We start from the raw sequence: 114,214 nt of genomic DNA, 5'->3' as shown, positions 1-114,214 counted from the left end.
CAGTGTCTCTTCCCGGCTCTCCGGGAGTCCGTGCCGCCGTGGTGACCTGGATCAAATCACTCGGTAGATGCACCGTCGGACCGCGGACCAGTGGGTCCGACTTTCAGGCTACTGGGTTTGGTCGCCGGAATCGAGCAGTTCACTCTCCTCAGCACTTGAGCTTCGTCACCACGGCACGGACCGCTTTCCCATCCGCGACTCAGAAAGAACGCAGTTCGGTCTGACAGGATGACGCTTATGAATTTCTTCTCTCGCGTCATCGTCAACGCCTGCGCGATCTGGGTGGCGGCCTGGATTCTGCCGGGCGTGACGATCACAGGGAACCGAGTCGTCGAGGAACAGACCGGGACGATCCCGGCCATGATCATCTCCTACCTCGTCATCGGACTCATCTTCGGTCTGGCCAACGCCTTCATCAAACCGATTCTCAGCTTCGTGTCCGCTCCGATCACCTGCCTGACACTCGGACTGTTCTCGATCGTGATCAATGCGCTCATGCTGGCGCTGACGAGCTGGCTCTCCGGCTTCACGCCCTTCGAGTTCACCATCGACTCGTTCTTCTTCTCCGCGATCTTCGCCGCGATCATCGTGTCGATCATCTCAGCGCTTCTGGGGTGGCTCGTCCCGGACCGAAGCGCCGAACACGACCGGAGATGAGCAAAGCTCTCTACGCGATGTAGACTGGGGCCGAGCGTCAACCTGACCACCAGAAACATTGCCGGAGGAGACCATGTCCGATATTGCCGCCCCGAAGCGAGTCCGCAACTCTGCATCTTTTGCCGACGTGATCGTCTTCATCATCTCGTTCGCTGTCTTCGTCTTCGGCCTGTACCTCTTCGGCGCATCGTTCGCCGCACCTGCAGGCACCGAATTCTGGGTCTTCTGGGGCGGCCTGCTGGCCTCCGGCTTCGCCTTCATCATTCCGATGGTCTACCACTGGGTGCGCGACTCGCGGAAATGATCCCACAGGGACACCCGCGAAGGGGCCGTTGCGTTCTCACGCAACGGCCCCTTCGCTGTCTCGTCCCTTAGGCTGCCTGCTCACCTCGGCTGCCTCTAGGTGCGGGTGCGCACGAATTCCCCGATCGCCGAGGCGGCCGCCTCCGATCGTTCGTAGTGCACCAGGTGCCCGACGCCTCCCAACTCAACGAAGGTCGCATCGGCAAGCTCGGCGACGAACGATCGGGTAGCGCCGATAGGCGCGATCGCGTCTCGATCGCCGGCGATGACGAGCGTGGGCATCGAAAGGGATTCGGCCACCTCGGTGACGGTGTGGGATACCGAGGTCTCGTACGCTTCGGCCAGTGACGAACGGTCGGCGAACGAGGAGAAGTATCTGGCGTGCTGATCGTGGATGTACGCGCGCGTACCGGGGTCGCGCGTCGTCGCCATGACCTCGCTCATCGCCCGGACGATGATGGGGTTGGACAGCAGCGCATGCCCCGCCCGGTGTGGCAGCCGCGCCCCGAGTTCGTAATACGCCTTCGTCAGCCCGGTGAGGAATCGTGCAGATCCCTCGAGCGCCGGAGTGGTGATCGGATTGACGAGGATGAGTTCCGGGGTCGTTTCGGGGCTGTGGGCGGCCAGATGGCTGACCAGAATCGACCCGAAGGAGTGCCCGAGCACGATCGGCGGCAGCCCGAAGACTCGGGTGATCTCGATGACGAGACCCGACAGGAAGTCGATATATGAGTTCAGTCCCAGCCCGGCGTGCAATGGCGAGGTCTCGCCGAATCCGGGCAGGTCAGGGACGATGACAGTCCGGTCGCGGATCTCACCGGCGATGAGATCCATGCCGTGGTGGTCGCCGCGGAAACCGTGCACCATCAGCAGCGGGCGTGCTTGTTCGTCTCCGTCGTACACCCATGCCGCGGTTTCGTGGCCGGACACATCGAAGCTCCGACGTCGCGATGCGCGCAGCCTCAATTCGTTCGAACCGGGCTGACGGCGCGCCTGGGCACCACGACCACCGGGACGGGCAGGACTCTCAGCAGGCGTCGGGCGCGGGCGCCGATCGCTACCTTGCCGCCGCGGCCGAGACGGCTCGAGCCGATGAAAGCCACCTCTCCGGGCTGCCATTCGATTCCCTCGGCGGCCTCCTCGATGTCGGCACCGGCACGGGACTTCACAGTCGCTCGACCGGCGGCGAACATCTCTGCCGCACGCTCGGCGAGGACCGCTCCCCCGTACTGCTCGGCGAACTCGGCCACTTCGGCGACCTCGTCATCGACCAGTCCGTCGTTTTCGATGAGGGAGAGCAGCCGCAGGTCCACACCGAGGCTGCTGGCCGACTGCACTGCGGCGCCGATGAGGGACGAGGCACCGGGACGCGCGCCGAAGAGCGCGGTGACGCGGGAGATCGGACCGATGTCGGACTTCTCCGGAGGCGCCAGGACGACCGGAACGGTCGCGGAATGCAGGAGCGAGGAGGCGACGGTGCCGATCCGCAGCTGGCGCATGAGTGAGGCCGCCCGCGCCCCGATGACGATGCCGAGGGCGCCTTCGGCCTCGGCGACTTCCATGAGCCCCTTGGACTCGTTCGAAGCGATGTGGATGACGCCCTTGGCAGAGACATCGTCGGGCACGAGAGACAGGGCCTCTTCGAGCCACTCGTCGATCTGCTGGGCGACGATGCCGGCACCGTCCTGCGGAACTGCGCTGCCGGCCAGGATCGTCGAGGACTCCGGTCGCACGATGGTGACGACGAGTTCGATGTCGATGGAGCGGGCGATCGAGATGGCCAACGCGATGGCGTCGCGGCCCCGATCCGTGGCGATGTACCCGACGACCAGCCGTCGCGAGTTTGCGGTCTCTGACATTCCCAACTCCCTTTGAAGATGTGTGGTCGACAGATGCTGACGCACGTCTCATCCGATTCTACGATGCCGGGTTCTGCTCATCGAATTCTGTCGTCGATAGATCCTCGGCTAATGGCGCTGGAAAATATTCAAGAAATTAATGATCAAAAGTATCGCGCCTTGCGGATATTGTGCTAAATTCGACAGTGCAATTACGGATTCGCAGACAAACACCTTGATTGCACCCAGACCATTGTGAACGCAGACGCCGTTCACACGAGATCCACGACCAATGAGAGGAGCGCAGTTTCGATGATGATGACAAAGCATACGGGTCCCGACCTTCGAGAACCCCAGTTTGTCAATGCTGCCTGCCCGATTGGCGGACAAGGACTCGTCGGCTGACCTCAGCCGTCTATCGCGTCTTTTCCACCGGTTGGCTTCCGGCCACCGTTGTGCCCTGAGCCACCGGTAGCCTGAGATCCGGCATCATTTCCGTACGAACTGTACGCACGCCTGTCCGCTGCAGTCCAACCATTTCGGCACCTTCACGGCAAGGTTCGACCTCCGTCGATCGCCTTCACTGTGTTGATTTGGTGGTCACCCCGCGCAGATGAACGCTCGTCGCAGATGACTGTTCTGTGCTCCTGACCGCCAAGCCGCGATGGCGGCATCGCCTGCATGAGCAGATTGCGCGTTCGGTCGCAGTGCATCGGATTGCCTCACCCGGTCTTCTTCGACCGACCATTCCGAGTGCATCGTATTCATTCATGAATGGCACCGAGAGTCCAGCGGCGCTATTTCTGAATTCATTCGCTAATCGACATTCCGGGATGTTTCCTGCCCTTTTTGCGAATATCCCATTCCGAAATCACAGAGGAAGAATTGTGTCCACCGCATTTCAGTCCACCTATCCGCGCCGCTGGGCCCTGAGCACCGGAATGAAGCTCATCCGGTGGGCACGCCGCCCGGCCACGATCACAAAGACCCGCGAGCAGAAGACCGCTCGCAGAAGGGCAGCACGCCTGCAGGCTCATGCCGCAGAACAGCGGGCGCGCGAACTGCGCGAGCGCGACATCCTGCGCTACCTCAGCCAGGTCAGGCCCTTTATCTGACCATCGGTGGCTCGAGCCTGACACGCTCGAGCCACCCATCTGCCACTGTGTCGAGCGTCACCTGCACCCGATTTGGCCAGACACCCGCACCTGGGTAATATGGTTCAGGCAAGCGGGGGTATGGCGCAGTTGGTAGCGCGTCTCCATGGCATGGAGAAGGTCAGGGGTTCGAATCCCCTTACCTCCACCGCTGAAGGGCCGAGATCCGATGAGGATCTCGGCCCTTCGTCTTCCCTAACTGCTACCCGACGGGCCCCTAACACCCTGGCGCCAGGGTGCTGGGGCGCCGTCAGGTAGCAACTAGGGGGTTTCTAGGGTGAGCAGGTGACGTTTGTTGGCCTCGCCCCACGCGTAGCCTGTCATCGATCCGTCGGCTCCGATCACGCGGTGGCAGGGGACGATGATGCTGATGGGATTCTTCCCGTTCGCCGCGCCGACCGCTCTCGCCGCATTCGGCCTCCCCAGGTTCGCCGCGAGCTCCCCGTAGCCGGCAGTCCTGCCGTATGGAATCTCCGTCAGAGCCCGCCAGACCGCGCGTTGGAATTCGGTTCCCTGCGCGGCGAGCGGCACGTTGAACTCGGTGCGCTCACCAGCGAAGTACTCCCCCAGCTGTGTTGCCGTGCGGGAGAAGATTTCGAGGTCGTCGGCCGGTGTCGGGTCGACTCCGAACGCCTTGCGCAGGCGAGCTTCAATCGCCTCGGAGACTTCTAGGTAGAGGCCGGTGAGATGAACACCATCCGAGGTCAGCAGGATCGGTCCGAGCTCCGTCTCGAGCACTGTCGAATAGACCGGCGCCGAGGTTATCGGCAAGTCGAGTGGGGCGCCGACCTCAGGTGCCCGGTGAGTTTCGATGGTTGTCGTGTTCTGCTGCTGGTTCGTCTGCTGAGAAGTCATGGTGTCGCGCCCTTCTGCAAGGATAAGGATGTTGTGTGAGTCGAGTCGGTTTCGTCATGTGACATGTGTGCCCGGTCGTCTGGAGTGTCTGCCTGGTCGCCTGTGATGCGTGTCTGGTCGCCGGTCATGTCAGTGTTCCGACCTGGCATGTTCTGCCCAGAGGAGATGGGTGAGATAGGAACGCCACGGACTGCAGGCGGCCACGATGTACGACCAGTCCCCTGACGGAGTCAGGTCCGCGATGTCTGCCACTGCCTTCTTCACTCCGAGATCGGAGCCGAGGTAGACGTCCGGGTCGCCGAGGGCACGCATCCGGATATAGCCGGTGCTCCACGGCCCGATCCCCGGCAGGGCGAGCAGATCCCGGCTGGCGGCGTCCCTATCACTTCCCGCACCGAGGTCGAGGCGACCTTCGGCCAGGGCAGACGCAAGTACCTGGATTGTGCGAATCCGCGCGGATGGCAGCGACCATTCTTCGTCGGGGACTGCCGCGATCACTTCGGCCGTCGGAAACACTCGGTCGACGCCGTCGGCCTGGAGTTCTTTGGGCAGCATCTCTCCGCTTCCGGAGACCAGCCTGCCCAGATGGGTCCGTGCCGCGGCCAGCGAGATCTGCTGACCGAGAACCGTCCTCAGGGCCAGTTCGACGGGGTCGCTGTGCCCCGGTGAACGGATTCCCGAGTGCCTGTCGATGAGTGTCTCGAGCCCGGCGGTGCGAACAGTCTCGGTGATCGTTTGAGGATCGGCGTCGAGGTCGAGGATGCGCCGGGCACGCGCAACCGCGCTGCCGAGGTCGCGCGTATCGGCCAATCGCAGCCGACAGTCGACGAAGTCACCTGTCCCCTGCCTCACGGTGACCACTCCCGGCCCATGCGCCAAACGCATCGACCGGGTGTAGGCACCGTCGGCCACGGTCTCGATTCCGGGCACTGCCCGCACTGCAAGGTAGGCCAAGAGGTAGCCGAAATCGAGAGGCGGGCGATAGGCGAGCCGAAGAACCAGCTGTTCCGTGCCGGGCCGGCCGCCCCCGGCTGTGCGCAGCTGCCTGGGACTCACCGAGTACATATCTCGGAAAGTGTCGTTGAACTGGCGGATGCTGGCAAATCCCGCGGCAAAGGCGATATCGGTCATCGGCATCGCCGTGGCCTCGATGAGAGTCCTGGCCGTGCGGACACGCTCGGTGCGGGCCAGAGCGAGCGGACCGGCACCGAGTTCCTCACGCATGAGACGAGACAGCTGTCGGGAACTGTAGCCCAGCTGTGCCGCCACGGCCTCGACGCCGCCGCGGTCGATGGCACCGTCACGGATGAGGCGGACGGCGCGGGCGACGACATCCCCGCGGGCGTCCCATTCGGGAGAATTCGGACTGGCGTCCGGTCGGCATCGCTTGCAGGCGCGGAATCCCGCATCGGCAGCCGCCGCGGCGGTGACGAAGAAGTCGACGTTCTCCCTCTTCGGTGTCCGTGCCGGGCACGACGGACGGCAGAAGATCCCAGTGGTGTGCACGGCGGTGAAGAACATCCCATCAAATCGTCTGTCTCGGGACGAGACCGCCTGATAGCACTGGTCGGTTGTGAGCATGGTTCCATTCTGGGCCCAGACAGCGACGATTACTAGCGGTTTTCGGACGCGGCAGTGTTGGGGGTGAGGAGAGGCAGGACTCGGACGAGCAGGAGGAGGAAGAGCAGTTCGACGAGGGTCTGCGTGACCATCGTCGCCGGCCCGATTCCGTCGCCGGAGGCCGCACGCACAATCGGGAGCATGACGAGAGAATTCCTCGTCACTGCCGACATCACCGCCGCACGGGCCAGTCGTGCCTCCAACTTCGCGGCTCGCGATGTCGCCCATGCAACGGCGGACATGACCAGAGCGAAGAGTGCGAAGACGAGCGCTGCTGTGCCCAGCTGTGTGATCGAATCGCCGATCACCGGGGTCACCGAGGCGGCGATGACCACCAGCGTCAGAGTCATCACGGGATCCATCAGCGACGAGGATGCCTGAACGACCCGACGACAGCGCACAGAACGCGTCGACACCGCCCGCACGCTGATCGCAGCGACGAGAGGGATGACGATGAACAGCAGCAGCGCTTCCAACAGCGGGCCGACCGGCAGTTCGGAGGAGAGTTCGCCTCCGGTGACGGCCCACAGCCCCACGGGCAGGAACAGCAGCTGGGCAACCATGAGAACAGGGGTGAGGGCAAGAAGAGCTTCGAACGCACCGCCCGCGGCACGCGTGAAGACGATGACGTAGTCGATGCACGGACTCAGCAGAACGACGAGCACGGGCAGCAGCAGTGGCTGGGAGAGGTCGACGACGGTGACGAGTCCGGCCGCGACGAGGGGGACGATGAGGAAGTTCAGCCCCACTACTATCGCCAGGAAGCGGGTGTTCCCGAACGCCCTCGCCGCCGCTTCGAAGGGCAGCTCGAGGAAGGTGAGGAAGAGGAGCACGATGAGGCAGGGCGTCACCGCCCATTCCGCCGCGGAACCGAAACCGGGGACTCCTGCCCCGAGCAGCACCCCGAGGACGAGTCCGCCCACCCACCAGGCGGCCTGAATCGACGTCGACAAGCGCTCGCCGTTCAGCCGTTCTCAGGCCAGTAGTGGGAATCCGGCAGTGCGCGCTTACCGAAGATCGCCTGTCCGACCCGCACGCAGTTCGCGCCTTCTTCGATGGCGACCTCGAAGTCCCCGGACATGCCCATCGACAGCCGCCCGTGACCGATGAGCTCGGGGTCGGTCTCCAGTGCGCGGTCGCGCAGTGTGCGCAGCGTCTGGAAGCACGGACGGACGCGTTCGACATCTGAGGAGAAGATCGCCAGGGTCATCAGGCCCTGCACTTTGAGGGTTTCGAATGAACGAAGCTCCTTGAGGAATCCGACCAGCTCCTCGGGAGGCATACCGAATTTCGACTCCTCGGCAGAGGTGTTGACCTGGACATACACGTCGAGGCTGCGTCCCTCGCTCTGGAGCCGACGGTCGAGGGCACGGGCGACCTTGAGACGGTCGAGGGCCTGGAATTCCGCGGCGAACTGGGCGACGAACTTCGCCTTGTTCGACTGCAGGTGTCCGATCACCGCCCAGTCGATGTCGAGATCGGCCATCTCCTCGGACTTGCGGTGAGCCTCCTGGACCTTGTTCTCCCCGAGTTTGTGACACCCGGCCGCGACAGCGGCGCGGATGCGCTCCTGTGGCACTGTCTTGCTCACCGGCAGCAGTTCGATCTCGGACCGGTCGCGGCCTGCCCGCTCCACTGCCGCCGAGATCCGCTGTTCCACCTCGGCGATGTTGGCCCGGAAATCCTCGACGGTCACGGCCGTCGAATACTGTTCGTCATGACTGAGTCCGCTGTTGTCTTCCATACCCTCATAGTAGGCACGGCCCAACCCACAGAGCAGGCACGGTCCCAACGTGAACGTGGTCGACCGGCCCAGGGTGATATGACAGCAGAGATCCGATGATTGTGGTCACGCGGTGCGGACTGAGCAGAACTCGGAGACAATGGGGGACGAATGAGCCTTACGAGGAACGAGAAGACCCCCGAATGACGTCGACACCCACACCGAAACGCCAGCTGGCCAATGTCGGCCCCATCGCGCAGCTGCGCGGGGGTCGGTTGTGGCGACGCATCCCCCAGCTCATCCTCGGGCTCTACCTCTTCGGTGCGTCGATGGCGATGATGGTCAACGCGGGCCTGGGCATGATGCCGTGGGATGTGCTCAATGCCGGCGTCCTGCGGCATGTGCCGGTGACGTTCGGCACCGTCGTCACGGTGCTCTCGTTCGTCGTGCTGCTCATCTGGATCCCCCTGCGGCAGCAGCCGGGAATCGGCACGGTCCTCAACGCCCTGCTCATCGGTCCCTTTCTCGACCTCACCCGCCTGTTCCTGCCCGAGCCGGAGCACCTCGGCTGGCAGATCGCACTCATGGCCGGCGGCATCGTCCTCAACGGGCTCGCCTCGGCGATGTACATCGGCTCCCAGTTCGGTCCGGGACCGCGTGACGGTCTGATGACCGGCATCGCCCGCGTCACCGGCTGGTCGATCCGGCTCGTTCGCACCGGCATCGAGGTCACCGTCGTCGCAATCGGCTGGCCGCTGGGCGGAGTCGTCGGTGTCGGCACCGTCCTTTACGCGCTGGGAATCGGCCCGATCACTCAGGCACTGCTGCCGACCTTCACCGTCGAACTCCGCCCGAAGACGAAGAGCTGAAACCCGCCGAGGATCACGCCGCCGAAGCGGTCCCACCAAGCATGATGTCGCCCCGGATCACTCCATGGTGTCGAGGATGTCGACGAGGTCCTCGAACGTGGTGAGCGGATTGACGATCGCGAACCGTGCATTGGGCCGCCCCGCGTGGGAGCTGGGCACGACGAACGCCCGCTGATCCTCGAGCAGACGATCCGACCAGGCGTCGTAGTCGCTGCGCTCCCACCCGTCCCGTTCGAAGACGACGACGGAGAGTTCGGGCTCGCGCACGAGCCGCAGGTTCTCCCGCCGCCTGATCTCCGTGGCGATCTGCCGGGCTAGGTCGATCGAATGGCCGATCGCCTCCCGGTACGTCTCGGCACCGTAGCTGGCCAGCGAATACCACAGCGGCAGACCGCGGGGTCGCCTGGTCAGCTGGATGGCGAAGTCCGAAGGGCTCCAGTCCTGGGCATCGGTGAGGGTATCGAGGTACTCGGCCTTCTGCGTGTGCGCTCGCCGTCCCAGGTTCGGGTCCCGGTAGATCAGCGCGCAGGCGTCGAAGGGGGCGAAGAGCCATTTGTGAGGATCGACGATGAGCGAATCAGCCCGTTCGACCCCGGCGAACTTGTGCCGGGCCTGCGGCGAGAGCATCGCGGCGAGCCCGTAGGCGCCGTCGATGTGGAGCCAGAAGTCGAACTCCTCCTTCAACGCGGCGATCCCGGCGATGTCATCGATGGTCCCGAAATTCGTGGTCCCCGAGGTGGCCACCACCGCGATCACGGCATCGCCGTGTTCGGCCAATGCCTCCTTCACCCCTTCGGGTCGGAGGATTCCGTCGTCTCCGGTGGGCACGGGGGCGACGTCGACATCCATCACCTCGGCGGCCGAGGCGATGGACGAGTGCGCTTCGGCGCTGCACACGATCACCCACCGACCGGGCCGGGCGTCGCCGAACTTCTCCTTCTGGGCATTGCGGGCTGCGACCAGGGCGGAGAGATTGCCGATGGTTCCGCCCTGGACGAACACTCCCCCAGCTGTCTCGGGCAGTCCGAATTCCCCGGCCAGCCAACGCAGCACTTCGTTCTCCGCATGGACGACGCCAGCGCCTTCGAGCCAGGATCCGCCGTAGAGGGCGCTGGCGGAGACGACGAGGTCGAAGGCGACGGCGGCCTTCGTCGGGGCGCTGGGGATGAACGACAGGTACTTCGGGTGATCGGTCGAGATGCAGGCGGGGGCGAAGATGTGCTCGAAGATCGCCAGCGCCCGTGCGGAGCCCAGTCCCTCCTCGGTGACGGTGGGGCCGGCCAGGCGACGCAGTTCGGCCTCCGAGGTCGGATGGTCGAGCGGAGTGTCCTCGGCCAAGGTGCGGCGACGTGAGTATTCGAGCACCAGGTTCACGAGGTTGCGGGTCTCGTCGGAGACGACGTGCATGCGGGAATGAAGACTGTCGGTCATGGGGGCTCCTCGTCGGGCTCGATGGCGGTGGGGGTCTCCCACCGTGTACGAGACTAACGGCATCTGCACGGTTGCAGGTGACGACACAGTCGGATCGCAAGTTTTGATTTTCAGTCATCAGGCCTTGCGATTGGGTGGAGGGCTCAGGTAGGTTCGCCCCATGAGCGGTGATCAGCCACCCGAAGTGAGCGCGGAACGGGCGCGGGAAGCCATCGGCTGGAGCGGCCTGTCTCAACGACGGGTCGCCGAGGCCATCGGCATCGATGAGACGAAACTGTCCAAGGCCCTGGCCGGGCGCCGTCGCTTCACCGCCGAGGAGCTCCTCGGGTTGGCAACGGCCACGGGCGTGACCGTGCGGTGGATTCTCGGGGACGAGTCCCAGGTCTCCGCTCTGCCTCCGAAGCCGTCGTCCGCCGCCGACGCAACCGAAGAGGCGACCCCGAAGCGCACCATGGTCGAAGCGGCATGGACGCTGTTCGGCCGTCACGGTTTCGACGCCGTGCGCATCGCCGACATCGCCGAAGCCTCCGGCGTGTCGACGCCGAGCGTTCACTACTACTTCGCGAATAAGGCCGAACTCTTCGACGCCGCTCTGGACTATTCGGTCAAGCTCGCCTTCGACCGGCAGATCGCGTGGCTCGACGGCATCGCCGATCCCGCGCAGAGGCTCGAGAGGCTCCTTGAGCTGCAGTCGCCTCTGGGCCGAACCGAACGCGGAGAATGGTCGATCTGGCTGCAGACATGGACACGCCTGGCTCTTGAGGACGCGACGCTCGCTGACTACCCGCGAAGCTACAAACGCTGGTCGCAGACAGTGCAGACCACGATCGAAGACGGCCAACACGCTGGCCGCTTCCGTCCAGGCGATGCCCGCGCCATGGCCGATGAGCTCACTTCTCTGCTCGACGGACTCGGCATCAAAGTCCTCACCGGGGTGATGGACCAGGAGACCTTCACCCTGCGGCTGCGCAGCTACCTCGACCGTTCCATCCTCGACACCACCAGCAGAACCGATCAACAGAACATCAGAACTGTGCAAACAAAGGAGTCATCATGAATCGCAAGGTCATCCTCACCTGCGCCGTAACCGGGGCCGGAGACACCACGGGCAAAAGCGAACACGTACCCGTCACCCCCGAAGAGATCGCGAACGACGCGATCGCGGCCGCCCGTGCCGGTGCGTCCGTCGTCCACATCCACGTCCGTGACCTCGAGACGAAGCAGGGTTCACGTGAGGTCGCCTACTACCGTGATGTCGTCCGGCGCATCCGCGCCTCCGACGTCGACCCGGTCATCAACCTCACCGCGGGAATGGGCGGTGACCTCGTCGTCGACCCGCAGGACCCGCTGACAACGATGCCCGGAACCGACCTCATCAACGCCCTCGACCGTCTCCCCCACGTCGAGGAGCTGCTGCCGGAGATCTGCACGATCGACTGCGGAACCCTGAACTTCGGTGAGGGCTCGAACATCTACGTCTCCACCCCGGACATGCTCCGCGAGGGTTCGAAGCGGATCCAGACCCTCGGTGTGCGCCCGGAGATGGAGATCTTCGACACCGGCAACCTGTGGTTCGCCAATGTGCTCGTCGAAGAGGGCCTCATCGACGCCCCGCCGCTGTACCAGCTGTGCATGGGCATCCCCTATGGTGCCCCTGCCGATCCCGGCCTGCTCGCTGCGATGGTGAACATGCTGCCCAAGGGGGCACAGTTCACGTCGTTCGCGATCGGTGCGAACCAGCTGCCGTGGGTCGCCCAGTCCGTGCTCGCCGGCGGCCACGCCCGCGTCGGACTCGAGGACAACCTCTACATGTCCAAGGGCGTCAAGGCCACGAACGCCGACCTCACTTCCCGCGCCGTCGACATCATCACCAGCCTCGGTGCGTCCGTGGCCACCCCCGCCGAAGCCCGCGAGATCCTCGATCTGCGCGTGCAGACACCGACCATCACCGGAGGCGATCTGTGAACGATTCCACCACCTACCCCGAGTTCGCGTCGATCGGCACCGTCACCTGCGTCGGCGCCGGCACGATCGGCGGCGGCTGGGCCGCCTACTTCCTCGCGCAGGGATTCCGGGTCAAGATCTGGGACCCCGCTCCCGATGCCGCAGAGAAGTTCGCCCGGCTCCTCGACGCGGCCTGGCCCGCGCTGGCCGAACTCGATATGGTCCCGGGTGCTGACCGCAATGCCTGGTCGGTCCACACCGACCTCGCCGAGGCGGTCGCCGGCACCGGATTCGTCCAGGAGTCCGCACCCGAGGACCTGTCGCTCAAACGCGGGCTGCTGTCCCAGATCGATGCCGTGTGCGCCCCGCATGTCGTCATCGGTTCGTCGACGTCCGGCTACAGCATGACCGACATGGCCACCGAGGCGGCCCATCCCGAACGCCTCGTCGTCGGGCATCCGTTCAACCCGCCCTACCTCATCCCCCTCGTCGAGGTCGTCGGCGGTGAGCAGAGCTCGATGGCCGCGGTCGACTGGGCCGCTGACTTCTACACCCACATCGGCAAGTCCGTGATCCGCATGGATCGCGAGGTGCCGGGCTTCATCGCGAACCGCCTGCAGGAGGCCCAGTGGCGGGAGGCGCTGTACATGGTCGAGCAGGGTGAGGCCACAGTCGAGCAGATCGACCGCTCGATCACCGACGGGCCCGGCCTGCGGTGGCCCTTCCAGGGCCCCATGCTCACCTTCCACCTGGCGGGCGGCGAGGGCGGGATGGCGCATATGCTCGATCACTTCGGGCCATCGCTGAAGTCCCCCTGGACCCGATTGACCGCACCGGAGCTCAGCCAGTCTCTGCGTGACGATGTCGTGGCCGGGTGCGAGGTCGAGGCCGGGCCGCGCACCATCGCCGACCTCGTCGCTGCCCGCGATACGGGCATCATCGCCTTGCGCCGCCTCACTGCACAGCTGGCGGCAGTCGGCACCGAGCCCGCCGGCACCGAGCCCACCGCAGAGACCGGGACCACCACCCCCGCAGAAGCGACAGAGTCGAAAGTTCCGAGCGCCGCGCTGTCCCCTGATACCGAGGCTTCCCCCGACCTCGACGTCTATACCAGCGAGGTGGCCCCGGAGTGGATCGACTACAACGGGCACATGTCCGAGGCCTTCTACGTCCTCGTCTTCGGTTTCGCCACCGATCAGGTGATGGATCGCCTCGGCCTCGACGCGGACTACCGAACTACGGCGAAGGCGTCGCTGTACACCGTCGAATCCCACATCCGCTACCTCGACGAAGTCTCCCTCGGGGAGACGCTGACCGTGGTGCCGCACCTGGTGAGCGCGGGTGAGAAGAAGCTGCATCTGGCGTATGAGATGTTCGTCGGCGATCGAATCGTGGCCACCGAGGAGATCATGGCCCTCCACGTCGACCAGACCGACGACCGCGTCATCGCCTTCCCAGCCGAGGTGGCAGACAGGATCGCCGGCATCACTGCTGACCGTCCGGACTGGGTAGGACGGTCGATCGGCTGAGTTATCCTGAAATCCCCACCCGTCCACCGCGTCTGCACCTCCGAGTGCGAACGCCCTGCCCAGGAGTCGCTATGACCACCGCATCGGCCTCGACGGCGGCGATCACTTTCACCGCCGTGACCGAGCTTCTCAACGACCGTCCGATCATCCGTCTGCCCCAGGAAGCCAGCGATGAGCTGCCCTCGCGCGGTCAGGTCGCAGTCACCGGCACCCTCGACGGCACCGCATTCTCCACCGTCGTCGAACCCGACGGCAGGCGCGGACACTGGATCAACCTCGACGACGAACTCTGGACAGCGCTCGGCGAGTCCGAGGAGAAAAACGTCGAGGTCGGTCTCGACCCGACGAAGGACTGGCCGGAAGTCACGGTTCCCGACGATCTCCGTTCGGCCCTCGACGCGGCCGGTGACCTTGACGAGGTGTGGCAGGGGCTGACACCGATGGCCCGGTGGGAATGGGTGCGCTGGATCAGGTCGACGAAGAACGCGGACACTCGCGCCAGGCGCGTCGACGTCGCGATCTCGAAGCTCGAATCCGGGAAACGTCGCCCCTGCTGCTTCGACCTGTCATCGTGCACGGACCCGGAGCTGTCGAAGAACGGCAAGCTGCTCGGTCTGTCCTGATCAGGCGGCACCCTACTCGTGCGGCGTGGCACGAAGGGCCGCACGTTCGGGACGCACCGTCAGAGTCAGGACTGCGCCGATCACCGAGACCACGGTCGCCGCGGCGAAGAGCAGCCAGAATTCGCCGACCAAGGCGACCAGGCCGGCTCCAAGTAGCGGACCGACCAGCTGACCGAGGTTCGCCGAGCTGTTGACGAGGCTGAGATCCCGGGCATGATCGTCCGGGTCGAGCAGCAGATCGGTGGCCAGAGCGAGACTCACGGCCATATAGGCTCCGTACCCTGCTCCCATGACGCCTGCGGCCACGGCGGTGGCGGTGAAGTTCGGGCTGATGAGGATGATCACTCCCGAGCACGCCTGGACGAGTGCCGAGACGACCGTCCACAGTCTCCGGTTGCCGCGTCGGTCCGAGACAGTTCCGACGATGATCGAGGCGATGACGACGAAGATCGTGTAGATGACGATGAGCACGAGCAGTCTGTCCTCGGCCTCCGCAGCGGGAACCATGATGCCGTAGAGCAGGAAGAACAGCAGCAGTGACGTGCCGAAGGCGTTGCCGACGTTGACGGTGAACCGGCTGATGAGCAGCCTGGTGAAACTCTGATCGAGCAGTGAGGAGATGCTGGCCCGGTTCAGCTCCCTGCGGGCGTGCAGCGCGAGCACCGCCTCGTGCGGCAGCGGCGGGTCGGGCAGCAGGATCGCGGTCGCGGTCCCGACGACGAGGATGAACCCGGCCAGCACCACATAGGAGGCTCCGGTGCTCAGGTCCAACAACACGATGACTCCGACACCGACGACGATGCCGACCGCCTGCGCAGAGCTGGACGCAGCCGACGCGGTGCCTCTCTGATCCTCGAGCTGGTCGGCGATGAGCGCCGTCAGCGCCGCCGAGGCCATGGACACTCCCACCGAGGTGACGATCCACGCGGCACCGACCCACAGGGGGCCGTCGGCGGTCCCGGTCAGCAGAAGCCCGATGGCTGCAGCCACTGAGCCGGAGATCGCCCAGGGACGCCGCCTGCCGAAGCGGGAGCGCGTGCGGTCGGAGAAGCGTCCCGCCAACGGTGCCGCGATGATCCCGGCGAGCCCGCCGGCGGAGAGCACCAGACCTGACCACACGACTCCATCGATCCAATGCCCGGATTGGGTATCGAGCTGCAAGGGCAGAAGCAGCTGGATCGGGGTGAGCTGCACGGTCCAGATCGCCAGCCAAGCGAGGGTGAACCACACCATCCACACAGGTGAGACATGTGCACGGACCGGTGAACCGCCTCGGTGACGGGGATCGATCGCGCCGTTCATCGTCGCGCCGCGGCGATGAGGTCGCGATACCAGCGGTAGGAGGCTTTCGGGGTTCGTGTCCCCGACGCCATATCGACGTGGACGAGTCCGAAGCGCTGCGTCCAGCCCTCGGCCCATTCGAAGTTGTCGAGCAGGGACCACACGGTGTATCCGTCGATGCGCACTCCGGCTTCTCCGGCCTCCGCGACGGCCGCGAGATGGGAGGCGAGGTAGTCGATGCGCGCGGTGTCCTCGATCTCACCCGCGACGCTGTCCGGTTCGGGGAAGGACGCTCCGTTCTCGGCGATGACGATGGGAGGCAGGAGGGAACCGTAGCGCCTATCCATATCTGTCAGGAAGTCCCGCAGCGTGTCCGGACGGATCGGCCACAGAGGTCCGAATCCCGTGGTCGCGGCGCCGGGTGTCGGGATCATCTCGAAGGGCAGCGGACCTGTCGAGGCACCCACGGTGATCGGATTGTAGTAGTTGAGTCCGTAGATTTCGTTCGGTGCGCTGATGAGCTCCATGTCCCCGTCGACGACCGGCATTTCGACCCCGAAACGACTGAGGTCGGGATAGGTGCCGGTGAGCAGCGGGTCGGCGAAGAGCCGGTTCATGATCGCGTCGAGCGTCGATGCCGCGATCTGGTCGTCCTCGGACTCCGACGCAGGCAGGATGAGGCTGTGGTTGATGGTCGGTGCGGCCTGCACGGCACCGTTGTCGCGCAGGACCGGTGCGGTCAGGCCGTGAGCGAGCAGCTGGTGGTGGACGGTCGGCAGTGCGTCGAAGAGCAGGCTGCGACCCGGTGCCAATTCGCCGAGCGCGTACCCCTGCAGGGAGGTCGAGGCGGGTTCGTTGATCGTGAACCAGTGGCGGACCCGATCGCCGAGGCGGTCTGACACGGTGGCGGCGAACTCGGTGAAACGGTGCGCGGTGTCTCTCGTCAGCCACCCTCCGGAGGCTTCGAGAGCCACGGGCAGGTCCCAGTGGTACAGGGTCGGTTCCGGTGTGATTCCGGCATCCAGGAGGGCGTCGACGAGACGGTCGTAGTAGTCGAGACCGACCTCGTTGGCTGACTCGTCGTTGCCTGCGTCGGGGATGACTCGGGTCCAGGAGATCGAGAAGCGGTAGCGGTCGACGCCGAGTCCCGAGAGCAGCGCGACGTCCTCGGCGAATCGGTGGTAGCTGTCGGGACCCGGCTCTGCGCTGCTGCCATCGACGACGGCGCCCGGAGTGTCGACGAAGTCGTCCCAGATGCTGCGACCACGGCCGTCGAGGCTGCGCGCGCCCTCGATCTGGAAGGCGGCGGTCGCCGCGGAGAAGCGCAGGCCGGCCAAACTGCGCGCATCCAGCTGGTCTCTGCCGTCCATGCGTCGAATATGTCACGGATAGTCACGGGCCGCAACGGCTTCCACGGAAGCGCGTGCAGACCCACGCACAGAAACGGAAAAGGCCCGGATTCTCACCGAATCCGAGCCTTGATCGTGGAGCTTAGGGGAATCGAACCCCTGACCTTTTCATTGCGAACGAAACGCTCTACCAACTGAGCTAAAGCCCCTTGCGGTTCTCAAGTTTACGCCTCCTGCCCATCGCAGACCAAAACGGGCACGGTGCAGAGGAGCAACCCCCTCACCAGGGCACCGATCCCTGGTGACTGTTCGGTTCGGCGGGTACAGTCGGGACCAGGTCCCCTCAATGAAAGGACGTGTTATGGCAGAGGAATTCGGAACAGTCGTCATCGGCGCAGGCATCGGCGGCGGCACCGTCGTCGAAGAGCTGCGGGACGCAGGCTATGCCGGGTCGATCGCACTCGTCGGTGCAGATCCGGCCGCTCCGTACTACCGGCCCGACCTGTCGAAGAAGGTCATGCTCGAGGGATCGGACCCCGCCGATTCCGCACTGCGTGGTGAAGACTGGTACTCAGCACACGACGTCAGCACATTCTTCGGCACAGCCGTGACTGCGATCGATCCGGCGTCACAGACGGTGACCCTCGGCGATGATCAGCAGCTGACGTACGGGCAGGCGATCCTCGCCACCGGATCGACGCCGCGCACCCTCGATGTGCCCGGCGCTCAGTTGGGCAATATCCACACCCTCCGCGACGCCGGTGACGCCGTGGCGATCCGCTCCCAGTTCGGCGAGGGCAAGAAGGTCGCCGTCATCGGCGGCGGCTGGATCGGCCTCGAGGTCGCGGCTGCGGCGAAGACCCACGGCTGTGATGTCACTGTCATCCTCCATACCGATGCTCCCCCGCTGTCGTCGGTTCTCGGCACGCAGCTCGGCGAGTACTTCGAAGAGCTTCACCGGAAGAACGGAGTGAACTTCCTCAAGCAGGCGGACACCACCGCTTTCACCGGCTCTGATGCCGTCGAAGCCGTCGAGACGAGCGCAGGCAGCGTCCCAGCCGATCTCGTCGTCGTCGGCATCGGCGCGGATCCGACGACCGGTCCGGCCGCCTCGGCGGGACTGACCGTCGATGACGGGGTGGTCGTCGATGAGCACATGCGCTCGTCCGATGGCAGCATCCTGGCCATCGGAGACATCGCGAATGCGCAGAATGTCCTCCGCGACGAGCGACTGCGCGTCGAACACTGGGACAACGCCGTGCGACAGGCGGCTGTCGCGGCCTCGACGATCACCGGCGGATCCGCGGTCTATGATTGGCAGCCGTATTTCTACACCGACCAGTTCGATCTCGGCATGGAGTATGTCGGACGGGGCGGTCCCGATGATGACGTCGTCATCCGAGGCGACAAGGCATCCGATGAGTTCATCGTGTTCTGGCACCGCGACGGTCGAGTCACGGCGGCGATGAATGTCAATGTCTGGGACTACGGTGACGAGTTGCGCGCCCTCATCGGCAAGGAGGTTCCGGCCGCCCGGCTGGCCGATGAGCAGGTGTCTGTCGGCGAACTCTGAACCGTGCCTGCCCGCTCCGAGTTCATCCCCGCCGCAGTGCGGCGGGGATGAACTCGCGCAGGTGGGCCGCGAACGCGTGAGGATGGCTGCGATGCCAATCATGGCCCATACCGGACACGATGCGCAGTTCGGCTCCGTCGATGCCCGCCGCCAGCTGCCTGGACGCGGGCTTGTTCGCGATATCTCGGCTTCCGCACCACACCGCTGTCGGCACGGTGATGTCGCCGAGGCTGTCCCGCAGATCCGCGGCTTCCACCGCTTCGTACATGGCCAAGGTCTCAGCCTTCGTCGACCCGTACCCGGTGAACGCTGAGTCGGGAAGCCGCGCTGAGATGTGCCATTGCACCCGCATCATCCACTTCGGCGGGCGCACCTGAGCCCCGGAGGCGACCAGGACATCGATCTCTGCGGGCCGAGCCGCGGCTGCTGCGGCGGTCGCCGTCATCGCACCCAGGGACAAGCCGCACAGCACGGTCGTCGCATCGGGATCGGCGATTCCGAGCACTGACTGCGCGGCCGCTTCGAGGTCGAATCCTCCCGATTCCGTGCCACCGAGCTGTGCAAGCTCCGGTGCGCGGCAGGTCCAGTCCTCGGGAAGTGAGGCGATGACTTCGTCCCACGCCGAGGCGGTCTCCCCCGCTCCGTGGAGGAATATCAGTTCGAGCATGCCACCGGTCATCGCGTCTCCTCTGCTCCGTTGACCATCCTAATCGGCCCTCTGGCATCCTGGTAGACATGGATTCGCTCTTCGCCGATGAGGCCTTCGACCGCCGCCCAGAGATCGTCGCTCCCGGTGCGGTCTGGGTGCCGGGGTTCCTCACACCCGAGGCACAGTCGTGGATCATCGCCCGGTACGCCGAATGGCAGTCCGGACCCGTTCCCCCGCATGCCACGACGATCGCCGGGCACCCGATGAGTGTGAAGACGATCGGACTGGGGTGGCACTGGAGACCGGGCGTCTACGACCGTCTGGCCGCTGACGTCAACGGCCGAGCTGTGCTGCCGTTCCCCGACTGGATGACCAGACTCGGCCGACAGGTGCTGCAGGCGGCAACGGAGGTGGTCGCAGCCGACGCAGAGTACGGTCCGCAGGCCGCCGCCCTGTGGGGGTTCGATCCCGGCGCCTACCAACCGGATGTGGCGCTCGTGAACTACTACGATGCACACGCGAAGATGGGCATGCACCAGGACAAGGACGAATTCGATCCCGCACCTGTCGTCTCCCTGTCGCTGGGCGATACGTGCCTGTTCAGGTTCGGCAACACGGTCAACCGCAACCGGCCGTTTGAGGACCTGCGATTGGCCTCAGGGGACGCTTTCGTCTTCGGCGGACCCGCCCGGTTCGCCTTTCACGGGGTGAAGGCCATTCAACCGGCAACCGCGCCTGAGCACGGACGGCTGGACCACCTCGGCGGGGGCAGGATCAATATCACCATGCGCACCACAGGTCGCGACTGAACCGAGGTGCTCGGCAGCCCCAGCCCTGAAGGGCAGGCCCTGGCAGCTGCGCGACTGAGCTCGGACCTTCCAGCGGCCACGGTTCCCTGAGCTCACACCTCGTCGGATTCGACGTCGGTGACGCCCTCGGGCGGGGACGCCAGACGGTTCGGTGAGGTCTTGCGGAAGACCGGCTGGCCTGAGAGCACCGTCGACCGGGCGAGCGTATTGCTGGCCACCGACGACACGATGATCAGACACAGAACGGCGACGACGGCCATGAGCAGCGACGACCACGAGAAGCCTGCCGAGTGCAGATCGAAGACGTAGGCTGCGGCCACGATGAGCGGCATGCCCAGTCCCGTGGCGGGTGAGAACACATTGATCCGGGACAGCGCGTCACGGACGCGGAACATCGCCAGCGCGGAGGCGAGCAGCAGCAGCGAACCCGTGATGCCGAAGATGCCGACGAGGACGGTGGCGAGGGTCTCGTTCATCAGCGGTGCCCCCTCGTGAGGATGCGCGACAGGGCGATCGTGGCGAGGATGCCGACCATCGAGGCCAGGAACACGACGTCGAGGACGATCGACGACGACACCGTGATGCCGAGCATCGTGACGATCGCGATGGCGGAGAAGTAGATGAGGTCGGAGACCACGGCGCGCGAACCCTGATCGCGGGCGGTGAGCACCCGAATCAGTCCGATGATGATGGCCGCGGCCAGGATGACGGCACAGATGCCGGCGATGACGATCATGGCAGTTCTCCTTCCGGCTCGGAGCGCGGTGCCCTGCCGCGGGTCATGGCGAGCAGTCGGGACTCCATGTCGATGAGGCCGTCCAAGGCGTCCGCTTCGGAATCCTCGAACAGGGCGTGGACGAAGATCACCGGCGGGGTCGTCGAGGTTCCGGCCGCGATCGCGGTGACCAGGGTGCCCGGCGTGATCGTGATCGATGAGGCGAAGAGAGAGACTTCGAGGTCGGTGGCACAGCGCATCGGCAGTTCGACGATCATCGGCTGGGCGTAGTCGGTGCGGAAGAGACGGGCGACGATCGTGGCCGAACCGGTGATGATGGCCCAGACGATATAGCAGACGTAGGACACGCCGTGGACGAGTCGCATCATGGTGTCATCACCGCCTGAATGTAGTCACTGTGGTCGAGCAGTCCGGTCGCCGCCCGGTGCGTGATCTCCAGCAGCGGCTCCGGGAAGACGAAGAGGGCGACGGAGACGCCGATCATGACCGTTGCGGGCACGAGCAGACGGGCGGGAATGCGCACGCTGCGCAGGATGGGCTCTGCCGGTGCTCGACCGGTCTCTGCCGAGTCCGGGCGGTAGGTCTGCATCGGCGGCCCCCAGAATGTGTTGCGCCAGGTCCGCTGCAGAGCGAGCAGGCTGATGAGCGCACCGGCGACGATGGCCGCGACGATGATCCAACCGGTTCCCGCTCCGAAGTCAGTGGCCGCGGTGATGAGTCCGACCTTGCCCCACAGCCCCGAAGTCGGCGGCAGTCCGACGAGCGAGAAGAGGCCGAGGATCATCAGCGCCGCGGCCCATCTCTCGCGCGATGCCAGCCCTGAGAGCTTCCGGAAGGACCCTGTGCCATACGTCTGTTCGACAGCACCCATGATGAGCAGCAGCCCGGACATCGTGATCATGTGATGGATCAGGTAGAAGGCGCCGGCTCCGAGCGCAGCGGATGTCAGCAGGGTGACGCCGACGAGGATGTGCCCGACGCCGGCGACCATCTGGAATCCGAGGACGTTGCGTACGCGGTCCTGGCCGAACCCGGAGAGCGCACCGATCAGGATGCTCACGACCGCGACGATGAGGAGCACGTTCACCCAGGGTGCGGGTTCGCCGTAGACGGTGGTGTAGATGCGGTAGACGGCGTAGAGCCCGACCTTCGAATGCAGACCGGAGAACAGGGACATCATGCCCGCCGAGGTGTTCGGATAGCTGCGGACCAGCCACCCGTGGAAGGGTGCGCCGCCGGCCTTGATGAACAGCGACAGCAGCACCACGCCGAGAGCGATTCCCGCCTGTCCGGTCGGCCGTCCCTGGTCGGCGAGGACCGCCAGGTTGACTGTGCCGGTCGCACCGTAGACGAAGCCGACGCCGATGAGCAGCATCGTCGAGGTGAGCAGGTTGACCATGACGTAGAGGCGGCCGATGCCCAGCCTGCGCCAGGTGCCGGTCACGGCGATGAGCGCGTAGGCCGGCAGCATCATCACTTCGACGAAGACGAAGAAGTTGAACAGGTCCCCGGTCAGCAGAGCACCGTACACTCCGGTGAGCATCATGAGGATGAGCGCCGGAACGAACCGGTACTGGTCCTCGCCCGTGGTGATGAGGAACAGGCAGCTGATGAAGGCGACCAAGGACGTGAGCACGAGCATGATCGCGGTGAAGGTGTCGGAGACGAAGACGATCGCCAGACCCGGCACATAGTCACCCACCGAATGTGCGAGCACCGGGGTCGACTGGTGGAAGACGAGCAGCCACCCGCCGCTGACGCCGACGAAGAGCGGAGCCGCCAGGAGCAGGAGCCGGTCGACGGTGCGTGAGGTGATGAGGACGCTCAGCGCCGAGGCGAGCAGAGGCAGTCCGATGAGGAGGAGAAGCAGGGCCGAGTTCATGAGTCGCGCTCCTCTCCTGTCTCGGGGTTGCGTTTCTGGTCGTCGTCATGGCCGAGCACTGCCAGCGCGAGCATGAAGATCGTCACGGCCAAGGTGATGACGATGGCTGTGAGCACGAAGGCCTGCGGCAGCGGGTCGGCGGCTTCGGAGAGTCCGCTGCGTCCGGCGAGCGGCTCGCCTCTCCAGGCACCGACTCCGGCCGAGAGCAGAATGAAGTTCGCGGCATGCGAGATGAGGGTGAGTCCGAAGACGCCCCTGACCATCGAACGCTGCATCATGAGGTAGACGCCGCCGGCGGTGAGCACGCCGATCGTCAGTGCCAGAATCATGCGTCCTCCTCTCCGTCGGCAGGTGGGTCCCCGTGGAGGATGTGCGTCGAGGTGGCGCGCACCTTCTTCTCCTCCTCTTCGATGACGCCGCGGCGGCTGCGGTCCGGGCGTTCCCCGCGGATGGCGTCCATCGGGCCGCGGAGCTCACCGTAGAGCAGCTCATCGGCGCGTTCCCTGGTGCGTTCGACATCGCGGCGGATGATGCCGTTGGTGAGCACATCGTCACCGGCCGGTGTCGCAGCCGAATCGGACACGCCGAGGAGGTTGAACGAGAGCAGCATGAGCCCGAGCACCGCGAGGTAGACGCCGAGGTCGAAGAGCATCGACGTCGTCCAGTGCTGTCCGGCGAATTCGGTGTGCATGGGTTTGAGGAACGACCCGGCGAACAGCAGACCGATGATGCCGGTGACCACGGCGACCGCGACACCGGAGCCGATGAGGTACAGCGGCGCGCGCGGCGGGCCGATCGCCCGGTCCTTCGGCGTGGACAGATAAGCGAGGCCGATGACGGCCGCACCGATGAGCGCGGCGATGAATCCTCCGCCGGGCGAATTGTGCCCGCGCCAGAACACCACCAGCGAGGTCACGGCCAGCAGCGGACCGAGGACCTTGATCGTCAGCTGCAGAGGGATGACGTTCGGCCAGGCTTCGTGCACCGCACGATAGGCCGTGGTGCCCTTCGGTCGGATCGACACCCAGGGCGGCCGCGGAGGTTCGGGGATGTTCTCGGCCGGCGGGTCGATGAACTTGTCCTTGACCGTCGACATCACCGCGACGATCGCGATGCCGGCCATCCCGAGCACCGTGAGCTCCCCCAGGGTGTCGAGGGCACGGAACTCGACGAGGATGGTGTTGACGATGTTGTCTCCGCCGCTGATGTCGGGAGCGTTCTCGAGATAGTACTGCCCCAGGGCGGAGCGTTCCCGCCGTCCGTTGAGGACGAGGGTGAGACCCGCCATCGCCGCACCGACGATGACCGCCAGGAGGACACGCGGGAACTGCTTGCGCTTCGGATAGCGCCAGAACGAGCGCGGCAGCTTCTGCAGCACGAGCATGATGACGATGATCGTCATCGCTTCGACGAGCAGCTGGGTGAGCGTGACGTCGGGGGCGCCGAGAGCGAGGATCTGGACGGTGGCGAGGATCCCGATAGCGGAGAGTGCGACCACTGTCGTCAGTCGCGAATGCGAGGTGCACAGAACGAGGACTGCGACGGTGATGAGAACCAGCAGAATGAGGTCGACCGGTCGGCTCAGTCCCTGCTGGAGCGGCGGCAGTTCGGGGAAGACGACGGGGATCGCGCAGAACGCCAGCAGGCTCAGCCCGCCCAGAGACATCGCGAGATACGGTCCGGAATTCATCGGGCGGACGAAGACGCTGAGGCCGTGGCCGAAGCGGCGCAGGCCGGCATTCAGTCCGTCGATGACGTCTGCACCGTCGAATGGCAGCGTGGCCCGGTGGAAGAAGACGAACACGCGGGAGCGGCGGAGGATGATGACTGCGCCGATGGCGATGATGAGCCCGGAGGCGAGCAGTTCGATGGTGAGGCCGTGCCACAGCGCCAAGTGCACTTCGCCGGTGGCTTCGGGCATCGCCGCCCGGACCACTTGGTCGAGCGGGTTGTCGAAGAGGAAGAGGACGAAGCTCAGCGGGATCGACGCGAGGATCGGCACGGCCGCTGCGGTGAGCATCACTGCGGACCCCTTGTGCACCTGCCGCGGTTCGGGGTCACGGCCGTCGATGAAGCATCCCCAGACGGTCTTGGCGCAGTAGGCGAAGGTGAGAACGGAGGCCCCGACCGCGACGAACAGAGCCACCCAGCCGGCCCACGGGCCGCCAGGTGCCTCGCCGAGGGCGGTGAAGAGGGATTCCTTGGATACGAAGCCCAAAAGCGGCGGGATTCCGGCCATCGAGGCGCAGCCGACGATGAGGACGACGAACGCGACCGGGGCACGGCCCATGAGCTTCGGGATCCGCGCGAGGTCGCGGGTGCCTGCCATGTGATCGACGACGCCGACCATCATGAACAGGCCGGACTTGAACAGCGCATGGGCGATGACGTGCAGGGTCGCCGCCGCAACCGCGGCTTCGGTGCCGACCCCGATGACGGCGGTGATGAGGCCGAGCTGCGAGACCGTCGAATAGGCCATGAGCTTCTTCACGTCGTGCTGGTTGAGTGCGAACCAGCCGCCCAGACAGGCGGTGAGCAGCCCCGAGGCGATGAGCAGGACGTTCCACGCCGGGGTGGCCTGGAAGGTCGGGGAGAACCGCAGCATGAGGAAGATTCCGGCCTTGACGACCGCGGCCGCGTGCAGATAGGCCGAGACCGGGGTCGCTGCGGCCATGGCGTCGGGCAGCCACGGGTGGAACGGGAACTGCGCCGATTTCGTCATCGCGGCGATACCGACGAGGAGAGCGACCGCGGTCGTCACCTCGGGCTGGCCCGCCCACACCGGGGACGTGATCGCCTCGCTGAGGTTCGTCGTCCCAGTCACCGCGATGATCACACCGGTGGCCACGAGCAGGCTGAGTCCGCCGATGAAGGTGAAGAACATGGTCCGCAGCGCCGGAGCCTGGCCGGGCGAGCCGGACCGCGCGATGAGGAAGAACGACGCCAGTGAGGTCAGCTCCCAGCAGACGAACAGCACGAGGACGTCGTTGCTGAGCACGAGCGCGACCATGGAGAAGGTGAAGATCACCATGAGCCAGTAGAAGCTCGTATTGCGCCCGGGTGGGAGGTACTTCGTCGAGTAGGCGAAGACGACGGCACCGATGATCAGCGCGATGTAGGTGAAGACGACTCCGATGCCGTCGGCGCGCAGGGCGAGGTCGACGCCGAAGCGAGGAATCCACGGATAGCTCACTTCCGGGGTGGTCCCGGCCATCACCTCGGCGGCGGTGGGTGTGAACAGTGCGGCAACAGCCAGATAGGCGAGAGCCAATGGCCAACCGCTGGCCCTGCCTGCGAAGCGGGTGATCGCCGGAGTGATGACGACGAGCGCGGCCAGTGCGATAAGCGTTAGGATCATGACCGGGCCTCAGCGGCCGCAGACGCAGGTGACGGTTCTCTCACTCACTGATCCTTCATCGCGATGTGCGCAGACTGATTGCCAAAGACTTTCGAAGATTCAGACTATCAACTCGGAGTTCCATGAGCAAAAGCACAATGAGCCTTCAGCCTGAGTCACGGCTGTCCGTGTTCTTCGACGCGCGCTTCACCCGCACGACCCACCACGACGGCATCTCCCGCTATGGTGCGTGCCTGCTCGCGGCCCTGCTCGAGGCCGTCGAGGGCACCGACATCGACGTCACCGCCATCATCAGCGACGAAGCCCAACTGGCTCTGCTGCCCGACTGCCGTTGGGTCCGACTCAACGATCCCACCTCCCCCGCCGAGGTCGCCATCGCCGGCAAGCTCAACGGACTCGGCGCCGATGTCGTGTTCTCCACGATGCAGACGATGGGGTCCTTCGGCCGGAACTACGGGCTCATCCTCACCATCCACGATCTCATCTACTATTCCCATCCGCAGCCGCCGAAGGATCTGCCGCTGCCGATCCGACTGCTGTGGCGGGCCTACCACCTCAGCTTCGTCCCGCAGCGCCTCCTGCTCAATCGGGCCGATGCCGTCGCAGCCGTGTCGCAGACGACGAAGGATCTCATCGCTGCCCATCGTCTCACCACGAAACCTGTGGCCGTGGTGTCGAACGCCGCCGAGGTGGCCGCCGCCGGGGCGCGGACCGTGAACCGCAGCGCTGCGCGCACTCTCATCTATATGGGGGCGTTCCTTCCGTACAAGAACGTCGAAGCTCTCATCCTTGCACTCGAGTACTTGCCGGGGTGGACCCTCCACGTGGCCAGCCGGATCGACGGGCCCCGTGAGGCGCAGCTGCGCGCGCTCATCCCCGACCGGGCCCGGGTCGTCTTCCACCGTGGAGTCAGTGAAGAGCGCTATGCCGAACTTCTCGATGAGGCGACGGCGCTCGTCACGGCATCGCGGGAGGAGGGTTTCGGTCTGCCCGTCATCGAAGCCATGGCACAGGGGGTTCCCGTCGCGGTCTCCGATATCCCGATCTTCAAGGAGATCGCCGGCGATGCGGCCGTGTATTTCGACCAGGAGGACCCGCGGGCGATTGCAGCGGCGATCTCAGAGCTCACCGAGCCTGGGACGTGGGAGCAGAAGTCTCAGGCCGGTCTGGTTCAGTCGCAGACCTTCGCCTGGGAGGACTCAGCGCAGGCTCTGGTCGAGCTCATCCGGACTGTCGCTGCAGAACGGGGTTCCGGTTCGGTATGAAGCTCCGGCGTTGAACTGGAGTTCCGGTGCTCAACTGGAGTTCCGGTGCGACATGGAACTCCGGTGCGGCTTCAGCGGACAGTCTCTCCCCAGCTGCGCAGCACCCAGGCGCGGTCTGAGCGGATGAGCTCTCCGTGTCCGCAGTTGCCGAGCACGCCGAGGCGTCCGCTAGCGTTCATCTCCAGCAGGATCTCGGCGGCGCCGCGCAGCACTGCACCATGGGCGACGAACGCGATCGTCTGTGCATCCGATGACTCGACGATGTCCGTCACGGCGGCGGCGACGCGGCTTCCCGATTCGGAACGGGATTCTCCGCCCGGAGGAGCCACATCGGCTCCGGAGGCCCATTCGGCGAGTTCCGACGGCCAGGTTTCGGCCACCTCGGCGCGGGTCGATCCTTCCCATTCGCCGAAGGCGGCTTCGCGCAGCCGCTCGTCACGCACCGGTGTCAGGCCGACAAGCGCTGCGAGACTGTCCGCGGTCTCCGCGGCCCGCGACAGGTCGGAGGAGACGATGAGCTGCGGGGCGAAATCGGCGAGCCGACGGGCGGCCTGTTCGGCCTGGGCGCGTCCGGCATCGTTCAGCGGCACATCCGACTGGCCTTGAAATCGTCCTGCGACATTGAAATCGGTTTGGCCGTGGCGCCAGAACAGGACGGTCTTGGTCATTCGTCTGCGTCTGGTGCGGGAAGCTGCAGGTCGATGACCGGCACGTCTTTCCACAGCCTCTCGAGCGCATAGTATTCGCGCTGTTCGGCGGAGAAGACATGGACGACGATCTCACCGAAGTCGAGCAGGACCCAGTCGCCTCCGCGACCTTCGCGGCGCAGCGGTGTGCGGCCGTGCTCGCGTTGGATGGCTTCTTCGACGGAGTCGATGATCGCACCGATCTGTCGTTCGTTGTCCGCGGAGACGATGAGGAAGGCGTCGGTGATGTAGAGCGTGGAGCTCACATCGAGGCCGATGATGTCGGTACCGAGCTTCTCGTCCGCGGCCTTAGCGGCGGTTCGAAGCAGTTGGGTGGATTCGGCGATCTCGCTCACAAGATCCTTTCGCATGGATGCAGGAATGCAGGTGGTGTCACTGGAACAGGATGAAAGCGACGACGATGAGTGCGATGGCGAAGAAGGCCGCGATTCCGAGGACGATATAGGGCATCTTCGAGGGCTCTTCGCCCATGAGGATCTGCCCGTCCGCTCCCGTCACGGAACTGGCGCGGATCCGTGTTCCCGGTGGGTTCTCGGTCTCTTCGTCTTCGTAGTCGGTGTTCGGCAGCGCCCAGGCTTCGGGCACGGCGTCCATCGGGCGCGTCTCCGGGTTCGCGGCCAGTGCGCGTGCCGCATCATCGGATCCGGGCTCGTGGGACGGGGCATTCGCCTCGGAACGCCCGGCACCGTCCGCAGGTGCGGTTTCGGTGCCGTTCGACGGTGCGGTCGGGGCCTGACTGACGGGTTCGTCGGTGGTGGGGATCTGGGCCGAGGCCGCGGTGACGACACGGACGCCGGAGGTCGAAGGCGGCTGCACGATCGGCATCCGGCGGGCACGGCCGGCCGGCTCCGCCTCGTCGAGTTCGGTCTCCTTCGCCGCTGTCTCGTTCGCTGCTCCGGGTGCGCTCTTCGCAGAATCCGCTGCACCGGCAGTGCTCTGAGTTCCGGTGCCGGGTTCGGCCTTCGCGGCGGCTTCGCGCCTCGAAGCGGGGTCGGCGTTCGGGGCAGGTTCGCTCGTCGCGGCGGGTTCGCGCTTCGCGGCGGTTTCACGCTTGGAGTTCGACTCGCCCTTCGACGGGGCAGTCGAGCTCGACGCATCCTCGGCGGCGTCCTCATCGAGTGCCGAGAAGGGCATCGAGAGGGCGTCGAACGGTTCGTTCTCACGTGTGGTGGGACGTGGTGCGGAGTCGCGTGTGACGGGGGCTTCGAAGTCACGGGCGGCAACTTCCTCGGTGGCTCCGCCGAAGCCGGCTGAATCGTAGGACTCGTGTTCGACGACAGACTCGGACTGTGCGGACGCCGCATTGTCTGACGGTGCAGACGCGGCATTGTCCGACGGCGCAGACGCGGGACTGTCTGACGAAGCAGACGGAGATTTCGATGAGGCTGGCTCAGCGGAGCCGTCCTCGGTGGGACGATCCTCGTCGGGCTCGGAAACTTCGGGCACCGGACCGGTCAGGCGACCTTCGGAGGCGGCCCGGCGTTCGGCCAGCTCCTGGTCGTCGGCCACGACCGGCAGCGCGCCGGTGGACAGATCACCGTTGAGCGAGAGTCCGTGTTCGCGCAGGTAGCGCTTCTTCTCAGCCCGTGACTCGAAATGCGGCAGCGGTGTCCGCTGCGGGTCGAGCCGGTCTTCGGCATGCACGGGTGGCCGGGACTCCTGCGGATGGTCCGAGGCCAGGGCACCGCGTTCGTGACTGGTCCGCGGTGATGGATCGGGGTCGATGCGGGAAGTCGCTGACTCTCCGTCATCTGTCCCGACTGGCTCCGCAGCTGCGGCTCCCTGACGGGACGCCGGTGCCGAGTCGGGCTTCTTCGCCGGCGGCGGACTGAGGAGGTCGGCGCGGGAGTTCGGGGCCTGTTGCGGCTGGTCAGGAACCTCTCGCGCTTCGAACGCCCGTTCCGCCGCCTGCCGTTCGGCTTCGCGCCGGGCTCGACGTGACGTGAACTGCTCCTCAGCCATTCTCACTCCTGTACAACTCGTATTTCGCAATGTACTGCACGACACCGTCCGGCACGAGGTACCAGACGGGTGCGCCATCCATCACCCGTTGTCTGCAATCCGTGGACGATATCGCCAGCGCCGGAATCTGCACGAGACTCAGCCGATCCACCGGCAGTCCCTCACCACGGAGTTCGTGCCCTGGTCGACTGACCCCGACGAAGTGTGCCAAGGAAAACAGCTCATCCACATTCTTCCACGTCAGAATCTGAGCCAAAGCGTCCGCGCCGGTGATGAAGAACAACTCTGTGTCCGGCCCGTAGCTTCTGGCCAGGTCGCGCAGCGTATCGATGGTGTAGGTCGGTCCCGGCCGATCGACGTCGGCTCGGGAGACGGTGAAGCGTGGATTCGATGCGGTGGCGATCACGGTCATCAGGTACCGGTGTTCGGCGCTGGTGACTTCTTCGACGTCCTTCTGATACGGCCGTCCGGTGGGGACGAAAACCACCTCGTCGAGGTCGAAGGTCGCTTGGACCTCACTTGCCGCGACGAGGTGGCCGTGGTGGACGGGGTCGAAGGTGCCGCCCATGACACCGACTCTGCGTCTGTGATCTGCCATATCAGTGGCGGTACGAGATGCCCTTCCACGACCGAGTCACAACGCCAATCGTGAGGAAGATCGCCAGGGTGATGAGTCCGTACCAGATCGGATCCATCGGCAGCTCGACGTGGGCTGCCTGCTCCCCACCTTCGGCCGCGGCGACCATAATGGCTGCGTTCACGTGATAACTCCTTCTGTCTTCTCCGACGCTGATGGTGAGCGTCGGTTTCGCTTCCTTCTCAGTTTCTCATGAACGACCCGGGAATACGGCATCGACATGACTTCGACCGGATCCGAATCCGCCGAGGCGGGGCGGGTGTGCCCCGTCTGTGAGAGTTTCGGGCCGGTTGGGAATCAGGACCGGATCTGACCGTTGCCCATCATCACCCACTTGGTGGTCGTCAGCTGTTCGAGTCCCATCGGGCCGCGAGCATGCAGCTTCTGCGTCGAGATTCCGACCTCCGCCCCGAAGCCGAATTCTCCCCCATCGGTGAATCGAGTCGAGACGTTGACTCCCACTGCTGCGGCGTCGATGGCGGCGACGAAGGTGTCGGCGTTGTCGAGGTCCTTCGTCACGATGACTTCGGTGTGACCGGAGCTGTAGGCCCGGATGTGATCGATCGCCTCTTCGATGCCGGAGACGAGTTTGATCGCGATCTCCAGTCCGAGGTATTCCTTGGCCCAGTCCCGGCGTGAGACTCGACGCACCTTCATCGAGGAGGGCGCCAGAGCCGAGACGTCCGAGTCGGCGTGGACGATGACGCCGGCCTGGTCGAGGCGTTCGAGGATCTTCGGCAGCACGCGTTTGGCGGCCTTCTCGTGGACGAGCAGCGTTTCGAGGGAGTTGCAGACGCTGGGACGCTGTGTCTTCGAGTTGACCACAAGGTCCACGGCAGTCTTCACCGTGGCCGTGGAATCGATGAACATATGGACATTGCCCACCCCGGTCTCGATGACGGGCACGATCGATTCCTGCACGACCATGTTGATGAGTTCGGCGCCGCCTCGGGGAATGAGGAGATCAACGAAGTCACGGGCGTGCATGAGCACGTTCGCTCCCTCCCGGCCGTACTGGTCGATGCCGTTGACCGTGTCAGCAGGCAGTCCCGTCGACTCGATGGCGCTGCGGAGGATGGAGATCAGCTCCGTGTTCGTATTCTGTGCCGCCGAGCCTCCACGCAGCACCGTGGCGTTGCCGGACTTCAGTGCGAGCACGGCGATGTCGACGGTGACGTTCGGACGGGCTTCGTAGATGGCGCCGATGACTCCCATCGGCACTCGCGTCTGGGTGAGTCTGATGCTGTTGGGCAGGGTCCGACCGAGGACGACGTCGCCGACGGGATCGGGCAGATCGATGACGGCTTCGACAGAGTCGGCGATCGCGGCGATGCGATCGGCGTCGAGGCGCAGACGGTCCAGCAGCGAATCGCTCATCCCGCTCTCGGTGCCGGCGGCGATGTCGGCGTCGTTGGCTTTGACGATGCGGTCAGTGTGCGTCCGCAGCGCCTCGGCGATGGCCTGCAGGGCGGCGTCCTTGCCGGTCGTCGACGTCGTGGCCAGGAAACTCGAGGCAGCTTTGGCGTTGCGCGCGATCCGGGTCACGCCGCGCACGGTCTTGGGGTGGATCTCGGCTGCAGCGCTCATGTGCTATCTCCCCCCGCTCACCTGTGTGAGAACGAGATCGTTACGATGGATGACCTCTTTACGGTAATCATTTCCCAGACGGGTGCCAAGTTCCTCGGTTGTGGACCCGAACATCAGCGGCAGCTCCGCGGATGAGAAGTTCGTCATCCCCCGGGCGATGACCTCGCCGTCGACGTTGCGGATCTCGACGGGGTCACCGGCTTCGAAGTCTCCTTCGCTGGAGGTGACGCCGGCCGCGAGCAGCGACGTGCCCCGGGAGAGCACAGCTCGCTCAGCTCCCCGATCGATGGTCACCGAGCCGAAGGTCCGCGCCAGATGGCGCAGCCACAGCAGCCGGGTGCCGCGCCGGCGATGGGTGACTGCGAAGTATGTGCCGACCTCCTCCCCCGCCAGCACCGAGGCGACCCGCGGTGCCGATGTCAGGACCGCGGGAATGCCGGAGTCGGCGACCATGATCGCGGCATCGACCTTAGTGGCCATCCCGCCGGTGCCGGTCCCGGCGGATCCGACCCCGCCGATGGCGATGTCTGCAAGATCGCCGGGTCCGTGCACCCGGCCGATGAGATGAGAGCAGGGCAGGTCCGGAGGACCCGAGTAGAGAGCATCGACGTCGGAGAGGAGGACGAGGGCATCCGCGTGGGACAGGTGCGCGACGAGAGCCGCGAGCCGGTCGTTGTCGCCGAAGCGGATCTCCTCTGTCGCCACGGCATCGTTCTCGTTGACGATGGGCAGGGTGCCCAGGGCGAGGAGTTTGTCGATGGCGCGTTGGGCGTTCTTGTACTGAGTCCGGCGGATGAGGTCGTCGGCGGACAGCAGCACCTGTCCGGGAACGAGGTCGTAGCGACCCAGCGCACGGGCGTACGCGGCCATGAGCAGTCCCTGTCCGACACCGGCTGCTGCCTGCTGGGTAGCGAGGTCCCGGGGCCGTCTGTTCAACCCCATCGGATCGAGCCCGGCGGCGATCGCGCCCGAGGACACGAGGATCACCTCGTGCCCGGCGGCCCGATGGGCTCCGATGACATCGGTGAGCGCAATGAGCTTGGCTTCGTCGAGACCGCCGTCGATGGTCGTCAGGGACGACGAACCGACCTTGACGACGATACGCCGAGCGGTGGCGATATCCTCACGGGCTGCGGATGCAACACCGCTGGCCTGCGGCGTGGCGCTCACTTCTCGCTGTCTCCCGACTCGGGAGCCGGCGTCGCCTCGTTTCGTGCACCACTCTCACGCTGGGCACGCTCGGCGAGGCGCTCCTGCTCGAATTCGGCGCGGACTGCGGCCTTCGCGTCCATCCGTTCGTGATAGGCGGCCTTGCGCTCCTTGCGAGTGGACCGCGTGTCGTCTTCCAGACGGAGGTCCGAACCGCGCGAACCGAGCAGCTCGGCACCGCCGACGGTGGTCGGATCCCAGTCGAAGACGACTCCGTCGTCTCCGCCGACGACGATGGTGTCGCCGGGTTTCGCCCCGGCCTTGAACAGCGCCTCCTCGACGCCGAGATGATCGAGACGATCGGCGAGATAGCCGACGGCCTCATCATTGCCGAAGTCCGTCTGCTGCACCCAGCGACGGGGCTTGTCGCCGAGGACCCGGAACAGGGGTCCCTCCGCGTCGCGTTCGGCACGGATCTCGAATCCGCGATCGTCCACGGCCTTCGGACGGATCACCACACGCTGCGGTGTGGCTTCGACTTCGGCTCGGCGTTCACGTTCTGCCACCACGAGTTCGGCCATGGCGAAGGAGAGCTCGCGAAGTCCGGCGTGGCTGACCGCGGAGATCTCGAAGACTCGGTAGCCGGCGGCTTCGAGATCGGGACGCACAATGTCGGCGAGATCGCTTCCGTCGGGAATGTCGACCTTGTTCAGCGCCACGAGTTTGGGGCGTTCGGACAGCGGGAGCAGTCCGCTGCCGTCGTCGAGGTCGACAGCATAGGCGGCGAGTTCGGACTCGATGATCGTGAGGTCGGAGACCGGATCACGATCGGGCTCCCACGTGGCCATATCGATGACGTGCACGAGACCCGCGCAGCGTTCGACGTGACGGAGGAATTCCAGCCCCAGCCCCTTGCCTTCGGAGGCGCCGGGGATGAGTCCGGGCACATCGGCGACGGTGTAGCGGGTGTCGCCTGCCTGGACCACTCCGAGGTTGGGCACGAGGGTGGTGAACGGGTAGTCGGCGATCTTCGGCTTCGCCGCGGACAGTGCGGCGATGAGACTCGACTTGCCGGCGGACGGGTACCCGACGAAGGCGATGTCGGCGATGGTCTTGAGTTCGAGGACCAGACTCAGCGTCTCTCCCGGTTCCCCGAGGAGAGCGAAGCCCGGGGCTTTGCGCTTCGTCGAGGCCAGGGCGGCGTTGCCGAGTCCTCCGCGCCCTCCGGCGGCTGCGGTGAATTCGGTGCCGTCCTCGACGAGGTCGACGATGACGCTGCCGCCGGAGTCCTTGACGACCGTGCCTTCGGGCACCTCGATGATGAGGTCTTTGCCGTCGGCTCCATGACGAAGATCGCCCTTGCCGATTCCTCCGCCCTCAGCACGCAGATGCGGACGATGGTGCAGCGGCAGCAGAGTGGTGGTCTGGCGATCCACTCGGAAGATGATGTTGCCGCCGTTCCCGCCGTCGGCTCCATCGGGGCCGCCGAGCGGTTTGAACTTCTCACGCCTGATCGAGGCGCACCCGTTCCCTCCATCGCCGGCGGCGAGATGAACGGTGACGCGGTCTACGAACTCGGTGGCCATAGTGTCCTTATATCAGATGAAGGGTGAGTCCTTCGACTCACCCTTCATGGTCCCCTCAGTGGGGAGAATTCATATTGACGTTGGAACGGATCCGGTGAGGATCAGGCCCCGACGATGTTGACGATCTTGCGACCGTTGCGCTTGCCGAATTCCACGGCTCCTGCAGTCAGTGCGAAGAGGGTATCGTCGCCACCGCGGCCGACATTGGAGCCGGGGTGGAATTTGGTTCCGCGCTGGCGGACGATGATCTCGCCGGCCTTGACGGTCTGGCCGCCGAAGCGCTTGACGCCGAGGTACTGTGGGTTCGAGTCGCGACCGTTGCGGGTCGAGCTGACTCCCTTTTTGCTTGCCATGTGAGAAGTCTCCTCTTACTTGATGTTCGTGATCTTCAGGCGGGTGAGGTCCTGGCGGTGGCCCTGACGCTTCTTGTATCCCGTCTTGTTCTTGTACTTCTGGATCACAATCTTGGGTCCGCGGAGCTCTCCTGCGACCTCAGCGGTGACGGAGACCTTCGACAGAGCGTCGGCGTCGGTCGTGACCGTCTCGCCGTCGACAAGAAGCACGGCATCGAGTTCGACGCTGTCTCCAGCCTTCGCCTTCATTCGGTTGACTGTGATGATGTCGCCGACGCTCACCTTTTCCTGGTGGCCTCCGGCGCGGACGATGGCATAGACCATGGTCGAACCCTCTTTCTGCTAATACACAAACGAACGGCGGTTGTCCCTTGGCTGCCGCGAAAGGTCTTCGCAGGCTTCCCATTGAGAGGAATCACCAGCCGTGGCGCGTCACGCGCACCGACGATCAATTCTAGTCGAGACCACACAGCATCGGCAAACCCGTTCGGCACCGACGCGCGACCGAATCATCGACTGTGAGCGATCTCTCGATCATCGACGACGAACTGCGTCCGATCAGCGGCGAGGATCTGCGAATTTTCGGCTCAGCTCTCGCGGGACTCCGCGATGCGTTCGTGTCGTCGGATCACCTCGGCGACGATGAACGCGAGGAACTTCTCTGCGAACTCCGGGTCCAGATGTGAGTCCTCGGCGAGCTCCCGCAGCCGGGCGACCTGCCTGGCTTCACGGGATTCGTCTGCCGGGGGAAGCCCGTGATCGGCTTTGAGCTCACCGACGCGCTCGGTGAGTTTGAATCGCTCGGCCAGGAGATGGACGAGGGAGGCGTCGATATTGTCGATGCTTCCTCGCAGCTCCGCCAGCCGTTCGAGTGCATGTGTCTTGTCGTCTCTGTTCTGCTCCACGCCCTCAGTCTATCGACGGCCGGACACGACTGTGCGCCGCGTCCGTACGGGCGCGGCGCACAGTCGGCCGATATCAGGGCGTCCTCCTCCCCTGATGCGGAGGGTCAGGTCTCAGGCGGACTGTTCGACCGGGACGGCGTCAGCGGTGTCCGGGTCGTTGAGCGTACCCGCCTTGCGGTCGGCGAGGTACTTCTTCATCTCCTTCTTCACGACCGGCATGAGCAGGTAGAGGCCGAGGATGTTGATGAAGGCACACATGAACAGAGCCGCATCGGCGAATTCGACGACCTTGGAGAAGCTGGCGATGCAGCCGACGACGACGAAGATGCAGACGAGTGTCCGGAAGACCATGATCGTGGCCTTCGAGCGACCGAACAGGTAGCTCCATGCCCGCTCTCCGTAGTAGGCCCATGTGATGAGTGTGGAGAAGGCGAAGAGAGCGACGGCGATGGCCAGCAGGATCGGGTACCACGGGGCGACGGTGGAGAAGGCGTCGGAGGCGAGAGCGACGCCGCCGATCTCACCCTCACCGAGGTCGTTGCGGTAGGAGGCCTGGTTGGCAACGATGATCGTCAGCGCGGTCATGGTGCAGATGATCACCGTATCGATGAAGGGCTCGAGCAGTGCGACGAATCCTTCGGAGATCGGTCGACGGGTCTTCACCGCCGAGTGGGCGATGGCTGCCGAACCGATGCCGGCCTCGTTGGAGAAGGCCGAACGCTGGAAGCCGATGATCATGACGCCGACGATGCCGCCGGCCACGCCCTGCGGGTTGAAGGCTCCGGCGAAGATCTCGCCGATCGCATTCGGGATGTTGTCGAAGTTGAGGGCGAGCACGAGGAGGCAGGAGACGACGTAGAAGATGGCCATCCCGGGGACGAGCTTGTCGGTGACCTTCGCGATCGAGCGGATGCCGCCGAGGATCACCAGGGCGACGAGCGCTGCGAAGATGAGTCCGAAGATGAGGGAGGCGAAGGGGCCTGCCAGGAAGCCGTCGTCTCCGCCTGTTGCGGTGCGCACCTGGGCGAAGGTCTGATTGGCCTGGAACATTCCGCCGCCGACGACGCCGAAGACGAGGATGGCGACCGCGAAGAGTCCTGTCAGAACGGCGGCCACTGGCTTCGAGAAGCGGCGGAAGGCGACGGGAAGGTATTTGAACGGTCCGCCGTGGACGACCCCGTTCTCGTCGATCTCACGGTATTTCACTCCGAGTGTGCATTCGACGAACTTCGTGCACATGCCGAGCAGACCGGCCACGATCATCCAGAAGGTCGCGCCGGGGCCGCCGAGGGCGATGGCCACGCCGACGCCGGCGATGTTGCCCAGACCGACCGTCCCCGACAGTGCGGAGGCCAGGGCCTGGAAGTGGGTGACCTCGCCCGGGTCGGTCTTCGAGGAGAACTTGCCGCGGATGATCTCGATCGACAGCTTCGCACCGCGGGCCTGGATGAAGCCGAAGTAGACGGTGAAGACGGCCGCCGCGAAGATCAGCCAGATGACGACGAAGGGAAATGAGAAGTCTCCGATGGTGATCGGAAAGAAGATGATGTTGCCGAACCATGTCGCGATCGGATCGAACCAGGAGTTGATGGCGTCGTCGACCGGAGAGACCGGCGCTGCTGAGATATGAATGTTGTTCATGGTTTGCCAAGATTCCTGAGACGTACGTCACATTCAAGCGTTCCAGCCTGTGAGACCGGTTCGGTTATCAAACCGTTATGAAATCGACCGATCCCGTTCGCTGTGAGACCCGCGTCTCACTCTTTGGCCTAGACTGGGAGCATGACTCAGAACCCTCAGCAGCCAGGTCCCCGACAGAATCAGCCACCCAATCGAGGGCCCGTGCCCAGCGGTGATCCTGCTCCGCACTATCAGGCCGGCTACTCGCAGCAGGCCGCTTATCCTGGGTCCGAACCAGTGACCAATCCCAATGGGCACTATGGATCTCAGGGCTCTCAAGCGGGATCGTCGGGCGTGGCCGATTCGGGGCAGGCCTATGGCCCGCCCGCCGGTGCGCAGGCCAACACCGGTGCACCCCAGCATCATGGTGTCGGAGCGAATCCCGCCTCCCCGATTCCGCCGGAGACGCGTCGTCCGGGTTCGGACTCTCGGCGTCGGCGGTCGGAGCAGGGCCCCGCCTCTGCTCAGCGGCCCGTGTCAGCCCAGCCTCCTGCCTCCGGACCCGGCGGAGCCGCTCCGGCTCGCCTCGTCTCCCCCGAGGGCGAACGGGTGCGAGAGAAGCCCGCCGGAGGTGTCTCCGGCTATTTCGCCATCGTCGGAGCCATCGCTCTGCTTCTGCTCGCGCTGATCCTCGCGGTCATCGGCTTCGTCATGACCTTCGCGCAGGCAGCGGTCGGTGTCATCCTCATCGTCTTCGGCGTCATCAGCTTCATCGCCTCGATGTTCCTCTTCAAGGGATGCACATCGGTGGCACCGGGCCACGCCGTCGTCCTCCAGCTCTACGGCAAGTACGTGGGCACGGTCCGTCAGTCGGGTCTGCGTTTCGTCAATCCTTTCTACACCAAGGACCAGGTCTCCACTCGAATCCGCAATCATGAGACCTCGACGCTCAAGGTCAATGATCTCGACGGCAACCCGATCGAGATCGGTGCAGTCGTGGTCTGGCAGGTCAAGGACACTGCGCAGGCGATGTTCGAAGTCGACGACTTCGAGGAGTTCGTTGCGATCCAGGCGGAGACCGCGGTCAGGCACATCGCGAACTCGTACGCCTATGACTCCTCAGACCCGCGGCGGATGTCGCTGCGCGACAATGCCGATGAGATCACCTCGAAGCTTTCCGACGAGGTGGCCGCCCGGGTGATGGCCGCCGGCGTGACGGTCATCGAATCCCGTATCACCCAGCTGGCCTACGCCCCCGAAATCGCGCGGGCCATGCTGCAGCGACAGCAGGCGACTGCGGTCGTCGCTGCCCGCCAGCTCATCGTCGAAGGGGCCGTCGGAATGGTCGAGACGGCAATTGAGCAGATCGAGGGCAGACAGATCGTCAAGCTCGGACAGGCAGAGCGCAGCGATCTCGTCTCGAACCTCATGATCGTCCTCTGCGGTGATCAGGCGGCCCAGCCGACGATCAGCACCTCACGCAATCAGCAGTCCGGCGGCTGAAGCGCGCCGAGCACAGTCTCGCTGCAGTTTTGGTTCGCCCTCGCCTCAGGCCGAGCTCGGCATCCCTGTTGGCCGAGTTCTGCCCTCTGGCCGGTGACGAAGCGCCCCGCCGACGAATCTTCGTCGGCGGGGCGCTCTGTGTTCGTTCGGCTCAGCGGTGCCGGGCACCGCCGCGGGACTCAGTCGTCGCCGATGATGACGAACGAGGTCGGCAGCTGCTCCTGCACCGGCTCGCTGGCCTTCTTGGCAGGCTCTTTCGCCTTCTTCACCGGTGCACGTTTGACGGGGGCGGCGGTGGCCACCTTCGTCTCGGTGTCGGCACCGATCATCAGCGGCAGGTCCTTCGGCTCCTCGACCGGTTCGGCCGCGGGCTTCTGAGACTTCTGCGCGCCTCCGGACGAAGCGTTCTTGGACGCAGAGTCCTTGGAAGCAGCGTCCCTGGGCTCAGAGTCCTTGGACTCAGCTGCGGAGGCTGCCTCCTGCGTCGACGCTTCCTGCGCCGCGCCGGCAGACTGCTTGCCGGCTGCCTCCGACTCATCGGACTTCGCAGACCCGGAATTCGAACGCCTGCGGTTGTTGCGCGAACGCGAACGGGACTTCTTGCCCTCGTCGACGCCGGACTTCTCGTCTGTCTCGGACTTCGCCTCGTCAGTGTCTGTGTCGTCCTTCTTCAGTGTCGCCTTCGCGATCGCCGCGACAGCGGAGCGGGAGGCATCGGAAGACACCGTGTCCTCCTGCGTCTCGGGCTCGGTCTGCTTCGCCTTCGAACCCGAATCTCCGCGACGCTTCCGGTCACGGCGGTTGTCATTGTTCGATGACCTGTTGCCGCGGTGTGACTTCGAGCCGTCCTCTTCGCTGCCCGGCAGCAGCAGACCACGACCAGTGAGGTCCTCCCCGGCGCTGACCAGGGATTCAGCCAGACCGGTGCCGATCCGCTTCCGGGTCATCTGTACGAGGCCCAGTGAAGTCACTTCCGCGACCTGATGCTTCGTGCGGTCGCGTCCGAGGCATTCGACGAGGCGGCGCACCACGAGGTCGCGGTTCGATTCGAGCACCATGTCGATGAAGTCGACGACGATGATTCCGCCGATGTCGCGCAGACGCACCTGGCGGATGACCTCCTCGGCGGCCTCGAGGTTGTTGCGGGTCACCGTCTCTTCGAGATTGCCTCCCGAACCGGTGAATTTACCGGTGTTGACGTCGACCACCGTCATCGCTTCGGTCCGATCGATGACCAGCGAACCGCCCGACGGCAGGTTCACGGTGCGCTGCAGCGCCTTCTGGATCTGCTCTTCGATCCGGTAGTGGTCGAAGATATCTTCGTCTTCGCTGTAGCTGTGGACGCGTTCGAGCAGGTCCGGGGCCACGGACTCGACGTATTCGTGGATCGTGTTCCAGGCTCCGTCTCCGTCGATGACGAGCGAGCTGAAGTCTTCGTTGAACACGTCTCGGATGATGCGCACGATCATGTCCGGCTCGCTGTAGAGCAGCTGCGGGGCGAGCACCTTCGTCGACTTCGACTTCTTCTCGATCGTCTCCCACCGCTTGGCCAGGCGTTCGACATCGCGGGAGAGATCCGAATCAGTGGCGCCTTCGGCAGCTGTGCGCACGATGACGCCGTTCGAATCGCCGACGAGCTCTTTGAGCAGCTTCTTCAGCCGCGCACGTTCATTGTCCGGCAGCTTCCTGGAGATGCCGGTCATCGAATTGCCGGGCACGTAGACCAGGAAGCGGCCCGGCAGTGAGATCTGGCTGGTCAGACGGGCACCCTTGTGACCGATCGGGTCCTTGGTCACCTGCACCAGCACGGCGTCGCCGGGACTCAGCGCGGTTTCGATGCGACGGGCCTTGCCGTCCATCCCGAGCGCGTCCCAATTGACTTCACCGGCGTAGAGCACGGCGTTGCGGCCCTTGCCGATGTCGATGAACGCCGCTTCCATGCTCGGCAGCACGTTCTGGACCTTGCCCAGGTAGACGTTGCCGATGAGTGACGACTGCTGACGGTTCTCTTTGAGGTAGTGTTCGACCGCGATTCCGTCTTCGACGACGACGAGCTGCGTCTGGTCGCCGCTTTCGCGGACGAGCATTGTGCGTTCGACGGATTCGCGACGGGCGAGGAACTCCGCCTCGGTGATGATCGGGCGACGACGTCCGGCCTCACGGCCTTCCTTGCGTCGCTGACGCTTGGCTTCGAGACGGGTCGAGCCCTTCAGGGACGTGACTTCATCACGATCGGAGCTGCTGGAGCTGCCGGAGCTGCGCGTGCGGGAGCGACGGCGGCGACGGCGACGAGAGCCGCCTTCGGAATCGTCGTCATCGTCATGATCGTCGGTGTGAGAGTCATCCGAGCCGGTGTTATCCGAGCTTGCGTCGTCGGAGCCGTGGTCAGACTTCGACTGCGAATCGTGTGAGCCCGAATCCGACTTCTGTCGCGATCCGCGATTGTTCGACCGTGAGCCGCGCCGCGAGGACCGGCTGTTCTCCGAATCGGAGTCGTCGTCCTCGGAGTCGTCAGATTTTCCCGCAGAGTCCTCAGACTTTCCGGAGGAGTCCTCGGAATCGTCATGGTTCTCGTCGCGGCTGCGCGAGCGGCGCCCGCGACGACGGCGTGGACCTGAGGAGTTCTCGTCGTCATCGTTGTCACTGCGCTGCGAGGATTCGGAATCGGCGTCGGAGTCCTGGGAGTCGTCCCAGTCGTCGTCGGACTCGTCGTCGATGCTCACGACCTCGGCATGTTCGGCCTTCGGGACCTGAAAGATCAGGCCGCCGTCGTGCGGAACGGCCCGGTTCGCACGGGGTTCGGCAGGCTCCGTCGCTGCTGGTGCCGGTGTCGGGGCGGGTGGGGCGAAGGGGTTGCGCGGATCGAAGCTCACAGCCGGCTGACGCGGTGATGAGTCCTCCGCACCATCGGAGTCGTCCTCGGCATAGGAGTCGGAGTGGTCGTCATCGTCGGAGTGGTCGTCGGAGCCCGCATCGTCGGAGTCTCCGCGGACGAACTGCTCGAAGACGAGACCGCGATTGGCGACGGCATCACGCGCCGGCTTGGGGCGGCTGCTGCGAGGTGCCGGTTCCGGTTCCTCGTCGTCGCTGTCATCGGCATCGCCGATTCGCAGGGATTCGGCCGCCTCGGCGATGTCGTCAAGACGTGCTCGCACACTGTCATCGACGTCGTCGGCGGAATTGCCCTTGGCATTGACCGACTGCTGCAGATTCGCCAGATCGGCGAGGATGCCTTCGGTCGGATCTGTCGATTCGTTATCGTCGTTCGACATTTCGTTCATCGTATCTCCCAGTCCGAAGATGCCGTCCACACCGTACGGATCTTCGGATCCTTACATGGTCCTTGGGCGGACCGAAACTTGTGGATGGCACGTCCGGCTCGCGCTCAGCGCGTAGGCCTTCGATGCAGCCTCATCTTGTTGTCGACCTGCGAGGTCATACCCTCGACTCGGTGGAGGCCCTTCTCCTGCTCGGTGTGAGAGCAGGTATCCGTCATGCCATTATGTCACAGAAGTCGATCTGAGCTGATGATTCGGTTCTCAGGGTTTGCCGCAGACTTCCGCGCCAGGCATTCTTGGAGGGTGAACAGTGCACAGACCCTCTCCGACGACATCGAAGCCCCTCCGTCCGCCACGTCGTGGGTGCTGAGATCCGGCCCGTTCGGAATCTTCCTCATCGTCGGCTCGGTGATCGGCTTCCTCGCATCATTCACTCTGTCGGCGGAGAAATACGACAAGCTGGCGAACCCCGATGTCGTGCTCTCCTGCGACCTCAACCCCTTCTTCTCCTGCGGTTCGGTGATGGAACACGCCGAGTCCGAACTGTTCGGGTTCCCGAATCAGCTTCTCGGCATCGCAGCCTTCATCTTCCCGCTGCTCATCGGCGTGCTCATCCTCTCGGGAGCGAAGCTGCCCGGCTGGGTGATGATCGGACTCAATATCGGGTTGGGTCTCGGCGTGGTCCTCGTGATGTTCCTGTTCTACATCTCGATCTACAAGATCGGAGTCGGCTGCCCCTGGTGCATCGTCGTCTGGACCATGACGATTCCGATGTTCGTGGCGGTGACTGCACGCAATGTGCTCTCCGGCCGGTTCGGCAGCGCTGTCGCCCAGAACGCGTTCGCCCGGGTCGCGGCCAAGGAGAACATCGCACTGTCGGTGCTGTGGATGCTCATCATCTTCGCGTGCATCGTCGTCCAGTTCTGGTCGTACTTCTCCAATCTGCTCTGAAGCTTCAGTCCGGTCCCGGCAGACAGCGAGGGCGCCCCGCAGACTCTGCGGGGCGCCCTCATCCGATCTGGGCCGAAGTCGGCAGCTGCCGTCGGCCACAAGCTGTGCCGGCTGCGATCAGGCCGGGTACCAGATGCCGATCTCGCGTTCGGCCGACTCTGTGGAGTCGGATCCGTGGACGAGGTTCTTCTGCACCTTCTCACCCCAGTCGCGACCGAGATCGCCGCGGATCGTTCCCGGTGCTGCGCTCGTCGGGTCGGTGGCGCCGGCCAGCGACCGGAAACCGGGAATGACTCCTTCGCCCGAGGCGATGATCGACACGATCGGGCCCTCGGACATGAAATCGACGAGCGGCTGGTAGAAGGGCTTGCCTTCGTGCTCGGCGTAGTGCGCGGCGAGCTCTTCGGCCGTGGCGGTCCGCAGGTTGAGCGCATCGATCGTGTAGCCCTTGGCTTCGATCCGTGCGACGATCGCTCCGATGAGGCCGCGAGCGACTCCATCGGGTTTGATGAGGATGAGGGTACGTTCCATTCTGGTCCTTCCAAGTTCGAGTGGACGTCGGTGAACAGTCTACCCGGGCGATACGTCCGCTCCGCCCGGATGCGGTGGGTCGCTCAGCCGCGGGCTGCGACCTCGCGGTCGATTCGAGCCGACCAGTACACGGCCGCAGCCCACAGGCCGAGGAACAGCGCACCGACGAAGAACATCGAGCTGAGCACGAAGCCGGAGGCCAGGAGCAGCACCTGCACGATCCAGCCGAGGATCACTCCGGGCCGTTTTTCGCCGATGCGCCGCGGCAGCAGGATCACCGCGATGATCGCGAGCACTGCCACGACCGAGGCTCCGATGAGCAGCTGTCCCAAGGTCAGGGTCTGTGCCGATTTCACGGACAGGCCGAAGGTCGTGAGCACGGCGAAGTAGACGACGACGAGTTCGCAGATGAGAATCGACCCGCACAGGACGGGATACTTGGATTTCACTGGTCTTCTCCCCTGCCCAGCAGGAGCCGGGCCTCGGCGACGGTGTAGAGCGAACCGGTGACGACGATGCCGGGGCTCTTCGCGTCGACGCCGTTGGCCAGGTCGATGGCCTTCATCAGGGCCGCGTTGAGGTCGGAGGCGACGAAGACGTCGTCTTCGTCGACCCATTCGCGGGCCGCCTCGGCGAGCTTCTCGGCCGGCAGCGCACGGGCGCTGAGCGTCTCGCTGACGACGAACACATCGGCGCTGCGGTGCAGCTCTTCGAGGACCCCGCCGATGTCCTTATCTTCGAGCATCGCGAGCACCATGACCACGTAGTCGAAGTCGAAGGCCTCGGCGAGAGTGTCGGCGAGCACATGTGCGGCATCGGGGTTGTGCGCGCCGTCGACGACGACGCTGGGTCCGGTGCGGACGAGTTCAGTCCGCCCCGGCGAGGTCGCCCGGGCCAGTCCCTCGGCCACGGTCTCCTGATCCAGGGGTTTGTCTTCCGCGCCGAGGAATGCTTCGGCCGCGACGATCGCGACCGCGGCGTTGTGTGCCTGGTGGATGCCGTGCAGAGGCACGAAGACATCGGAGTAGACGTCGCGACGGCCCTGCACTGTGATGAGCTGGCCGTCGACTGCCCGCTGCCGATCGAGCAGGCGGAAGTCCCGCTCCTCTGTCACCAGCGGCACCTCCCGGCGGGCGGCTTCGGCGTCGAGCACGGCCTGCGCCGCTTCGTCCTGGACCGCGGTGATGGCCACCGGGGACGGTGCCGGGCTCGGTTCGACGGTGCGATCGAGGATGCCCGATTTCGTGGTCGCGATCTCTTCGATCGTGTCCCCGAGGAATGCCTGGTGGTCGAGTCCGATCTTCGTGAACACGCAGACCTGGGCGTCGGCGACATTCGTCGAATCCCACTGACCGCCCATGCCGACCTCGGTGACGACGACATCGACGGGCGCGTCGGCGAACACAGCGAAGGCCAGCACCGTCAGTGCTTCGAAATAGGTGAGCCGGGCCCGACCCTCGGCCTCCAACTGGGCATCGACGATGTCGAGATACGGTGCGATCTCGTCGAAGATGCGCACGAACGTCTCTGCGGACACCGGTGCGCCGTCGACGGAGATCCGTTCGGTCACCGAGTGCAGGTGCGGGCTGGTGAAACGGCCGACACGCAGTTCGTGGGCGGTGATGAGCGAGTCGATCATCCGCGCCGTCGACGTCTTTCCGTTCGTCCCCGTGACCGTGATCGTCGGGGCAGCGGTGTGGATGTCGCCGAGCAGCTCACAGGCTCGCCGCGTCGCGTCGAGGCGCAGCTCCACCTGGGTCTCCCCCGCCCGGGCCAGGAGCAGGGCGTAGACCCGGGCGAGTTCGCCTGCGTTGTCGTCGTCGGTGCTCATGCCCGCTTCACCGCCAGACGGGTGCCGCCCGGCAGCTCTTCGGGGGTGAAGAGCTCACCGGCGTCGGCAGCAGGGCCGAAGCTCAGCGAGGAGGCCAGGGTCTCGCCGGCGATGAGGTCCGAATGGGGTTCCAGGGCGGCGGCCACCTCGGTGTTCGCTTCGATCGTCACGGCGATGCGGTCGGAGATGTGGAGGTCGAGCTGCTTGCGGATGCCCTGGATCGCACGGACGGCATCGCGGGCCATTCCTTCGGCTACGAGCTCCGGGGTGACCCGGGTGTCCAGGGCGAGGAACCCGGAGTCCAGGGCCGCGAGCTCCATGCCTTCGGTCCCGGATTCGGCAACCGATTCCAGGGTGTATTCGCCGTCGACGAGTTCGATGCCGCCGCTGATGACGACCCCGTCGGTGACCGACCAGTCCCCGGACTTCGAGGCCTTGATGACCTGCTGGACCTGTTTGCCCAGGCGCGGGCCGGCCGCACGGGCGTTGACGACGAGGTTCTGCGACAGGGAGAACCCTGCGGCTTCCGCCTCGGCGACGTCGAGGACCGACACAATGCGCACATTGAGCTCATCGGCGATGATGTCGGTGAAGTCGGTGCCGAGCTCGGTGTCCGTGGCCACCGTCATCTGCGACAGCGGCAGGCGCACACGCAGATGGTTGGCTTTGCGCACCGAGGATGCCGTCGAGCAGATGTCGCGGGTGAGGTCCATCGCGGCGACGAGATCGGCATCGGCGGGGAATGCCGCAGCGTCGGGGTAGTCGGCCAGGTGCACGGACCGCTCGCCGGTCAGTCCGCGGTAGATCTCTTCGACAGTGAACGGCAGCAGCGGAGCCGCGACGCGGCAGAAGGCTTCGAGGCAGGTGAAGAACACGTCGAAGGACTCGTGCGTGTCGACGCCGCCGTCCCAGAAGCGGCGACGCGAACGACGCACATACCAGTTCGTGAGCATATCGAGGTAGCTGCGCACGAGATCGCAGGCGGCCCAGATGTCCAAGCCCTCCATCGCCTCGGCGAAGTCCGCGATGAGATCGTGCGTCTTCGCCAGCAGGTAGCGGTCGAGGACCTGAGACGAGTCGTACCGGGTCTGTGCCTGGTAGCCGGTCTTCGCACCGTCGACGCCGTCGGCGGCATTGGAGTAGGTGGCGAAGAACTGCCACGTGTTCCACAGCGGGAGCACGACCTGGCGGACTCCGTCGCGGATGCCCTGTTCTGTGACAACGAGGTTGCCGCCGCGCAGGATCGACGAGGCCATGAGGAACCAGCGCATCGCATCCGAACCGTCACGGTTGAATACCTCATTGACGTCCGGGTAGTTGCGCAGGGACTTCGACATCTTCTGCCCGTCGGAGCCGAGCACGATGCCGTGCGAGATGCAGTTCGTGAAGGCCGGGCGGTCGAAGATCGCGGTCGCGAGCACGTGCAGCAGGTAGAACCACCCGCGGGTCTGGCCCACGTATTCGACGATGAAGTCGGCCGGGAAGTGGTTGTCGAACCATTCGGAGTTCTCGAACGGGTAGTGCACCTGGGCGTAGCTCATCGAACCGGAGTCGAACCAGACGTCGAAGATCTCGGGAATGCGGCGCATCACCGACTTGCCGGTCGGGTCGTCCGGGTTCGGCCGGGTCAGGTCATCGACCCACGGACGGTGCAGGTCGACCTCGCCGGAGTCGTTGACCGGCAGACGGCCGAAGTCGGCTTCGATCTCGGCCAGGGAACCGTAGACATCGGTGCGTGGGTAGGACGGGTCGGAGGAGACCCACACCGGGATGGGCGATCCCCAGAACCGGTTGCGGGAGATCGACCAGTCGCGGGCGTTTTCGAGCCATTTGCCGAACTGGCCGTGCTTGACGTTGTCGGGCACCCAGTTGATCTGCTCGTTGAGTTCGACCATGCGGTCCTTGAACTCGGTGACGCGGACGAACCACGAGGACACTGCGCGGTAGATCAGCGGGTTCCGGCAGCGCCAGCAGTGCGGGTAGGAGTGTTCGTAGGATTCATGGCGGACCAGCAGCGCGCTGCGCGATTCCATCGGGCCCGTGTGGTTGCGCAGATCCTTGATGATGGCCTTGTTCGCGTCGAAGACCTGCTGACCCGCGTAGTCGGGAACAGTCGATTCGAAGCGTCCGCCGTCGTCGACGGGGCGCACTGCGGTGATGCCGTAGGAGTCGGTGAGCTCCTTGTCCTCTTCACCGAAGGCCGGTGACTGGTGGACGATGCCGGTGCCGTCTTCGACGGTGACGAAGTCTGCGGCGAGGATGGTGTGCATGTTCTCACCGAATTCCGCCTGTCCGCCCTCGAAGTACGGGAACGGAGGTTCGTAGGCGGCTCCGACGAGTTCGCTGCCGGCGAAGGTCCGCACCACCTGCGGGTCCTCGCCGAGTTCACGGGCGTAGGCGCCGAGGCGCGCCTCGGCGAGGATGAGCGTCTTGCCCTGCAGCTCCTCGGCACCGTCCTCACCGGGGATCACGGCGACGAGCGGGATCTCGGGGTTGACGGCCACTGCCTGGTTCGACGGCACCGTCCACGGAGTCGTCGTCCAGATGAGGACCCATTCGTCGGTGTCCTTGAGTTTGTAGCCGATCGTCACCGCCGGATCCTGCCGTGTCTTGTAGACATCGTCGTCCATGCGCAGCTCATGGTTCGACAGCGGTGTTTCGTCCTTCCAGCAGTACGGCAGAACACGGTAGCCCTCGTAGACCAGGCCCTTGTCCCACAGCTGCTTGAACGCCCAGATGACGCTTTCCATGTATTCGACGTTGAGCGTCTTGTAGTCGTTGTCGAAGTCGACCCAGCGCCCCTGACGGGTGACGTACTCTTCCCATTCCTGCGTGTAGCGCAGAACAGAGGACCGGCAGGCGTCATTGAAGGCGGCCAGACCCATGCGTCCGATCTCGGACTTGTCGGTGATACCGAGCTGACGTTCGGCCTCGAGCTCGGCGGGCAGACCGTGGGTGTCCCAGCCGAAGCGACGGTCGACCTTCTTGCCCCGCATCGTCTGAAAGCGCGGGACGACGTCCTTGACGTAGCCGGTGAGCAGGTGACCGTAGTGGGGCAGGCCGTTGGCGAAGGGAGGGCCGTCGTAGAAGACGAACTCGTTCTCACCGTTCGTGCCGGCATCCCGCTGTTCGATCGACGCCTTGAACGTATCGTCTTCCTGCCAGTAGCGGAGCACAGCGTCTTCGATCTCCGGGAAGTTCGGAGAGCTGGAGAGGCCGAAGGTCGAAGTCGATACCTTGGGGTAGAGAGGCTGAGTCATGAGCGTCCTTCTGGGTCACTGCGGTCACTGTCACGAGGACGACAGTCTGCCGCGGTACCACCTCGCTTATCCGCAGTCCGGCCCGTTGGGGCCGGTCCGCGGATCGCTCATTGTCCGGACTGTGACGGGTCCACCCGTCCGGTTCTACTGAGAAGCCAGCGATGACGCACTGGTTCCGTTCTTCCGGATGCTCCCCGGTGATGGCCGGATCGACGCATATCAATCGTATACCGTCGACTCCGTCGGAGACCACTCGACGGCGGCAGCCACCGCCGTCGAGTGTGCACCCGGTGGGAGTCGGGCCGGTTCACAGTCCCTGGTTGCGTGCGACCTTGTGCTGGGCGGCCTGGGCGATGGGACGGATGACCATGAGGTCGACGTTGAAATGGTGCGGGCGGGTGAGGGTGTAGACCACCGCATCGGCGACGTCGTCGGCGGTCAGCGGCTTCTCGACGCCTTCGTAGACCTTTGCGGCCTTCGCTTCGTCACCGCCGAGGCGCTTGACGCTGAATTCGTCCGTCGCGACCATGCCCGGTGCGATCTCGATGACGCGCACGGGGTCGCCGGCGAGTTCGAGCCGGAGGGTGGCGGCGATGGAGTGCGAACCGTGTTTGGCCGCGACATAGCCGCCTCCGCCTTCGTAGGCCTGGTGGCCAGCGGTCGAGGACATCACGACGATGTCCCCGCGACCGGACTCGATGAGCGCCGGCAGCAGAGCCTTGACCGTGCGCAGCACGCCGAGGACGTTGATCTCGAACATGTCCCGCCACCCGTCGACGGAGGCTTCGGCCACGGTGTCGGTGCCGAAGGCGGCCCCGGCATTGGCGACGAGCGAATGCACGACTCCCCCGGCGAGCACCTTCTTCGCCATCTCGGCGACGGCGACGTCATCGGTGAGGTCGGCGACGATGTAGTCGGCTCCGGTCTCCTCGGCGAGGGTCTTGAGCTTGTCTTCGCGGCGGGCCACGGCGACGACGTCCCAGCCCTGCTCCCGCAGCTGACGAACCGTGGCGGCTCCGATGCCCGAGCTGGCTCCGGTGACTACTGCTCTGAGAGTTTCCATCTGCTTCCTTGTCTGTCGGGGTGAACGGTCGCAGAGGCGACCTGATCCGGTTCTGCGATTCTGATCTCAGTATTCAGTCTACGGAGTCTCGTCTCAACGGGGAATCCTGATGTTCCGGCGGCGCTGTTCCTGCCCGGCCCGGCTTGGGAGCTCGGGTCCGAGTGTGCGGATTGCGTGGGCCGCCTTCGCCGAAGACCGACCGCACCCCTGGGATCTTCACCGCCGCCCAGGTGATGAGCGCGCACACGAGCGCATATGCCAGGGGCATGACGAACGCGTGGAGCGCGACTCCCGGCACCGAGGCGGGCAGGCCCATGAGATTGCGGACCGGGTAGAGGATGAGCGGGTGGAGGAGGAACACCCCGAACGAATACGGGTAGAACCGGTGCAGCAGCCCGAAGCCTTCCCTGAGGTGGAAGTGCATGAGCAGGTACGCCGCCATCGACGCGACGACCACGCCCGGCGCGAGGTACTCGTAGGGGAACAGCCACGGCCTCTCCCCCGGGCCCAGTCCTGCCCAGACGGCAGTGGCTGCGCACGAGCCGAGCAGCGTTGCCCAGGCGATGAGCGCACCCCGCGCAGACAGGACGATGTCCCGCAGCACCCAGCCGAGGATGTAGAAGCCGGCCATCGGCAGGAAGCGGGTCGCGATATTGGCTTCGCCGACGTCGAAGACCATCGACACCCATTGGTCGAGCATCCCGATGCCGAGGAAGATCAGTCCTGTCCCCCACTGCAGACGCCTGGACCCGTGGACGCTGAGAAGGCGGAAGAACGGAGTGAGCAGGGTCAGTCCCGCAAGCACATAGAGGAAGTAGAGCTGGACGAACGGCGAACCGGTGAGGATCGCGATCCCGGGGTTCCAGCTGTTGTCGTCAGGCTGCAGATAGTAGCGGCGGAACAGGACGTAGACGACGGTCCAGAAGACGAGTGGAATCCCGATGCGCCAGATGCGTTTGGACAGGAACTTCCGCGGTTTGCTGCCGCGATCGGGGTCGAGGGCCAAAGCCCCGGAGATCATGATGAACACTGGCACCGACCACCGGCACGCGGAGTCGACGATGTTGGCCAGCCACCAATCGGGCCCCATATCCGCGAAATTCTGCTCCACCACAGTGCCCAGGGAGTGGATGGCGACGACGGCGACGATGGCGATTGCGCGAGCAGGATTCATCCACGCCGTCGACGTGGGAGGCGGATTCTCTGTCGGAATTCTGTCCAAGGGCGCCATGCGTCCATAATCTCATTGCCCGCCTCCCGCTCGTCTCACCAGGCGTTCAGAATGTGATCTCGTCCTCTCCTCGGACAGCTGGACGAACATTGTCGTCACGGCGCCTTCGCCACGGTCTGCGGCAAACCGACAAACCCAAGGCGCCCGGCGCGGCCGGGACCGGAACCGGTTTGGCCGATCGCGAACCGGGTGAGAAAATCAGCAGTTATGAACACACCTGCCTTTTCCGACTCGACTCACGAGTCAGTGAACCTGCCTGACAAGCCGGCCCTTGAGGGGCTGCGGGACAAATGGGACGCCGCGTGGAGCGAGCAGAATGTCTACGCCTTCGACGTCGACACCGATCGTGAGCAGGTGTACTCGATCGACACTCCCCCACCGACAGCCTCGGGTTCGCTGCACGTCGGGCACGTGTTCTCCTACACTCAGACCGACATCATCGCCCGCTACCAGCGCATGACCGGCAAGAATGTGTTCTACCCACTCGGCTGGGACGACAACGGGCTGCCCACCGAGCGTCGGGTGCAGAACTACTACGGCGTCACCTGCGATCCCAGCGAGGCCTACGACCCGAATTTCCAGCCGCCGGAGAAGGCTCCGAAGAATTCGCGCGACTTCGTGAAGATCTCACGGCAGAACTTCATCGAGCTCTGTGAGAAGCTCTCGGCCGAGGACGAGCAGGTCTTCGAGGATCTCTTCCGTTCCACCGGTCTGTCCGTGGACTGGAAGTACACGTACCGCACGATCGACGAGGATTCCCGTGCAGTGAGCCAGCGGGCGTTCCTCCGGGATCTCGCGGGCGGTCACGCCTACTCCCAGGACGCTCCGACGATGTGGGACGTCACCTTCGGCACCGCTGTGGCACAGGCCGAGCTCGAAGACCGTGAGAAGGAAGGCGCCTATCACAAGGTGAAGTTCTTCCCCGAAGGTGCCGACGGACTCGCCGACACCTCGGCCGAACCGATCGTCATCCTCACCTCCCGCCCGGAGCTCATCCCTGCCGTGGTCGCGCTCGTCGCGCACCCCGACGATGAACGCTATGCCTCCATGTTCGGCACGAACGTGGTCTCGCCTCTGTTCGGTGTCAGCGTCGAGGTCCGCGCCCATGAGCTCGCGAAGTCCGACAAGGGCACCGGCATCGCCATGGTCTGCACCTTCGGCGACCTCACCGACGTCACATGGTGGCGTGAACTCGATCTGCCCACGCGTGCAGTGATCAACCGCGGCGGCCGCCTCAACCTTGAGGTTCCCGAGTGGATCGCCGCCTCACCGAAGTCCGACGCCGTGGCCAACTACGAAGCCCTGGCAGGGAAGACGACGTTCTCCGCGCGCAAGGACATCGCGCAGATGCTCATCGAATCCGGTGACCTCATCGGAGAGATCGAACCGATCACCCACCCGGTTCCGTTCTATGAGAAGGGCGATAAGCCGCTCGAGGTCGTCACCAGCCGCCAGTGGTACATCCGCAACGGCGGTCGCTCTGCCGAACTGCGCGATGCCCTCATCGCCCGCGGACGCGAGATCGAATGGCACCCGGCGTTCATGCGCTCGCGCTATGAGAACTGGGTGGAGAACCTGCACGGTGACTGGCTGGTCTCCCGTCAGCGCTTCTTCGGTGTGCCGATTCCGCTGTGGTACCGCCTCGACACCGATGGGCAGCCCGATTACGAGGATCCGATCGTTCCCGAGTCGCTTCCCGTCGATCCCATCGCCGAGGTGCCGGCCGGCTTCACGGCCGACCAGCGTGACGTGCCCGGCGGGTTCACCGCCGACCCGGATGTCCTCGACACCTGGGCGACATCATCGCTGACCCCGCAGCTGCTGAGCGGATGGTCCCGTGATGAGGAGTTCTTCGGAAAGGTCTTCCCGTTCGATCTGCGCCCACAGGGACACGACATCATCCGCACGTGGCTGTTCTCCACCGTTGTGCGTGCGAATTCGCTCAATGATGCGGCACCGTGGAAGCACACCGCACTGTCGGGGTGGATCCTCGACCCGGACCGGAAGAAGATGTCGAAGTCGAAGGGCAACGTCGTCGTTCCCTCGGACATCCTCGGCGAGGCGAAGCCGGGGTTCGGTCCCGATGCCGTGCGCTATTGGGCCGCGAGTGCGAAGCTCGGTGCCGATACCGCCTATGACGTGACGCAGATGCAGATCGGCCGTCGCCTGGCCATGAAGCTGCTCAATGCGTCGAAGTTCGCTCTTGCTCAGGGCGTGCACGCCGGTCTCATCGGTCAGCTCGGTGCGGTCACGCATGATCTCGACCGCGCACTGCTGACGAAGCTGTCCGAGGTCGTCGACCAGGCCGGAGCGCATATGGCCGATTACGACTACGCGCATGCCCTGCGCGTGACCGAGAGCTTCTTCTGGGAGTTCACCGATGACTACGTCGAACTCGTCAAGGACCGCTCCTACGGTTCGACCGGCGAGGACGATCAGCTCTCTGCCCACGTCACACTCGCCACCGCTCTCGATGTGCTGCTGCGCCTGTTCGCTCCCTTCATGCCCTTCGTCACCGAAGAGGTCTGGTCCTGGTGGCGCACGGGTTCGATCCACCGTGCGCAGTGGCCTGCGAACGAGGCGCTGAGCCATCCGGAGTCGAACGTCGCCCCGTCGCTGCTGGCGGATGTGGCCGCGGCCCTGACCGAGATTCGGCGCACGAAGACCGAGGCGAAGGTCTCACAGAAGACCGCAGTCGCCTCGGTGACGATCAAGGCACCGGCATCCGTGATCGCTGCCATCAGGTCCGCTGAAGGCGATCTCAAGGCCGCTGGTCGCGTCGAGTCGCTGATCACGGACGAGTCCGGCGACGAGATCAGCATCGACGACATCAGCTTCGTCGACCCTGCCTGACCGACCGGTCGCTCGCAGTCCTCTGAGCCCCAGGGCGTCCGGCACAGCCTTCGCAGCGGCCGTGCCGGACGCCCTGGGGCTTCTGCGTGCCACCGTGCGAAGGCCCTCACCGGGCAGGGCCGATCATCGGTGTTTCCAAATGGACACACGACTCGACCGGGATCCGAGCCCCGGCCCACGTACTATGGAGTCGACCCCATAACCGGAGCAGGAGATCCTGCCCTCAGAAAGGCCCGCGGACCGTGAGAAGCGAACTCTTTTCCAAGCGCAACGCCGAGATCCAGAACCAGGAACGGTGGACCCTCCAGTCGAACAAGATGCTGCGCTCGGTGGTCACGCCGAACGCTCCTATGATCGCCACCAAGGGCGCCATGGTCGCCTATCAAGGAGACGTCCACTTCACTCACCAGGGTTCGAAGTCCGTCGGTCAGTTCATGAAGAAGGCAGCCACCGGCGAAGGCGGCAATGTCATGCGCGTCGAGGGACACGGTGAGGTGTTCTTCGCCCGCGAAGCGTCGAACATCTTCATGATGGCTCTCGAAGGGCCCCAGGACGCGCTGACCGTCAACACCGCGAACCTGCTCGCCTTCGACGATGCCCTGGCGTGGGAGATCAAACGCATCAAGGGCGGTGTCGGTGCCATGGTCAGCGGCTCGGGCCTGTTCAACCTCGAACTGTCCGGTCAGGGCACTGCGGCCATCTGCTGCAAGGGCGAGCCGATGGTCCTCGACTGCTCGCAGCAGCCGACCTTCGTCGATCCCCAGGCCGCCGTGTGCTGGTCTTCGGGGCTGGCCCCACAGATCAAGACCGATGTCAGCGTCGGCACGTTCTTCGGCCGCGGTTCCGGCGAATCCGTGCAGCTGGCCTTCCACGGACCGGGATTCGTCGTCGTCCAGCCTGCGGAGAACGCGGTCTACTCGGCGACGACGAGCTGATCCCCAACCTCTTTCGGTGGGCGCCTCTCTGTGGCACCGGCAGCTCAACTGAGACATCAGAGCGGGCGTCCCTGCGGGGACGCCCGCTACTGTCTTCCCCGTGAAGTCCCCGCGGGGACGCCGCACCCGATCCCACACCGTGAGGCACCCCTCACCGTGAGGTGCACAACGCACCATTGCACCGGTGCACTTTGCCGCTAGCGGTGACGGATGCGCAGCTGCTGGTGCGAACGGCGCCTTCCAGAAGGGTGTGCCGCCACCGGTGAGTGATGCCCACCGGATTCGACGACAGACTCGAGTCGTCACAGGGCCACCGGAAGACCCACCGCTCGCTCAGGCGGTGGGCACCGATTGCTCGCGGCCGCCGCGCTCGACCCGATAGCGCACGAACGCCGGGAACACTGCTGCGCAGGCGAGCACGAGTACGATGACGGCGATGCCGCCTCCTGCAGATGCGATCGTGGTGTTCGTCGCCGCCGCCACCGAACCGTGAAGCACATCGGCGATGCGCGGCCCGCCGGCCACGACGACGATGAAGACTCCCTGCATCCTGCCGCGCATGTCGTCGGTCGCCGCTTCCTGCAGCATCGTCGACCGGAACGCCGAGGAGATGATGTCCGCTCCTCCGCCGACTGCCAGCGCACTCAGTGCGACGATGAGTGAGACGAGCCAGAAGTTCGAGACGAGTTCGAGGCTCACACCGAAGACCGTCATCGCCGCGCCCCAGACGAGGATCGCGATGATCACGGCCAGACCCTGCCGCTCGACACGGGACACCCAGCCGGAGAAGATCCCTGCCAACGCACTGCCCCCGGCCAGTGCGGCGAAGAGCAGCGAGAAGACGATGCCGCCCTCCGGAGGGCCGTTGAAGGTCTCCGTCGCGATCTGCGGAAACAGGGCCCGAGGCAGTCCGAAGACCATGGCGATGACGTCGACGAGGAGTGAGACCATGACGACGGTGTTCGTCCGCAGATAGCGGAATCCGTCGACGATTCCCTTGAGGCCCGACCGCGTATCGGGCTGCTTCTTCGGCGGCAGGGCAGGAAGTCTGATCACGGCATAGAGGGTTGCGAAGAGGAACACTGCGTCGACGACGTAGAGCAGCTGATAACCGAAGAGCGGGATGAGTGCTCCCCCGATGACCGGGCCGATGACTGCGCCCAGGGTCATCACCGTCATGTTCAGGGAATTCGCCGCGGGCAGCAGATCCAGCGGCACGATCGACGGCAGCAGTGCCCCGCGAGCAGGTTGGTTGAGTCCGAAGAAAGCCTGCTGCATCGAGAACATCGACAACAGCAGCCAGACATTGTCGATGCGCAGCACCGCGATGGCAGCGAGGATCGCGCTGGTGACGATGAGACCGACAGTGGAGAACACGAGCAGGCGACGCCGGTCGAGGACATCGGCCAGCGAACCGCCCCACAGTCCGAAGACGACGAGCGGAACGAAGCCGAAGGCTCCTGCGAGGCCGACGTACGCCGACGACCCGGTGATGTGGAAGATCTGGGCCGGAATCGCCACGACTGTCATCTGCGCACCGATGACGGTGACGATATTGGCCGACCACAGCCGCCGGAAAGCGGCGTACTTCAGAGGGCGGGTATCAGCGAAGAGCCTCACTGTTCAGAGGCTCAGGCAGACTTCTTGTTCGTCCTGTTTCGCGGTTTCGGGACCAGGGTCGGTGCGACGTTCGAGTCGACGACGTCCTTCGTCACGACCACCTCGGCGATGTCCTCACGAGAAGGCACATCGAACATGACCGGCTGCAGAACCTCTTCCATGATCGACCGCAGACCCCTGGCCCCCGTGCCGCGCAGCAGGGCGAGATCGGCGATGGACTCGAGGGCCTCGGTCTCAAACGTCAGCGACACGTTGTCGAACTCGAACATACGCTGGTACTGCTTGACCAATGCGTTCTTCGGCTCGGTGAGGATCGACATGAGAGCCGCCCGGTCGAGGTTCGACACCGTTGCCAGCACGGGAAGGCGACCGATGAATTCCGGGATGAGACCGAATTTCAGCAGGTCTTCGGGCAGGATATCGGCGTAAAGATCCTCTTCATCGTTCTTCGACTGCAGCAGGGCGCCGAAGCCGATTCCGTGTTTGCCCTTGCGACCGGCGACGATCTCCTCCATTCCGGCGAATGCGCCGGCGACGATGAAGAGCACGTTCGTCGTGTCGATCTGCAGGAAGTCCTGATGCGGATGCTTGCGGCCGCCCTGCGGCGGAACTGAGGCCTGTGTGCCCTCGAGGATCTTCAGCAGTGCCTGCTGCACACCCTCACCGGAGACGTCACGGGTGATCGACGGGTTCTCGGATTTGCGGGCGATCTTGTCGATCTCATCGATGTAGATGATGCCGTGCTCAGCGCGCTGGATATCGAAGTCGGCGGCCTGGATGAGCTTGAGCAGAATGTTCTCGACGTCTTCGCCGACGTATCCTGCTTCGGTCAACGCCGTGGCGTCGGCGACCGCGAACGGCACGTTGAGCCGCTTCGCCAGCGACTGCGCCAGGTACGTCTTGCCAGATCCCGTGGGCCCAACGAGGAGGATGTTCGACTTCGCGATCTCCACCTCGTTCTCTCCGCCGCCGAGGGTCTTCGTGTCCTCCCCGGACTGCAGGGACCGGATCCGCTTGTAGTGGTTGTAGACGGCCACGGATAGGGCCTTCTTCGCCGGTTCCTGACCGACGACGTACTCCTGGAGGAAGTCGAAGATCTCCCGTGGCTTGGGGAGTTCGAGTTCCGCCTGATCGGGGGTGGACTCGCTGAGTTCCTCTTCGATGATCTCGTTGCAGAGCCCGATGCATTCATCGCAGATGTAAACACCAGGTCCGGCGATGAGTTTCCGGACCTGCTTCTGGGATTTCCCACAGAAGTTGCATTTGAGCAGGTCTGCTCCGTCCGCACTGCGAGCCACTGTCACAACCTTTCGCCAGGACGCTTGGCCCCAACTCTACCGCTCGTGTTTCCTGTACCTCAATAGCTTCCCATACGTGGCTGACACGACCTGTCAGCGACGTCATCGGTGTGTCGGAGGACCAGATGGGACTGGGCCCGCACAGACATTCCCGTGCGGGCCCAGTGACCGAAGGTCGCTTCGTCCCCCGAAGTGCTCAGTTCGCGTTCTTGCGCGAGGAGAGCACCTGGTCGACGAGACCGTAGTCCTTGGCCTGTTCAGCCGTGAGGAAGAGGTCGCGTTCGATGTCGTTCGAGACCTGCGAGGCCTCCTTGTTCGAGTGCTTGGCCAGGGTCGCCTCGAGCCATTCGCGCATCCGCAGCACCTCAGCGGCCTGGATCTCCAGGTCGGAGGCCTGCCCCTGTCCCTGTCCCTGCATCGCGGGCTGGTGGATGAGCACACGCGCGTTCGGCAGCGCCAGGCGCTTGCCCGGAGTTCCTGCCGCCAGCAGCACGGCCGCAGCCGAAGCGGCCTGGCCGAGGCAGACGGTCTGGATCTCCGGCTTGATGTACTGCATCGTGTCGTAGATCGCCGTCATCGCGGTGAACGAGCCACCGGGCGAGTTGATGTAGAGGGTGATGTCGCGGTCGGGATCCTGCGATTCGAGGACCAGCAGCTGCGCCATGACATCGTCGGCGCTGGTGTCATCGACCTGCGCGCCGAGGAAGACCACGCGGTCGTCGAAGAGCTTGGTGTACGGATCCTGGCGCTTGAAGCCATAGGGCGTACGCTCTTCGAACTGCGGCATGACGTACCGCGACTGGGGCATATTCGACGCCGTCGAACCCGGCATAAAGTTCATTGAATTCATTCTTCCCTCACTCCTGCTCAGTTGTTCTCGACGTCGGACGCGCGGGTGACCATCTTGTCGATGAAGCCGTATTCCAGGGCCTCTTCGGCAGTGAACCAGTGGTCGCGGTCGTTGTCTTTGAGAATCTGCTCGAGCGACTTGCCGGTCTGTTCGGCGGTCAGCTCGGCCATCTGCTTCTTCATGTGCAGGATCAGCTCGGCCTGGATCTTGATGTCCGTGGCCGTTCCGCCGATTCCGCCCAGGGGCTGGTGCATGAGGATGCGCGCATGCGGGGTCGCGTAGCGCTTGCCCGGGGTTCCCGAGGACAGCAGGAACTGTCCCATCGAGGCGGCCATGCCCATGGCCACGGTCGAGACGTCGGGCTTGATGTACTGCATGGTGTCGTAGATGGCCATGCCTGCGGTGACGGATCCGCCGGGCGAGTTGATGTAGAGCGAGATGTCCGCTTCCGGATCCTCAGCGGCCAACAGCATCATCTGCGCACAGATGGCGTTGGCGTTGTCGTCGCGCACCTCTGAACCGAGCCAGATGATGCGCTCCTTGAGAAGACGATTGAAGATATGGTCGTCCAGGCCCATTCCCCCACCGGCGTCGAGGCCGACGGGAGCTGTCATGTCGTGTGCGCTCACGTTTCACTCCTGTGTTCTGTGGATGGCTTGTTATGGACTCTAACCGCTGTCCGCCGGGTTTTAGTCCGCGGCGAGGCCCGTGTTCGCCCTCAGCGTGATCGCGGAGTTCCGGATACGGCGAGACGGTGGGGCCGGATCGTATCCGTCCCCACCGTCTCATCAGGAATCCACCGCCGAGGCGGGTCGTCCTCAGTTCTCCTCGGCGTCCTCTGCAGGTGCGTCGTCTGCGGCTTCCGCAGTCTCGGCCTCAGCTGAGTCCTCGTCGTCTCCGGCGGAGGTGAAGGCCTCCATGTCGACGACGTTGCCTGCGGTGTCCTTGACCGTGGCACCGGCGAGGACGGCGGCCAGGGCCTTGCGGCGCGAGACCTCTCCGACCAGAGCGTTGACCTGTCCCGAGCTGTCGAGCATCTGCGCGAACTCGTTCGGGTTCATGCCGTACTGCTGCGAAGCGGAGATCAGGTACTCGATGAGCTCGGGCTGGCTGACCTCGACGTTCTCGGCTTCGGAGACGGCATCGAGGATGAACTGGGTGCGCAGGTTGCGCTCGGTCTCCTCGGTGACCTCCTTGCGGTGTTCGTCATCGTCGACCCGGTTCTCGGACTCGAGGTGGCGTTCGACCTCCTCGGTGACGATCTTGGCCGGGACGGGAACCTCGAGGGTCTCCATGAGGTGCTCGAGCACCTTGTCGCGGGCCTGGACGCCCTGGTCGGTCTCCTTCTGCTTGCCGGCCTGCTCGCGCAGGTCCTCGCGCAGTTCGGCGATCGTGTCGAATTCGCTGGCCAGCTGAGCGAAGTCGTCGTCAGCCTCGGGCAGTTCGCGTTCCTTGACCGCGCCCAGGGTGATCTTCACGATGCCCTTTTCACCGGCGTGCTCTCCGCCTGCGAATGTGGTTTCGAAGGTGGTCGTCTCACCGGCGGAGAGGCCGTCGAGGGCCTCGTCCATGCCTTCGAGCATCGTGCCTGCGCCGACCTGGTAGGAGATGTCGGAGGCGGTGTCGATCTCTTCGTCGTCGATCGTGGCGACGAGGTCGAGAGTGACGAAGTCGTCCTTGGCGGCAGGACGTTCCACGGCGACGAGGGTGCCGAAGCGAGTGCGCAGCTGCTCGAGCTCGGCATCCACGTCTGCGTCGGTGACCTCGATGGGGTCGACCTCGACGGTGATGGAGTCGTAGGCGGGCAGTTCGATCTCGGGGCGGACGTCGACCTCGACCGTGAAGCCCAGGTCACCGTCTTCGGTGCCGTCGAGGCCGGGGACCTCGGAGATCTCGACCTCGGGCTGGCCCATCGGCTTGAGTTCGTTCTCTTCCACAGCGCTGCGGTAGAAGTCGTCGAGGCCGTTGTTGATGGCCTCCTGGATCACTGCCGGACGGCCGATCCGCTGATCGATGATGCGCGTGGGGACCTTGCCCTTGCGGAAGCCGGGAACGGTGACCTGGGCACCGATGGTCTTGTATGCCTCGTCGACGCTCGGTTTGAGTTCGGCGTAAGGGACTTCCACGCTGATCTTGACCCGGGTGGGGTCGAGTTGCTCGACGGAGCTCTTCACAGTGCGACCTTTCAATTTCGACAGTCATGCATTTGCGGCCATCATCCGACCCGACCGGCCCGGTTCATGGTCGCAATCGACCATCTCGCAGCCTGATCGGCCAACCTGTGACCTGAGGGGGAGCGAAAGTCCACGAATAGTTCGCGCACGTCCGCAAGACGCAATCACCCATATTACGCGAAACAACAGTCGATACGCGAAACCGGTCCCTTTTCAGGAGGCATCGTCCTCTGCGCTCAGGCGGAGCTCATCGAGGGCGATGACGACATTGGCTGCCGTCCATGCCAGGGGCGCCACCGAGACCGGTGCCCCTTCGGCGCTGATCTTCTCCGGCAGCGACCCTGCGCTCGTCCGGTTCTCAGCGAGCCAGTCGAGGATCTGTCCTGCCCGGTCACGCATGCCGAGGCGGGCGAATCCGAGTGCCATGAGCGATGTCGACGGAGTCCAGCTCGACCGGTCGATGATCCATCCATGCCCCGGCTTGATTCCGCCCGCCGGCTGGCTCAGGCGATCCCAGACGGTCACGAGAGCGTCGGCGTCGATCGCATAGATGCTGGCCCGCGCGCCCGCGGCAGGCCCTGCCCCTGGGGGTGGGACGAGCCCGGCCGCTGGAAGGAAGGCGGCAGCGGAATCGCACCCGCCCGACGTCGGATAGCGCTGCAGACCAGTGGCACCGAAGGTCCGCGCGAACGTCGCAGCGTAGGCGTCGACAGCAGGCAGGACGTCGCCGAATCCCCCGCCGAGGCGGTCCCACAGGCCCGGATCGACCGCGGTGAGAGCCGCAAGCGAATCCATCCCGACCAGAGTCGGCCCGGCCAAGCCGAGCGTGACCTGTGATTCCGCGACTTCCCAATAGTCCGGTCCCACCGGGGGCAGAGTCTCTCCCCTGCCTGTGTGGTCGAGCAGCCTGCGTGTGGTTCTGCGCAGCAGAATGTCCATGTCGCTGAGATCCAGCGAGATATCATTCTGCCTGGCCAGAGCATGGACTTCGGCCACCGCCCAGAGCACCAGTCCGAGGGAGTCGAACTGGGGTTCCCGCTCATCCGGCGCCAAACCGGTCTCGGGCACCACCCGTGCGGCGAATGAGCCGTCGACGGCCTGCACATTCTGCAGATGCAGCAGTTGGCTCCACGCCTGCCTCACGGCTCCGACCCTGGCCAGAGCAACGGCGACGAACGCCGTATCGCGGGGCCAGATGTATCGCCAGGGGCCGACCCAACCGGCAACGGCGGCCGGGAGTTCGTCGCTGAGCACCCACAGGTCGAGAAGCGCGGAGACCGCAAGTTCCCGTCGGGATGAAGGCGTCCGTTCCAACCATGCGTCGCATCGGGAGAGGAATTCCTGCTGTCGTCGCATCGGTTCCGCATCGGCAGCCCCGGGCATCACCCGGGACAGGGCCGGCAGCCTCTGCGCCGCCTCCGCGTCGAGACCCTCTCGAACTCCCGACCGTGTGTAGGCGACGGTGACCGAGCGGACGGGATCGGGGCGGGCCGCCTCAGCGAATGACGCCGTCGCTGTTCCGAGACCGAGAAGTCCGACCCCGAGCCCACCGGTGATCAGCTGTCGACGCGTGGGCCCGGGACGGCCCCCGGTGCGGCGCGGACGAAGGATGGTCATGGGGTGGGGCTTCCTGCGGAGTGGGACCCGCGAGCGACGTCGGCGTCTGCTCGGCGGTGACGGGATGGACAGATTCTATCGGTTCGGTCGCGGCCTGGCTCTCTGCACCCCTCCGGACGCAGGCACGAGAAAACCGGCCTGACCCGAAGGTCAGACCGGCTTGTGGAGGGGATGACGGGAATCGAACCCGCACCATCAGTTTGGAAGACTGAGGCTCTACCATTGAGCTACATCCCCGTGTTGCGTGATTGACTATAGTCGAGTTCTCCCACCATCACCAAATCCGCCTTTCGTGAACTGCCTCACAACGCGAGCGTGCATCAGCTGCCGCCTCGGCTCCAGACCATGAGGCGCCATCGACTGTGAGGTGCGTCGCATTGTCTCGAATGCCACGTGCGGAGGTGCAACTGCTGACCCGGCTGTGGTTAGATAGTAGCCGTCGCGGGATGTGGCGCAGCTTGGTAGCGCATCTGTTTTGGGAACAGAGGGTCGCAGGTTCAAATCCTGTCATCCCGACAGACTTCAGCCGCCCGGACCAAATGGTCCGGGCGGCTTCTTCGCACTCTCGGCTCAGGCGTCGAAATCGATGACCTGTCGGACGACCTTTCCGTCGGAGAGAGCGTCGAAGGCCGAATTCAGGTCCTGCAGCCCGATCGTGTCTGAGATGAGCTCCTCGACCGGCAGCTTCCCCGCCCGCCACAGATCCGCATAGACAGGGATGTCTCGGCTCGGCACGGCCGAGCCGAGGTACGACCCGATGACGGTGCGGGCCTCGGCGGTGAGAGTGACGGGAGTGAAGTGGGACTGTGCGTCCGGAGCAGGCAGCCCCACAGTCACCGTCGTCCCGCCGACGGCGGTGGCGCTGAATGCGGTCTCGAAGGCGCGTGGATGCCCGACGCATTCGATGACGATCGGGGCCCTGCGGTCGCCGAGCTGTTCTGGCGTGAAGACCTCTGCGGCACCGAGTTCCTTCGCCCGCACGAGCTTGTCGGGGTTCGCGTCGACGCCGATGACGCCAGCGGTCTCGATCGACAGAGCCGTGATGAGCGCTGCCATGCCGACACCGCCGAGGCCGACGATCATCACTTCGTCATCGGGTCCGGGCCGGCCCGCGTTGAGGACCGCTCCCCCGCCGGTGAGCACCGCGCAGCCGAGCACAGCGGCGATCGGCGCGGGGACGTCATCGTCGACGGGGACGACAGAGGCACGGTTGAGCACCGCGTGAGTGGCGAACACGGACGCCCCGAGGTGGTGGAGCACCTCGGCGCCGGACTCATCGTGCAGACGCACCTTGTGTCCGTCGAACGGCAGGGTCCCGGCCCCGTTCGTGGCGCTGCCGGGCGTGCACGGGAGCTTGCCGTCGGTGCGGCAGTTCGCGCATTCGCCGCACCGCGGCAGGAACACAGTGACGACCTGTTGGCCGATCTCGAGGTCGTCGACACCCTCGCCGAGCTTTTCGACGATTCCGGCGCCTTCGTGCCCGAGCAGGATCGGCAGCGGACGAGGCCGGTTGCCGTCGACGACTGACAGATCCGAATGGCAGACTCCGGCGGCGCTCATCCTGATGAGCACCTCGCCGGGTCCTGGCTCGTCGAGTTCGAGATCTTCGATCGTCATCGGCTGAGAGTCGGCGAACGGACGCGGCCGTTCCATCTCACGCAGCACCGCACCTCTGATCTTCACAGCATCCTCCTCAGATTCTTCCGGTCACAGCGCCTGGGCGCCCTGCTCTTCGTAGTCGCCCATGATCCTGATGCGGCGCTCGTGACGCTCATCGCCGGAGAACGGCTCTGCGAGGAACGCGTCGACGATGGCGATCGCCTCGGCCTCGGGGTGCTGGCGAGCACCGACGGCGACGATCTGAGCATTGTTGTGCTGACGGGCCAGTTTCGAGATCTCCGGGTTCCAGGCCAGAGCGGTCCGTGCGCCCTTGACGAGGTTCGCCGCCATCTGCTCGCCGTTGCCCGAACCGCCGATGACGACGCCGAGCGCGTCGACGCCCGCGGACTGATCATCGACGACGGCCTGGGCCGCGGCGATGCAGAACGCCGGGTAGTCATCGAGCGCATCGAATTCGAGTGCGCCGTGATCGACGACCTCATATCCTGCCTCGCTGAGATGGGCCTTGAGGACCTCTTTGAATTCGAATCCGGCGTGGTCGGTGCCGAGGTGAACCTTCATATGAGTGCCTTTCGCTGAGCTCTGTGGATCTGTGGTGTCCGCTGGGGACGGGTGGTGCGCCGGGTCCGGTGATCAGTCGAAGTTCGGGCCCTGGTCGCGGGTGCGCTTGAGTTCGAAGAACCCGGGAGTCGACGCGACGGCGAGCACGCCGTCGAAGAGTCGGCCTGCATCTTCGCCCTTCGGGGCCGGGGTCACGACAGGTCCGAAGAATGCGGTGCCCGCGACTCGGCAGATCGGGGTGCCGACGTCATCGCCGACCAGAGCCAGGGCCTCATCATGGGAGGCCCGGAGCGCCTGGTCGTAGTCGTCGGTCTCTCCGTACTTCATGAGCTCGGCCGGCAGACCCACCTCGGCGAGGGCTTCTGAGACTGCCTTCTCGAAGTCCTGCTCTCCCCCCGGGTGGATGCGGGTGCCGATCGCGGTGTAGAGCGGTTCGGCGATCTCTTCGCCGTGCTCGGCGATCGCAGCGGTGACGATGCGCATGGGAGCCAGTGCCCGGTCCATCAGCGCGCGGTAGTCGTCAGGGATGTCCTTGTCACGGTTGAGGAAGTTCAGGCTCATCGGGTGGAACTTCACCTCGACGTCGCGCACCTTGGCCACTTCGAGGCCCCAACGGGAGGTCATCCACGCCCACGGGCAGGCCGTATCGAACCACAGATCAAGTGTTTCCTTGCTCACTGTCTCTCCTCTTTCGTTCGGTCGCGGGCACCCGCAGTAGGCTGCCCGACGTTGCGCTGTTCAATCTACCAAGGCCGTCCGGGTGCGGGGAACGCGGTCGAATCGCGGTCATCGTCACCGAGATCCTTGCCGGATGACACGTCCATGAAAGAATGACCGAGTACACCCGGTTCCCGAAGCGAAGGTCGCCACACTGTGCCGCAATACAACCTCACCCGCGAAGAAGCCCGCGAGCGTTCCGCCATCGTGGACGTCACGAGCTATGATCACACCCTGATCCTCACGGGAGTCGGTGAGAGCTTCCGCGTCCGCTCGCGAATCCGCTTCACCGCGGTGCCGCATTCTTCGACGTTCATCGACGCCATCACGGCCGATGTCGATCGTGTGCGCCTCAACGACGTCGACCTCGACCTCGCCGAGGTGGTCGGACCGGCCCGCATCGAACTGCCGGGTCTGGCGGCCGAGAACGAACTCATCGTCGATGCCCGCTTCTTCTATATGAACACCGGTGAGGGTCTGCACCGCTTCGTCGACCCGGTCGACGACGAGATCTACCTCTACTCCCAGTTCGAGGTCCCCGATGCTCGTCGCGTCTTCCCCGTCTTCGAGCAGCCGGACATCAAATCCCCCTTCTCCTTCACCGTCGTCGCGCCCGAGAAGTGGACCGTCGTCTCGAACTCGCCGACTCCGACGCCCGGCGATCCGAAGGAGACCTTCACCGAGCTTCAGGAAGAGCCCATCGACGGCATGGCCGTGTGGCAGTTCGCGCCGACGACGCCGATCTCCTCCTATATCACCGCCGTCATCGCCGGTCCCTATCGGTCCGTGCATTCGACGCTGACGTCCTCGGACGGCTCGATCGTGCCTTTGGGCCTGTACTGCCGGGCATCGCTGCTCGAGCATCTCGATTCCGACAAGCTGTTTCGCATCACGAAGGCGGGCTTCGAGTTCTTCGAACGGGAGTTCGGAGTCTCCTACCCGTTCGAGAAGTACGACCAGCTCTTCGTCCCCGAGTTCAATGCCGGAGCGATGGAGAACGCCGGTGCCGTGACGATCCTCGAGAACTATGTGTTCCGATCGCGCCCGACCGAGGCTCTGGTCGAACGGCGCACTGTGACCATCCTCCACGAACTCGCCCACATGTGGTTCGGCGACCTGGTGACCATGCGCTGGTGGAACGACCTGTGGCTCAATGAGTCCTTCGCGGAGTTCATGTCGACGCTGGCCACCGCCGAAGCGACGGAGTTCGCCGACGCCTGGACCACGTTCGCCACGATCGAGAAGTCCTGGGCGTACCGGCAGGACCAGTTGCCGAGCACCCACCCGATCGTGGCGCCGATTGAGGACCTCGCCGATGTCGAGGTGAACTTCGACGGCATCACCTACGCCAAGGGCGCCTCGGTGCTCAAGCAGCTCGTGGCCTGGGTCGGGCGGGACGAGTTCTTCGCCGGGCTGAAGGCCTACTTCGACAAACACGCGTGGGCGAACACTGAGCTGTCCGACCTCCTCGACGAACTCGAAGCCACCTCGGGGCGGGATCTGGCCCGCTGGTCGCAGCTGTGGCTCGAGGAGTCCGGCGTCAACCTGCTCGAAGCCGTGGTCGAGACCGAGTCCGACGCCGCGGCAGGTGCAGCCGGTGAGATCATCACGAGTCTGCGGGTCACGCAGCGTCCCTGGGAGATCGACGGTCAGCCCATCCCGTCGCTGCGACCACACCGTCTGGCCGTCGGCTTCTATTCCGAATCCGAGACCGGTCGCCTGGTGCGGACCCACTCGTTCTCCCTCGACATCGATGCGGACTCCGCCGAGGTGTCCGAGGCCGAGGGTCTGCCCCGACCGGATGTCATCGTCGTCAATGACGCCGATCTCAGCTACGCGAAGGTCCGCTTCGACGACCGCAGCATGGACACCGCTGCCACGCGCCTGAGCGACTTCGACGATTCGCTCACGCAGCTGCTCGTCCTCGCCACCCTCTGGGACGAGGTTCGAGACGGCGAACGGCCAGTCCATGACTACATCGACACCGTCACCGCTCATCTGGCAGCGATCACGCACTCGTCGGGTCTGCTCACGCAGATGCGTCAGCTCGACACCGCGGTCTCCGCCTACCTGCCCCCGCAGCAGCGCGAGGAGATGCATGCTCGGCTGGCCGACCGCTTCCTCGAGCTGCTCGACACCGTGGACGAAGGCGCCGACCAGGCGTTCCAGTTCGTCCAGGGCTTCGTCAAACACGCGACCACGCCGGTTCAGCTCGACCGGCTGCGGGTTTGGCTGCGGCCCGAGACTGAGAAGGTCCACGGAATCGCCATCGACACGGACCTGTCCTGGGACATCCTCGTTGCGCTGAGCGCCCACGACGCTGCCGATGAGGCCGCCATCGAAGCGATGAGCCGCAAGGATCCCAGTGCCACCGGTGTTCGCCGTGCCGCGACCGCTCGTGCGTCCCGACCGACGACGGACGCAAAATCGTGGGCGTTCACCCGCCTCGTCGACGACGCGGATCTGCCGAACTCGGAACTCGGTGCCCTGGCTCTCGGATTCGCCGCGGGTCTGCAGACGGACTCGGGAGACGACATCGCCGCGGCGCCTCCGCTGCGCCCCTTCGCCGATGAGTACTTCGCACGCGTGGCCGGCTGGTGGGAGACTCGCACCCTGGAGATGGCGCAGACGATGACTCTGCGCCTGTTCCCTTCGGTGAGTTCCGCCACAGTCGAGGCCACCCGACGCTGGCTCGATGAGCACCCGTCTGCGCCAAAGGGCCTGCTGAGGCTGATGCGGGAGAATCTCGCCGATGCCGAACGGTCGCTGCGGGTTCAGCAGGTGTCCAGCGCTTCCAAGGGATCATTGAACCTCGACCGCTAGTCTCGGAGGAATCATGACTTCTGACGCAATGGAATCAACTGTTCAAGCTGCAAGTGACTTCGACTGGTCGTTCCTGCTCGGTGCCCCGCTGCGGATCACCGTCATCATCATCGGCGCCATCGTCATCAATCTCATCGTGCGTCTGTTCATCCGCCGGTTCACCACCGCGGTTGCCAAGGGCACGGTCGGGAGCGAGAAGGCCGAGGGCGCCGGGCTGGCCAAGTTCTCGTCCACGGCACTGGAAGCGCAGCGCACCGGAATCGATCAGCAGACGATCAAGGAACGCCGCGCGCAGCGAGCGAAGACCGTCGGACGGATGCTGTCGTCTGTGACGACGATCCTGCTCAGCGCGATCGCAGCGCTGATGATCCTCGATGCCCTGAACTTCAACATCGCCCCGATCCTCGCATCGGCCGGTATCGCCGGTGTCGCCATCGCCTTCGGTGCCCAGGAGCTCGTTCGCGACTACCTGTCCGGCTTCTTCATCGTCATCGAGGACCAATACGGCATCGGTGACACCGTCGACCTCGGCGAGGCTGTCGGAGAGGTCGAGGATGTCGGCCTGCGCCGCACCCAGGTGCGCGACCTGACGGGAACTCTGTGGCATGTGCGCAATGGTGAGATCCTGCGCGTGGGCAACCTCTCCCAGGGCTGGGCTCGCGCCGTCCTCGACATTCCCATCGACTACCGCACCACGATGGACGACTTCCGGGAGATGACGGAGGAGATCACACGCACGCTGCGGCAGGATCACGAGATCAACAAGGCGATGCTTGAGAACCCGGAGATCGCCGGTGTTCAGTCGCTGTCCGGTTCGTACCGCGTCATCCGCACGATGATCAAGACCAAACCGAACCAGCAGTGGCTGGTCGAGCGTGCTTTCCGCGCCGCGCTCATGACCGAGCTGGCCAAGCGGGGCGGACAGATCGGCATGGTGCAGGAGACGGTTCTGCGCACTCTGCCCGATGCCGAGGAAGCAGACTCGGCGAAGAAGTCTGCGGGCTCGTCGGACCAGAGAAACAAGAAGGCCACCGTCGGCGCCGCATCGACCGCACGCTCGAAGACGGCTGCTGCCGATGAGAAGCCCTCGTCGCTGCCCAGCGACGATGAGATCCGCAGCACCGTCCAGGAAGACTCCCCGAGCGAAGGATCAGACGATGACGCAGACAGCTGACGGTTCGGTATTCGCCGCCGTCGGGGGCCATGAGACCTTCAGCCGCCTCGTCGATGTGTTCTACCAGCACGTCGACGCGGATGCTCAGCTTATCGCGATGTACCCGGACGGTCATGAACTCGAGGGAGCGAAGCATCGCCTGCAGACGTTCCTCGAACAGTACTTCGGCGGCCCGTCGACGTATCAGGAGGAGAGGGGGCATCCGCGGCTGCGAATGCGGCATTTCGACTATCCGATCGACTTCGACGCCCGTGACCGGTGGCTGCGGTGCATGCGTGCAGCTCTCGACGATGTCGGTCTGGCTCCGCTCTATGACGAGATGTTCTGGGACTACTTCCAGCGCGCCGCGACTGCGATGGTGAATTCGGCGAATCCGAACATCCGCTGAACCGGCACCGGATCAGCCGCGGATGCGCGTGAGCAGGTGTCCGCCCGGGGCGACGAGTCGCAGCCATCCCCCGGACTCCATGACGGTCAGCTTCTGCTCGTCATCGCGTCCTGCTGCGGGAACGAATCGCAGCGCGGTCGCTGCGAAGGCGAGTCCGCTGGGCACAGCCGTACCCTCATCGCCGGTCATCTCCCGCGACCAGACCCGTGACCTCAGCGCCTTGACCGCGTGCGCGCCTGATCCCGTCGGTGCTCCGGTGCTGATCTCTTCGACGCCCTGCGCAGCCGCTTCGTGCAGGCTGCCCACCGAGATCGTGTCCGCCGGCTCCCAGCTGCGGCGCGGAGGGGCGATACCCGTCCAGGACACGAGCACTGAATTCGGCGGCACAGGCAGAGACGTCCCGTTCTCTTCCCGAGCGAACCGGTCGAGCAGATTCGACAGCGGCACCGCTTCGTCCAGTCCGTCGAGTTCGGAATTGTGCAGGCGCAGCGTGCGCATCGCCAGGACCAGCGGCGTCGAATCGCCCAATCCGTGTGGGAACAGCGGTGCCACTGTGGCCGCGAGTACGTCGGAGACGACCTGCAGACGCATCGCACCATCGGAATCGGCACGATGGGCCAGAGAGGTGAAGGAGGCGAGGTCGCGCATCGCCAGCGGGTCGGCGATCTGCAGGGCCGTCATCGGCGAGTCCTGCGCAGCGGAACCGGGGTGCCGAGGACGGATTCCATGGCGGTGATCTCGGAATCGCTGAGGCGGCGCGGATGTCCGCTGGCGATGTCGATGAAGACGACGACGGTCTCAGCGACCGTGTACTCCTGGGAACCGTCCGGTTCGCAGATGACATAGCCCACCGTCACCGAGGCGGCCTTGACCTCGCTGATGACGAGATCGACAGCGATGGGCCCGGTCCGATAAGGGATCGGTCGCCGATATTCGATCGCGTGAGAGGCCACGAGCAGTTCGGTCGTCGCCGAGGCATCGGCGAAGACCGTGGGGATCTCCACTCCGCTGACCATGTCCGCCACACCATGACGGCCGGGGGTCGTCGGTGCATCGGAGCTGTGGGTGGGCGAACCCAAGGCCCGCACACGCGCCTCTTCGAGCAGCTTCAGCTGGGTGACGTTATTGACGTGCCCGTAGGCGTCCATATCACCCCATCTCAGCTCCAGCAGTACACGGGTGAAGTCGGTGAGAATCGGGTCGGTGGCGCCTGAGTGCATGCCTCCCATCATGCCACCTTCCTCCGCCCGGTGCCGCACGCGATAGGATCGTGACTCGTACGCACACAAGTCACCGGCACCGCAGGGAGAGAGCTATGACCGACGAAGCACCCACCGAGGCCGAAGCGAATGTGGCCCAGCTCCATGAGCTCCTCGATCTGCAGCGGCTCGAGTTCACATCGGCATCGAGCGAAACGGACTTCTTCGTCGGCCACAGCCAATACAAGCCCGATGGTCGGGTCTTCGGCGGTCAGGTGTTGGCACAGTGCGTGATCGCGGCGGCACAGACTCTTCCCGCCGACCGGCTCATCCACTCCCTGCACGGCTACTTCCTGCGCGCCGGAGACGTCAGCGAACCGATCGAGTTCGGTGTCGAACGCCTGCGCGACGGCCGTTCGTTCTCCGCCCGGCGGGTGCACGCCTACCAGAAGGGCGCGCCGATCCTCTCGCTCAGCGCCTCGTTCCAAGATCAGCAGCCCGGCCTCGAACACGCCGAGAAGATGCCTAAGGGACTGCCGGGACCCGAGGACTGCCCGGAGCTGCTCGACTACATCGGCGACAGCGATTCCGCGATGGTCACCGATTGGCTGCGCAAACGGCCCTTCGAGTTCCGTCCTGTCGAGCCTTCGCTGCGCACTTCGGGAGTCTCCGATCCGTCGATCACCGAGGAGCACACCTGGTTCCGCGCCAGCGCACCCTTCGGCGACGACCCGGTTCTCAATGCCGCGGCCCTCGCCTATGCCAGCGACTTCAATCTCCTCGAACCGGTCCTGCGACAGCACAGGCTGACATGGGAGACTCCCGGCCTGCGGGTGGCCAGTCTCGATCACGCCATGTGGTGGCACAGCCCCATCAGGGTCGACGAGTGGATGCTCTATGTCCAGGAATCACCGGCCGCCCAGGGCGGACGCGGACTCGGCTACGGACGGATCTTCGCCCAGGACGGCACTCTTCTGGCTACGGTGGCACAAGAGGGCATGGTGCGGGTCAAGGAGACTCGGTGAAGAAGGGATCCGCGAACAGCAATCCGACGATGATGGACGTCATCGGCACCATCCTGAGCCGCCTGGTGAACGTGGCGCTGTTCATCGTCATCGCGATCCTCACTCTTGCCGCCCTCAACGGCAGAACCGACCTGCATCTCGGACTCTGTGCCGTACTGTCGATCGTCAGCGGCCTCGTCGGCACGGTCCTCATCCGGCTTCTGCTGAAGGGGATCGGGGCGCTCGGAGCCCGCAGCTCCTCCCAGCCCTGAGCAGATACTGAAGTGCCCCCGGTCGTGATGACCGGGGGCACTGTCCCAACGCGCCGGCGGCAGCCGCCGGTGGTGCTCAGTCGCGGGTGAGGCGAATCAGTCGCGGGTGAGACGTCGATGCGTGACGCGGTGCGGCCTGGCCGCATCTTCGCCGAGGCGCTCGACCTTGTTCTTCTCATAGGCTTCGAAGTTGCCTTCGAACCAGTACCACTTCGCGGGGTTCTCTTCGGTGCCCTCCCACGCCAGAATGTGTGTGGCGACTCGATCAAGGAACCAGCGGTCGTGCGAGACGACCACGGCACAGCCGGGGAACTCGAGAAGTGCGTTCTCCAAGGAACCCAGGGTTTCGACGTCGAGGTCGTTCGTGGGCTCATCGAGCAGCAGAAGGTTTCCGCCCTGTTTGAGAGTCAGCGCCAGGTTGAGGCGATTGCGCTCACCGCCGGAGAGGACACCGGCCTTCTTCTGCTGGTCAGGACCTTTGAATCCGAACGCCGAGACGTAGGCGCGCGAAGGCATCTCGACCGCTCCGACGTGGATGAAGTCGAGACCGTCGGAGACGACCTCCCACAGTGACTTGTCGGGGTCGATGCCGCCACGGGACTGATCGACGTAGGAGATCTTCACTGTCTCGCCGACCTTGAGGTCGCCGCCGTCGAGCTCCTCGAGACCGACGATCGTCTTGAACAGTGTCGACTTACCCACACCGTTGGGGCCGATGACGCCCACGATGCCGTTGCGCGGCAGGGAGAAGCTCAGATCGTCGATGAGCTTGCGCCCGTCGAAGCCCTTTTCGATCTTGTCCGCTTCGATGACGACATCGCCCAGGCGCGGACCGGCAGGAATCTGGATCTCTTCGAAATCGAGCTTTCGTGTCTTCTCGGCCTCAGCCGCCATCTCCTCATAGCGAGCCAAGCGGGCCTTGGACTTCGTCTGCTTCGCCTTCGGATTCGACCGCACCCATTCGAGTTCGTCCTTCAGCCGCTTGGCGAGCTTCGCGTCCTTCTTGCCCTGGACCTGGAGACGTTCGCGCTTCTTCTCCAGGTAAGTCGAGTAGTTGCCTTCATAGGGGTAGAGGTGACCGCGGTCGACCTCGGCGATCCATTCGGCGACGTGATCAAGGAAGTACCTATCGTGCGTGATCGCGATGACGGCACCGTGGTATGACTTCAGGTGCTGCTCGAGCCACAGCACCGATTCCGCATCGAGGTGGTTCGTCGGCTCGTCGAGGAGCAGCAGGTCGGGCTTTTCCAGCAGCAGCTTGCACAGTGCCACGCGGCGGCGCTCACCGCCGGAGAGCACAGAGACATCCGCGTCCGGCGGCGGACAGCGAAGGGCATCCATGGCCTGTTCGAGCTGGGAATCGAGATCCCAGGCATCGGCGGCGTCGATGGCTTCCTGCAGTTTGCCCATCTCTTCCATGAGAGCGTCGAAGTCCGCATCGGGACTCGCCATCTCCTCGGAGATCGCGTTGAAGCGATCGATCTTCGCTTTGATCTCTCCGACGCCTTCCTCGACATTGCCGAGGACGGTCTTCTCTTCGTTCAGAGGCGGTTCCTGCAGGAGGATGCCCACGGAGTACCCGGGGCTGAGCCGAGCCTCACCGTTCGAGGGCTGCTCAAGTCCCGCCATGATCTTGAGGATCGTCGATTTGCCGGCGCCGTTGGGGCCGACCATACCGATCTTCGCTCCCGGATAGAACGACATCGATACATCGTCGAGGATGACTTTGTCACCGTGCGCTTTGCGCGCCTTGTGCATGGTGTAGATGAATTCGGCCATAGTGCTCTCAGGCTATCGTTTCCGCGCACTCAAGCGTTAATTGACGCTCAGCCGCCGCCCAGCGACGGGGCCTCGCCCGAGGAGTCTCCGCCTTCGGACGAACCCGAGGTTCCTTCGGATGAGCTCGATGAGGTTCCGCCGTCTCCGGATGTGCCTTCCGCGTTCGAGGATCCTTCGCTGCCCGAGGTGCCTGATCCGCTGTCGGAACCGGTCGAGTCCTCGGTCGGCTGCGGACTCTCGGTCGGTCCGTCGGCGCCGTTGATGTCCTCGCCCGGCAGGTGGCCCTTGCCGTTGGAGTCGCCGTCGTCGTCGCGCTTCTCACCCTTGGGAGCCTTGACGCCCTTCGGCCGGTCGACCTCGCCGAACAGGCATGAGCCCGTCGACTCCGTCGGCTGCACGAGCTCGGCCGTGGCCTTACCCGATCGGATCTCTCCGATGACACAGCCTTTGTCGGTCTTGACGCCGAACATCTTCGACGGCACCTCGTTGCCGAGCGGTGAGGCGTCGAGGGTGGCCTCGAGCTGGTCTTTGTCGTAGCCGGCGTCGAGCATCGTGGTGAAGAACTTCTTCGACGAGGGCACAGACTCTTTGTCACCGGTGATCGGTTTGAGCGCCTTGAGCACCTTGTCGACCTCTGCCACTGGAGTGGCCTGCGTCTTCTTCGGTTCGGGTTGGGAATCATCGCTGCCGAACCCCAGAAGAGAACAGCCCGACAATGCCAGAGTCAGTGCTGCGGCACTCAGCACAGGAACGAGACGCATCTACAACCTCGGCAGGAGGGGACGGTTGACAGTCTCACTTTAGCCGATCGGGGCGGCAATCGGCGTCAGCGAATCGATCAGAACGGAGCGGCCGCGGCTGCGGTCTTCGCTGCGATCGCAGCATCGTCTGCGCCGGATCCACGCGTATCATCCGCGAATTCGCCGGCAGTGTCGGCGCCTTCGTCACCGGTTGTCCCGTTCGTGTCGGCGCCTTCGTCACCGGTCATGCTGTTCGTGTCGGATGAGGCAACGGTGGTGTGGGATTCGTCGGCACCGCGGTACCCGCCCGCCTCGGCACTCGGTGTGGTCGAACCGGTCTCATCGGTATCGGACACAGCACTGCCGAGCGCGCCCCAGCCTCCGGCTTCGGTCCCCTCGGTGTCCGTTGCCGCCTTCTTCGTCGGATTCTCCGCACGGTCCTGCCCCTTGGCCCTCCGGTAGTGCGCTGTCCCATAGCGCAGGTCGGGACCGATGTGATCGGCGACCACGGTCGGCGCGATGCCACTGCGTTCGTCGGTCTCCCATTCCCGGTTTCTCAGACTTCCGGAGACGATGACTGCGGTGCCTTTGCGCAGTGACATCGAGGAGTTGCTGGCGAGGTCACCGTAGGAGTCGACCCCGAACCAGGAGGTGCCGTCGTCGAGGAATTCTCCTGTCGCTCTGTCCACTCTCCAGTGGTTGACGGCCAGGCGGAAGGACGCGCAGGCTCGTCCGGACGGCAGGGTGCGGGCAGTGGGGTCTGTGGCGATGGTGCCCGTGACGGTGATCGGAATGGCGGACATCGGTGTCTCCTTGTCATCTGCAGGGCGGCGCGTCGTGGTCGGCGGCCGCGTGGTCCTCCAGAAAGCCCGAAGCCGCCTCGCCTCGTCCAGAGACGAACCAGGCCCTGTGGATGGAGTCTTTCCATCCACAGGGCCTGGGAGTCCGAGTCGCAGCCGATGTGCGCCGAAGTCTCACCCGAGCAGTTCGTATGCCTTCCGATGCTCGGCGATCACTCGCTTCACAGGTTCGAGGTAGGAGCTCTGGGCGACGTGACCGACTGCGTCCCGCAGTCTGCCGTCAACCTCGTCGGCGGCCTCCCGTGCCCCTCTGTTCCGCGCCGACTTGGCCATCAGGGAGGTGATCACGGAGCCGATCACACCGAGGACGAGCAGGCCGATGCTCACCACCCAACACCATGTCGGCAACGTTCCCGATCCGATCGCCGCGACGAGCGCAGAGGCGACCACGCCGATGATTCCGATGATCGTGGCGATGAAGAAGACGATCTGCAGAGTATTCGCAAGCGACCACCAGCCAGGAGTCCGGCGGGTGATCTCCACAGCCGTGACGGCCGAGTCGAGATTGTCGGAGAGTTCGTCGGTGCTTCTCTTCTCAGCTGCTGCAGCGTCGTTCTGCCACGCACGCGGCATCGTCGACACCGACTCGGTGATCAGCTCGTGGGCCATCAGACGCACATGAGCACTCTGCGCTTTGGTGGTCGCCGGAACCGAAGCGCGAACGAGTTCGTCACGATCCTGCCCGTGTTTGGCCCCGAGCGGGTCCGGAGCATTGCGCTGCATCCACGCCAGAACCGGATAGCCGGTCTTGCGATAAGCGCGGCGAATGTAGTCGTCGTGCACGGTCTGCGCAACGGCTTCGACACCAGCAGCATCAGACATCGTCTCGACGAGGCGGGACGCGCCCGGCAGCTCGTCGGGTGGGGCCACCGGTTCGCCGAGCTCCTTCCGGATCCGCTTGGCCATGGACTGCATGTCCGCCAACAGACGTTCGGCTGCGGCATCGTTCGAGTCGACGGTGTCGGCGAGGATGCTGCGCAGCTCAGGGATGCCCTCCCGGGTCACGGCGGACGAGATGCGCACGTTCGTCTCTCGCAGACCGTCCTCCTGAAGCAGCTGCGCCAGATGATCAGACGCCGCCTTCTGCTCTTCGACGCTGAGCTTGTCGATCTGGTTGAGGACCACGACCATGTTCGCGCTGTTCTCAGCCAGCTTCGTCAGATAATCCGAATGCAGGGAGAAGTCGGCGTACTTCTGCGGGTCGACGACCCAGAACACCACGTCGACGAGTCCGACCAGGCGATCGGATTCGACACGATGGGCGACCGCGGTCGAATCGTGGTCGGGCAGGTCGAGGAGGATGAGTCCGTGAAGGCGACGCTGATCGTCACCGTCAAGGGCCGATTCACGCCAGGTGCGGCTGCGTTCGGGAACATGCAGCCAATCGAGAACGTCGTTTCCCCCATCGCCCCAGACACACGCCGTCGGGCGTGAGGTCGTCGGTCTCCGCACCCCGACGCGGGCGATGTCGAGACCGGCAACCGCGTTGAACAGCGAAGATTTGCCCGAACCAGTCGAACCCGCGAAAGCCACGACCGTGAAGTCCTCCCCCAGGCCGAGTCGATCTTCGGCCCGGTCGAGAAGATTCTGGGCATCGGTGCGCACTTCACCGGCAAGTTTGCCGTCGTCAAGTGACAGCGAATGCCGGATGCCTTCGGCCAAGCGTCGGATCTCGGTCTGTGCAGAACTATTCACAATGCCACCTCAAGTCGTTCACCGGACGAGCGCAGAGCACCCGCTTGCCGCGCCGGTACCGCGGATAGTCTCAGAGCGTTGTCGAACGGCGTCCGGCAGCCTCTCACGATTCCCGTCGCAGCATCGAGGAATCGTTGGCGGACGGAAGCGATGATCCCTGCTGCTTCGGTTTCACCGAAGATCGTCTCGGCCAGGTTGACGGCGACGCCTGCACCGTGACGGGAATTCTGCTCCGGGCCGGCAGACTGCTCCGAATCCCAGAACGTCGCATATTCGACGACCGCACAGACCCCCGCGACTCCGAATGAGAGGATCCGGGCCTTCGACTTCTTCCCCTGCCCGATGTCGCGCACCAGGGCGTTCACGTCATCCGACCAAGCGCTGACGGCGGACTTCACGGCGTCTTCGAGCCCATCGGCGACGTGTCGCAGCTCGGCCTGGTCATCGATGAGAGCGGCGCCTGCCGCGGTGTTGCGCCACTCGGCGTTGACATCGTCGACCACCGCGATCGCCTGTTCGCGCAGCGACACTGCGGCGCTGCGCAGGATCGCGATGTGCAGCGGGGTCGCTGCATCGTGTTTTCCGGTCACTGCCGCGGAGATGCGGTCGCGCATCCGCGCCATCGTCGGTTCGAGACCGCGGAACAGCTGCCCGGTGCCCACGAAGTCCTGCCACCGGGCATTCACCTCGCCGTGGAGCACGCGGCCGTCCGAGAACACTTCACCCAACCGTGCGTCAGCGGCACGGAAGCTCTGCTCGAGAGAAGTCGCCAGTGCGGCATGGGCTTGCTCCTGCGACTGCGCGTAGTCGGCGAGATCGCGCACACGGGCGGGCAGCGCAGCGACCGCGCCGGAGAGAGTTCGCGTACGGATGCGCTCCAGAGACGTGCCTTCCGCACCGACCTGGGCGACCCAGGACCGGATCGGATAGATCGCCGAATGCGGCAGCAGGCCGTCCTCGAGTTCGAGCTCGGCCACGGAGAAGATAGGCGAGTTGGCCAGCCCGGCATCCGAGAGCAGGCTGGACAGATGGTGCCGGACTTCGCGATTGGCCTCGGGCGGCACCCGGTCGAGCACGATGGCGACGGAGGTGCTGCGGTTCGCGGCCGTCTTCAGCAGATTCCATGGCGCGGCATCGGCGTAGCGGTTGGCCGTGGTCACAAACAGCCACAGATCCGCGCTGAGCAGGGTCCGCCGGGACAGGGCGCGGTTCGATTCAGAAATGGAGTCGATATCCGGGCAGTCGAGAATCGCCGTGCCGGCTGTGATGTTCTCATCAGCGATCATGACGACTCCGGGCACAGTTGACTCAGGGTCTGCGCTGCGTGGCAGATCCGGCAGATAGTGCTCGGACTCGAAGAACCTCGCGTCGGCGGGGTTGAAGATGACGACCGGATTTCCCGTCGTCGGACGACGCACTCCCGCAGGGCTGACGGTCCGGCCCACGAGCGAGTTCACGAGAGTGGACTTCCCTGCACCGGTCGATCCGCCGACCGCGATGAGGAAGGGCGTCCGGGAGCTGTTGATCCGAGGCAGCAGGTAGTCGCCCAGTTCTGCGGTGAGCGCCGAGTGCGCGCCACGAGCGTCTGCGAAGTCATCGGTCCGCAATGGGAAGCGCGTCTCGGAGACGCGTTTGACGATATCGTTCAGCGCTTGGCCGACGGGCGGCGTCACGGCACTCTTGCTCTCTGTCATCACGCTCCCACTCTCTATGTTTTCCCAGCTCGCCTCCAATTGCCACGCCGTATCGGGGCCGAATTGCTCACATGGCAGCGGACTCACTGAGAACAGCCGACAGCGACAGCAGCGACGGACGTCTGATGAGTCTCGTCGGCATCGGCGCGACTCAGCGCCATTCAGCCCGATTCAGCGCGGATGGCAGGGACGGGGGAAGACAGCGGAAGCGCCCCCGGCGGGGCTCGAACCCGCGACCTACCGCTTAGAAGGCGGTTGCTCTATCCCACTGAGCTACGGAGGCTCAAACATCGTAACCGATGCCCGAACGAGAACAGAAAGCGGCCCCGGGCCGGCGCACCATTGTGGTCCGCTCCCCCACCCGAGGCCGCTTCGACGAATCGGGGGCTCAGTGGAGGCGCGCCGCCCGTTCCAGGGATTTGCGCACTGTCGCGAAGGCCACCACTACCGCTCCTGCCATCGCAAGGATGACAGCGACCGCCTCGATTCCGAAGGCGAAGTCGACGATGATCGGAAAGAACCCGGCCAGCATGAAGCCCAGCAGAGCCACCAGTGTCAGCCCAGTGGCGATCGAGAAGTATCTTGCACCGTTCATTGTTCATCTCCTTCTTCCGTTGGAAAAAGGTTAGCCCCAGAAGTGACTCATGTCACTGGGAATCCCGTGGAAATTCGGATCAGTTCTCTGCGCGCTCTTCGATGGCTGCTTCCAGACGCTCGAGTTTTCCGTCGATCTCGCCGGTGTACCCCGGTCGGATATCGGCCTTGATCACCAGGGAGACCCGGGTGCCGAACTGGCCGACAGCCTCAGTGGCTTCCTTGATGACGCCGAAGACCTCATCCCATTCGCCCTCGATGGTCGTGAACATCGAATCGGTTCGATGCGGCAGGCCTGAGCGCCGGACGATGTCGACCGCCGCGGCCACGGCATCGTGGACCGAGGCATCCGGCTGTTCTCCCCCGCTGGGAGCTACTGAGAATGCTGCGAGCATGTGATTCTCCTTCCTTGGCTCAGCGGCGGGCAGTCCTCGGACCACCCGCCGCTGTTGCCGAACTCGGCTGGATCAGTCCTGAGCCGGCACGTTGATGATGAGCGAATCGCCCTGGCCCCCGCCGCCGCACAGTGCGGCGATGCCCGACCCGCCGCCTCGGCGCTGGAGTTCGAGAGCCAAGGTCAGGACGATCCGGGCTCCGGAGGCACCGATCGGATGTCCGAGTGCAACGGCACCTCCGTTGACATTGACCTTGTCGATGTCGACGCCGAGGTCCTTCGAGCTGGCCAGGCCGACAGCGGCGAAGGCTTCGTTGATCTCGTAGAGGTCGAAGGAGTCAGGCGCCACGCCTTCGCGTTCGGCGGCAGCCTTGATCGCCTGCGACGGCTGGTGCTGCAGGGTCGAATCCGGACCCGCGGTCCACGCATGGGAGCGGATCTCAGCGAGGATCGGGGCGCCGAGCTCTTCGGCCTTCTCACGCGACATCACGACGACGGCGCAGGCGCCATCGGAGATCTGCGAGGCGTTGCCGGCCGTAATGGTTCCGTCCTTGCGGAACGACGGACGCAGCTTGGACAGAGACTCAGCAGTCGTATCGGTGCGCACTCCCTCGTCTGCCGAGACCGTGACATCTCCCTTGCGCGAGCTGATGGTCACCGGCACGATCTCATTGTCGAATGCGCCGGACTGCTGTGCCTGCGCCGCCCGCTGGTGAGACCGCGCAGAGAACTCGTCCTGCTCGGTGCGCGAGAACTCACGGTCCCCGGCGTTCGCGTCCTCGGTGAGTCCGCCCATCGCCTGGTCGGTGAAGGCATCCCAGAGTCCGTCGTAGTCCATATGGTCCTTGACGACGACATCGCCGTATTTGTAACCGGACCGCGACTTCATGAGCATGTGCGGGGCCTGGCTCATCGATTCCTGGCCTCCGGCCACGACGACATCGTATTCACCGGCACGCACGAGCTGCGCAGCCTGAGTGATCGTATTGATTCCCGACAGGCACAGCTTGTTCACGGTCACGCCGGGAACCGACATCGGGATCCCGGCCTGGGCGGCCGCCTGACGGGCAGGACCCTGACTGTTGCCGGCCTGCAGCACCTGGCCCATGATGACGTAGTCGACAGCGCTGCCTTCGATCCCGGCACGTTCGAGCGCTCCGGCGATGGCCTTCGCGCCGAGGTCGACGGCGCTGAGCTTCGACAACTCTCCCTGCAGTCGCCCGAACGGGGTGCGGGCTCCGGCGACGATCACTGCATCAGCCATTTTTCCTCCTCGGATCTTCGCGCCCGGACTCTGTCCCGGCACGTATGCTTCTCGTCACCCGACAGCCTAGTCGAGTCGACTGTGGCCTTCGTCACGGGGTCCGCTCACAGGCGCCGCAAGACCGTGTCCACACCTGAGAATTCGCACCCAACACTCATGGAGTCTCCGTTAGAGTAGGACGAGGACAGACCAGAACACCCCCTTTCCGAGACGACAGGAGTTCGCTTCAGTGACGCCAGCCGAAGAATTCCGCACAGCGATGCGCGGCTACGAGAAGAGTGAAGTCGATTCGCGTCTGCAGCAGCTGCGCACCGAAGTCGAATCGGTCCGCAAGGCGCTTGCCGATGCACGCAGCCAGGTCATCAATGCGGATCGCGCGAAACTCCAGATCGCCGGAGAGCTCTCGGAGGCCAAGGCTCAGCTGAAGAAAGCGGCCAACGACAACGCCGAGGCATCGGGCCCTCCCGGAAGCCGCATCGACCACCTGCTCAAGATCGCCGAATCCCAGGCTCGCGAGACCCTGGCTCAGGCCAATTCCGATGCTGAGACGATTCGGAACAAGGCTCGCGCCGAGGCAGCTTCTGCACGCGCTCGGATGCACACCGAGAGCAACGACACCCTGTCCAATGCACGATCGGAAGCCGATGCGATCACCTCCTCGGCCGAGCTGCGGGCCGAAGAGACGATCAAGGCTGCTGAGAAGCGAGCCGCTGAGCTCACGGCCAGCACCGAACGTGAGACCAAACAGGCGAAGGAAGACAACGAGGCGGCAGCCAAGGAGTCACGCGAAAGCCTCGATCTCGAGCTCTCGGAACTGCGTGCGACAGCAGAGAAGGACGCCGCCGATCTGCGGGCCGAGGCCAAGACCGAAGCCGAAGAGCTGGTCGCGACCGCGCAGGCGCAGGCCGACGAGCTGCTTGCAGCGGCGAAGGCTCGCGACGAAGCGTCGAAGAAGGCCGGCAATGATTTCGATGTCGAGCTCGCTGCCAAACGCAAAGAGGCAGAGTCCGAGCGCAAGAAGCGCTATGAGCAGGCGCAGGCCGAGAACAAGAAGCTCGTCGAAGAAGCTCAGGCCCGTGCCGGCAAGGCCGATGCCGACGCCAAGGAGGCGGCAGAACGCGCCGAGAAGACACGCACCGATGCTGTGAAGAAGGCCGACGAGATCATCGCCGATGGCAAGTCCCGTGCGCAGACGCTCATCGCCGAAGCCCGTGCCACGGCCGAAGCGACCATCGAGGAATCGGCGGCCGAGGCCAAGCGCAATGTCGCTTCAGCGCAGTCCCAGGTCGACCTGCTGACCAAGCAGCGCAAGACGATCACCGCCCAGCTCGATCAGCTGCGGTCGCTCTTCGCTATGCCCGGTGTGATGGGCGGCGACGCTGTGGATCCTGCGAAGGCCGAATCCGCCTCGCACGCCACCGAGCAGATCGCCGACGGCCAGGAGCTCGAAGACCTGCTGGCCGAGGACGACACGGTGGAGACATCGACAGACAAGAATGCTGCAGACTCTGCCGACAGCACCTCCGCAGCCTCGAAACCGGCGACGGCCACCGGCTCCGCAGGCACTGGTGAGAAGAAGTCCGGGACGAAGGGCTCCGCAGCGGAGTCCGGGTCCAAGATAGAGGGGACGGACTCGTCCGCCTCGAACGTCAAGCCGAACGAAAGTTCCTCGTCCGCCCAGTCGGGACAGCCGAAGCAGTCGGGCCAGTCCGGTCAGCCGAAGCAGTCGGGCCAGTCCGGACAGTCGGCCCCGTCCGGTCAGTCCGGTCAGGACAACGCCTCCGAACCGACACAGGGGAAGAACGAGAAGCTGCCGAACGGAGCCACCGACGAGGACACCATCTCCATCGATGCTCAGGTCTCGGGTACCGACAAGAACAACGCGAACAAGAACAAGACGGCTCGTTCACGCAATTCTCTGCGCTGACTGAGTCCAGCTCGGTCACGGCTGCGAACCGAGAAGAGTCTTGAAGGGCGAATGAGGAAGGGTCCCGCTTCGGCGGGGCCCTTCCTCATGTTCCCGCTGATCAGCTCTGGCTGCTGATCAGCTGTGATTGCTGGCCGACTGTGATTGCTGGCGAACTGCGTCTGCTGGTCAGCGGAAGCGGTCGAAGCAGCGCGGATGCCAGTGGCGTCTGCTCTCGACACCGATTTCGATTCCGTGCCGAGCTTCCTGCCGCCACGCGACGACATGGCCCGATGCTGCGCTGACATCTCTGCCGCAGCCGGGACAGACGTAGACCTTTCCGGAATCATTGCCCTTCACCGTCTGTACGGACCAGGTTCCGTCCGACAGCGACCGGCTCGTCCGCATGCCTGCGGTGGTCTCCGACAGGTCACGCGGCTCCCGCTGCCATTTGTTCTTGCGACGCGAAGATGACGATCGTGGCATTGGGCCATTGTCTCACGTAGGCTGGTCCGCGTGCGTCTTGTCATTGCCGAATGCTCTGTTGATTATGCCGGTCGTCTGACCGCCCACCTGCCGATGGCCACCCGCCTCATCATGCTCAAGTCCGACGGGTCCATCCTCATCCATTCCGACGGCGGATCCTATAAGCCGTTGAATTGGATGACTCCCCCGTGCACGATCAGACATCTCGAACCTGATGCCGAACAGGCGGAGGCGGGTCTGACCGAGCTGTGGGAAGTCTCGCAGACGAAGACCGGGGACCGCCTCGTCATCTCCATTGCGAAGATCATCGCCGACGACACCTACGAATTCGGTGTCGATCCCGGACTTGTCAAGGACGGCGTCGAAGCGCATCTCCAAGAGCTGCTGGCCGAGCACATCGAGACCCTCGGACAGGGATACAGCCTGGTCCGTCGCGAATACATGACGGCGATCGGTCCCGTCGACATCCTCGCCCGAGACCCCGAGCGGACGTCGGTGGCCGTCGAGATCAAACGTCGTGGCGACATCGACGGAGTCGAACAGCTCACCCGGTATCTCGACCTGATGAACCGGGATCCGCGGCTCAGCCCGGTCCACGGTGTCTTCGCTGCACAGGAGATCAAACCGCAGGCCCGCACACTCGCCGAAGACCGCGGCATCCGCTGCGTCGTCCTCGACTATGATGCGCTGCGCGGAATGGACGATCCCGACTCCCGACTGTTCTGAGCAGTCTTGAGGACTGTGCTGTACTGACCACGGACAAAGAAGGCGCCTCCTCCAGGAGGCGCCTTCTGCGTCGTTCTGAGTCCGTGGATTGCCGGCTGTATACAGCCATTCCTCCCCGCTGGCTACTCGAAGCTGAGCACGTCGGGTTTCTCCACGCGTTCGATGTCGACGCCGAGTCCGCGCAGATTCGCCACGAAGTTCTCATATCCGCGTTCGATATGGTCGATTCCCGACACCTCTGTGACTCCCCCGGCACGCAGCGCGGCCATGACGAGGCCTGCACCAGCGCGGATGTCCGAGGCTTCGACTTCAGCACCGGACAAGCTCTCGACACCGGTGACGAGTGCGTGGTTGCCGTCGATGCGCACCTTCGCACCGAGGCGGGCGATCTCGTGGACGAAGCGCCATCTGGCCTCGAAGAGGTTCTCCGAGAGCAGACCGACGCCGTCAGCAACGGAATTCAGTGCGATGACGAAGGGCTGCAGGTCTGTGGGAAATCCGGGGAAGGGCATCGTCGCCACGCGAACCGGAAGGGGGCGCGTCGCACCGCGAACGCGAAAACCGTCACCGACGGTTCCGTCGCCGAGGCTGATGTTCGTCAGTTCTTCGACCGTCGCTCCGGAATCGCGGAGTTTCAATCCGATGTTCGGCATGAGTTCGAGTCCGACGCCCCGGACGGTGACGTCCCCGGCACTGAGCGCGGCACCGAAGGCGAATGTGCCCGCGACGATGCGATCGCCGACAGTCCGATGCTCCACCGGGTGCAGGGCATCAACGCCGGTGATAGTCAGTTCTGAGGTGCCGATGCCGTCGATCTGTGCACCCATCTCCACAAGCATTGTGCAGATGTCGACGATCTCCGGCTCCCGAGCGGCGTTCGAGATCGTGGTCGTTCCCTGCGCGAGGGTGGCCGCCATGACGAGGTTCTCGGTAGCGCCCACGGAGGGAAATTCGAGGACGATCTCGGTGCCGCGAAGCCCGTCAGGAGCTTCTGCCACGAAGTATCCGTGGTCGAGGTGGACAACGGCGCCGAGCGCTTCGAGACCGGCCTGGTGCATATCGAGCCCGCGGGAGCCGATGGCGTCGCCGCCGGGAAGCGCGACGTGGGCGGATCGCATGCGCGCAGTGAGCGGGCCCAGTACTGAGATGGAAGCGCGCATCGCACGGACGAGCTCGTAGTCGGCTTGGATTCCGACTTCAGCGGGAACGTCGATGCTCACGACACCGCCAGCGGGGTCATAGTCGACCTCACAGCCGAGGCGGACGAGGAGTTCGACCATGATGCGCACGTCGAGGATGGCCGGGACGTTCGTGATCGTCGTCCGTCCCACGGCGAGCAGACTGGCGGCCATGAGTTTGAGGACGCTGTTCTTTGCGCCTCGGACATCGACCACGCCGTTGAGACGGGCCGGGCCGGTCAAACGGAAGACATCCATCAGGTGAAACGTCCCATCGTCGGGTTGAAGCCGGGGGGTGAGGACTCAAGCCATGAAGCCATCGTCGACAGAGATTCGGTGTCCATCGCCAGGGACACGGATCTGGGGCGACCGTCGGCCTTGCCGTAGGAGCAGTCGACGACGACGGCGTCGGGCAGAACGGAGTACTGTTCGCCCGATGTGGGTTTGCGGCGGACCAAGATGTCGAGGTCGGCGCGCGGAAGTCTGAATGCTGCTCGTCTGGTGAGCGCGAAGACCGGGTACCAGTCCAAGGAGGCGACCGAGAACACAGCCACGCCCAAACGCCAACGTGGGCGAGAAGAATACTCCTCGCCCACGTTGATTGAGCAGTCAAAGGCACCCGAGAGCTTCGAGATCGACCTGCGTCGGATCGTCACGACGACGATCAGTGCAAGCGCAAGTCCTACCAACGAGAGCAGAACGATCAGCAGGACAGAAGGGTTCACGGTTGCCAGTGTAACCTGCAGATCAGAGAAGTTCGGCCTGATCAGCGGCAATGATCACACGGTTGTTCTCAACCGAGAGGAAGCCACCATCGGCCTTGACCCTGATGGTGTCCTCTCCGGGCGTGAGAATCCGCGCCTCGCCGTCGGCGACGACACCCAGCACGGGCTCATGGCCCGGCAGGATGCCGATCTCGCCGTCGAGGGTACGGGCGATGACGCGCTTGGCCTCACCGACCCATACCTCGCGATCGGCAGCCACGACATTCACTTCGAGTGTCGCCATGGCTTACTTCTGCATCTCTTCGTAGTTGCGCATGACATCGTCAAGACCGCCGACGTTGAAGAACGCCTGTTCCGGGATGTGATCGACTTCACCGGAGCAGATCTTCGCGAAGCCTTCGATCGTGTCGGCCAGCGGCACGGTCGAACCTGGAACCTGAGTGAACTTCTCAGCGGTGTAGGTGTTCTGCGAGAGGAACTGCTCGATGCGGCGAGCACGGTGGACGACGAGCTTGTCCTCTTCACCGAGTTCGTCGACGCCGAGGATCGCGATGATGTCCTGCAGCTCCTTGTTCTTCTGCAGAATCGCTTTGACCTCGTTGGCCACGCGGTAGTGCTCGTCACCGACGATCAGCGGATCGAGGATGCGCGAGGACGAGGCCAGCGGGTCGATAGCCGGGTAGAGACCGCGCGAGGCGATGTCACGGCTGAGCTCGGTGGTCGCGTCGAGGTGGGCGAAGGTCGTCGCCGGAGCCGGGTCCGTGTAGTCATCGGCCGGAACGTAGATCGCCTGCATCGACGTGATCGAGTGACCACGCGTCGAGGTGATGCGCTCCTGCAGCAGACCCATCTCGTCAGCCAGGTTGGGCTGGTAGCCCACGGCCGAGGGCATGCGACCCAACAGGGTCGAGACCTCGGAGCCGGCCTGGGTGAAGCGGAAGATGTTGTCGATGAACAGCAGCACGTCCTGGTTCTGCACATCGCGGAAGTACTCCGCCATGGTCAGCGCCGACAGCGCCACGCGCAGACGGGTGCCTGGCGGCTCATCCATCTGGCCGAACACGAGTGCGGTGTCCTTGAAGACGCCGGCCTCGTCCATCTCCATGATGAGGTCGTTGCCCTCACGGGTCCGCTCTCCCACACCGGCGAACACCGAGGTGCCCGAGTGGTTGTGCGCGATACGGAAGATCATCTCCTGGATGAGCACGGTCTTGCCGACACCGGCACCACCGAACAGGCCGATCTTTCCACCCTGGACATAGGGGGTCAGGAGGTCGATGCTCTTGATGCCGACTTCGAGGATCTCGGTCTTGGACTCGAGTTCGTCGAAGGCCGGAGCCGGACGGTGGATGGGCCACCGCTCGGAGATCTCCAGCTCCTCGCCGTCGGCGAGGTTGAGGCAGTCACCGGTGGTGTTCCACACGTGGTGCTTGGTCACATCGCCGACCGGCACCGAAATCGGTGCGCCTGTATCGACGACTTCCTGACCGCGGACGAGTCCGTCGGTCGGCTGCAGCGACACGGCGCGGACGAGTCCGTTGCCCAGGTGCAGACCGACCTCGAAGGTCAGCTTCCTGGTTCCCTCGGACAGGTCCACTGACGTGGTCAGTGCGTTGTAGATCTCAGGCACGGAGTCGAGCGGGAACTCGATGTCGACAACCGGGCCGATGACTCGGGAAATCCGGCCGAGGGCAGTGCCCTGTGCCGGAGAGGTTTCCGTTGCTGTGGCAGTCATGGTCTCTTTCTCTCTGCTCTCGCCGGTCAGTCGCCGGCTGCCGATGCCGCGAGGGCATCCGCCCCACCGACGATCTCGGTGAGTTCCTGGGTGATTTCCGCCTGGCGAGCCGTGTTGGCCAACCGGGTGTAGGTCTTGATGAGATCATCCGCGTTGTCTGTGGCCGTCTTCATCGCTGCCTGACGTGATGCCTGTTCCGAGGCCGAAGCGCTCAGCAGGGCCGACAGGATGCGCGAATCGATGTACCGCGGCAGCAGTGCGTCGAGGACGGCCTCTGCGCTCGGTTCGAACTCATAGAGAGGGAACGCGGGCGCGTCGGTCGAACCTGCGGACTGTCCGCCCGTCGTCGCCTCATCGGCGTCGACGACCTCCAGCGGCAGCAGTCTCCGGTACTCCGGATCATGTGTGACGCTGGAGACGAACTTCGTGAACACGATGTAGATCTCATCGACACCCGAGTCCTCGGACTCCGGATCGAAGTTCTCCAACAGAGCTTCGCCGATCTCGCGTGCGACCTCAGCCGTCGGATTCTCGGAGATTCCTGTCCAAGACTTCTCGATCTTGCGATCGCGGAAGGTGTAGTAGTTCTTGGCCTTGCCTCCGACCGTGAAGAGCTCCACATGCTTACCTTCGCCTTGGAGAAGGCGAACGAGTTCCTCGGCCTCACGCAACAGGTTAGCCGAGTAGGCACCGGCGAACCCGCGGTCCGGACCCATCACGAGCACTGCGGCCCGTTTGACGTTGTCCGACTCGGTGGTGAGCACATGATCGACGTTCGACTCGCTGGCCACCGCCGAAACGGCCCGGGTGAGGGCGTTCGCGTACGGGCTGGCGGCCTGCGAACGGGCAATTGCCTTCTGAATCCGCGAAGCAGCGATGAGCTCCATCGCCTTGAAGATCTTCCTCAAGGACTGAGTCGAGCGGATCTTCTGTTTGAAGACCCTCTGCTGGGCTCCCATCAGTTCTTCCTTTCGCCGTTACGGAACAGGTTCAACGCTTCTGCCGAACGATCTGCTCCTGCTCGACCTCGTCAGAGGAGGCGGTGGCTGTGTCTTCGCTGCCGGCCTTCGATCCGCCGTGGTCAGAGCTGGCGAAGTTGCGCGAGAATTCGTCGAGCACGTTCTTCAGCTCTGCAGTGGTGTCGTCATCGAGCTTGAGGGTCTCACGGATAGTCGTGAAGATGCCCGTCTTGCGTTCGATGTGGTCATGCAGCTCGGACTCGAAACGCAGCACGTCCTCAACTGGAATCTCGTCGAGGTAGCCGTTGGTGCCGGCGAAGATCGAAACGGTCTGCTTCTCGAACGGCATCGGCGTGTACTGACCCTGCTTCAGCAGCTCGGTCAGTCGTGCGCCACGAGCCAGATCGCGCTTCGTCGCATCGTCGAGGTCGGATGCGAACATCGCGAATGCCTCGAGTGAGCGGTACTGAGCCAGCGAGATCTTCAGCGTGCCCGAGACTCCCTTGAGAGCCTTCGTCTGAGCGGCACCACCGACTCGCGACACGGACACACCCACGTCGACAGCGGGGCGCTGACCGGCGTTGAAGAGATCCGACTGCAGGAAGATCTGTCCGTCGGTGATCGAGATGACGTTGGTCGGAATGAAGGCACCGACATCGTTCGCCTTGGTCTCGATGATGGGCAGACCGGTCATCGATCCGCCGCCGAGCTCATCGGAGAGCTTTGCGCAGCGCTCGAGGAGACGCGAGTGCAGGTAGAAGACGTCACCCGGGTAGGCTTCACGGCCCGGCGGGCGGCGCAGCAGCAGTGAAACGGCGCGGTAGGCCTCGGCCTGCTTCGACAGGTCGTCGAACACGATGAGGACGTGCTTGCCGTCGTACATCCAGTGCTGACCGATGGCCGAACCCGAGTAGGGAGCCAGGTACTTGTAGCCGGCGGGGTCGGAAGCAGGTGAGGACACGATGGTCGTGTACTCCAGGGCACCGGCCTCTTCGAGCGAGCGGCGGACACCGGCGATGGTCGAACCCTTCTGGCCGACGGCGACGTAGATGCAGCGGACCTGCTTCTTCGGGTCGCCGGTCTCCCAGTTCGCCTTCTGGTTGATGATCGTGTCGATCGCCAGAGCGGTCTTACCGGTCTTGCGGTCACCGATGACCAGCTGACGCTGACCACGGCCGACGGGGATCATCGCGTCGATGCTCTTGTAACCGGTCTGAAGGGGCTCGCGCACCTCCTGGCGGTCCATCACACCGGCGGCCTGGAGTTCGAGCTCACGACGGCCGACGGTCTCGATGTCGCCGAGACCATCCACGGGACGACCCAGCGGATCGACGACGCGACCGAGGTAGCCGTCGCCGACGGGGATGGAGAGGACCTCACCGGTGCGGTAGACGTTCTGCTCCTCGGCGATTCCGGAGAACTCACCGAGGATGACGACGCCGATCTCGCGCTCGTCGAGGTTCTGTGCCAGGCCCAGGGTTCCGTCTTCGAACCGCAGGAGCTCATTGGCCATGGTGCCGGGCAGACCCGAGACGTGGGCGATTCCGTCACCAGCGGTGACGACCTTGCCGACCTCGGCCTTTTCCGAGCTCTCGGGGTTGTACGAGTCAACGAACTTCCCGAGAGCGTCCCGGATCTCTTCCGGGCGAATTGTCAGTTCCGCCATCTGGTTTCCCTGCTTCCTTTTCTCAAATCTTGCGTCCGACGACCGGTGGGCCGCCTATGCCGGAGAAGCCGGCCACTAGTGTCAACCTGCGAGCTTGCGCTGCACATCGGCCAGTCGATCGGCCACGGTCGAGTTCATCATCTCGTCGCCGACCTGAACCCGGACTCCCCCGATGACCTCGGGATCGACCTGGACATTGAGGACGAGTTCGCGACCATAGCTGGCCGACAGTGCTGCCTGCAGCCGTTCGGTCTGGGACTCGCTCAGCGGCTTGGCCACGGTGACGTCTGCAACCGAGCGCTGCTGCCGGGCTGCGAGGATGTCGCTGTACTGGTCAAGAGCCTTCGCCACGCGGAGTCCGCGCGGGTGCAGTGCGGCCTGCTCGACCAATCGGATGGTGTCAGGCTGAGCCTTGCCCGACAGCAGGTCTGAGACGAGAACACGTTTGCTCTCGGCGTCGGCCTGCGAATCGAGTGCCCGGGACAGCTCGTGGTTGGATTCCAGCAGACGCGCGAAGCGGAAGATCTCCTCTTCGACCTGGCCGAGCTGACCGCTGCTCTGAGCGGCCGCGGCGATCGCCGTGACACCGGCGACCTCCAGGCTGGTGACCAGGTCCTGGGTCCGGGCCCAGCGACGGCCGACGGCCTCGTCGCTGATCCGCAGGACCGCGTCCGTGGTCCGAGTCGAGAACAGAGTCCGCAGCAGCTGCTGCTTCCTCTCGGCCGATTCGGACGAATCCGCCAGGGCCTTGCGCAGTGCGAGGTTCTCAGCGAGAACTCCGACCACAGCCAGAGTGCCTTCGCCGATCTCTCGCGGGTCTCCCCCGGAGATCTCGGAGTTCGCGGTCTCCAGGACGGCCTGCAGGGACAATCTGCTCGACTGGAGCATCACGCCCCCTTGACCGGCTGGCCGGAGGATTCGGACTCGAGATCGGAGATGAAGCGATCGACCACGTTCGCTGAACGCTGGTCATCGGCGAGGGATTCGCCGACGATGCGCGAAGCCAGGTCCGTGGCCAGCGAACCGACCTCCGAACGAAGCTGCACCATGGCGGCCTGGCGTTCGGCGTCGATCTGGTTCTGAGCCGATGCGATGATGCGGTCAGCCTCGGAGTGAGCCTGCGCCTTCATATCGGCGATGATCTGAGCGCCTTCTTCCTGAGCCTCGGCGCGCAGTCGTGCAGCCTCTGCACGACCGTCGGCGAGCTGCTTCTGATATTCGGCCAGAGCCTGATCGGCTTCGGCTTGCACCTTCTCGGCTTTCTCAATGCCACCCTGGATGCGCTCGGCGCGCTCGTCCAGAGTCTTATTGAAAGCCGGGAGGACGTACTTCCAAACGACCAGGAAGACGATCAGCAGGCAAACGGCACTCCAGATGATGTCGTACAGCGCGGGGAGAAGCGGGTTCTCCGCGGACGCCACGATGGTTACTGGAGTCATCTTTCAGTCCTCTTCGCGATCAGGGCAGGAAGAACGGGGTGGCGATACCGATGAGGGCCAGGGCCTCGATCAGTGCGATACCGAGGAACATGTTTCCGCGCAGGGCGCCTGCCATCTCGGGCTGACGAGCGGTTCCTTCGATGGTCTTTCCGATGACGATACCGACGCCGATACCGGGGCCGATGGCGGCGAGGCCGTATCCGACAGTGCTGATGCTACCGGTGACTTCAGCGAGCATATCCATAGGATGCTTTTCCTTTCATAATGAAGCCGGGTGGTTGGCCCGACCGTGCAACTCGTGAGTTACGGATCTGGGTGCGGTCTCAGTGTTCGTCAGAGATCGCGGCATTGATGTAGACACAGGACAGAAGAGCGAAGATGTAGGCCTGCAGCACGACGATGAGCATCTCGAGGATGAACACGAAGAAGCCGCCGGCGAAGGTGACGATGCCGAAGAACTGGAATCCGTTCGAGGCGTCGAAGAGGAAGAAGCTCGTTGCGGAGAAGCAGAGGACGAGCAGGAGGTGGCCCACCATCATGTTGGCGAAGAGTCGGATCGCCAGCGTGAACGGCTGGGTGACGAACTTCGTGATGAACTCGATCGGGATGAGCAGGATGTGCATCGCCGGCGGCACACCGGGCAGGATGAGCGAATCCTTGAGGTAGCGGCCGAGGCCTTTCTCGGCGATGCCGGCCCAGTGATAGGTCACGTACACGACGAGCGTGAGGACGATCGGCATGCCGATGACGCCGGTGCCCGGCATGTTGAGGAACGGAATGAGCTTCGTGACGTTCCAGAAGAGGATGCCGAAGAAGATCGCCACGATGAGCGGCATGAACTTCTTTGCCTTGTCTTTGCCCATCGTGTCCTCGGCGATGCCGACGGTCACGAACTCCATGGCGAGCTCCATGCTCGACTGGAAGCGGCTCGGGATGAGCTTCATGCGCTTGGCCCAGACGGCCAGCAGGATGACGACGGCGACGGTGGCGATGATGCGGATGAGCATCACGCGGTTCATTTCGAACGGGGTGCCCTCGAAGAGGAACGAGGCTGGAAAGAACTCAGCCATCGAAGGAGCGTGGAAGCCGCCTTCAGCAGCAATGTCTGTTGTATTCGCGGCGTTGAGTGTTCCCACGTTTTTACTACTCTCCCATGGTCAAGGGCCCTGATGGCCTGGCCTGGCCCCGCTCTGAAGGCGAGGCATGAGGTTCAGGAGCGACAAAGGGCGAATATCCGCCCTGGCACCGGGTCTACTCTACCAACTGTAGAGAGTCGCCGACAAATTCATCAGGCTTGTCTGTGCAATTTATGTCAATGATTTTATACGACACGTCATTCGAGTCGGAACGTGCCCTGTGCATCAGCCCGGCAGGACTGAGACGCGTGCGTCAATGAGTCATTTCGCCTCCGGGTCGACATAGGGAACCCGTCCCTTGACGACGGTCAGCGCTTCGACCAGCGAGGAGCCGATGACGGCGATCACGATCGTGAAGAAGGCGACCGTCCCGTCAAGCCATGTCGCATCCTTGATCCGCCAGATGACGATCATGAAGATGAACGCCTTGAACAGGAAGCCCATACCGAGGAATCCGGCGATTGCCGTCAGCCCCATATTGCGTCCGAAGTACATGATGACCAAGGTGACGATGATGAACACCGCGGCCAGTCCCCCGCCGACGGCGCCCCCAACGAGTCCGGGGGTGCCCGAGACGAGCCATCCGATGCCCATGCCGAGGACGGCCACGACGATGACGAGGATGACGCCGCGGATGAGCAGCGTCCTCCAGACCCGGGTCCAGGCGGCTTCGACTTCGGTTTCGGGACGGGACGGATCAGTCACGAGATTTCCTCTCTGGCTTTCTGGCGCATTCGCAGGGGGTAGAAGGTGAAGATCAGAGTCACGGCGGCGAGTCCGCCGATGACGCAGCCGACGAACACCCACCCGCGGAAGAGCAGCAGCACGGATCCGAAGGCGATGAGCGCCGTCCAGGTGTAGAGGATGAGGACCGCGCGGGCGTGTGAGTGCCCGAGGCGCAGCATCCGGTGGTGGAGGTGTTTGGCATCCGCGGAGAACGGCGACTGCCCGGCCCGCAGACGGCGGACGACAGCCAGGCCGAGATCGAGCAGCGGCAGGAACATCACTGCGACGGGCAGGATGATCGGCATGAAGGTCGCAAAGGCACGCTCCTGCCCGATGAGGGCAGGGTCGACCTGGCCGGTGACTCTGATCGTCGAGGCCGCCAGAAGCAGTCCGATGAGCATCGACCCGGAGTCGCCCATGAAGATGCGGGCAGGGTTGAAGTTGTGCGGCAGGAAGCCGAGGCAGGCGCCGACGAGGATCGCAATGATGAGTGAGGCGAGGTTCGCGTATGACTCGGGGGAGGCATCGCGAGCCAGCCAGTACGAGTAGATGAAGAAGGCGCTGCCGCCGATGGCGACGACACCGGCGGCCAGCCCGTCGAGCCCGTCGACGAAGTTCACTGCGTTGATGGTGACGAGGACCACGAGCACGGTGATGATGATGGACATACGGGGAGAGCCGATGATGACGCCGCCGAAGGGGATGGACAGCAGTGCGACGCCCTTGATGGCCATGAAGCCGGCTGCCAGTGCCTGCCCCGCCAACTTCGCCATCCAGTGCAGATCCCAGATGTCGTCGATGACTCCGAGCAGGCAGAGCAGAGCAGCGGCTCCGGCGACGCCCATGATGGGCCCCATGTCGACGAAGATCCGCTGCAGGAACGGCATCTGGGATGCGAACACGAGCCCGGCGGCCAGCCCGCCGAACATCGCGACTCCGCCCAACCTCGGGGTGGGCACCGAATGCACGTCCCTGGCACGCAGGGGTGAGAAGATCCGTCCTCGTTCGGCGACCCGCTTGACCATCGGCGTCAGCAGGTACGCCACGAGGGCGGAGACCAGGAGGATGAAGAGGTAGGCGCGCACTCAGCCGTCCAGGTCGATGAGGTCGGGGACGATCTCGCGCAGTTCCTCTGCATCGATCGGTCCGCGTCGGACGATGCGCGGGACGTCGCCGCTGAGGTCGACGATGGTCGAGGACATCCCCGACTCCCGCGCTCCCCCATCGACGTAGATGTCGACGTCGTCGCCGAGCATCTCCTGAGCCTCATCGGCGTTCGTCGCTGCGGGCCGTCCGGAGATGTTCGCACTCGAGACCGCAAGCGGCCCGGTGCGGCCCAACAGCGCCAGAGCGTATTCGTCATCAGGCATCCGCACCGCCACGGTTCCGTGTGTGTCACCGAGGTCCCAGTCCAATGAGGGCTGGGCACTGGCGATGATCGTCAGCGGCCCGGGCCAGAACCGAGAGGTGAGCGCCAGCAGCGTTTCGTCGACGCCGTCGACGAGGCCGAAGACCGTCTCCGAACGAGGAACGAGCACCGGCGGGGGCATGTTCCGTCCGCGGCCCTTCGCCGCAAGCAGTGCCGCGACGGCCGAAGCGCTGAACGCGTCCGCGGCGATCCCGTAGACGGTGTCGGTGGGAATGACGAGAAGGTTGCCTGTGTCGACGACGCGGGCGCACTCGTCGAAGACGAGGTCGCGGATGTCGGCTTGGGTGACGTCGAATCGTCTCGACACAAGTTCTCCGTTTCGAATCTCTTGGGCTGCGGGTCGGGCGGCGCTGAGCGGTCGCCGCATGCTCACCGAAATCTACTGCTGTGCTCGGCGTGCCGCCGTGAAGCGGTCGCGTCCAGTGTAGTCCTGGTACGTGACGGCATCGTTCAGGCTGGCCGTCTCGGCGATCAGTTCGCGCACCCCGGCACCTTGCTCTTCGCTGTGTTCCATGAGGAAGAGTCCCCCGACTCGCAGCAGCTCCGTTGCCTGGTCGATGATGAGCGCAGGCACTTCCAGGCCGGTGTCGCCCCCGTAGAGAGCGGCGGAGGGGTCGTGCTCTGCGACCTCGGGATCGCGGGGAATCGCCGCGTTCGGAACATAGGGAGGATTTGTCACCACGATATCGGCAAGTCCGCGCAGCTCCGGTCGTTCACGGGCGAAGGTCGTGGCGTCGCCGCGGATGAATTCGATGCTCGAATCGCCGAGGCGGCGCTGCTCGAGGTTCATCCGTGCCCATTCGAGGGCATCGGCCTCGCGTTCGACGCCGAGCACGTCGACTCCGTCGTATTCGGTCGCCACGGACAGGGTGATCGCACCTGATCCCGAGCACAGATCGATGACGAACGGTCGTCGGTCTCCGTGGTGGGCGGAGAGCTCGTCGAGCGCCGCTCCGGCGAGCAGTTCGGTCTCCGGTCGGGGCACGAACACTCCGGGTCCCACGCGCAGCTCGAGATGTCGGAAGTGGGCGATGCCGGTGAGATGTTGGAGCGGGATCCGCTGCCGTCGCTGTTCGCAGAGTCGGGCGAATTCCGCGGTCGTGTCTGCGGGCACATTCTCGTCGAAGAGCCGACGCCGGCTCAGGTTCGTCCGGTCGATGTGCCAGGCATGGGCGAGCAGTTCGGCGGCGTCCGCCTCGGGGGTGGGGACTCCCGCCTCGGCGAGCAGTCTGATGCCGCCGCGCAGGACGTCATTCACGGGCGCGGGTGTGACGGTGTTCAGCTCAGTCCCCCAGTGCGTCGAGCCGTGCGGCCTTGTCCGCTTCCCGGCAGGAGCCGATGACGGGGTCGAGGTCGCCGGCGAGCACGTGGTCGAGGTTGTAGGCCTTGTATCCCGTGCGGTGGTCGGTGATCCGATTCTCCGGAAAGTTATAGGTTCTGATCCGCTCGGACCGGTCGACTGTGCGGACCTGGGAGCGACGGATGTCGGCCGCTTCGGCGGCGGCTTCCTCGGCCTGTCTGGCCAGGATCCGGGCGCGGAGCATGCGCATGGCCGCGTCCTTGTTCTGCAGCTGAGACTTCTCGTTCTGGCAGCTGGCGGTGATGCCGGTTGGCAGGTGGGTGATGCGCACGGCCGAGTCGGTGGTGTTCACGGACTGCCCGCCCGGTCCCGATGACCGGTAGACGTCGATGCGCAGATCATGGTCATCGAGTTGGATCTCTTCGGGTTCATCGACTTCAGGGAAGACGAGCACTCCGGCGGCAGAGGTGTGGATGCGTCCTTGGGATTCGGTGACGGGCACACGCTGGACCCGGTGGACGCCGCCTTCGAATTTCACCCAGCCGTAGGCGCCTTCGTCTTTGGCCTTGACGGCCATGCTCACGTCTTTGTACCCGCCGAGGTCGGAGTGCGTGGCGTCGAGAATCTGGCTCGACCAGCCCCGTGAGTCGATCCACCGCTGGTACATGCGCAGCAGGTCGCCGGCGAACAGCGCGGATTCGTCGCCGCCCTCCCCTGCTTTGATCTCGATGATCGCATCGCGTGCGTCATCGGGGTCGCTGGGGACGAGCAGGTCCTTGAGCTCACCCTCGACGGACTCCATCTCCGCGGACAGGCGTGAGGCCTCCGCGGCGAAGTCGGCGTCGTCCTCGGCCAGTTCCACAGCGGCGGCATGGTCGGCCTCGAGCTGGGCGAAGCGGCGGGCGGCCGCGGCGACTCGTTCGAGCTCCGCGTACCGCCTGGTCAGCTTCTTGGCCCGGCCGGCATCAGCGTGCACTGCGGGGTCGGAGAGTTCCTCCTGCACCCGCGCATGCTCATCGAGCAGTGCGCTGACACTGGCCGTGAGGGTGTCGTCGGCCATCTCAGCTGTTGTCGGTCGAGGACTTCGGCAGGGGTGTCGTCTTCTGCACCTGCATGAGGAACTCGACGTTCGAACCGGTCTCCTTGAGCTTGGACATGAGCAGTTCGACTGCCTGCTGCTGTTCGAGTCCGGAGAGGAGTCGACGCAGCTGCCACATGACCTTCGTCTCTTCGTTGGTCATGAGCATCTCTTCGCGGCGCGTGCTCGAGGCGTTGACGTCGATGGCCGGGAAGATGCGCTTGTCGGCGAGCTGACGGCTCAGGCGCAGCTCCATGTTGCCGGTGCCCTTGAACTCTTCGAAGATCACTTCGTCCATCTTCGATCCGGTCTCGACGAGAGCGGTGGCGAGGATGGTCAGCGATCCGCCGCCTTCGATGTTGCGTGCGGCGCCGAAGAACTTCTTCGGCGGGTAGAGCGCGTTCGCATCGACACCGCCGGAGAGGATCCGGCCCGAGGCCGGCTGAGCGATGTTGTAGGCACGCCCCAGGCGGGTGATGTTGTCGAGGAGGACGACGACGTCGGAGCCCAACTCCACGAGGCGCTTGGCGCGTTCGATGGCGAGTTCGGCGATGGTCGTGTGATCGTCGGCGGGACGGTCGAAGGTCGAGGCGATGACCTCACCCTTGACCGCGCGCTGCATATCGGTGACTTCCTCGGGACGTTCGTCGACGAGGACGACCATGAGATGCGCTTCGGGGTTGTTCTCCGTGATCGCGTTCGCGATCTGCTGCATGATCGTGGTCTTGCCCGCCTTCGGAGGCGCGACGATGAGTCCGCGCTGGCCCTTGCCGATGGGGGTGATGAGGTCGATGAGTCGCGTCGAGTGCAGCTTCGAGGTGGTCTCGAGGCGCAGACGGTCCTGCGGGTAGAGCGGCGTCAGCTTCGAGAACTCGACGCGTGAACGAGCGTCATCAACGGTGAGCCCGTTGACGGAGTCGAGGCGAACGAGGGCATCGAACTTCTCGCGCTTGCTGCTTCGCTGTTCGTTCTCGCGCGGCTGGCGGATCGCACCGGCCACGGCATCGCCCTTGCGCAGACCGTTCTTGCGCACCATCGAGGCCGAGACGTAGACGTCGTTCGGACCGGGCAGGTAGCCCGAGGTGCGGAGGAAGGCGTAGTTGTCGTGGACGTCGAGGATGCCGCCGACGGGGATGAGCACATCATCGTGACGGATGTCAGGCTCGTCATTGCCGCGACCGCGACGCTTCCGGTCACGACCGCGTCCGCGACGGTTGCCGCGATCGTCATCGTCGTTGCTGTTCCGGTTGCGACGGTCGTTGTTGCCCCCGCGGTCGTTGTTGCCGCCCCGGTCGTTGCGATCGTTATTGCCGCCACGGTCGTTGCGGTCGTTGTTTCCGCCGCGGTCGTTGCGGTGTCCGCGGTCGTTGCTGCCGTTGCGGTCGTTGCCGCCACGGTCGCTGTTGCTGCGGTCATTGTTGCCGCCGCGGTCGTTGCTGCCACGATCATTGCTGCTGCGATCATCGTCGGACCGGTCGCTGTGACGGCCGCGACGATCGTTGTCGCGCTCCCCACGGTCACCGCCGCGGTCGTTGCGACCGCCGCGATCGGAGGAGCTGTCCGAGTCCTGATCCTGGCTGTCGTTCTGCGACTCGCTGCCGCGTGAACGGCCGCGGCTGCGACGGTTCCGCGAGCGATCCTGGTCATCGCCCTCCGACGACTGTCCGCCGGTCTGTTCGGCGGAATTGTCAGCCGAAGCAGGTGCCTCGGACTGCGCGGAGGTGTCGGACTTCGGCTCGACGATGAGCACCGGGGCATCCTCGGTGGACTGTGCGGCGGAAGCGGTCTGTGCCGCGGCACGACGCGAAGAGCGACGACCGGTCGACTCCTGCTTCTGCTCGTCTGCCTTGTCTGCGGTCTTCGCCGCCTTGCCGGCCGATTCCTCGGCGGCGGGCTTCTTTGCGGCTGCAGCGGGCTTCGTCTCCGAAGATCCGCCTGAATGGCTGTTGATGGCGTCGATCAGTTCGCTCTTGCGAAGACGACGGTAACCCTTGATTCCCAGGCCTGCTGCCATTTCCTGAAGCTGAGGCAACCGCAGCGCTGTGAGGCTGCCGGTGCGGGGTGTGGAATCCTGGTTGGTGGTTTCAGACACGAAGGTCTTTCTCCCTCTTTCGGCCGTGCGGCATGTGCCGTTTGCTCACGGCGACGGAAACACCATTGACGGTGCGTTGTGAAAGAAAACCTGCTAAAGAATGAGCAGGAGATGTTCCAGAATGTAAGACATCGGCGACGGACCCGTGAAGAACAGCGGGAAGCCGTGCACTGTCGGAACACTCACAGTCTACTTGTTCGCAGACGATCTTGCGAATCGTTTCCTCAATTTTCTCGACTGACCCGGTATCCGCCGAGGTCAATCGAGGTTCTCACGGCGGTGACCCCGGCCGGAACTGCGGAGTCGGGAACCTGTTCGGCGAGGACGAGCACCGTCGGGCCGGCACCGGACACCACTGTCGGCAGTCCCTGTGCGCGCAGGGAATCGACGAGCGACATGGATTCGGGGTAGGCGCTGCGACGGAACTCCTGATGGAGCTGATCGCGTGTGGCTTCGAACAGCACGGAGGCGTCGGTCCCCAGCCCGTGGACGAGCAGTCCCGCCCGGGCAGAGTTCTCAGCGGCGATCGCATGATCGATGGCCGCGGGGATGAGCCCGCGAGCGACGTCGGTATCCAGACGGACCTCGGGGATGAGCACCGTGACCGCCTCGAGGGTGCGCACGGGAACCTGCCAGGACATGACCGGTTGCGGCAGGGAGATCGTGAACCCGCCGAAGATCGCCGGAGCGGCGTTGTCGGGGTGCCCCTCGATCGCGGTGGCGAGTTCGAGGACCCGGTCACGGGAGAGTTCGGCACCGGTGAACGCGCGACCGACCTCGGCGGCCAGGCCGATCCCGGCGACGACGGCCGCGGCTGAGGATCCGAGTCCGCGCGAATGAGGGATCCGGTTGACGCAGTGCAGGCTCAGGCGTTCGGCGAGTCCCGCCTCGGCGTCGGGGAATTCCGCGGCGAGGACCTCGCCGATGATCCGCATGACCAGGTGCGTCCGGTCCCGGGGCAGCGCCTCGGCCCCCTCCCCCACGACCTCGACGCAGGAGGCCGGGTCGACCGGAGCATCGTGGACGGTCAGGGTGAGTGTGTCGACGATGTCCAGGGCCAGGCCGAAGGAATCGTAGCCTGGCCCCAGATTCGCCGAGGTGGCGGGGACCTCGAGTCGCAGACGCACGCTCAGCCGGCCTCGAGGCCGAGGGCGCGGGCGGCGCTGACGGCGTCGACGGAGACCTGACGGGTTTCGATCTCGGAGCCGTCAGCCGTATGCAGGGCCCAGGAAGGATCCTTCAGCCCGTGCCCGGTCACCGTCACAGCGATCGTCGCGTCGGCCGGCACCTTCCCTGCGTCGGCGGATTTCAGCAGCCCCGCCACCGAGGCGGCCGATCCGGGTTCGACGAAGATGCCCTCTTCGCTGGAGAGGAACTTGTGGGCCGCGAGGATCTCATCGTCGGTGACCGAGTCGATGAAGCCGCCGGAGTCGTCGCGCGCGGTGATCGCCTGGTTCCAGCTTGCGGGGTTGCCGATGCGGATCGCCGTGGCGATCGTATCGGGTTCGTCGACGGGATGGCCGAGCACGAGAGGTGCCGCTCCTGCGGCTTGGAATCCCCACATCTGCGGCAGCGACCGGGAGACTCCGAGCTCCCGGTATTCGCTGTAGCCCTTCCAGTATGCGGTGATGTTGCCGGCATTGCCGACCGGCAGGACGTGGATGTCGGGCGCATCGCCGAGGACGTCGACGACCTCGAACGCGGCCGTCTTCTGACCTTCGATGCGATCGGGATTGACCGAGTTGACGAGGTGGACCGGGTAGGACTCGGAGAGTTTGCGGCACAGCGTCAGACAGTCATCGAAGTTGCCGTCGACCTCGAGCAGGGTCGCCCCGTGGGCGATGGCTTGGCTCATCTTGCCCGGTGCGATCTTCCCGGTGGGCACGAGCACCGCGCAGGTCAGCCCGGCCTTCGTGGCATAGGCTGCCGCCGATGCCGAGGTGTTGCCGGTCGATGCGCAGATCACTGCCTTCGCCCCGTGGGCGACGGCCTTCGTGATCGCCATCGTCATCCCGCGGTCCTTGAAGGATGCCGTCGGGTTGAGCCCTTCGTACTTCACCCATACCGAAGCGCCGGTGCGGGCGCTGAGCTTCTCCGCCTTGATGAGCGGGGTGCCGCCTTCGCCGAGGGTCACCGCCGGTGTGTCCGGGGAGATGTCGAGGAGGCTGCGGTATTCCTCGACGACGCCCTGCCACTGGTGTCTGGGGTAGTTCATTGTCACTGTCCTTCTACGCGGATCACGGAGTTGACGGCATGGACGACGGGAAGATCGATGAGGCGATCGACCGTCTTCCGCAGCCTCGAGTCGGTGTTCGAATGGGTGGCGAGCACGAGCTTGGCATGCTGGACGCCCTGCTCGTCGATGTCGCCGATGGTCTGGCGCATGAGTTCGATCGATGCGCCCTCATCGGCGAACACCTCTGACACCGCGGCCAGGACACCCGGACGATCGACGACGTCGAGGGTGATGTGGTAGCGGGTGGTGATCGCCGAGATCGGCAGGATCGGGTAGTCGTCGTGGAAGGGACGTTCGTACTGTCCACGTCCTCCCAGCACCTTGCGGCGGGCCACCGACACGAGGTCCCCGAGCACCGCGGACGCGGTCGGGGCTCCCCCGGCTCCCTGCCCGTAGAACATCAGCTCACCGGCCGCTTCGGCTTCGATGAAGACCGCGTTGAAGGCGCCTCGGACGGAGGCCAGAGCGTGGCCTCGGTCGAGCAGCGCCGGGTAGACGCGGGCGGAGAGTCCGGCGCCGGCGGGCGAGGACGTCACACGTTCGCAGACGGCGAGGAGTTTGATGACGAAGCCCTGATCGCGGGCCGTCTCGACCATCTCCGCGGTGACGCCTGCGATGCCCTCGACGTGGACATCGTCGATCGACACGGGGGCGTGGAAGGCCAGCGACGAGAGGATCGCGGCCTTCGCGGCTGCGTCGTGACCGCCGATGTCGGCTGTCGGATCGGCTTCTGCGTAGCCGAGTTCCTGAGCTGTCTGCAGCGCACGGTCGAAGTCCCACCCCTCGGAGTCCATCTGGTCGAGGATGAAGTTCGTCGTGCCGTTGACGATGCCGATGATGCGTTCGATCCGGTCGCCGGCCAGCGAATCGCCGACGGGTCGGATGATCGGGATGGCTCCGGCCACTGCGGCCTCGTGTTCGAGGCGCACACCGGCGGAATCGGCCGCGGACATGAGCTCCCCGTAGCTGGCTGCCAGGAGTGCCTTGTTCGCGGTGACCACCGACGATCCCTGCCCCAGGGCCGTGGTGATGAGTGATTTCGCCGGCTCGATGCCGCCCATGAGCTCGACGACGATATCGGCCCCGGCGATGGCCGCCTCGGCGTCGGTCGTCAGCAGCTTCTCGTCGATGCCGGGCCGGGGCTTCGTCGCGTCGCGGACGACGATGGCGCTGAGCTCCAATGGGGCGCCGATGCGCTCGGCCAGACCGTCGGCCCGGTTCTGGATGCGGGCGGCGACTTCCGTGCCGACGACTCCGCATCCGAGCATGGCAACCTTGAGTGCCTGCATTTCCTCACCTTTTCCGCTGTTGTCGTTCACGCTCATCGCTTCTCCTGCCCTCCACCGGCCATCCCCGGGTCGGTGGCGAACATCTGCGAGTGGTCTTCTGGGGTCACGATCCACTCAACTCTATCGGCATCGACGGCGAGCACTCCCGGTCGGGGCAGATGGTTGTAGTTGTTGGCCAGCGAGCGGCAGTAGGCACCGGTCGACGGGACGGCGACGAGATCGCCGGCGGTGACGTCGGCACCCATGTATTCGTCGCGGACGATGATGTCGCCGGATTCGCAGTGCTTGCCCACAACGCGCACGATCGCCGGTTCGGCAGCCGAGGCCCGATTGGCCAAGGTGCAGGAGTAGTCAGCGTCATAGAGCGCGGTGCGGATGTTGTCGCTCATGCCGCCGTCGACGGCGATGTAGGTGCGGGTTCCGCTGTCGGTGCTCACCTGCTTGACCGTTCCCACTTCGTAGAGGGTGAACACGGCCGGAGAGACGATGGCGCGACCTGGTTCGATGGAGATGCGCGGGACGTTCGTGCCCAGTCCCCGGCATTCCTTGGCCACGACCGCGGCGAGCTCCGCGGCCATCTCCGCCACCGGGATCGGCGTATCCTGGCTGGTGTAGCGGATGCCGAAGCCGCCGCCGAGGTCGACATCGGGCAGATCGACGCCGTGGGCGGCCATGATCTCGGCCCGGAAGGCCAGCACTCTGGACGCGGCGACCTGGAAGCCGGAGATGTCGAAGATCTGGGAACCGATGTGCGAATGGAGTCCGTCGAGGCGCAGATGCGCCGAGTCCACGACGGACTCGGCTGCCTGGGCGGCGGTGCCGTCGGCGAGTGAGAGCCCGAACTTCTGGTCCTCGTGAGCGGTGGCGATGAAGTCATGTGTGTGCGCCTCGACGCCGACGGTGACGCGCAGCATCACCGGGGCGAGCACTCCCCTGGCCGCAGCGACGGCCTCGAGGCGGGCGATCTCGTCGAGGCTGTCGACGAAGATCCGCCCGACGCCGTAGTCGAGGGCGTATTCGAGTTCCGCGACGGATTTGTTGTTTCCGTGCAGACCGACTCGGTGCCCAGGGACTCCGGCGGCACGGGCGATCATCATCTCGCCCAGAGAGCAGGTGTCGACGCCGAGTCCGGCTTCATGGACCCAGCGGGCCACTGCTGTGCACAGGAAGGCCTTGCCGGCGTAGAAGACGTCTGCTCCGGCAAGTCCCTTCTCCGTCGAGAAGGCGCTGGCGAACGTGGTCAGGTAGGTCTCCGCCCTGGCACGGAAGTCCGCCGCGTCCATGACCAAGGTGGGCGTGCCGTACTGCTCCGCCAGGTCGGTCACGGAATGACCGGCGATGGTGAGCACGCCGTCATCGGTCTTCGTGACGTTGTCCGACCACAGACTCGGCAGCAGCGCATTGACGTCATCGGGATAGGGCAGCCACACCGGCGCCGGGCTTGCGTGCAGAGTACCTGCGATATGTGCGGGCATCAGATCCTCTCCGGTGCCGAAGCACCCAATTGTCGAAGTCCTGCGGCGAGGACGATGATGGCGGCGTGTACGAGCACAAGGCGCGAAGCATGCAGTGCGGTGATGTCGACGTCGATGGGCGGAGTCACCGCGCATCGGCTCAGCCAGTCCTCGCATGCCTCGGCCGTCTCGCACAGACTGCGAAGCAGCGGTTCGACATCGCCGAGGCGGTGCGAGCGTTTCCGCGCGGATGGAACGGCCGCCAGCGCATTGAGCAGACGGGCTTCGTTCGGATGGTCGAGACGAGCGGCGTCGGCCCCGTCCGCGGTGATCTCGGCCCTCACAGCGCGCCGACGTTCCCGACACGCGGCCGCATGTCCGCGCTGCAGCCGGTACACATCCGCGTCGTCGACGACATCGGGATCGATCGCTGCGAATCCGCTGTGAGGAGGCCGCTCTGATGCGGCTGCAGCGGGCTCAGCCCCTGATCCGGATGCGTCGTCGTCAGCGCCCGCGGCGATGATGTCGAAGGCCACTTGCGCCCGCGCGGCAGGCGCGAGGCCGATGTTGACGAATCCGGGTCCGGCCACCTCGGCGAAGGACACTGCCGGCAGTGATCGCAGCTGCGCGCACAGATGCCGGGCGAGTGCGAGTCGGTGCTCGGGTTCGGCCGCTGCCCGCAGCGCGAGCGTCGTCGACCAGTCGCCGAGTTCGGGGTGCAGCGGCGTGACGCTGACGTCCGCATCGGCCTGCGGAGACACGAGTTCCGCATCGGCCGTCGCCAAGGCGCGTGCGAGTGCGGTCTGCAGGTCTTCCGGGGTCACTCGAACAGAGTACTCGGGGCCGGTCTGCGGGGACGAATCAGGTGTCATCTTCGCTCTCATGACGAGACAGCGAACCGGTCGCACATGATGCCGGTCATATTCCTCGGTGTTCTCAGATCGCACCGGGACGGCATGCTGCGTGGCTGACGAGGAATTTCACTGCCACCGAGACGAGCACCACCGCGAATGCCGGCCACATGGCATCGAAGCTCTGGACGAGGAAGGCGAAGATCAGCGGTCCGGTGCAGGCCAGCAGATAGCCGCCGCCCTGAACGAAGCCGGACAGGGAGGCAGCGGACTCGGCGTCGCGGGCGCGCAGGGTGATCAGGGTCAGGGCCAGCGGGAAGGTCGAGATCCCGATGCCCAGCAGCACGGTCCACAGCACCGGGGCGGCCGTCGGCAGCAGCCACAGACCGATGTAGCCCACGGCCAGGCTGATGCAGAAGCCGGCGACGATGGCGTAGGCCGAGGTCATCTTCTGCGCCAGCGCCGGCAGCACGAAGCCGAGGACGAGCGGGATGGCGGTGACCAGTGCGAGCATGGCTCCGGCGAAGGCCGCATCGAATCCGGCCCGAGTGAGCAGGCTCGGCAGCCAGGTGAAGAGAATGAAGTTGTTGAACGACGTCAGGCCCGTCATCGTCATCAGCGCCCAGGCGCGTTTGCTGCGCATGAGTCGGGCCAGTTCGCTGCCGCCGACGACAGCGGCGGCGACCTCGGCGCTCGGGGCCGGCCTGATCAGGCGGATGATGATCCAGCAGACGACTCCGACGACGCCGAATCCCGCCCAGACCAACAGGGATCCGCGCCACCCGACACCGGTCGCCAGAGGGACTGCGACGAGCGGCGGGATGAACGTGCCGAACTGCAGCAGGCCGACGTGCACGGTCGACATCAGGGCGACGCGGTCGGGGAAGTACGACTTCACCAGTGGAGGGAGGACGACATTGCCGATGCCCATGCCCAGCAGAGCGAGCACACTCAGACCGAGGAACAGCGCGGGAGAATCGGTGACGGCGCGGACCCCGAGTCCGACGGCGACCATGACCATCGCCGCCGTGGTCAGGCTCAGCCCGGAGAACCGGGAGTAGAGCCGCGGGGTGAGAAAGCCGCTGAGTCCGTACAGCAGCGGCGGCAGCATGCCGATGATCGCCAGAAACGCCGCACTCAGAGGGATCTCTGCACCCATGGCGTCCAGCAGCGGCGACAGACCGGTGACTCCGGGGCGCAGATTGAATGCGGCGATGACGATCCCGACGACGATCAGAATGCGTGCGCGCGCAGAGTTCATGGGCTCTTTCCTATCAGATGCGCGAGGCTGCTCTCGTCATTGGGGTCGCTCGGACCCACGGACCTGTGCTCAGTAGTCGAGCTTGAGGCCCTCCACAGGGGACAGTCGGGCGGCGCGACGGGACGGCACCAGGGCCGAGAGGATTCCCGCCACGACCGCGACGCCGAGGATGCCGAGGAGGGAGGGGACGGAGAAGTCGACGATGAGATCCGAGGAGTAGTCGTGGGTGACGAGTCGGGTGCCCACGATGCCCAATGCTCCACCGAGGATGAGTCCGAGCAGTGCGGCCACCGACGAGATGAGCACCGCCTCCAGAGCGAGCAGAGCCCGCAGCTGGGAGATGCTCAGCCCCAGTGCTCTCATCAGTGCGTTTTCTCTGCGCCGTTCGATGACCGAGAGGCTGACGGTGTTCGAGACGCCGATGAGGGCGATGAGCACGGAGACGAAGAGCAGCGCCACAGCACCGGTGAGCAGGACGTCGATGAGCTCGGAGTAGGCGCCGCGGGCGACCGCTGAGCCGCCGACCTCGTCGCTGGAGACGTCGAGGGTTTCGGCCACTGACTGCTGGATCCGGGTGATGTCGTCGATGGCGACATCCTCGTCGAGGCGAACGAGGACCGCCGTGGTCGTGGCGGAGATGCCGAGGTCGTTGCCGACATCCGGCGTGGTGAAGAACGCGAGGCTCGACAGCCCTTCCTTGTGCACGCGCACGTTGAGTTCGTTGAGACCGCGGATCCGCACCGTCTCGTCCGGGTAGTCCTCGGGAACCACGACCTGGCCGGGGACGAGATCGGCGGCGGAATCTCCGAGCACCGTCTCCGCGGTGTCCGGATCGATGACGAAGACCGACGGCGTGTCGCCGCGATAGTCCTCGACCGCCTCGGCGCGGTGTGCGGAGACGGCAGCGGCGACTCCGGGGATCGCGCGCACGTCGTCGAGCGTATCGGCGCCGACGAGGCCCGACAGCGGGACGGAGATGTCCACCGGGTAGCGCTGGTCGAGTCCGTGGGTGAGCGTCGCCTTCGTCGACATTCCGCCGACCAGAATGGTCGCCACAAGAGTCACACCGATGATCAGCGCCGTCGCGGTGGTCGCGGTTCGGCGAGGATTGCGCAGGGTATTCAGCGTCGCCAGCTGCCCCGGCGCTCCCCAGGGACTGAATGCCACTTCGCCGACCCAGCCGACGATCGGCGGGATGATCTTCGCCGAGCTGATGATGAGCCCGGTCACGATGAGCCCACCGCCGAGGGCACCGCCGGCGATCCAGAGCTGAGTGGTCGACACGGCGTAGAGGGAGACGATGACGAGGAGCACACCAACGGTCATGAAGCCGATCCCCACCAGATCTCGGGCGCGCCTGCGGGTCGACGGGGAGATGGACACGTCGAAGGGCTGGAGCGCTTCGAGCGGGGTCACCGCAATGGCGCTGCGGGCGGGGCGGATGGTGGCGACGATCGTGAGCAGCGCACCGACCGCGACGCCGATGACGAGCGCGGACACGGGCACGGACAGAGTGTCGTAGGGGAAGTCGTCGGGCCAATAGCGCACAGCCACATCCATGAGTGCCCGACTGACGCCGATGCCGGCGAAGACTCCGAAGATCGAGCCGATGAGGCCGACGAGGAGGCCTTCGGCGACCACGGAGCTGTAGAGCTGGAGCCTGGTGGCACCGAGGCAGCGCAGCAGCGCGAGCTCGCGTCGACGGCCTGCCACGATGACGGAGAACGTATTGGACACGACGAGGACGGCGACGACGACGGAGATGCCGGCGAATACGAGAAGGAGGCCGGTCACGGCGATATTGCCGCCCGAGAGCCGTTCGGTTTTGACGGACACGGCTTCGGGGACGTCGAGGGCGTCCAAGCTGCCCTGCAGCTGCGAGGAGTCGATGACCGACTGCAGCTCCCTGCGGACCTCTGCCGGGTCAGCGCCGTCGTCGAGGGCGATCTGGATTGCGATGACATCACCCTGCTGGGCGAAGTACTCCTGGTAGCCCTCAGCGGTCGTCAGAGCCCGAGTGGCCTCGGGCAGCGCAGGGTCCAGTCCCATCTCGGCGATGCCGACGACGGTGAAGGTGACGCTGCTGTGGCTCGGACCGCGATAGATGGGCATGTCGTCGTCCCCGGTCTCCACCGGCACCGAATCGACGGTGAAGCGGACCTCGTCGCCGACGCCGATGTCCAGCGTCCGCGCCGTCCGGGTGTCGAGGACGAGGTCGGTGTCGGCCTTTGCACGGTCACCGGAGACCATGGTGAAGGGATCCAGCCGTTCATCGGCGGGCACGGGCGAGAGAGCGAAGGTGCTCTCCGAGAATCCGGTTCCCCGACCGGTGGTCACGGTCCTCGCCGACAGCGAGGCGGAGTGCACCCCGTCGATCTCGGACATGGGTTTGAGCAGCGGAGCGGCTGCGTCTCCCCCGACGAACACGTCCTGCCCCGGGATGACGCTGAGGTCGGCATGGGCGAATGAGCGCCCGACCGCGTCTTCGAGACTGCTCTGCAGGGAGGAGCTGATGATGAGCGTCGAGGCGACGAATCCCGCCGCCAGGGCGATGCCGAGGCCGATGGCGAGGAACCGGGCCCAGTGGATCCGGATCTGCGCCAGAGCGACTGCGATCACAGAGTGCTCAGTTCACTCAGCGCCGCAACCACACTCTCCCGCGTGGGGCGACGGACCTCTCCGGTGGCACGCCCGTCCTTGAGCAGCACGACTCGGCCTGCGTGGGAGGCCGCGACCGGATCGTGGGTGACCATGATGATCGTCTGACCGTAGAGGGTCGTGGCACGACCGAGCAGAGACAGCACCTCGGCACCGGCATGGGAGTCGAGGTTGCCCGTCGGCTCATCGGCGAAGATGACGTCCGGACGGGTGAGCAGTGCGCGAGCAACCGCGACCCTCTGCTGCTGACCGCCCGAGAGCTCATGGGGCCGATGTTTGAGGCGGTCACCGAGTTCGAGACGTTCGACGACCTCGGCCTTCCATTCCCGATCGATCTTCTTCCGCGCCAGGGACACGGGCAGTTCGATGTTCTGTTCGGCGCTGAGCGTGGGGACGAGGTTGAAGGCTTGGAAGATGAAGCCGACGCGGTCACGACGCAGCTGGGTGAGCTGTCGGTCGTTGAGGCGGGTGATGTCCTTCCCGCGCATGAGGATCGAGCCGGAGTCGACGCGGTCGAGGCCGGCGAGGACATGCATGAAGGTCGATTTCCCGGAACCCGAGGGGCCCATGATGGCGGTGAAGCGACCCGATTCGAAGTCGACGCTGATGTCGTCGAGGGCACAGACTGCGGTGTCTCCGCGACCGAAGCTCTTGCGCAGGTCGACTGCCCGCAGGACGATCTCGGACTCGTCCGCCGAGGCGGTGTGCCCGGTCTCATCAGCAGGTTTCGACATCGTATGCCTCACATCGCGGTTCGGGATTCGTCTCCGACTACCTTAGAGCGTGTCGGCGATGTCGACCACTCGACGAGTGATAGCAGGACCGTCCACCTCACGTGGTGAGATGGACGGCCGGTGGTGCCCGCGACAGGATTCGAACCTACGACCTTCTGCTCCGGAGGCAGACGCTCTATCCACTGAGCTACGCGGGCAACGGATGCAACTCTATCACTGCCGGGCACCGCCTCACAAAACGACACCGCGTGCAATCGGGACTCGATTGCACGCGGCGGAAGACTCTGCGAATTCGGGGTACAGCCCTGTGTCAGGCGCCCTTCATGTCCTTGCGACCGGGGACGTATTCCCAGTGCCAGAGTTCGTAGGAATTGCGCTTTGCCCAGTCCGGGTTCTCCCAGCCGTACTTGCCGGCGTTGGCCACCAGCCAGTCGTACTGCTCACCGGTGCCGGTCTGGGTGCCCGCACCGAGGTCGAGGGCCAGTCCCCATCCGTGGTTCGAGGTGCCGGGGCGAGCCGCGAAGCCGGGCTTGCGGGCGGCGACCGAGACCTGGGATTCCAGCGACCGGTAGGAATCGGTGATCGCGAGGTCTTTGCCGGTGTCCTTCTTGAAGGCGGCATTCATCTTCGCGAAGGCGACGGCGGCATCAGAGCGCAGCTTGTGGTTGCCCACTCCGATATCGCACAGCCAACCATCGGGCAGCTCGCCGTTGCTCGCCTCGCCCTTCGGAGCTTCACCGTCGCAGCCGGGCAGAACGGTCTTGGTGATGGCACGCGAGGCGGCATCGACCTTCGTCTGTTTGGCGCTCGGAGCGCCGATGGTCATCGAGGTCTTGTCGTCATCGTCGACCTTGATGTCTGCGGAGACTGACTCAGCGTTGATCGCGCGCGGCTGTGATTCGGCGGCGGTGTCGTCGACCTTGACTTCCTGGTTCCCGCTGAGGTTGCCGGCGACCATGACGGCGGCGATCGCGGTGCCGGTGACCGAGACGGTCGCCAGCGCAGAGAAAGTCGTGACCTGTCGACGACGCACCGAACGCAGCAGCGAACCGTCGGAGCCGCGGCGACCCAGCGCAGCGGCGGAGAGGCTCGATGTGTGTCCAGCGGGAGTCAGCGGCGAAGCGGCCTGCGCGGTGGCTTCCTTGGCCATCGCTGCTCTCCGCGGCGATCCTGCCGAGGCTCGAGCCTCCGCGGCCATTGCGGCTCGACGCGGGGACGGAGCTGCGTCTTCGCGGACCGGTGACGGCGACGTCACGGACTTCCTGAAGAAGATCGTCGAAACCTGCGAGGAGGTGTTCTGCTGGCGCAGGTCGCGCCGGCGGACCGGGGGCGCCTCGACGGTCGAGAGCTCACTCGACATAGTGCTCCATACTGTTGGAATCGGCTGTGCTGTGGGACCCTCTTGCGGGCGCCCGAATTGCGTATGTCACAACACTATAACGACATCGTTACAGAATGTCATCTCCAGTTCACTCACCGCGTGTGACCTGGTCATATGCAGTCAGCCGCAGGTCACAATTCACTACAGATGACCTACTGGCACGACTGCCGACCAGCGCTTCGTTATCAATCGTTACCATGCTCTGCACCCACACGGCAAGGCCGCAGCGATGGTGCGGGACGTCGGGACCTTCTGACAGCGACGGCCCCTCCGACGTCGTCTGAAAGAGCTCTTCCAACGCCGCCTGAAGGGGCCGCCGCTGGGCAGCAACCGGGGCCACTGGGCAGCCGCCGGAGCTGCTGGACTGCCCCCGGAGCCGCTGCAACAGCCCGGCAGGGCAGCGGCAGACACTTCAAGCGGCACCCAGTTCAGGCGGCAGCCGGGTCGGGTTCAGCTGCGCTGGCCGAAGCGACCCCGCTGCATGGCATCCTGAACTTCGCCGACGAGCTCTTCGAGCACGTCCTCGAGGAACAGCAGCCCGAGCACCTGCGCCTCAGCGTCGATGACTCGCGCGACGTGGATGCCGACCTTCTGCATCTGCGCCAGCGCCTCTTCGATCTCATCATCGGCGGTGACTGTGAACAGCGGTCGGAATCGTTTGCTCGGCACCGGCGCGTCGAAGGCATCGTCGGTGTCCGCGTAGAGGACGTCCTTGATGTGGAGGTAGTCCTGCGGATACCCGTCGTCGCCGACGACGAAGTACCGGGAGAACCCGGTCTTGCCGACGAGGGTGACGAGTTCGTTCGGCGTCACCTTGTCCGAGATCGTGATGAGCTCGGACATCGGAACCATGATGTCGACTGCCGTCTTGTCGCTGAACTCCAGGGCGCCCTTGAGCAGCCCGGTGTCGTCGCTGAGCAGGCCCTCGCGCTTCGATTCGGCGACGATCGATTCGACCTGTTCGATCGTGTAGGCCTCGTTGACCTCGTCACGGGCTTCGATCTTGAACAGATGCAGGATCCCGTTGGCCAGTCCGTTGAGGGGCCTGATGACGAACCCGAACACGCGTGCGAGGAACACCAGCGGTGTGGCCAGCAGCATCACGGCCTGACCGGAAGCGGCCAGAGCGAGATTCTTCGGCACCATCTCACCGATGACCACGTGCAGGTAGGTGACGACGCCGAGCGCCAGGACGAAGGAGATCGTCGACGACAGACCAGCGGAGATCCCCAGCCCCTCGAGCGGGCCGGCGAGCAGGTGGTGGATGGCCGGTTCGGCCACATTTCCCAGCAGCAGGGAGCACACCGTGATGCCGAGCTGACAGATCGCCAGCATGAGCGAGACATGCTCCATCGCGTAGAGCGCGGTCTTCGCGGCCGCTGATCCCTCGGCGGCGCGCGGTTCGATCTGGGATCTCTTCGCGGCGACCACGGCGAATTCGGCGGCGACGAAGAAGGAGTTGCCCAGCAGCAGGACGACCAGCCAGATCAATCCGAACCAATCGGAGCTCATCGGCTCTCACCTCCTGTTTCGAAGGCACTCGCGTCGGTCGCGCGCAGCACCACCCGCAGACGTTCGATGCGACGCCCGTGCATCCGTTCGACACGGATCAGGGCATCCTCGGTGCGCACTTGGTCGCCGGGCTCGGGAATCCGTCCGAGCTCCTTGAGCACGAAGCCGGCCACGGTCTCGTAATCGGATTCCTCGGGAATCTCGATCCCTATCGTCGAGGAGATCTCATCGGGGCGCAGCTGTCCGGGCACGATCCAGGACCCGTCGCGGGCCGGTCGTGCAGCAACGCGCATCCGATCGTGCTCGTCCGCGACCTCGCCGACGAGCTCTTCGACGACGTCCTCGAGGGTGACGACCCCGGCGGTGCCGCCGAATTCGTCGACGACGACAGCCATCTGCAGGCCGGCGGCACGCAGCTCCATGAGCAGCGGGTCGAGTCGCTGCGTCTCGGGGATCTCACGCACCTCGGTCATCAGTCCCCCGGCGTAGGCGTCGTCACGGTTCCCGGGCGGAACCGCGAAGGCCTGTTT

Annotated in this window: 104 protein-coding genes and 6 tRNA genes (1 of these 110 only partly in view); 24 read left to right on the top strand and 86 right to left on the bottom strand. The window is 64.9% G+C overall.

Features of this window, described 5'->3' with window-relative positions; translation table 11 throughout:
• Positions 1-237: 237 nt before the first annotated feature.
• Both L1F31_RS08805 and L1F31_RS08800 read left to right on the top strand, forming a co-directional pair.
• A complete protein-coding gene (locus tag L1F31_RS08805) occupies positions 238-657 on the top strand; it encodes a phage holin family protein (protein ID WP_265420263.1) in 420 nt (139 codons plus the stop codon).
• Positions 658-730: 73 nt separating this feature from the next.
• Positions 731-961, top strand: coding sequence for a hypothetical protein (locus L1F31_RS08800; protein ID WP_265420262.1), 231 nt, complete (start codon positions 731-733; stop codon positions 959-961).
• 95 nt (positions 962-1,056) lie between these two features.
• On the opposite strand, the gene L1F31_RS08795 is transcribed toward L1F31_RS08800, so the two are convergent.
• The gene (locus L1F31_RS08795) at positions 1,057-1,890 is read right to left on the bottom strand and encodes an alpha/beta fold hydrolase (RefSeq protein ID WP_265420261.1); all 834 of its coding nucleotides are present in this window, start codon (positions 1,888-1,890) and stop codon (positions 1,057-1,059) included.
• A 32-nt stretch (positions 1,891-1,922) separates the two neighbouring features.
• Complete coding sequence (locus tag L1F31_RS08790; RefSeq protein ID WP_265420260.1) at positions 1,923-2,819, bottom strand: universal stress protein; 897 nt, start codon at positions 2,817-2,819, stop codon at positions 1,923-1,925.
• Positions 2,820-3,685: 866 nt separating this feature from the next.
• Between L1F31_RS08790 and L1F31_RS08785 the strand changes: the two genes are divergently transcribed.
• On the top strand, positions 3,686-3,913 hold the full coding sequence (locus tag L1F31_RS08785) for a hypothetical protein (RefSeq protein WP_265420259.1): 228 nt from the start codon (positions 3,686-3,688) through the stop codon (positions 3,911-3,913).
• Positions 3,914-4,027: 114 nt separating this feature from the next.
• Positions 4,028-4,100, top strand: a tRNA-Ala gene (locus L1F31_RS08780).
• Positions 4,101-4,213: 113 nt separating this feature from the next.
• Here L1F31_RS08780 and L1F31_RS08775 read toward each other — a convergent pair.
• From L1F31_RS08775 to L1F31_RS08760, 4 genes are all read right to left on the bottom strand, one after another.
• Entirely contained in the window at positions 4,214-4,807 is a 594-nt protein-coding gene (locus L1F31_RS08775; RefSeq protein WP_265420258.1) for a methylated-DNA--[protein]-cysteine S-methyltransferase, read from the bottom strand.
• Positions 4,808-4,936: 129 nt separating this feature from the next.
• Positions 4,937-6,388, bottom strand: a complete 1,452-nt coding sequence (locus L1F31_RS08770; protein WP_265420257.1) for a DNA-3-methyladenine glycosylase 2 family protein — start codon at positions 6,386-6,388, stop codon at positions 4,937-4,939.
• 32 nt (positions 6,389-6,420) lie between these two features.
• Positions 6,421-7,380, bottom strand: coding sequence for an arsenic resistance protein (locus tag L1F31_RS08765; RefSeq protein ID WP_265420256.1), 960 nt, complete (start codon positions 7,378-7,380; stop codon positions 6,421-6,423).
• 11 nt (positions 7,381-7,391) lie between these two features.
• Positions 7,392-8,171 (bottom strand): YggS family pyridoxal phosphate-dependent enzyme, encoded by a 780-nt coding sequence (locus L1F31_RS08760; RefSeq protein WP_265420255.1) that lies wholly within the window; start codon positions 8,169-8,171, stop codon positions 7,392-7,394.
• 182 nt (positions 8,172-8,353) lie between these two features.
• On the opposite strand from L1F31_RS08760, the gene yczE reads away from it, so the two are divergent.
• Entirely contained in the window at positions 8,354-9,019 is a 666-nt protein-coding gene (gene yczE, locus L1F31_RS08755) for a membrane protein YczE (RefSeq protein ID WP_265420254.1), read from the top strand.
• Between the two features lie 57 nt (positions 9,020-9,076).
• Here the strand turns inward: yczE and L1F31_RS08750 are convergent, their stop codons facing one another.
• A complete protein-coding gene (locus tag L1F31_RS08750) occupies positions 9,077-10,450 on the bottom strand; it encodes a pyridoxal phosphate-dependent decarboxylase family protein (RefSeq protein ID WP_265420253.1) in 1,374 nt (457 codons plus the stop codon).
• A gap of 160 nt (positions 10,451-10,610) precedes the next feature.
• Between L1F31_RS08750 and L1F31_RS08745 the strand changes: the two genes are divergently transcribed.
• From L1F31_RS08745 to L1F31_RS08730, 4 genes are all read left to right on the top strand, one after another.
• The gene (locus tag L1F31_RS08745; RefSeq protein ID WP_265420252.1) at positions 10,611-11,507 is read left to right on the top strand and encodes a TetR family transcriptional regulator C-terminal domain-containing protein; all 897 of its coding nucleotides are present in this window, start codon (positions 10,611-10,613) and stop codon (positions 11,505-11,507) included.
• On the top strand, positions 11,504-12,415 hold the full coding sequence (locus L1F31_RS08740) for a beta-keto acid cleavage family enzyme (protein ID WP_265420251.1): 912 nt from the start codon (positions 11,504-11,506) through the stop codon (positions 12,413-12,415). Before L1F31_RS08745 ends, L1F31_RS08740 begins: the two co-directional genes overlap by 4 nt.
• Positions 12,412-13,923, top strand: coding sequence for a 3-hydroxyacyl-CoA dehydrogenase NAD-binding domain-containing protein (locus tag L1F31_RS08735; protein ID WP_265420250.1), 1,512 nt, complete (start codon positions 12,412-12,414; stop codon positions 13,921-13,923). The genes L1F31_RS08740 and L1F31_RS08735 overlap by 4 nt, the downstream gene beginning before the upstream one ends.
• Positions 13,924-13,994: 71 nt before the next feature.
• Positions 13,995-14,546 carry a YdeI/OmpD-associated family protein gene (locus tag L1F31_RS08730; protein WP_265420249.1) on the top strand — a complete coding sequence of 184 codons (552 nt, stop codon included), beginning with the start codon at positions 13,995-13,997 and terminating at the stop codon, positions 14,544-14,546.
• A gap of 12 nt (positions 14,547-14,558) precedes the next feature.
• On the opposite strand, the gene L1F31_RS08725 is transcribed toward L1F31_RS08730, so the two are convergent.
• From L1F31_RS08725 to L1F31_RS08715, 3 genes are all read right to left on the bottom strand, one after another.
• On the bottom strand, positions 14,559-15,848 hold the full coding sequence (locus tag L1F31_RS08725; RefSeq protein WP_429860953.1) for an MFS transporter: 1,290 nt from the start codon (positions 15,846-15,848) through the stop codon (positions 14,559-14,561).
• On the bottom strand, positions 15,845-17,197 hold the full coding sequence (locus L1F31_RS08720) for a GH1 family beta-glucosidase (protein ID WP_265420248.1): 1,353 nt from the start codon (positions 17,195-17,197) through the stop codon (positions 15,845-15,847). Before L1F31_RS08720 ends, L1F31_RS08725 begins: the two co-directional genes overlap by 4 nt.
• 115 nt (positions 17,198-17,312) lie before the next feature.
• Positions 17,313-17,385, bottom strand: a tRNA-Ala gene (locus L1F31_RS08715).
• A 152-nt stretch (positions 17,386-17,537) separates the two neighbouring features.
• Between L1F31_RS08715 and L1F31_RS08710 the strand changes: the two genes are divergently transcribed.
• Positions 17,538-18,749 carry an NAD(P)/FAD-dependent oxidoreductase gene (locus L1F31_RS08710; protein WP_265420247.1) on the top strand — a complete coding sequence of 404 codons (1,212 nt, stop codon included), beginning with the start codon at positions 17,538-17,540 and terminating at the stop codon, positions 18,747-18,749.
• Between the two features lie 22 nt (positions 18,750-18,771).
• Here L1F31_RS08710 and L1F31_RS08705 read toward each other — a convergent pair whose 3' ends face one another.
• Positions 18,772-19,428, bottom strand: coding sequence for an alpha/beta fold hydrolase (locus L1F31_RS08705; protein WP_265420246.1), 657 nt, complete (start codon positions 19,426-19,428; stop codon positions 18,772-18,774).
• A gap of 56 nt (positions 19,429-19,484) precedes the next feature.
• Here L1F31_RS08705 and L1F31_RS08700 point away from each other — a divergent pair, with 56 nt between their 5' ends.
• Complete coding sequence (locus tag L1F31_RS08700; protein WP_265420245.1) at positions 19,485-20,207, top strand: alpha-ketoglutarate-dependent dioxygenase AlkB; 723 nt, start codon at positions 19,485-19,487, stop codon at positions 20,205-20,207.
• A gap of 92 nt (positions 20,208-20,299) precedes the next feature.
• Here the strand turns inward: L1F31_RS08700 and L1F31_RS08695 are convergent, their stop codons facing one another.
• Genes L1F31_RS08695 through L1F31_RS08670 form a run of 6 tightly spaced genes read right to left on the bottom strand, consistent with a single transcriptional unit; the run spans position 20,300 to position 26,183 of the window.
• Positions 20,300-20,683, bottom strand: coding sequence for a cation:proton antiporter (locus tag L1F31_RS08695; RefSeq protein ID WP_265420244.1), 384 nt, complete (start codon positions 20,681-20,683; stop codon positions 20,300-20,302).
• A complete protein-coding gene (locus tag L1F31_RS08690; protein WP_265420243.1) occupies positions 20,683-20,943 on the bottom strand; it encodes a monovalent cation/H+ antiporter complex subunit F in 261 nt (86 codons plus the stop codon). Before L1F31_RS08690 ends, L1F31_RS08695 begins: the two co-directional genes overlap by 1 nt.
• Positions 20,940-21,311 (bottom strand): Na+/H+ antiporter subunit E, encoded by a 372-nt coding sequence (locus tag L1F31_RS08685; protein WP_265420242.1) that lies wholly within the window; start codon positions 21,309-21,311, stop codon positions 20,940-20,942. Before L1F31_RS08685 ends, L1F31_RS08690 begins: the two co-directional genes overlap by 4 nt.
• On the bottom strand, positions 21,308-22,825 hold the full coding sequence (locus L1F31_RS08680) for a monovalent cation/H+ antiporter subunit D family protein (protein WP_265420241.1): 1,518 nt from the start codon (positions 22,823-22,825) through the stop codon (positions 21,308-21,310). Before L1F31_RS08680 ends, L1F31_RS08685 begins: the two co-directional genes overlap by 4 nt.
• On the bottom strand, positions 22,822-23,154 hold the full coding sequence (locus L1F31_RS08675; RefSeq protein WP_265420240.1) for a sodium:proton antiporter: 333 nt from the start codon (positions 23,152-23,154) through the stop codon (positions 22,822-22,824). Before L1F31_RS08675 ends, L1F31_RS08680 begins: the two co-directional genes overlap by 4 nt.
• Positions 23,151-26,183, bottom strand: a complete 3,033-nt coding sequence (locus tag L1F31_RS08670; protein ID WP_265420239.1) for a DUF4040 family protein — start codon at positions 26,181-26,183, stop codon at positions 23,151-23,153. The genes L1F31_RS08675 and L1F31_RS08670 overlap by 4 nt, the downstream gene beginning before the upstream one ends.
• A 122-nt stretch (positions 26,184-26,305) precedes the next feature.
• Here L1F31_RS08670 and L1F31_RS08665 point away from each other — a divergent pair, with 122 nt between their 5' ends.
• Complete coding sequence (locus L1F31_RS08665) at positions 26,306-27,448, top strand: glycosyltransferase family 4 protein (RefSeq protein WP_265420238.1); 1,143 nt, start codon at positions 26,306-26,308, stop codon at positions 27,446-27,448.
• A 71-nt stretch (positions 27,449-27,519) separates the two neighbouring features.
• On the opposite strand, the gene L1F31_RS08660 is transcribed toward L1F31_RS08665, so the two are convergent.
• The 12 genes from L1F31_RS08660 to L1F31_RS08605 form a co-directional block, all read right to left on the bottom strand.
• The gene (locus L1F31_RS08660) at positions 27,520-28,116 is read right to left on the bottom strand and encodes a histidine phosphatase family protein (RefSeq protein WP_265420237.1); all 597 of its coding nucleotides are present in this window, start codon (positions 28,114-28,116) and stop codon (positions 27,520-27,522) included.
• Positions 28,113-28,490 carry a ribosome silencing factor gene (rsfS, locus tag L1F31_RS08655; RefSeq protein WP_265420236.1) on the bottom strand — a complete coding sequence of 126 codons (378 nt, stop codon included), beginning with the start codon at positions 28,488-28,490 and terminating at the stop codon, positions 28,113-28,115. Before rsfS ends, L1F31_RS08660 begins: the two co-directional genes overlap by 4 nt.
• A gap of 37 nt (positions 28,491-28,527) precedes the next feature.
• Positions 28,528-30,117 (bottom strand): hypothetical protein, encoded by a 1,590-nt coding sequence (locus L1F31_RS08650; protein ID WP_265420235.1) that lies wholly within the window; start codon positions 30,115-30,117, stop codon positions 28,528-28,530.
• Positions 30,110-30,715 (bottom strand): nicotinate-nucleotide adenylyltransferase, encoded by a 606-nt coding sequence (gene nadD, locus L1F31_RS08645; RefSeq protein ID WP_265420234.1) that lies wholly within the window; start codon positions 30,713-30,715, stop codon positions 30,110-30,112. The genes L1F31_RS08650 and nadD overlap by 8 nt, the downstream gene beginning before the upstream one ends.
• Position 30,716: 1 nt before the next feature.
• On the bottom strand, positions 30,717-30,878 hold the full coding sequence (locus tag L1F31_RS08640; protein WP_265420233.1) for a hypothetical protein: 162 nt from the start codon (positions 30,876-30,878) through the stop codon (positions 30,717-30,719).
• 173 nt (positions 30,879-31,051) lie between these two features.
• On the bottom strand, positions 31,052-32,341 hold the full coding sequence (locus L1F31_RS08635; protein ID WP_265420232.1) for a glutamate-5-semialdehyde dehydrogenase: 1,290 nt from the start codon (positions 32,339-32,341) through the stop codon (positions 31,052-31,054).
• A 3-nt stretch (positions 32,342-32,344) separates the two neighbouring features.
• A complete protein-coding gene (gene proB / locus L1F31_RS08630; protein ID WP_265420231.1) occupies positions 32,345-33,511 on the bottom strand; it encodes a glutamate 5-kinase in 1,167 nt (388 codons plus the stop codon).
• Entirely contained in the window at positions 33,508-35,076 is a 1,569-nt protein-coding gene (gene obgE / locus L1F31_RS08625) for a GTPase ObgE (RefSeq protein ID WP_265420230.1), read from the bottom strand. The genes proB and obgE overlap by 4 nt, the downstream gene beginning before the upstream one ends.
• 101 nt (positions 35,077-35,177) lie before the next feature.
• A complete protein-coding gene (gene rpmA / locus L1F31_RS08620; protein WP_265420229.1) occupies positions 35,178-35,429 on the bottom strand; it encodes a 50S ribosomal protein L27 in 252 nt (83 codons plus the stop codon).
• Between the two features lie 15 nt (positions 35,430-35,444).
• Positions 35,445-35,753, bottom strand: coding sequence for a 50S ribosomal protein L21 (gene rplU / locus L1F31_RS08615; protein ID WP_166971486.1), 309 nt, complete (start codon positions 35,751-35,753; stop codon positions 35,445-35,447).
• A 263-nt stretch (positions 35,754-36,016) separates the two neighbouring features.
• The gene (locus L1F31_RS08610; RefSeq protein WP_265420228.1) at positions 36,017-36,334 is read right to left on the bottom strand and encodes a chorismate mutase; all 318 of its coding nucleotides are present in this window, start codon (positions 36,332-36,334) and stop codon (positions 36,017-36,019) included.
• 111 nt (positions 36,335-36,445) lie between these two features.
• Entirely contained in the window at positions 36,446-37,975 is a 1,530-nt protein-coding gene (locus L1F31_RS08605; RefSeq protein WP_265420227.1) for an alanine/glycine:cation symporter family protein, read from the bottom strand.
• 141 nt (positions 37,976-38,116) lie between these two features.
• Between L1F31_RS08605 and L1F31_RS08600 the strand changes: the two genes are divergently transcribed.
• A complete protein-coding gene (locus tag L1F31_RS08600) occupies positions 38,117-39,457 on the top strand; it encodes an SPFH domain-containing protein (RefSeq protein WP_265420226.1) in 1,341 nt (446 codons plus the stop codon).
• A gap of 179 nt (positions 39,458-39,636) precedes the next feature.
• On the opposite strand, the gene L1F31_RS08595 is transcribed toward L1F31_RS08600, so the two are convergent.
• Positions 39,637-42,729: an Rne/Rng family ribonuclease gene (locus tag L1F31_RS08595; protein WP_265420225.1), complete on the bottom strand. Its 3,093-nt coding sequence runs from the start codon at positions 42,727-42,729 to the stop codon at positions 39,637-39,639.
• Between the two features lie 309 nt (positions 42,730-43,038).
• Between L1F31_RS08595 and L1F31_RS08590 the strand changes: the two genes are divergently transcribed.
• On the top strand, positions 43,039-43,686 hold the full coding sequence (locus L1F31_RS08590) for a vitamin K epoxide reductase family protein (RefSeq protein WP_265420224.1): 648 nt from the start codon (positions 43,039-43,041) through the stop codon (positions 43,684-43,686).
• Positions 43,687-43,803: 117 nt separating this feature from the next.
• On the opposite strand, the gene ndk is transcribed toward L1F31_RS08590, so the two are convergent.
• From ndk to L1F31_RS08560, 6 genes are all read right to left on the bottom strand, one after another.
• Complete coding sequence (gene ndk, locus L1F31_RS08585) at positions 43,804-44,217, bottom strand: nucleoside-diphosphate kinase (protein ID WP_265420223.1); 414 nt, start codon at positions 44,215-44,217, stop codon at positions 43,804-43,806.
• Positions 44,218-44,300: 83 nt separating this feature from the next.
• On the bottom strand, positions 44,301-44,666 hold the full coding sequence (locus L1F31_RS08580) for a DUF4233 domain-containing protein (RefSeq protein ID WP_265420222.1): 366 nt from the start codon (positions 44,664-44,666) through the stop codon (positions 44,301-44,303).
• A complete protein-coding gene (locus L1F31_RS08575) occupies positions 44,663-46,048 on the bottom strand; it encodes a bifunctional folylpolyglutamate synthase/dihydrofolate synthase (RefSeq protein ID WP_265420221.1) in 1,386 nt (461 codons plus the stop codon). Before L1F31_RS08575 ends, L1F31_RS08580 begins: the two co-directional genes overlap by 4 nt.
• Entirely contained in the window at positions 46,045-49,308 is a 3,264-nt protein-coding gene (gene ileS, locus L1F31_RS08570; protein ID WP_265420220.1) for an isoleucine--tRNA ligase, read from the bottom strand. Before ileS ends, L1F31_RS08575 begins: the two co-directional genes overlap by 4 nt.
• 307 nt (positions 49,309-49,615) lie before the next feature.
• Positions 49,616-50,371 (bottom strand): SDR family oxidoreductase, encoded by a 756-nt coding sequence (locus L1F31_RS08565; RefSeq protein WP_265420219.1) that lies wholly within the window; start codon positions 50,369-50,371, stop codon positions 49,616-49,618.
• Positions 50,372-50,444: 73 nt separating this feature from the next.
• Positions 50,445-51,602, bottom strand: a complete 1,158-nt coding sequence (locus tag L1F31_RS08560) for an acyltransferase (RefSeq protein WP_265420218.1) — start codon at positions 51,600-51,602, stop codon at positions 50,445-50,447.
• Between the two features lie 207 nt (positions 51,603-51,809).
• Between L1F31_RS08560 and valS the strand changes: the two genes are divergently transcribed.
• Entirely contained in the window at positions 51,810-54,455 is a 2,646-nt protein-coding gene (valS, locus tag L1F31_RS08555) for a valine--tRNA ligase (protein WP_265420217.1), read from the top strand.
• A gap of 242 nt (positions 54,456-54,697) precedes the next feature.
• Positions 54,698-55,390, top strand: coding sequence for an AIM24 family protein (locus L1F31_RS08550; protein ID WP_265420216.1), 693 nt, complete (start codon positions 54,698-54,700; stop codon positions 55,388-55,390).
• 333 nt (positions 55,391-55,723) lie between these two features.
• Here the strand turns inward: L1F31_RS08550 and L1F31_RS08545 are convergent, their stop codons facing one another.
• From L1F31_RS08545 to L1F31_RS08515, 7 genes are all read right to left on the bottom strand, one after another.
• On the bottom strand, positions 55,724-57,010 hold the full coding sequence (locus L1F31_RS08545) for an MFS transporter (protein ID WP_265420215.1): 1,287 nt from the start codon (positions 57,008-57,010) through the stop codon (positions 55,724-55,726).
• Positions 57,011-57,021: 11 nt separating this feature from the next.
• The gene (clpX, locus tag L1F31_RS08540; protein ID WP_265420214.1) at positions 57,022-58,308 is read right to left on the bottom strand and encodes an ATP-dependent Clp protease ATP-binding subunit ClpX; all 1,287 of its coding nucleotides are present in this window, start codon (positions 58,306-58,308) and stop codon (positions 57,022-57,024) included.
• A 196-nt stretch (positions 58,309-58,504) separates the two neighbouring features.
• On the bottom strand, positions 58,505-59,149 hold the full coding sequence (locus L1F31_RS08535) for an ATP-dependent Clp protease proteolytic subunit (RefSeq protein WP_265420213.1): 645 nt from the start codon (positions 59,147-59,149) through the stop codon (positions 58,505-58,507).
• Positions 59,150-59,175: 26 nt separating this feature from the next.
• A complete protein-coding gene (locus L1F31_RS08530) occupies positions 59,176-59,772 on the bottom strand; it encodes an ATP-dependent Clp protease proteolytic subunit (protein WP_166975828.1) in 597 nt (198 codons plus the stop codon).
• A 204-nt stretch (positions 59,773-59,976) separates the two neighbouring features.
• Positions 59,977-61,332: a trigger factor gene (tig, locus tag L1F31_RS08525; protein WP_265420212.1), complete on the bottom strand. Its 1,356-nt coding sequence runs from the start codon at positions 61,330-61,332 to the stop codon at positions 59,977-59,979.
• A 213-nt stretch (positions 61,333-61,545) separates the two neighbouring features.
• The gene (locus L1F31_RS08520) at positions 61,546-62,949 is read right to left on the bottom strand and encodes a hypothetical protein (RefSeq protein ID WP_265420211.1); all 1,404 of its coding nucleotides are present in this window, start codon (positions 62,947-62,949) and stop codon (positions 61,546-61,548) included.
• Positions 62,950-63,112: 163 nt separating this feature from the next.
• Positions 63,113-63,186 (bottom strand) — tRNA-Gly (locus L1F31_RS08515).
• A 205-nt stretch (positions 63,187-63,391) separates the two neighbouring features.
• Here L1F31_RS08515 and L1F31_RS08510 point away from each other — a divergent pair.
• A tRNA-Pro gene (locus L1F31_RS08510) sits at positions 63,392-63,465 on the top strand.
• 54 nt (positions 63,466-63,519) lie between these two features.
• Here L1F31_RS08510 and L1F31_RS08505 read toward each other — a convergent pair.
• From L1F31_RS08505 to L1F31_RS08495, 3 genes are all read right to left on the bottom strand, one after another.
• The gene (locus tag L1F31_RS08505; RefSeq protein WP_265420210.1) at positions 63,520-64,632 is read right to left on the bottom strand and encodes an alcohol dehydrogenase catalytic domain-containing protein; all 1,113 of its coding nucleotides are present in this window, start codon (positions 64,630-64,632) and stop codon (positions 63,520-63,522) included.
• Between the two features lie 24 nt (positions 64,633-64,656).
• Positions 64,657-65,130 (bottom strand): ribose-5-phosphate isomerase, encoded by a 474-nt coding sequence (locus tag L1F31_RS08500; protein ID WP_265420209.1) that lies wholly within the window; start codon positions 65,128-65,130, stop codon positions 64,657-64,659.
• Positions 65,131-65,202: 72 nt separating this feature from the next.
• Positions 65,203-65,808 (bottom strand): mycothiol-dependent nitroreductase Rv2466c family protein, encoded by a 606-nt coding sequence (locus tag L1F31_RS08495; RefSeq protein WP_265420208.1) that lies wholly within the window; start codon positions 65,806-65,808, stop codon positions 65,203-65,205.
• 195 nt (positions 65,809-66,003) lie between these two features.
• Here L1F31_RS08495 and pepN point away from each other — a divergent pair, with 195 nt between their 5' ends.
• From pepN to L1F31_RS08480, 3 genes are read left to right on the top strand one after another with little or no spacing between them, the layout of a single operon-like run.
• Entirely contained in the window at positions 66,004-68,670 is a 2,667-nt protein-coding gene (gene pepN / locus L1F31_RS08490) for an aminopeptidase N (protein WP_265420207.1), read from the top strand.
• Between the two features lie 13 nt (positions 68,671-68,683).
• Complete coding sequence (locus L1F31_RS08485) at positions 68,684-69,844, top strand: mechanosensitive ion channel family protein (protein ID WP_265420206.1); 1,161 nt, start codon at positions 68,684-68,686, stop codon at positions 69,842-69,844.
• On the top strand, positions 69,828-70,232 hold the full coding sequence (locus L1F31_RS08480; RefSeq protein WP_265420205.1) for a globin: 405 nt from the start codon (positions 69,828-69,830) through the stop codon (positions 70,230-70,232). The genes L1F31_RS08485 and L1F31_RS08480 overlap by 17 nt, the downstream gene beginning before the upstream one ends.
• A gap of 12 nt (positions 70,233-70,244) precedes the next feature.
• Here the strand turns inward: L1F31_RS08480 and L1F31_RS08475 are convergent, their stop codons facing one another.
• Both L1F31_RS08475 and L1F31_RS08470 read right to left on the bottom strand, forming a co-directional pair.
• Positions 70,245-70,913 carry a DUF8185 domain-containing protein gene (locus L1F31_RS08475; RefSeq protein ID WP_265420204.1) on the bottom strand — a complete coding sequence of 223 codons (669 nt, stop codon included), beginning with the start codon at positions 70,911-70,913 and terminating at the stop codon, positions 70,245-70,247.
• The gene (locus L1F31_RS08470) at positions 70,910-71,452 is read right to left on the bottom strand and encodes an acyl-CoA thioesterase (RefSeq protein ID WP_265420203.1); all 543 of its coding nucleotides are present in this window, start codon (positions 71,450-71,452) and stop codon (positions 70,910-70,912) included. The genes L1F31_RS08475 and L1F31_RS08470 overlap by 4 nt, the downstream gene beginning before the upstream one ends.
• 95 nt (positions 71,453-71,547) lie before the next feature.
• On the opposite strand from L1F31_RS08470, the gene L1F31_RS08465 reads away from it, so the two are divergent.
• On the top strand, positions 71,548-72,456 hold the full coding sequence (locus tag L1F31_RS08465) for an acyl-CoA thioesterase (RefSeq protein ID WP_265420202.1): 909 nt from the start codon (positions 71,548-71,550) through the stop codon (positions 72,454-72,456).
• Positions 72,453-72,707: a hypothetical protein gene (locus L1F31_RS08460; RefSeq protein WP_265420201.1), complete on the top strand. Its 255-nt coding sequence runs from the start codon at positions 72,453-72,455 to the stop codon at positions 72,705-72,707. The genes L1F31_RS08465 and L1F31_RS08460 overlap by 4 nt, the downstream gene beginning before the upstream one ends.
• A 96-nt stretch (positions 72,708-72,803) precedes the next feature.
• Here the strand turns inward: L1F31_RS08460 and ettA are convergent, their stop codons facing one another.
• The 9 genes from ettA to L1F31_RS08415 form a co-directional block, all read right to left on the bottom strand.
• The gene (gene ettA, locus L1F31_RS08455) at positions 72,804-74,486 is read right to left on the bottom strand and encodes an energy-dependent translational throttle protein EttA (RefSeq protein WP_265420200.1); all 1,683 of its coding nucleotides are present in this window, start codon (positions 74,484-74,486) and stop codon (positions 72,804-72,806) included.
• A gap of 47 nt (positions 74,487-74,533) precedes the next feature.
• Entirely contained in the window at positions 74,534-75,247 is a 714-nt protein-coding gene (locus L1F31_RS08450) for a DUF6993 domain-containing protein (RefSeq protein ID WP_265420199.1), read from the bottom strand.
• Between the two features lie 77 nt (positions 75,248-75,324).
• Positions 75,325-76,029 carry a single-stranded DNA-binding protein gene (locus tag L1F31_RS08445; RefSeq protein WP_265420198.1) on the bottom strand — a complete coding sequence of 235 codons (705 nt, stop codon included), beginning with the start codon at positions 76,027-76,029 and terminating at the stop codon, positions 75,325-75,327.
• A gap of 171 nt (positions 76,030-76,200) precedes the next feature.
• On the bottom strand, positions 76,201-77,781 hold the full coding sequence (locus L1F31_RS08440) for a GTPase (RefSeq protein ID WP_265420197.1): 1,581 nt from the start codon (positions 77,779-77,781) through the stop codon (positions 76,201-76,203).
• Positions 77,778-79,475: a dynamin family protein gene (locus tag L1F31_RS08435; protein ID WP_265420196.1), complete on the bottom strand. Its 1,698-nt coding sequence runs from the start codon at positions 79,473-79,475 to the stop codon at positions 77,778-77,780. Before L1F31_RS08435 ends, L1F31_RS08440 begins: the two co-directional genes overlap by 4 nt.
• A gap of 209 nt (positions 79,476-79,684) precedes the next feature.
• A tRNA-Arg gene (locus L1F31_RS08430) sits at positions 79,685-79,758 on the bottom strand.
• A gap of 105 nt (positions 79,759-79,863) precedes the next feature.
• Complete coding sequence (locus L1F31_RS08425; RefSeq protein ID WP_265420195.1) at positions 79,864-80,070, bottom strand: hypothetical protein; 207 nt, start codon at positions 80,068-80,070, stop codon at positions 79,864-79,866.
• Positions 80,071-80,149: 79 nt separating this feature from the next.
• On the bottom strand, positions 80,150-80,464 hold the full coding sequence (locus L1F31_RS08420) for a thiamine-binding protein (RefSeq protein ID WP_265420194.1): 315 nt from the start codon (positions 80,462-80,464) through the stop codon (positions 80,150-80,152).
• Positions 80,465-80,536: 72 nt separating this feature from the next.
• Positions 80,537-81,727 carry an acetyl-CoA C-acetyltransferase gene (locus L1F31_RS08415; RefSeq protein ID WP_265420193.1) on the bottom strand — a complete coding sequence of 397 codons (1,191 nt, stop codon included), beginning with the start codon at positions 81,725-81,727 and terminating at the stop codon, positions 80,537-80,539.
• Positions 81,728-81,956: 229 nt separating this feature from the next.
• Between L1F31_RS08415 and L1F31_RS08410 the strand changes: the two genes are divergently transcribed.
• Entirely contained in the window at positions 81,957-83,654 is a 1,698-nt protein-coding gene (locus tag L1F31_RS08410) for a cell division protein (RefSeq protein WP_265420192.1), read from the top strand.
• Between the two features lie 168 nt (positions 83,655-83,822).
• Here L1F31_RS08410 and L1F31_RS08405 read toward each other — a convergent pair whose 3' ends face one another.
• Entirely contained in the window at positions 83,823-84,119 is a 297-nt protein-coding gene (locus tag L1F31_RS08405) for a hypothetical protein (RefSeq protein WP_265420191.1), read from the bottom strand.
• Between the two features lie 30 nt (positions 84,120-84,149).
• Here L1F31_RS08405 and nucS point away from each other — a divergent pair, with 30 nt between their 5' ends.
• Positions 84,150-84,845 (top strand): endonuclease NucS, encoded by a 696-nt coding sequence (gene nucS, locus L1F31_RS08400; RefSeq protein WP_265420190.1) that lies wholly within the window; start codon positions 84,150-84,152, stop codon positions 84,843-84,845.
• Positions 84,846-84,967: 122 nt separating this feature from the next.
• Here nucS and murA read toward each other — a convergent pair whose 3' ends face one another.
• The 28 genes from murA to L1F31_RS08260 all read right to left on the bottom strand — a co-directional run.
• Positions 84,968-86,281, bottom strand: a complete 1,314-nt coding sequence (gene murA / locus L1F31_RS08395) for a UDP-N-acetylglucosamine 1-carboxyvinyltransferase (protein ID WP_265420189.1) — start codon at positions 86,279-86,281, stop codon at positions 84,968-84,970.
• Complete coding sequence (locus L1F31_RS08390) at positions 86,281-86,748, bottom strand: DUF2550 domain-containing protein (RefSeq protein ID WP_135538628.1); 468 nt, start codon at positions 86,746-86,748, stop codon at positions 86,281-86,283. Before L1F31_RS08390 ends, murA begins: the two co-directional genes overlap by 1 nt.
• Before the next feature lie 22 nt (positions 86,749-86,770).
• On the bottom strand, positions 86,771-87,031 hold the full coding sequence (locus L1F31_RS08385) for a F0F1 ATP synthase subunit epsilon (protein ID WP_101545515.1): 261 nt from the start codon (positions 87,029-87,031) through the stop codon (positions 86,771-86,773).
• A 3-nt stretch (positions 87,032-87,034) separates the two neighbouring features.
• Positions 87,035-88,483: a F0F1 ATP synthase subunit beta gene (atpD, locus tag L1F31_RS08380; RefSeq protein ID WP_265420188.1), complete on the bottom strand. Its 1,449-nt coding sequence runs from the start codon at positions 88,481-88,483 to the stop codon at positions 87,035-87,037.
• Positions 88,484-88,509: 26 nt separating this feature from the next.
• Positions 88,510-89,442, bottom strand: a complete 933-nt coding sequence (locus L1F31_RS08375; RefSeq protein WP_265420187.1) for a F0F1 ATP synthase subunit gamma — start codon at positions 89,440-89,442, stop codon at positions 88,510-88,512.
• 31 nt (positions 89,443-89,473) lie between these two features.
• A complete protein-coding gene (gene atpA, locus L1F31_RS08370) occupies positions 89,474-91,108 on the bottom strand; it encodes a F0F1 ATP synthase subunit alpha (protein ID WP_265420186.1) in 1,635 nt (544 codons plus the stop codon).
• A gap of 81 nt (positions 91,109-91,189) precedes the next feature.
• Entirely contained in the window at positions 91,190-91,996 is an 807-nt protein-coding gene (locus tag L1F31_RS08365) for a F0F1 ATP synthase subunit delta (RefSeq protein ID WP_265420185.1), read from the bottom strand.
• Complete coding sequence (locus L1F31_RS08360; protein WP_265420184.1) at positions 91,996-92,547, bottom strand: F0F1 ATP synthase subunit B; 552 nt, start codon at positions 92,545-92,547, stop codon at positions 91,996-91,998. Before L1F31_RS08360 ends, L1F31_RS08365 begins: the two co-directional genes overlap by 1 nt.
• 19 nt (positions 92,548-92,566) lie before the next feature.
• Positions 92,567-92,791: a F0F1 ATP synthase subunit C gene (gene atpE, locus L1F31_RS08355; protein WP_265420183.1), complete on the bottom strand. Its 225-nt coding sequence runs from the start codon at positions 92,789-92,791 to the stop codon at positions 92,567-92,569.
• Positions 92,792-92,870: 79 nt separating this feature from the next.
• On the bottom strand, positions 92,871-93,617 hold the full coding sequence (gene atpB, locus L1F31_RS08350; RefSeq protein WP_265420182.1) for a F0F1 ATP synthase subunit A: 747 nt from the start codon (positions 93,615-93,617) through the stop codon (positions 92,871-92,873).
• 327 nt (positions 93,618-93,944) lie between these two features.
• Complete coding sequence (locus L1F31_RS08345; RefSeq protein ID WP_265420181.1) at positions 93,945-94,388, bottom strand: Cg1360 family ATP-synthase-associated protein; 444 nt, start codon at positions 94,386-94,388, stop codon at positions 93,945-93,947.
• On the bottom strand, positions 94,385-95,494 hold the full coding sequence (locus L1F31_RS08340) for an MraY family glycosyltransferase (RefSeq protein WP_265420180.1): 1,110 nt from the start codon (positions 95,492-95,494) through the stop codon (positions 94,385-94,387). The genes L1F31_RS08345 and L1F31_RS08340 overlap by 4 nt, the downstream gene beginning before the upstream one ends.
• Entirely contained in the window at positions 95,495-96,145 is a 651-nt protein-coding gene (locus L1F31_RS08335; RefSeq protein WP_265420179.1) for an L-threonylcarbamoyladenylate synthase, read from the bottom strand. It abuts the gene before it with no gap.
• A gap of 72 nt (positions 96,146-96,217) precedes the next feature.
• Positions 96,218-97,096: a peptide chain release factor N(5)-glutamine methyltransferase gene (gene prmC, locus L1F31_RS08330; protein WP_265420178.1), complete on the bottom strand. Its 879-nt coding sequence runs from the start codon at positions 97,094-97,096 to the stop codon at positions 96,218-96,220.
• Positions 97,097-97,121: 25 nt separating this feature from the next.
• Positions 97,122-98,198 (bottom strand): peptide chain release factor 1, encoded by a 1,077-nt coding sequence (gene prfA / locus L1F31_RS08325; RefSeq protein WP_265420177.1) that lies wholly within the window; start codon positions 98,196-98,198, stop codon positions 97,122-97,124.
• A gap of 1 nt (position 98,199) precedes the next feature.
• On the bottom strand, positions 98,200-100,308 hold the full coding sequence (gene rho, locus L1F31_RS08320; RefSeq protein ID WP_265420176.1) for a transcription termination factor Rho: 2,109 nt from the start codon (positions 100,306-100,308) through the stop codon (positions 98,200-98,202).
• 224 nt (positions 100,309-100,532) lie between these two features.
• Entirely contained in the window at positions 100,533-101,435 is a 903-nt protein-coding gene (thrB, locus tag L1F31_RS08315; RefSeq protein ID WP_265420175.1) for a homoserine kinase, read from the bottom strand.
• Positions 101,436-101,437: 2 nt separating this feature from the next.
• Positions 101,438-102,523 carry a threonine synthase gene (gene thrC, locus L1F31_RS08310; RefSeq protein ID WP_265420174.1) on the bottom strand — a complete coding sequence of 362 codons (1,086 nt, stop codon included), beginning with the start codon at positions 102,521-102,523 and terminating at the stop codon, positions 101,438-101,440.
• Between the two features lie 2 nt (positions 102,524-102,525).
• Entirely contained in the window at positions 102,526-103,833 is a 1,308-nt protein-coding gene (locus L1F31_RS08305; RefSeq protein ID WP_265420409.1) for a homoserine dehydrogenase, read from the bottom strand.
• Between the two features lie 32 nt (positions 103,834-103,865).
• Positions 103,866-105,308: a diaminopimelate decarboxylase gene (lysA, locus tag L1F31_RS08300; protein WP_265420173.1), complete on the bottom strand. Its 1,443-nt coding sequence runs from the start codon at positions 105,306-105,308 to the stop codon at positions 103,866-103,868.
• Complete coding sequence (locus L1F31_RS08295; protein ID WP_265420172.1) at positions 105,308-106,159, bottom strand: DALR anticodon-binding domain-containing protein; 852 nt, start codon at positions 106,157-106,159, stop codon at positions 105,308-105,310. Before L1F31_RS08295 ends, lysA begins: the two co-directional genes overlap by 1 nt.
• A 64-nt stretch (positions 106,160-106,223) precedes the next feature.
• Positions 106,224-107,399, bottom strand: coding sequence for an MFS transporter (locus L1F31_RS08290; protein WP_265420171.1), 1,176 nt, complete (start codon positions 107,397-107,399; stop codon positions 106,224-106,226).
• A gap of 69 nt (positions 107,400-107,468) precedes the next feature.
• A complete protein-coding gene (locus tag L1F31_RS08285; RefSeq protein WP_265420170.1) occupies positions 107,469-110,018 on the bottom strand; it encodes an FtsX-like permease family protein in 2,550 nt (849 codons plus the stop codon).
• Positions 110,015-110,791, bottom strand: a complete 777-nt coding sequence (locus L1F31_RS08280) for an ABC transporter ATP-binding protein (protein WP_265420169.1) — start codon at positions 110,789-110,791, stop codon at positions 110,015-110,017. Before L1F31_RS08280 ends, L1F31_RS08285 begins: the two co-directional genes overlap by 4 nt.
• Positions 110,792-110,912: 121 nt before the next feature.
• Positions 110,913-110,988 (bottom strand) — tRNA-Arg (locus tag L1F31_RS08275).
• Between the two features lie 113 nt (positions 110,989-111,101).
• The gene (locus L1F31_RS08270; protein ID WP_265420168.1) at positions 111,102-112,151 is read right to left on the bottom strand and encodes a M15 family metallopeptidase; all 1,050 of its coding nucleotides are present in this window, start codon (positions 112,149-112,151) and stop codon (positions 111,102-111,104) included.
• A gap of 471 nt (positions 112,152-112,622) precedes the next feature.
• Positions 112,623-113,684, bottom strand: a complete 1,062-nt coding sequence (locus L1F31_RS08265; protein ID WP_265420167.1) for a hemolysin family protein — start codon at positions 113,682-113,684, stop codon at positions 112,623-112,625.
• Positions 113,681-114,214, bottom strand: the 3' end of a protein-coding gene (locus L1F31_RS08260; protein WP_265420166.1) for a hemolysin family protein. It continues 798 nt past the right edge of the window; the window shows 534 of its 1,332 coding nt (coding positions 799-1,332); its start codon lies off the right edge, out of view — the gene reads right to left on this strand; the stop codon is at positions 113,681-113,683. The genes L1F31_RS08265 and L1F31_RS08260 overlap by 4 nt, the downstream gene beginning before the upstream one ends.

This window comes from Brevibacterium spongiae, assembly GCF_026168515.1.
GTDB classification, from domain to species: Bacteria; Actinomycetota; Actinomycetes; order Actinomycetales; family Brevibacteriaceae; genus Brevibacterium; species Brevibacterium spongiae.
The sequence above is the reverse complement of the archived record's forward strand: the minus strand, read 5'-3'. Positions and strand labels throughout refer to the sequence as shown.

What these genes read in the sequence shown, in the direction of transcription:
- L1F31_RS08805 (WP_265420263.1), top strand. Translation starts at nt 238, where the DNA reads ATGAATTTCTTCTCTCGCGTCATCGTCAACGCCTGCGCGATCTGGGTG.
- L1F31_RS08800 (WP_265420262.1), top strand. Translation starts at nt 731, where the DNA reads ATGTCCGATATTGCCGCCCCGAAGCGAGTCCGCAACTCTGCATCTTTT.
- L1F31_RS08790 (WP_265420260.1), bottom strand. Translation starts at nt 2,819, where the DNA reads ATGTCAGAGACCGCAAACTCGCGACGGCTGGTCGTCGGGTACATCGCC.
- L1F31_RS08775 (WP_265420258.1), bottom strand. Translation starts at nt 4,807, where the DNA reads ATGACTTCTCAGCAGACGAACCAGCAGCAGAACACGACAACCATCGAA.
- L1F31_RS08770 (WP_265420257.1), bottom strand. Translation starts at nt 6,388, where the DNA reads ATGCTCACAACCGACCAGTGCTATCAGGCGGTCTCGTCCCGAGACAGA.
- L1F31_RS08760 (WP_265420255.1), bottom strand. Translation starts at nt 8,171, where the DNA reads ATGGAAGACAACAGCGGACTCAGTCATGACGAACAGTATTCGACGGCC.
- yczE (WP_265420254.1), top strand. Translation starts at nt 8,354, where the DNA reads ATGACGTCGACACCCACACCGAAACGCCAGCTGGCCAATGTCGGCCCC.
- L1F31_RS08750 (WP_265420253.1), bottom strand. Translation starts at nt 10,450, where the DNA reads ATGACCGACAGTCTTCATTCCCGCATGCACGTCGTCTCCGACGAGACC.
- L1F31_RS08745 (WP_265420252.1), top strand. Translation starts at nt 10,611, where the DNA reads ATGAGCGGTGATCAGCCACCCGAAGTGAGCGCGGAACGGGCGCGGGAA.
- L1F31_RS08740 (WP_265420251.1), top strand. Translation starts at nt 11,504, where the DNA reads ATGAATCGCAAGGTCATCCTCACCTGCGCCGTAACCGGGGCCGGAGAC.
- L1F31_RS08730 (WP_265420249.1), top strand. Translation starts at nt 13,995, where the DNA reads ATGACCACCGCATCGGCCTCGACGGCGGCGATCACTTTCACCGCCGTG.
- L1F31_RS08725 (WP_429860953.1), bottom strand. Translation starts at nt 15,848, where the DNA reads ATGAACGGCGCGATCGATCCCCGTCACCGAGGCGGTTCACCGGTCCGT.
- L1F31_RS08720 (WP_265420248.1), bottom strand. Translation starts at nt 17,197, where the DNA reads ATGGACGGCAGAGACCAGCTGGATGCGCGCAGTTTGGCCGGCCTGCGC.
- L1F31_RS08710 (WP_265420247.1), top strand. Translation starts at nt 17,538, where the DNA reads ATGGCAGAGGAATTCGGAACAGTCGTCATCGGCGCAGGCATCGGCGGC.
- L1F31_RS08705 (WP_265420246.1), bottom strand. Translation starts at nt 19,428, where the DNA reads ATGACCGGTGGCATGCTCGAACTGATATTCCTCCACGGAGCGGGGGAG.
- L1F31_RS08700 (WP_265420245.1), top strand. Translation starts at nt 19,485, where the DNA reads ATGGATTCGCTCTTCGCCGATGAGGCCTTCGACCGCCGCCCAGAGATC.
- L1F31_RS08695 (WP_265420244.1), bottom strand. Translation starts at nt 20,683, where the DNA reads ATGAACGAGACCCTCGCCACCGTCCTCGTCGGCATCTTCGGCATCACG.
- L1F31_RS08690 (WP_265420243.1), bottom strand. Translation starts at nt 20,943, where the DNA reads ATGATCGTCATCGCCGGCATCTGTGCCGTCATCCTGGCCGCGGCCATC.
- L1F31_RS08685 (WP_265420242.1), bottom strand. Translation starts at nt 21,311, where the DNA reads ATGATGCGACTCGTCCACGGCGTGTCCTACGTCTGCTATATCGTCTGG.
- L1F31_RS08680 (WP_265420241.1), bottom strand. Translation starts at nt 22,825, where the DNA reads ATGAACTCGGCCCTGCTTCTCCTCCTCATCGGACTGCCTCTGCTCGCC.
- L1F31_RS08675 (WP_265420240.1), bottom strand. Translation starts at nt 23,154, where the DNA reads ATGATTCTGGCACTGACGATCGGCGTGCTCACCGCCGGCGGCGTCTAC.
- L1F31_RS08670 (WP_265420239.1), bottom strand. Translation starts at nt 26,183, where the DNA reads ATGATCCTAACGCTTATCGCACTGGCCGCGCTCGTCGTCATCACTCCG.
- L1F31_RS08665 (WP_265420238.1), top strand. Translation starts at nt 26,306, where the DNA reads ATGAGCAAAAGCACAATGAGCCTTCAGCCTGAGTCACGGCTGTCCGTG.
- L1F31_RS08660 (WP_265420237.1), bottom strand. Translation starts at nt 28,116, where the DNA reads ATGACCAAGACCGTCCTGTTCTGGCGCCACGGCCAAACCGATTTCAAT.
- L1F31_RS08650 (WP_265420235.1), bottom strand. Translation starts at nt 30,117, where the DNA reads ATGGCTGAGGAGCAGTTCACGTCACGTCGAGCCCGGCGCGAAGCCGAA.
- nadD (WP_265420234.1), bottom strand. Translation starts at nt 30,715, where the DNA reads ATGGCAGATCACAGACGCAGAGTCGGTGTCATGGGCGGCACCTTCGAC.
- L1F31_RS08635 (WP_265420232.1), bottom strand. Translation starts at nt 32,341, where the DNA reads ATGAGCGCTGCAGCCGAGATCCACCCCAAGACCGTGCGCGGCGTGACC.
- obgE (WP_265420230.1), bottom strand. Translation starts at nt 35,076, where the DNA reads ATGGCCACCGAGTTCGTAGACCGCGTCACCGTTCATCTCGCCGCCGGC.
- rpmA (WP_265420229.1), bottom strand. Translation starts at nt 35,429, where the DNA reads ATGGCAAGCAAAAAGGGAGTCAGCTCGACCCGCAACGGTCGCGACTCG.
- rplU (WP_166971486.1), bottom strand. Translation starts at nt 35,753, where the DNA reads ATGGTCTATGCCATCGTCCGCGCCGGAGGCCACCAGGAAAAGGTGAGC.
- L1F31_RS08605 (WP_265420227.1), bottom strand. Translation starts at nt 37,975, where the DNA reads ATGAACAACATTCATATCTCAGCAGCGCCGGTCTCTCCGGTCGACGAC.
- L1F31_RS08600 (WP_265420226.1), top strand. Translation starts at nt 38,117, where the DNA reads ATGACTCAGAACCCTCAGCAGCCAGGTCCCCGACAGAATCAGCCACCC.
- L1F31_RS08595 (WP_265420225.1), bottom strand. Translation starts at nt 42,729, where the DNA reads ATGTCGAACGACGATAACGAATCGACAGATCCGACCGAAGGCATCCTC.
- ndk (WP_265420223.1), bottom strand. Translation starts at nt 44,217, where the DNA reads ATGGAACGTACCCTCATCCTCATCAAACCCGATGGAGTCGCTCGCGGC.
- L1F31_RS08575 (WP_265420221.1), bottom strand. Translation starts at nt 46,048, where the DNA reads ATGAGCACCGACGACGACAACGCAGGCGAACTCGCCCGGGTCTACGCC.
- ileS (WP_265420220.1), bottom strand. Translation starts at nt 49,308, where the DNA reads ATGACTCAGCCTCTCTACCCCAAGGTATCGACTTCGACCTTCGGCCTC.
- L1F31_RS08565 (WP_265420219.1), bottom strand. Translation starts at nt 50,371, where the DNA reads ATGGAAACTCTCAGAGCAGTAGTCACCGGAGCCAGCTCGGGCATCGGA.
- L1F31_RS08560 (WP_265420218.1), bottom strand. Translation starts at nt 51,602, where the DNA reads ATGGCGCCCTTGGACAGAATTCCGACAGAGAATCCGCCTCCCACGTCG.
- valS (WP_265420217.1), top strand. Translation starts at nt 51,810, where the DNA reads ATGAACACACCTGCCTTTTCCGACTCGACTCACGAGTCAGTGAACCTG.
- L1F31_RS08535 (WP_265420213.1), bottom strand. Translation starts at nt 59,149, where the DNA reads ATGAACTTTATGCCGGGTTCGACGGCGTCGAATATGCCCCAGTCGCGG.
- L1F31_RS08530 (WP_166975828.1), bottom strand. Translation starts at nt 59,772, where the DNA reads ATGACAGCTCCCGTCGGCCTCGACGCCGGTGGGGGAATGGGCCTGGAC.
- L1F31_RS08520 (WP_265420211.1), bottom strand. Translation starts at nt 62,949, where the DNA reads ATGACCATCCTTCGTCCGCGCCGCACCGGGGGCCGTCCCGGGCCCACG.
- L1F31_RS08500 (WP_265420209.1), bottom strand. Translation starts at nt 65,130, where the DNA reads ATGAAGGTTCACCTCGGCACCGACCACGCCGGATTCGAATTCAAAGAG.
- L1F31_RS08485 (WP_265420206.1), top strand. Translation starts at nt 68,684, where the DNA reads ATGACTTCTGACGCAATGGAATCAACTGTTCAAGCTGCAAGTGACTTC.
- L1F31_RS08480 (WP_265420205.1), top strand. Translation starts at nt 69,828, where the DNA reads ATGACGCAGACAGCTGACGGTTCGGTATTCGCCGCCGTCGGGGGCCAT.
- L1F31_RS08475 (WP_265420204.1), bottom strand. Translation starts at nt 70,913, where the DNA reads ATGACGGCCCTGCAGATCGCCGACCCGCTGGCGATGCGCGACCTCGCC.
- L1F31_RS08470 (WP_265420203.1), bottom strand. Translation starts at nt 71,452, where the DNA reads ATGCACTCAGGCGCCACCGACCCGATTCTCACCGACTTCACCCGTGTA.
- L1F31_RS08465 (WP_265420202.1), top strand. Translation starts at nt 71,548, where the DNA reads ATGACCGACGAAGCACCCACCGAGGCCGAAGCGAATGTGGCCCAGCTC.
- ettA (WP_265420200.1), bottom strand. Translation starts at nt 74,486, where the DNA reads ATGGCCGAATTCATCTACACCATGCACAAGGCGCGCAAAGCGCACGGT.
- L1F31_RS08450 (WP_265420199.1), bottom strand. Translation starts at nt 75,247, where the DNA reads ATGCGTCTCGTTCCTGTGCTGAGTGCCGCAGCACTGACTCTGGCATTG.
- L1F31_RS08445 (WP_265420198.1), bottom strand. Translation starts at nt 76,029, where the DNA reads ATGTCCGCCATTCCGATCACCGTCACGGGCACCATCGCCACAGACCCC.
- L1F31_RS08435 (WP_265420196.1), bottom strand. Translation starts at nt 79,475, where the DNA reads ATGACAGAGAGCAAGAGTGCCGTGACGCCGCCCGTCGGCCAAGCGCTG.
- L1F31_RS08425 (WP_265420195.1), bottom strand. Translation starts at nt 80,070, where the DNA reads ATGAACGGTGCAAGATACTTCTCGATCGCCACTGGGCTGACACTGGTG.
- L1F31_RS08420 (WP_265420194.1), bottom strand. Translation starts at nt 80,464, where the DNA reads ATGCTCGCAGCATTCTCAGTAGCTCCCAGCGGGGGAGAACAGCCGGAT.
- L1F31_RS08415 (WP_265420193.1), bottom strand. Translation starts at nt 81,727, where the DNA reads ATGGCTGATGCAGTGATCGTCGCCGGAGCCCGCACCCCGTTCGGGCGA.
- L1F31_RS08405 (WP_265420191.1), bottom strand. Translation starts at nt 84,119, where the DNA reads ATGCCACGATCGTCATCTTCGCGTCGCAAGAACAAATGGCAGCGGGAG.
- murA (WP_265420189.1), bottom strand. Translation starts at nt 86,281, where the DNA reads ATGGATGTCTTCCGTTTGACCGGCCCGGCCCGTCTCAACGGCGTGGTC.
- L1F31_RS08385 (WP_101545515.1), bottom strand. Translation starts at nt 87,031, where the DNA reads ATGGCGACACTCGAAGTGAATGTCGTGGCTGCCGATCGCGAGGTATGG.
- atpD (WP_265420188.1), bottom strand. Translation starts at nt 88,483, where the DNA reads ATGACTGCCACAGCAACGGAAACCTCTCCGGCACAGGGCACTGCCCTC.
- L1F31_RS08375 (WP_265420187.1), bottom strand. Translation starts at nt 89,442, where the DNA reads ATGGGAGCCCAGCAGAGGGTCTTCAAACAGAAGATCCGCTCGACTCAG.
- atpA (WP_265420186.1), bottom strand. Translation starts at nt 91,108, where the DNA reads ATGGCGGAACTGACAATTCGCCCGGAAGAGATCCGGGACGCTCTCGGG.
- L1F31_RS08365 (WP_265420185.1), bottom strand. Translation starts at nt 91,996, where the DNA reads ATGCTCCAGTCGAGCAGATTGTCCCTGCAGGCCGTCCTGGAGACCGCG.
- L1F31_RS08360 (WP_265420184.1), bottom strand. Translation starts at nt 92,547, where the DNA reads ATGACTCCAGTAACCATCGTGGCGTCCGCGGAGAACCCGCTTCTCCCC.
- atpE (WP_265420183.1), bottom strand. Translation starts at nt 92,791, where the DNA reads ATGGATATGCTCGCTGAAGTCACCGGTAGCATCAGCACTGTCGGATAC.
- atpB (WP_265420182.1), bottom strand. Translation starts at nt 93,617, where the DNA reads ATGGCTGAGTTCTTTCCAGCCTCGTTCCTCTTCGAGGGCACCCCGTTC.
- prfA (WP_265420177.1), bottom strand. Translation starts at nt 98,198, where the DNA reads ATGGCCGACGACACCCTCACGGCCAGTGTCAGCGCACTGCTCGATGAG.
- thrC (WP_265420174.1), bottom strand. Translation starts at nt 102,523, where the DNA reads ATGAACTACCCCAGACACCAGTGGCAGGGCGTCGTCGAGGAATACCGC.
- L1F31_RS08305 (WP_265420409.1), bottom strand. Translation starts at nt 103,833, where the DNA reads ATGCAGGCACTCAAGGTTGCCATGCTCGGATGCGGAGTCGTCGGCACG.
- lysA (WP_265420173.1), bottom strand. Translation starts at nt 105,308, where the DNA reads ATGCCCGCACATATCGCAGGTACTCTGCACGCAAGCCCGGCGCCGGTG.
- L1F31_RS08295 (WP_265420172.1), bottom strand. Translation starts at nt 106,159, where the DNA reads ATGACACCTGATTCGTCCCCGCAGACCGGCCCCGAGTACTCTGTTCGA.
- L1F31_RS08290 (WP_265420171.1), bottom strand. Translation starts at nt 107,399, where the DNA reads ATGAACTCTGCGCGCGCACGCATTCTGATCGTCGTCGGGATCGTCATC.
- L1F31_RS08280 (WP_265420169.1), bottom strand. Translation starts at nt 110,791, where the DNA reads ATGTCGAAACCTGCTGATGAGACCGGGCACACCGCCTCGGCGGACGAG.
- L1F31_RS08270 (WP_265420168.1), bottom strand. Translation starts at nt 112,151, where the DNA reads ATGTCGAGTGAGCTCTCGACCGTCGAGGCGCCCCCGGTCCGCCGGCGC.
- L1F31_RS08265 (WP_265420167.1), bottom strand. Translation starts at nt 113,684, where the DNA reads ATGAGCTCCGATTGGTTCGGATTGATCTGGCTGGTCGTCCTGCTGCTG.